The 83646-nt window shown below is 69.2% G+C and carries 72 protein-coding genes, 4 pseudogenes and 1 riboswitch; of the genes and pseudogenes, 55 read left to right on the top strand and 21 right to left on the bottom strand.

What is annotated here, in order from left to right:
- Together ACFU8W_RS31360 and ACFU8W_RS31355 are read left to right on the top strand one after the other, a co-directional pair.
- On the top strand, positions 1–1961 hold a 1961-nt coding region (locus ACFU8W_RS31360; RefSeq protein ID WP_384044212.1), incomplete at its 5' end, for a fibronectin type III domain-containing protein.
- 460 nt (positions 1962–2421) lie between these two features.
- Positions 2422–2808, top strand: a pseudogene (locus ACFU8W_RS31355) (transposase family protein); the annotation flags it as partial.
- A 141-nt stretch (positions 2809–2949) separates the two neighbouring features.
- On the opposite strand, the gene ACFU8W_RS31350 reads toward ACFU8W_RS31355, so the two are convergent.
- Positions 2950–3660: a hypothetical protein gene (locus ACFU8W_RS31350; RefSeq protein ID WP_384044210.1), complete on the bottom strand. Its 711-nt coding sequence runs from the start codon at positions 3658–3660 to the stop codon at positions 2950–2952.
- Between the two features lie 561 nt (positions 3661–4221).
- Between ACFU8W_RS31350 and ACFU8W_RS31345 the strand changes: the two genes are divergently transcribed.
- Positions 4222–4674: a hypothetical protein gene (locus ACFU8W_RS31345; protein WP_384044207.1), complete on the top strand. Its 453-nt coding sequence runs from the start codon at positions 4222–4224 to the stop codon at positions 4672–4674.
- A 193-nt stretch (positions 4675–4867) separates the two neighbouring features.
- Here the strand turns inward: ACFU8W_RS31345 and ACFU8W_RS31340 are convergent, their stop codons facing one another.
- Complete coding sequence (locus ACFU8W_RS31340) at positions 4868–5074, bottom strand: type II toxin-antitoxin system prevent-host-death family antitoxin (protein ID WP_384044292.1); 207 nt, start codon at positions 5072–5074, stop codon at positions 4868–4870.
- Between the two features lie 278 nt (positions 5075–5352).
- On the opposite strand from ACFU8W_RS31340, the gene ACFU8W_RS31335 reads away from it, so the two are divergent.
- The 4 genes and pseudogenes from ACFU8W_RS31335 to ACFU8W_RS31320 all read left to right on the top strand — a co-directional run bounded on the left by ACFU8W_RS31335 (position 5353) and on the right by ACFU8W_RS31320 (position 7489).
- On the top strand, positions 5353–5592 hold the full coding sequence (locus tag ACFU8W_RS31335; protein WP_384044204.1) for a helix-turn-helix domain-containing protein: 240 nt from the start codon (positions 5353–5355) through the stop codon (positions 5590–5592).
- Positions 5593–5721: 129 nt separating this feature from the next.
- Complete coding sequence (locus ACFU8W_RS31330; RefSeq protein WP_384044201.1) at positions 5722–6135, top strand: hypothetical protein; 414 nt, start codon at positions 5722–5724, stop codon at positions 6133–6135.
- Between the two features lie 35 nt (positions 6136–6170).
- Positions 6171–6841: pseudogene (locus ACFU8W_RS31325) on the top strand (transposase); the annotation flags it as partial.
- Between the two features lie 192 nt (positions 6842–7033).
- The gene (locus ACFU8W_RS31320) at positions 7034–7489 is read left to right on the top strand and encodes a hypothetical protein (protein WP_384044198.1); all 456 of its coding nucleotides are present in this window, start codon (positions 7034–7036) and stop codon (positions 7487–7489) included.
- A gap of 334 nt (positions 7490–7823) precedes the next feature.
- Here the strand turns inward: ACFU8W_RS31320 and ACFU8W_RS31315 are convergent, their stop codons facing one another.
- Both ACFU8W_RS31315 and ACFU8W_RS31310 read right to left on the bottom strand, forming a co-directional pair.
- Positions 7824–7997, bottom strand: a complete 174-nt coding sequence (locus tag ACFU8W_RS31315; protein WP_384044195.1) for a hypothetical protein — start codon at positions 7995–7997, stop codon at positions 7824–7826.
- A 277-nt stretch (positions 7998–8274) separates the two neighbouring features.
- Positions 8275–8664 (bottom strand): hypothetical protein, encoded by a 390-nt coding sequence (locus tag ACFU8W_RS31310; protein ID WP_384044192.1) that lies wholly within the window; start codon positions 8662–8664, stop codon positions 8275–8277.
- Between the two features lie 532 nt (positions 8665–9196).
- On the opposite strand from ACFU8W_RS31310, the gene ACFU8W_RS31305 reads away from it, so the two are divergent.
- From ACFU8W_RS31305 to ACFU8W_RS31295, 3 genes and pseudogenes are all read left to right on the top strand, one after another.
- Entirely contained in the window at positions 9197–9781 is a 585-nt protein-coding gene (locus ACFU8W_RS31305) for a hypothetical protein (RefSeq protein WP_384044189.1), read from the top strand.
- A gap of 84 nt (positions 9782–9865) precedes the next feature.
- A pseudogene (locus ACFU8W_RS31300) lies at positions 9866–10663 on the top strand (IS5 family transposase); the annotation flags it as partial.
- 85 nt (positions 10664–10748) lie between these two features.
- Positions 10749–11177, top strand: a complete 429-nt coding sequence (locus ACFU8W_RS31295; protein WP_384044187.1) for an SMI1/KNR4 family protein — start codon at positions 10749–10751, stop codon at positions 11175–11177.
- 823 nt (positions 11178–12000) lie between these two features.
- Here the strand turns inward: ACFU8W_RS31295 and ACFU8W_RS31290 are convergent.
- Both ACFU8W_RS31290 and ACFU8W_RS31285 read right to left on the bottom strand, forming a co-directional pair.
- Positions 12001–12537: a TerD family protein gene (locus tag ACFU8W_RS31290; protein WP_384044184.1), complete on the bottom strand. Its 537-nt coding sequence runs from the start codon at positions 12535–12537 to the stop codon at positions 12001–12003.
- A 128-nt stretch (positions 12538–12665) separates the two neighbouring features.
- A complete protein-coding gene (locus ACFU8W_RS31285; protein WP_345514514.1) occupies positions 12666–13622 on the bottom strand; it encodes a DUF1152 domain-containing protein in 957 nt (318 codons plus the stop codon).
- A gap of 89 nt (positions 13623–13711) precedes the next feature.
- On the opposite strand from ACFU8W_RS31285, the gene ACFU8W_RS31280 reads away from it, so the two are divergent.
- The 4 genes from ACFU8W_RS31280 to ACFU8W_RS31265 all read left to right on the top strand — a co-directional run bounded on the left by ACFU8W_RS31280 (position 13712) and on the right by ACFU8W_RS31265 (position 18228).
- Positions 13712–14317 (top strand): YdbC family protein, encoded by a 606-nt coding sequence (locus ACFU8W_RS31280; RefSeq protein WP_384044182.1) that lies wholly within the window; start codon positions 13712–13714, stop codon positions 14315–14317.
- Between the two features lie 391 nt (positions 14318–14708).
- Positions 14709–15368 (top strand): histidine phosphatase family protein, encoded by a 660-nt coding sequence (locus ACFU8W_RS31275; RefSeq protein ID WP_037701328.1) that lies wholly within the window; start codon positions 14709–14711, stop codon positions 15366–15368.
- A gap of 12 nt (positions 15369–15380) precedes the next feature.
- Entirely contained in the window at positions 15381–16292 is a 912-nt protein-coding gene (locus ACFU8W_RS31270; protein ID WP_345514342.1) for an ADP-ribosylglycohydrolase family protein, read from the top strand.
- 184 nt (positions 16293–16476) lie between these two features.
- Positions 16477–18228 (top strand): DUF4153 domain-containing protein, encoded by a 1752-nt coding sequence (locus ACFU8W_RS31265; protein WP_384044179.1) that lies wholly within the window; start codon positions 16477–16479, stop codon positions 18226–18228.
- A gap of 202 nt (positions 18229–18430) precedes the next feature.
- Here the strand turns inward: ACFU8W_RS31265 and ACFU8W_RS31260 are convergent, their stop codons facing one another.
- Entirely contained in the window at positions 18431–19984 is a 1554-nt protein-coding gene (locus tag ACFU8W_RS31260; RefSeq protein ID WP_384044176.1) for an MFS transporter, read from the bottom strand.
- Between the two features lie 186 nt (positions 19985–20170).
- Between ACFU8W_RS31260 and ACFU8W_RS31255 the strand changes: the two genes are divergently transcribed.
- The 3 genes from ACFU8W_RS31255 to ACFU8W_RS31245 all read left to right on the top strand — a co-directional run bounded on the left by ACFU8W_RS31255 (position 20171) and on the right by ACFU8W_RS31245 (position 22308).
- On the top strand, positions 20171–20797 hold the full coding sequence (locus ACFU8W_RS31255) for a TetR/AcrR family transcriptional regulator (protein WP_345514338.1): 627 nt from the start codon (positions 20171–20173) through the stop codon (positions 20795–20797).
- A gap of 119 nt (positions 20798–20916) precedes the next feature.
- A complete protein-coding gene (locus ACFU8W_RS31250) occupies positions 20917–21627 on the top strand; it encodes a ribonuclease HII (protein WP_327243995.1) in 711 nt (236 codons plus the stop codon).
- Positions 21628–21687: 60 nt separating this feature from the next.
- Complete coding sequence (locus tag ACFU8W_RS31245) at positions 21688–22308, top strand: hypothetical protein (RefSeq protein WP_384044172.1); 621 nt, start codon at positions 21688–21690, stop codon at positions 22306–22308.
- Between the two features lie 66 nt (positions 22309–22374).
- Here the strand turns inward: ACFU8W_RS31245 and ACFU8W_RS31240 are convergent, their stop codons facing one another.
- Both ACFU8W_RS31240 and ACFU8W_RS31235 read right to left on the bottom strand, forming a co-directional pair.
- The gene (locus ACFU8W_RS31240; protein ID WP_384044169.1) at positions 22375–23013 is read right to left on the bottom strand and encodes a hypothetical protein; all 639 of its coding nucleotides are present in this window, start codon (positions 23011–23013) and stop codon (positions 22375–22377) included.
- Between the two features lie 215 nt (positions 23014–23228).
- Complete coding sequence (locus ACFU8W_RS31235; RefSeq protein WP_384044166.1) at positions 23229–25400, bottom strand: RecQ family ATP-dependent DNA helicase; 2172 nt, start codon at positions 25398–25400, stop codon at positions 23229–23231.
- Positions 25401–25510: 110 nt separating this feature from the next.
- On the opposite strand from ACFU8W_RS31235, the gene ACFU8W_RS31230 reads away from it, so the two are divergent.
- The 6 genes and pseudogenes from ACFU8W_RS31230 (at position 25511) to ACFU8W_RS31205 (ending at position 33679) form a co-directional block, all read left to right on the top strand.
- A complete protein-coding gene (locus ACFU8W_RS31230; protein WP_384044164.1) occupies positions 25511–26809 on the top strand; it encodes a DUF4192 domain-containing protein in 1299 nt (432 codons plus the stop codon).
- Between the two features lie 284 nt (positions 26810–27093).
- Entirely contained in the window at positions 27094–27858 is a 765-nt protein-coding gene (locus ACFU8W_RS31225; RefSeq protein WP_345514333.1) for an NUDIX domain-containing protein, read from the top strand.
- A gap of 112 nt (positions 27859–27970) precedes the next feature.
- A pseudogene (locus ACFU8W_RS31220) lies at positions 27971–29796 on the top strand (ATP-binding cassette domain-containing protein).
- A 181-nt stretch (positions 29797–29977) separates the two neighbouring features.
- Positions 29978–30844 (top strand): FadR/GntR family transcriptional regulator, encoded by an 867-nt coding sequence (locus ACFU8W_RS31215; RefSeq protein WP_384044289.1) that lies wholly within the window; start codon positions 29978–29980, stop codon positions 30842–30844.
- A gap of 325 nt (positions 30845–31169) precedes the next feature.
- Positions 31170–32720: an RNA polymerase sigma factor gene (locus ACFU8W_RS31210; protein WP_384044161.1), complete on the top strand. Its 1551-nt coding sequence runs from the start codon at positions 31170–31172 to the stop codon at positions 32718–32720.
- A gap of 128 nt (positions 32721–32848) precedes the next feature.
- Complete coding sequence (locus ACFU8W_RS31205; RefSeq protein ID WP_384044158.1) at positions 32849–33679, top strand: S1 family peptidase; 831 nt, start codon at positions 32849–32851, stop codon at positions 33677–33679.
- Positions 33680–33785: 106 nt separating this feature from the next.
- Here ACFU8W_RS31205 and ACFU8W_RS31200 read toward each other — a convergent pair whose 3' ends face one another.
- A complete protein-coding gene (locus ACFU8W_RS31200) occupies positions 33786–34019 on the bottom strand; it encodes a hypothetical protein (protein WP_037701300.1) in 234 nt (77 codons plus the stop codon).
- 439 nt (positions 34020–34458) lie between these two features.
- On the opposite strand from ACFU8W_RS31200, the gene ACFU8W_RS31195 reads away from it, so the two are divergent.
- The 6 genes from ACFU8W_RS31195 (at position 34459) to ACFU8W_RS31170 (ending at position 41231) form a co-directional block, all read left to right on the top strand.
- On the top strand, positions 34459–36579 hold the full coding sequence (locus ACFU8W_RS31195; protein WP_384044155.1) for a type IIA DNA topoisomerase subunit B: 2121 nt from the start codon (positions 34459–34461) through the stop codon (positions 36577–36579).
- A gap of 132 nt (positions 36580–36711) precedes the next feature.
- Positions 36712–37230 (top strand): DUF1453 domain-containing protein, encoded by a 519-nt coding sequence (locus tag ACFU8W_RS31190; protein WP_345514329.1) that lies wholly within the window; start codon positions 36712–36714, stop codon positions 37228–37230.
- Positions 37227–38390, top strand: a complete 1164-nt coding sequence (locus tag ACFU8W_RS31185) for a sensor histidine kinase (RefSeq protein WP_384044152.1) — start codon at positions 37227–37229, stop codon at positions 38388–38390. The genes ACFU8W_RS31190 and ACFU8W_RS31185 overlap by 4 nt, the downstream gene beginning before the upstream one ends.
- On the top strand, positions 38387–39067 hold the full coding sequence (locus ACFU8W_RS31180; RefSeq protein ID WP_384044150.1) for a response regulator: 681 nt from the start codon (positions 38387–38389) through the stop codon (positions 39065–39067). The genes ACFU8W_RS31185 and ACFU8W_RS31180 overlap by 4 nt, the downstream gene beginning before the upstream one ends.
- Positions 39068–39198: 131 nt before the next feature.
- Complete coding sequence (locus ACFU8W_RS31175) at positions 39199–39642, top strand: DUF485 domain-containing protein (RefSeq protein ID WP_384044147.1); 444 nt, start codon at positions 39199–39201, stop codon at positions 39640–39642.
- Entirely contained in the window at positions 39639–41231 is a 1593-nt protein-coding gene (locus tag ACFU8W_RS31170; protein WP_384044144.1) for a cation acetate symporter, read from the top strand. Before ACFU8W_RS31175 ends, ACFU8W_RS31170 begins: the two co-directional genes overlap by 4 nt.
- A gap of 96 nt (positions 41232–41327) precedes the next feature.
- Here the strand turns inward: ACFU8W_RS31170 and ACFU8W_RS31165 are convergent, their stop codons facing one another.
- Positions 41328–42005: a response regulator gene (locus ACFU8W_RS31165; protein ID WP_384044141.1), complete on the bottom strand. Its 678-nt coding sequence runs from the start codon at positions 42003–42005 to the stop codon at positions 41328–41330.
- Complete coding sequence (locus ACFU8W_RS31160; protein ID WP_384044138.1) at positions 42002–43672, bottom strand: ATP-binding protein; 1671 nt, start codon at positions 43670–43672, stop codon at positions 42002–42004. The genes ACFU8W_RS31165 and ACFU8W_RS31160 overlap by 4 nt, the downstream gene beginning before the upstream one ends.
- Positions 43673–43768: 96 nt before the next feature.
- Here ACFU8W_RS31160 and ACFU8W_RS31155 point away from each other — a divergent pair, with 96 nt between their 5' ends.
- The gene (locus tag ACFU8W_RS31155; protein ID WP_327243979.1) at positions 43769–44788 is read left to right on the top strand and encodes a LacI family DNA-binding transcriptional regulator; all 1020 of its coding nucleotides are present in this window, start codon (positions 43769–43771) and stop codon (positions 44786–44788) included.
- A 46-nt stretch (positions 44789–44834) separates the two neighbouring features.
- On the opposite strand, the gene ACFU8W_RS31150 is transcribed toward ACFU8W_RS31155, so the two are convergent.
- Positions 44835–46139 carry a citrate/2-methylcitrate synthase gene (locus tag ACFU8W_RS31150; protein WP_384044134.1) on the bottom strand — a complete coding sequence of 435 codons (1305 nt, stop codon included), beginning with the start codon at positions 46137–46139 and terminating at the stop codon, positions 44835–44837.
- A gap of 112 nt (positions 46140–46251) precedes the next feature.
- Between ACFU8W_RS31150 and ACFU8W_RS31145 the strand changes: the two genes are divergently transcribed.
- Together ACFU8W_RS31145 and ACFU8W_RS31140 are read left to right on the top strand one after the other, a co-directional pair.
- Positions 46252–47412 (top strand): citrate synthase, encoded by a 1161-nt coding sequence (locus ACFU8W_RS31145; RefSeq protein WP_384044286.1) that lies wholly within the window; start codon positions 46252–46254, stop codon positions 47410–47412.
- A 23-nt stretch (positions 47413–47435) separates the two neighbouring features.
- On the top strand, positions 47436–48539 hold the full coding sequence (locus ACFU8W_RS31140) for a CobW family GTP-binding protein (RefSeq protein WP_384044131.1): 1104 nt from the start codon (positions 47436–47438) through the stop codon (positions 48537–48539).
- A 24-nt stretch (positions 48540–48563) separates the two neighbouring features.
- Here ACFU8W_RS31140 and ACFU8W_RS31135 read toward each other — a convergent pair whose 3' ends face one another.
- On the bottom strand, positions 48564–51014 hold the full coding sequence (locus ACFU8W_RS31135) for a DNA topoisomerase (ATP-hydrolyzing) subunit A (RefSeq protein ID WP_384044128.1): 2451 nt from the start codon (positions 51012–51014) through the stop codon (positions 48564–48566).
- A 379-nt stretch (positions 51015–51393) separates the two neighbouring features.
- Between ACFU8W_RS31135 and ACFU8W_RS31130 the strand changes: the two genes are divergently transcribed.
- From ACFU8W_RS31130 to ACFU8W_RS31115, 4 genes are all read left to right on the top strand, one after another.
- Entirely contained in the window at positions 51394–52770 is a 1377-nt protein-coding gene (locus ACFU8W_RS31130) for a pitrilysin family protein (RefSeq protein ID WP_345514317.1), read from the top strand.
- Between the two features lie 26 nt (positions 52771–52796).
- A complete protein-coding gene (locus ACFU8W_RS31125) occupies positions 52797–54179 on the top strand; it encodes a M16 family metallopeptidase (protein WP_384044282.1) in 1383 nt (460 codons plus the stop codon).
- Positions 54180–54387: 208 nt separating this feature from the next.
- A riboswitch (cyclic di-AMP (ydaO/yuaA leader) is annotated at positions 54388–54554 on the top strand.
- 13 nt (positions 54555–54567) lie between these two features.
- Entirely contained in the window at positions 54568–55380 is an 813-nt protein-coding gene (locus ACFU8W_RS31120) for a M23 family metallopeptidase (RefSeq protein WP_384044125.1), read from the top strand.
- A 215-nt stretch (positions 55381–55595) separates the two neighbouring features.
- Positions 55596–56315, top strand: coding sequence for a GntR family transcriptional regulator (locus ACFU8W_RS31115; RefSeq protein ID WP_384044122.1), 720 nt, complete (start codon positions 55596–55598; stop codon positions 56313–56315).
- Between the two features lie 191 nt (positions 56316–56506).
- On the opposite strand, the gene ACFU8W_RS31110 is transcribed toward ACFU8W_RS31115, so the two are convergent.
- Positions 56507–56788, bottom strand: coding sequence for an HPr family phosphocarrier protein (locus ACFU8W_RS31110; protein ID WP_266980691.1), 282 nt, complete (start codon positions 56786–56788; stop codon positions 56507–56509).
- 172 nt (positions 56789–56960) lie between these two features.
- Here ACFU8W_RS31110 and ACFU8W_RS31105 point away from each other — a divergent pair, with 172 nt between their 5' ends.
- From ACFU8W_RS31105 to ACFU8W_RS31090, 4 genes are all read left to right on the top strand, one after another.
- On the top strand, positions 56961–59915 hold the full coding sequence (locus tag ACFU8W_RS31105; protein WP_384044118.1) for a GNAT family N-acetyltransferase: 2955 nt from the start codon (positions 56961–56963) through the stop codon (positions 59913–59915).
- A 74-nt stretch (positions 59916–59989) separates the two neighbouring features.
- Positions 59990–60586 carry a DUF5998 family protein gene (locus ACFU8W_RS31100; protein ID WP_327243968.1) on the top strand — a complete coding sequence of 199 codons (597 nt, stop codon included), beginning with the start codon at positions 59990–59992 and terminating at the stop codon, positions 60584–60586.
- Positions 60586–61773 (top strand): alkaline phosphatase family protein, encoded by a 1188-nt coding sequence (locus ACFU8W_RS31095; RefSeq protein ID WP_384044115.1) that lies wholly within the window; start codon positions 60586–60588, stop codon positions 61771–61773. Before ACFU8W_RS31100 ends, ACFU8W_RS31095 begins: the two co-directional genes overlap by 1 nt.
- Positions 61774–61822: 49 nt before the next feature.
- Positions 61823–62473, top strand: coding sequence for a thymidine kinase (locus tag ACFU8W_RS31090; protein ID WP_384044112.1), 651 nt, complete (start codon positions 61823–61825; stop codon positions 62471–62473).
- 193 nt (positions 62474–62666) lie between these two features.
- Here the strand turns inward: ACFU8W_RS31090 and ACFU8W_RS31085 are convergent, their stop codons facing one another.
- Positions 62667–63443, bottom strand: a complete 777-nt coding sequence (locus tag ACFU8W_RS31085) for a VOC family protein (protein WP_384044109.1) — start codon at positions 63441–63443, stop codon at positions 62667–62669.
- A 233-nt stretch (positions 63444–63676) separates the two neighbouring features.
- On the opposite strand from ACFU8W_RS31085, the gene ACFU8W_RS31080 reads away from it, so the two are divergent.
- Entirely contained in the window at positions 63677–64504 is an 828-nt protein-coding gene (locus ACFU8W_RS31080) for a sulfurtransferase (protein ID WP_384044106.1), read from the top strand.
- A gap of 100 nt (positions 64505–64604) precedes the next feature.
- Here ACFU8W_RS31080 and sepH read toward each other — a convergent pair whose 3' ends face one another.
- Entirely contained in the window at positions 64605–65660 is a 1056-nt protein-coding gene (gene sepH, locus ACFU8W_RS31075) for a septation protein SepH (protein WP_384044103.1), read from the bottom strand.
- Between the two features lie 494 nt (positions 65661–66154).
- On the opposite strand from sepH, the gene ACFU8W_RS31070 reads away from it, so the two are divergent.
- Positions 66155–67267 carry a hypothetical protein gene (locus ACFU8W_RS31070; RefSeq protein ID WP_384044099.1) on the top strand — a complete coding sequence of 371 codons (1113 nt, stop codon included), beginning with the start codon at positions 66155–66157 and terminating at the stop codon, positions 67265–67267.
- Positions 67268–67283: 16 nt separating this feature from the next.
- On the opposite strand, the gene ACFU8W_RS31065 is transcribed toward ACFU8W_RS31070, so the two are convergent.
- On the bottom strand, positions 67284–68606 hold the full coding sequence (locus tag ACFU8W_RS31065; RefSeq protein WP_384044096.1) for a D-arabinono-1,4-lactone oxidase: 1323 nt from the start codon (positions 68604–68606) through the stop codon (positions 67284–67286).
- The gene (locus ACFU8W_RS31060) at positions 68563–69810 is read right to left on the bottom strand and encodes an MFS transporter (protein ID WP_345514306.1); all 1248 of its coding nucleotides are present in this window, start codon (positions 69808–69810) and stop codon (positions 68563–68565) included. The genes ACFU8W_RS31065 and ACFU8W_RS31060 overlap by 44 nt, the downstream gene beginning before the upstream one ends.
- A 179-nt stretch (positions 69811–69989) precedes the next feature.
- Between ACFU8W_RS31060 and ACFU8W_RS31055 the strand changes: the two genes are divergently transcribed.
- Both ACFU8W_RS31055 and ACFU8W_RS31050 read left to right on the top strand, forming a co-directional pair.
- A complete protein-coding gene (locus ACFU8W_RS31055) occupies positions 69990–71117 on the top strand; it encodes a ferrochelatase (RefSeq protein WP_384044093.1) in 1128 nt (375 codons plus the stop codon).
- 42 nt (positions 71118–71159) lie between these two features.
- Positions 71160–71978, top strand: coding sequence for an inositol monophosphatase family protein (locus ACFU8W_RS31050; protein ID WP_384044090.1), 819 nt, complete (start codon positions 71160–71162; stop codon positions 71976–71978).
- 102 nt (positions 71979–72080) lie between these two features.
- Here ACFU8W_RS31050 and ACFU8W_RS31045 read toward each other — a convergent pair whose 3' ends face one another.
- Positions 72081–72254, bottom strand: a complete 174-nt coding sequence (locus ACFU8W_RS31045; protein WP_384044087.1) for a hypothetical protein — start codon at positions 72252–72254, stop codon at positions 72081–72083.
- Between the two features lie 357 nt (positions 72255–72611).
- On the opposite strand from ACFU8W_RS31045, the gene ACFU8W_RS31040 reads away from it, so the two are divergent.
- From ACFU8W_RS31040 to ACFU8W_RS31025, 4 genes are all read left to right on the top strand, one after another.
- Positions 72612–73265, top strand: coding sequence for a response regulator transcription factor (locus ACFU8W_RS31040; protein WP_266980666.1), 654 nt, complete (start codon positions 72612–72614; stop codon positions 73263–73265).
- A gap of 6 nt (positions 73266–73271) precedes the next feature.
- Entirely contained in the window at positions 73272–74507 is a 1236-nt protein-coding gene (locus ACFU8W_RS31035; RefSeq protein WP_266980664.1) for a HAMP domain-containing sensor histidine kinase, read from the top strand.
- Between the two features lie 406 nt (positions 74508–74913).
- On the top strand, positions 74914–75210 hold the full coding sequence (locus ACFU8W_RS31030; RefSeq protein ID WP_003965732.1) for a DUF4193 domain-containing protein: 297 nt from the start codon (positions 74914–74916) through the stop codon (positions 75208–75210).
- A 12-nt stretch (positions 75211–75222) separates the two neighbouring features.
- A complete protein-coding gene (locus ACFU8W_RS31025) occupies positions 75223–76200 on the top strand; it encodes a hypothetical protein (protein ID WP_384044082.1) in 978 nt (325 codons plus the stop codon).
- Positions 76201–76236: 36 nt separating this feature from the next.
- Here the strand turns inward: ACFU8W_RS31025 and ACFU8W_RS31020 are convergent, their stop codons facing one another.
- Positions 76237–76695, bottom strand: coding sequence for a DUF3093 domain-containing protein (locus ACFU8W_RS31020; RefSeq protein ID WP_327243955.1), 459 nt, complete (start codon positions 76693–76695; stop codon positions 76237–76239).
- Positions 76696–76753: 58 nt separating this feature from the next.
- Here ACFU8W_RS31020 and ACFU8W_RS31015 point away from each other — a divergent pair, with 58 nt between their 5' ends.
- From ACFU8W_RS31015 to ACFU8W_RS30985, 7 genes are all read left to right on the top strand, one after another.
- Entirely contained in the window at positions 76754–77338 is a 585-nt protein-coding gene (locus ACFU8W_RS31015; RefSeq protein ID WP_345514298.1) for a PaaI family thioesterase, read from the top strand.
- Positions 77338–77871: a dUTP diphosphatase gene (gene dut / locus ACFU8W_RS31010; RefSeq protein WP_266980656.1), complete on the top strand. Its 534-nt coding sequence runs from the start codon at positions 77338–77340 to the stop codon at positions 77869–77871. Before ACFU8W_RS31015 ends, dut begins: the two co-directional genes overlap by 1 nt.
- 1 nt (position 77872) lies before the next feature.
- Complete coding sequence (locus tag ACFU8W_RS31005) at positions 77873–78646, top strand: DUF3710 domain-containing protein (RefSeq protein ID WP_384044076.1); 774 nt, start codon at positions 77873–77875, stop codon at positions 78644–78646.
- Positions 78647–79004: 358 nt separating this feature from the next.
- Positions 79005–79094, top strand: a complete 90-nt coding sequence (kdpF, locus tag ACFU8W_RS31000) for a K(+)-transporting ATPase subunit F (protein WP_037701211.1) — start codon at positions 79005–79007, stop codon at positions 79092–79094.
- A 7-nt stretch (positions 79095–79101) separates the two neighbouring features.
- Positions 79102–80766: a potassium-transporting ATPase subunit KdpA gene (gene kdpA / locus ACFU8W_RS30995; RefSeq protein WP_384044073.1), complete on the top strand. Its 1665-nt coding sequence runs from the start codon at positions 79102–79104 to the stop codon at positions 80764–80766.
- A gap of 44 nt (positions 80767–80810) precedes the next feature.
- On the top strand, positions 80811–82907 hold the full coding sequence (kdpB, locus tag ACFU8W_RS30990) for a potassium-transporting ATPase subunit KdpB (protein WP_384044279.1): 2097 nt from the start codon (positions 80811–80813) through the stop codon (positions 82905–82907).
- 16 nt (positions 82908–82923) lie between these two features.
- A complete protein-coding gene (locus tag ACFU8W_RS30985) occupies positions 82924–83592 on the top strand; it encodes a potassium-transporting ATPase subunit C (RefSeq protein WP_384044276.1) in 669 nt (222 codons plus the stop codon).
- Positions 83593–83646: the final 54 nt, after the last annotated feature.

Below are 83646 nucleotides of genomic sequence, written 5' to 3'. Positions count from 1 at the left end.
TATACAACCGGCGCGGCGGCCTGTCCAAGAACCCCCCGGGTGCCACCGGCCCGACCAGCAACCCGTTCGACTTCAGCACCGGCAACTTCACCGTGGGTGGCTCGTCCGCAGATACGACAACGCCGACGCTGAAGTCGTTCTCGGTGTCTGGTGCGCAGGCGACGCCGGGCAGCACGGTCACCATCAACTACTTGGCAGACGACGACTCCGGCGCGCTACGAAACGTGATCTTCCAGTTCACTGACCCGCTGGGAGGCACTCCGCAGATCCGGATGGACGGGACCGTGTCGTTGTCCGGGGCGATCAGCCAGGTGATCCCATCCAACTGGCCGGACGGCGCCTACACGCTGGACTACATATATCTCTACGACCCCTCAGGTAATGGGGTCATATACAACCGGCGCGGCGGCCTGTCCAAGAACCCCCCGGGTGCCACCGGCCCGACCAGCAACCCGTTCGACTTCAGCACCGGCAACTTCACCGTGGCCAGAGTGCCCGAGGCTCCATCGGGAGTGTCGGCGACCGGTGGTAACCAACGCGCGACGGTGTCGTGGGCGGCTCCCTCGAGCAACGGCAGTCCCATCACCAGTTACACGGTCACTGCGAGCCCTGGCGGGGCAACAGCGACTACGACGGGCGCGACCTTTGCCACGATGACAGGCTTGAACAACGGCACCAGTTACACATTCACCGTCACTGCCACCAATGCCATCGGAACCGGCCGTGCGAGCGCCCCAAGTGCGCCGTTGACCCCCGCACCTCAGCCCCCAAGCGCCCCTACCGACGTCCAGGCCACCGCAGCCAACGCAAACGCGGTCATCTCATGGAACCCCCCTTCGGATGACGGCGGCTCCGCCGTCACCGGCTATACAGTGAAGGCGTCTCCGGGTGGCGCAACGTTCACCACGACGGGCGCGACATCGGCAACGATGACTGGATTGGCCAACGGCACTACGTACACCTTCACCGTGACAGCCACCAATGAAGTGGGCACGGGACGGGCGAGCCAAGCGTCAAACGCTGTGACGCCTCGCGACCCTGTCAAGCCCGTGGTGACCATCACTGCCGGTCCACCTTCAGTGATGGCCAGCGCAACCGCTCAGTTCTCGTTCACCGGCAGCGACGACACGGACCTCACCTCGAGCTTGGTCTACCGGTGCAGCCTAGACGGCAAGGCCACCATCCCCTGCACATCGCCCGTGTCATACACCAGTCTGAGTTCAGCCCTGCATACCTTTGCCGTGACGGCGATCGACCCGTCTGGCAACGAGAGCACGCCGACTTCTCGCCAATGGAGGGTGGACACCGTGGCGCCCACTATCTCCATGACTGGGCCATCATCGGCGTTTACGCTGTCCACCAACCTCGCCCCAGCATGGTCGGTCAAGGATGCTGGCGCCGGCACGGCCAACGTGGATGTGCGCTGGCAGCGTGCTCCCTACACCAGCGGCTACGGCGCCTGGGTCTACCCCAGCGCATGGCAGAAGACCACTGCAACCAAATTGACCCTTTCGGGGGCAGCCCGCGGCTTCACCTACTGCTTCTCCGCGCGCGCCCGCGACAAAGCCGGCAACCTCTCCGTCTGGAGTTCCGCCCGCTGCACCGCGGTGGCTCTCGACGACCGCGCCCTGACCGCATCGAAGGGCTGGTCGCGAACGTCCGGCACCGCCTACTACGCCAATACAGCAACCGTCACATCGAAGTCCGGGGTGACACTGCAGCTGAAAGGAGTCCAGGCCAAGCACCTCGCGCTGGTCGCGACGCGCTGTGCCAGTTGCGGGTCCATTGGGGTGTACTGGAACGGAGCCTTGATCAAAAAAATCGACCTCTATGCTGCAAAAGCTCAACACAAGGCGATCCTCGACATCGCCACCTTCAACGGCATCCGATCGGGCACACTCACCCTGCGCACTCTAAGTAGCCGTACTGTCCAAATCGACGGAACCGCACTCAGCCGGTGACAACGGCCCAGGCGACAGTGGTGTCGCCCCACGGACCAGCGAGCCGTACTGCAGCCAGCGGCTTGTCGCGCACGGGCACTTAGGCTGGACCCGGAGCACCCAAGAAGAGTGAAACCCAGCGACAACCGCAGCCCCTTCCGTGACAGCGGGAGGGGCTCCGAGTCGCCGACCGAAGCTCGCCGCTACCTGCGGATACTCAAGTTCTTTCCCACCGGAAGCACGCCCGCGGGAGCGGCCGCGGGTAGTGCTATGCCGCCGCGGTGGCTCGCCCAACGTACGACCGGCGTCAGCCTCGCCTGAGTGTGGACGCGAGTTGTTCTCGTATGCACAGTCAGCCTCGCCCTACTGGCGCCGTCCTGGCTGCCGATCGGCCTGACCCGGCAGTCACCGTGGGTCTGGCGGTCGGCGCCGTCCTGCTGGACTTCGCCGCAGGCCGTCCACGTCACCAAACCAGACCCTGATCCACGTTTGCCGGCCGACGCGGGCAGCAGGATCATCGGCGGCTACAGTCTGGATAGCCCCGTTCACCGCGCTGAGCCCGCGGCAGTTCGGCAAACTGATCAACGCGCTGCGGCGCGAGGGCGCCGATCCGGTCCGCAGAGGCCGGCCGTGGAGCCTGCCCCTGAAGGACCGGGTGTTGCTGGTGGCGGCGTACTGGCGGATGAACCTCACCCGGCGCCATCTCGCTCCGTTGTTCGGAGTGTCGAAATCTGCTGCGGATCGCATCATCGACCACCTCGGGCCAGCGCTCGCGCTGCGGACCCGCAAGCGGTTCCGCAAGGGCGCCATGCTGATCGTGGATGGCACGCTTGTCCCCACTCGTGACCACGCGGTCGCCGAGCAGTCTAACTGATCGTTTCGGAATGAAATCGGTTTGGTGGGTTGGAAGTTGGGTGCTGTGTGGGCAGGACCTGTCGGGTGCCTGCTGATCTCGTGCCTAATGACCTGGCGTTTTAGAGCCCCGGGCGCTTCATCCGCTTCAGGGCAGCTAGGATTTCCTGGGGCGTGCCCGTTTCCGCAACTCCCGCGCCAAAGCCGCGGTGTCGATTGTCACGTCGGCTGCAACACCTTCGCCGAATGCTCTCGAGGCTCCATCGATCCATGAATGCGCATCCTGCATCGCCGTCAGCGCGGCAGATTCCGCGATTTCCTTGTCGGACTGCCTGACTTTCGCTGCGTAAAGCTCCAGACGTTCTACGCGCGCAATTAGATCCTGGCGGGCCTCGATCAGCGGATTCGAATGCTCAGTCGCGGTGGCATTCCCGGCAGCCGACGTGATGCTCTTCCGCAGTTCCTCGTACTGAGCGGACGGCACCCTGAGGCTTTCAAGGGCGATGGCAACCGCCCATAGCTGCTGAGACAGCGCCAAGCGCACCGCTTCGACATCCAATTCCTGCTCAGCCGCAGAGCGCGAGTCAACCACGTCCAGGTACGCATGGAGGGCCCGGCGGAATAGGCTTCTATCCGGCACGCCGAAGCGGTCGATGATCACGTACTTGTTGTAGTTGCGGGCGGCGGCCACGCGTGGGCCATTCGTCAGCGGTTCCGTTTTCCGGCGAGCTTCCATAAATCTGCGAATGCGAGACCCGCGATTGACTTGAGGTTCCTGTGCCGCAAACACCTGAGTGGCCTCTTCTTCACAGGAGGGAAGATCCGAGAATCTGGCCGTTCTGATCAACTCTTGATCTTCGCGCGTCACGTCGGAACTGAACACCACCTCGCTCGGTCTGGCATCCGGAGCATCCTCTACCCAGCACCATCCGCATTGGGAATAGAAAATGTCAAGAGCAGTCTCGCCCCACTCGCGCTGTGTGCAGAACTCGTGGAAACGTGCCAGGGACTGGTCGTCCGTGAGCCTCCCGCTTTCCCTCCACCAGGTGAAATGCGCGCCAGGATCGGCTATTTCCGAAACCCGCCCTATTCGTGACAATTTCGCCCCTTTTGGCTGCGCAAGACCGAATGTAGATCATCTTACGTCGACGAGCACGATTGAGCTTGAGGCGTGCTGGCCTGGGGTTCGGTTCGGTGGCGTTCAGCAGGCAGTCGGCCGGGCGATGACGAGATCGGTGCTGGGCCGGCTGATCGCGGATGTCAGCGCAGTGCGACCTCGCCTGCGTGGACGGTACCCATCACGCGCTCGACAGTCTCGTGGACTTCGCCGACCGGAGCCGCGTAGCCGATAGCGGCGCGCGCGGACTTCCATGCGCCGAACCGGTTCACCGCCCATAACCCTTACCGTCCCGAGTCTGGTCAGGGACCGATGCCGATCGGTCATGCCCGCGACCTCGGTGCTGTGCTCCAGCGCGACGTCGTCGAAGCACTGCTGGAGATCCAGCGGGCTGCAGGCCGCACGATCCGGATCCCGCCGCTGCTGGGTCGGCCCGTCGAGGAATTTGAGGCGTGGCTGGAGGCTGCGCATCTGCTGTGGGGAGAGGAGCTGCGCATGCGGTGGAGTGAACTGGCATTCACGACCGGCCTGGAACGGCCGCAGGATCTCTTGACTAACCTGCCAGGCGCCTTCGTCGTCCATCAGCCGTTGACGGTGTCCGTCGGAGGTGAAGTGCTCGACCTCGGGTTGCGGCAGTTCTACTCACCCGCAGTGCAACTGAAGGTGGACTTGGAGCGGCCGGTGATCCCAGGAAGTCAGGTGGTGCTGGTGCCTGCGGAGGATCCGATAGCCATCCTCCGCTGGGTTCGGTCTGAAGCGTCCTGACGGGTTCAGTCGTCCGCCGTCACCGAAGCGGCCCGGTCTGGGCTCACTCGCCTGGTAGGGGCCGTAGCGGCAGCACCCGCGGGTCGGCGAGGTTCTAGGGGCGGCGACGGGACGCAGCCGCTGATGCAGGGCGCTGGCACAGGACTGCACGCGGTGGTCCTGTCGGGTTAAGTGCACGCATCCGCCTCGTGGATTACACATCACGGGCCCGAGGGCGGGATGTCGGGCAACTGGCGGGTTGATTGCGCTCGGCGGCGGCTTGGTCCAGCTCCGCCAGCTCTGGGACGCCGATCAAGACTGCAGTGGGATGGCCTCGATCCGTAATCGTCACACGTTCACGCTGGCGAGCCACCCAACGGACGATGGAGCCGAGCTCCACACGGACAGCGCAAATGGTCATTTCATCCTGCAACATGCGTTCAGACCGCAATGTGTTCGGGCCTTTCGTGTCAGTGCCGAGGTACGACCTGTGAGGGCTTGGCGCCTTGCAGTAAGGCGATGGTGGCGGATCCGAGCAAACGATCGAAAAACCTCCGTGCCCTGGTGTGCGTGTCTGACGGAACGGGTGCCGTGATAGCTGCGAGTAACCAGTGATGACGCTCCGTGCTCGATCGTGAAGGTGAGGTTATGCACAGCTGTTCATGGTGGTCAAGTTAGGCAGCTGTTGGTGTCTGGGGCATGCACAACCTTCCTTCGGACGATGCCCTCCAGCGCTTCGGTACGCATGTGCGGCGGCTGCGAGAAGAGCGGGAGCTGTCGCTGGAGGTCCTGGCAGAGCGGTCGGGGCTGAGCTTCCGAGGGTTGATCTACATCGAGCACGGCCGACGAAACCCCAGCCTGCTGACCGTGCTGAAGCTGGCCTCGGGTCTGTCCATCAAGGCCAGTCGTTTACTGGAAGAGTTCGACGATCTCCAGTAGCCCCCTTACCGTCTCTGTCGCCTCGCTAAGACTTGTCCCGTAAGTGATGGTCGAGGCAGGTAGGGCATGAGCGTCAGCGATGGTGCAGTGGCAAGATGACGGCTTCGACCATCCTGAGAGGCCATCCTCGTGCCCACGCCTGCCGACTACCTCGCACTGGCGCATGCCGAGAAAGACAGCGCTGTGCTGCAGCGTCTCGCGCAATCTCCGTACCCCTTCGTTTGGCAAGCCCTGGCCGCCAATCACCACACTCCGCCCGTAGCCCTCCAGGAACTGAGCACGGCCCGGGACAGCGTCTGGAACGACAACAAGCTCCTTCGCCTGCTAGCAGAACATCCCGGCGCGAACCCCGTCGTTCTTCAAGCTGTCCTCGATGCCGTCGCAGCGAAGCTCGAAGAGGGCGAACGGCCCTACGCCGCTGTACTTGCTCTCGCAGACCGGCTGGAGCTTGAGACGGACGAGGTGAGGAAGCTCGGAACCCTCCGTGGGGCCTCTGCCCGCCTACGCCACCTGCTTAACCTGCGGCTGAGCGTCCGCATCTGAGTTATCTCTCTGGTCACGGGTGAGATGATCTTGGTATGGCTGGTGTGATCACGACGTCAGAGCCGTCCTGGATAACTCCGTTCACCGGGCTCAGCCCTCGCCTGTTCGGGAAGATTGGTGACGGTCCTGCGGCGCGAGGGTGCGGACGCGGTCCGCAAGGGCCGGCCGTGGAGTCTGCCGCTGGAGGACCGGGCTCTGCTGGTCGCGGCCTACTGGCGCACGAACCTGACCATGCGCCAACTGGCCCCGCTGTTCGGGGTTTCCAAGTCGGCGGCGGACCGGATCATCGATCACCTCGGGCCGATGCTCGCCCTCCAGCCCCGCAAGCGGTTCGCGAAGGACACCGTGCTGATCGTGGACGGCACTCTCGTGCCCACCCGCGATCACACCGTCGCCGAGCCGTCGAAGAACTACCGGTACTCCACCAACCACCAGGTCGTCATCGATGCCGACACCCGCCTCGTCGTGGTGGTCGGCCGGCCCCTGCCCGGCAACCGCAACGACTGCAGGGCGTGGGAGGAGTCCGGCGCGAAGGCCGCCGTCGGCGCACCCCTCGACCATCGCCGACGGCGGCTATCCGGGCACCGGGCTTGTGATGCCCCACCGGCGCCGCAAGGGCGAGGAACTGCCCGACTGGAAGCAGGCCCACAACAAGTCCCACAAGCAAGTCCGCGCTCGCGTTGAGCACACCTTCGCCCGCATGAAGTGACAGCCCTTAAGGCGGCTTGGTGGCGCAGTATCCCCTGCCATGCATTTCCATCGGCTGGCGGGCAGCCTGCTGGAGGCTTGGGGATGCACTGTGATCGAGCCCGCGCTGTATGCCGGGGGATGTCGGCGAGAACTGAGAGCACTTGGAAGGTCGTGTCGGCGTGTCGGGGGCTGACGGCATAATTCGGCCGTGGACCTGAGAGTGGAGCTGATGCCCCCGCCGGTGATCCAGCAGCGGCTGGACGAGCTTTGTCGTGAGATCGAGCGGATCTCTGACCTGGTGCTCTCTGGGTCCGAGAGTGCGGACGAGGAGATCAGGGCTTTCAATACGAAGACTGGCCACGACTACGCGGCCCTGGACTTCGCCGAGTACGACGAAAGCCGAGACCTGGTCGAGTTCGCGCTGGAGGCTGCTCGGCCGGCTCGCCCCCGGATCGGGGACATCACCACGGACGAGCTCGTGGAGATCGTCCGCAGGTTGCTCGCCGGCGGCCCGGAGAGCGACTACTACCTGCGGCTTCTCGAAGCCAACGTGTCGCATCCCCGGGTCAGCGACCTGATCTTCCATCCCCCGGCCGAGCTGCAGGACGTCTCAGCAGAGCAGATTGTCGGTGTGGCCCTGAGATATCGGCCGATCGCGCTGTGAACAGCGGGGCCGGTCAGCTGGCGACCGCCTGCTGCTCGGCTCGGGCTCGGATGCTGGCGAGAGGGAGTCGCCAGGGGGCAGGAAAAGCCGCGGCCGGCTCCCGCATGATGCCGGGATCGCACCGTCGTTGAGCGGTGCGATCCTCGAGCCGGGCCCGGGGGTGTCATGGCTGATCCCCCGGGGACCGTGGTGCGTCCGAAGATGTGCCCAGCGACCGGTCAGGACCCGTCGGCGGCCCGCTCCGCGGCTTCGCCATCGGTCAGGGTGAGGACCTGCGTGGCGTGAGCGGTGCCGTCCCGGACGACGTGGACGCGGCCGGGGTACGCGCGGCGCTTCATGCTGGAATCTCGCCCTCAAGGATGGCCGTCACCTGATCGCTGAAGAACTCGACCCACTCATCCTGTTCACCGCCGAGCACGGGGTGCCGTACCAGGGGGACGCCGTTGCGACAGAGGTCTCTCAGGTCGGCTGCCGTGACGTCGTCCCCGTATTGGATCAACTCATTCACGATTGCCTATCCGTGCTCGTCGAAGACGGACTCGCAGATGCTCTCGTCGTGCCAGCGGTCGCTTGGGGTCAGTGCCCAGGCGAGGGGCCGGAAGTGAACTTGCCAGCAGGCAGAGACCTCGATCACGAGTCCTCTCGCGTACAGCCAGGACCTTCCGGTGTGCCGCATACGTCGCAGGCCCGGCTCCACAAGTACGTGTCCCGCTCGACGAGCCGAGCGGTGTATACGATCCAGCGCTGCCGAAGTGCAGACATCGTCGATAGAAGCCCGGCAGAGATCACTTCAACACCGCCTCATTGCCGGGAGGTGTGGGCACCAGGGCTTCCTCCTTCGCAGCCGTCCATTCAGCTAGAAGACGCGCATCCAGATCGGACCGCTCGAACGTAAGAGCGATATTTGGATTGATGCAGACACAGCCATCGAGACATTCAGCCATAAACCCGCGGGCGAGCAGTCGCCCGACAGTAATGTCGCGCTCTGCGTCGGTCTGCATCGCGAATGCGGAGGCAGCCGCGAGCAGGAGCGGGTGTGTGACGGAGACTTCAGTGTCCACGCTGGCGATGGCGAAGCAGATGATGCAGCCCAATTCATCGATGTCCCAGCAGCAGGCCATGCAAACGGGCTGACGCATAGCCAGTACTGGAGAGGAGTTGTCGACGATATCCAAAGGCTGATAGATCCACTGAGCATCGCGCGGAACGATCGCGCGGGGCGGCGCGGGCTGGAAGTCTCGCTCAGCAAGCCAAAGCCGAGAACGATGGACGTTGGAGCGACCGCCGGGTCCGGGCGCACACGGCTGTCCAGGTGTGGCTCCACAGTCGAAACATGTCCTTTGACATGCGGCTGCCCGTCGCGCAGCCCGCTCCGCACGCTGGTCGGCGGTCAGAGTTGCCATCCCTGGATGGTGGCTCACCGCCGCTTGCTTGTCTGCATTCCACGCCGGTGATCAAGAACGGATCACACTGCCACTCGGGGGATCTCCCCCGGACCGGTGCCCTCAGTAGTTCTTACTGATGGTTTCAGAATGACTTGTGGTGTCTTGGGGCGCAGACAGGCTGTAGTTCCGTATGAAGGTTGGCCGGACATCCGTAACGGAGGTGGGGTTGCGCGATCCATGACGGTCGCGCCACCGCCGGGCCCGGACGCGCTGTTCGCCCTGGGTCCCGCGTGCCAGCGGCACTCGCTATCGTCCCCATGCCATGACCTCAAGTGATCATCTTCTGGGCCTGATCCAGAACACCCCGGAGATCGACCTGTTACTGCGGTCATCGTTCGGCTTCGACATCGGGCAGAAGCACTATGGCGACGGCTTGAGGCTTGCCTCGGGTGCGCCGCTGGAGCCAATCGCCGGGGAGTCTGCCAGTGGGGCGTACTTCCTGTGTGCCGAGCAGGACGGTCGCCGGCCGGTAGTGTTCGCGAGTTCCGAAGGGGAGGGCGGGCTGATCGCCGATGACCTGGCGGATGCGCTGGAGATCATCATCGGGCTGGCATGGCAGGACTGTCTTGGCTTCTCTGGCGGCGGTGACGTGGAGGTCATGCAGGTCTCCGCCCAGCAACTCGAACAGTCCCGTGACAAGTACGATCCGGAGATCTTCAAGGAAGGTGTCCGTGTGGCCGCAGCCCTGTCGCTACGTGTCCTTCCCGTCCCCGAACTCGTCATCCGACTGCAGGAAGCCGCCTCAAAGACTGAACCACCAGACTACGTCGTGACCACTGAGGATGGGGACGCCTACGACCCGCCGTTCGGCGAATACTCGGAACCGCGCCACGGTGGCTGGCGCTGAGTCGGACGGATCCCGATCGTCTGACGCATCGATCTTGACGACTCCGCTGGCGTCTAACAAGAGGTCTCGGCAGACTCTGCAACCATGTCCGCTGACCTGGTTCCTGATGACCTTTGGGAGCGTATAGCCCCGCTTCTCCCCACTCGGCCAGCCCGACGCCATCGGCACCCCAGGCGGCTGCCGGTATCGGACCGCGTGGCACTGGTCGGCATCGTCTACGTGTTGCGCAAGGGAGTCGCCTGGCGAGACGTGCCCGCCCGGGTCGTGGGCTGTTCGGGGGTGACAGCCTGGCGACGTCTGCGGGACTGGACCGAGGCCGGCGTCTGGCCCCGCCTACACGAGGTACCGCTTACCGAGTTGAGGGCCAACGGCGGTCTGGACATGGATGATTATGTGGTCGACGGCTCCCACATCAGGGCGCTAAAAGGGGGACCATGTCGCCCCTCGCCCGTGGACCGCACACGTCCAGCCTCCAAGCACCACGTGATCGTGGACCGGCACGGAACCCCACTGGCCGTGTCGCTCACCGGCGGCAACCGTCACGACGTCACGCAGCTGATCCCGCTCCTGGACGCGATTCCCCGTATCCGGGGCCTGCGTGGACGGCCTCGCAGCAGACCCAAGCGGCTGTTCGCGGACCGCGGCTACGACTTTGACAAGTACCGCCGCCTGCTGTGGAAGCGAGGGATCAAACCACAGATCGCGCGTCGCGGTACAGCGCATGGTTCCGGGCTCGGCAGGACACGCTGGGTGGTCGAGCGCACCTTCGCCTGGCTCCACCAGTTCAAACGACTCCGCAGCCGCTACGAGCGCCGAGCCGACCTCCATCAGGGACTACTGACACTGGCGGCCAGTATCATCTGCCTCCGCCGACTCCGAAGAGAGACGATCAGTTATGAGCGACTGTGCGCTTTCGCCTGTCTGGCTGGCCTCGTGGGTGAGCAGGGTCTCAGAGGCCCTGGAGGCAATGACAGATGAGTTCGAGCGCCGGCACGGCTTTCCCCCAGGCACCAATGAGGTCCGACTGGCTGACCACGGTGATCAGGCCGCGGCTTGCACGCTTGCCGAAGTGAGCCTTGTGCCTGCTGACCTGGTCACCTTCTACGACAGCATCGGCGACGTCACCTGGGCGGACGTCGGCAACGGCTACTTCGTCGACCCGGCAGGTGATGTCCTTCTGCGGCTCAAGGAGTACGGCGCTGTCGATGTCGGCGCGGACCAGAAGGCCAGTGGCCTGGTCATTGGCTCGAACGGCGACGGCCGATCCTATGTCGCTGGCCCTGGTGGGGTGGTCTACCGGACGCGGACGGCGTCGCTGGACGAGCCCGAGCTCGACAGGGTGGCTGATGACCTGCGGCAGTTTCTGGAGCTGCTGGAGCGATGCCTGACGCGGTAGCTGGGACACCTGTAGGTACGGTCCTCGGTGCCTCATCGTGTTAGCCGCTGTAAGGCGGGTCGGTAACCAGCAGCTGAGACCTCTCTCGGGGTTACCTGCTGACGCCCAAGTCGCAGAGGCGCGGGCCGGCGGCTGTGGGTGCAGCCCTGCTCTGGTACCCGGTCGGCAAGGGTCTGCCACAGACCCGATCGTCACGTCGTCCATCCTCAGCGCGGCCGCTGACCCGCCCTGCGCGCGGATGTGCACGCTGCCGCCGATGGCATGCCCGTCGTTGGATGCCGACACCCCACTGCCTGCAGCAGCCGCAGCGGCCTGCAGCCCCTGTGCTACACCCCGGACGGCACCGACCACTCCGGCCGGGGAGCAGGGACAGCATGATCCGCTGCTCCGTTATCCCGCGGAGCAAAGAGCCCCCACGCGAGACCGCGAACAAGGCGAGTGCCGTCCTTGCGGCAGCGGACTACCGCGAGACACTCGGTCGCTCATACGGGACGCCGGTCGTGTCACGCCGAGGTGACGCGAGCGTGACTGTCGGACAGCACCACCTCTTGCTCGGAGAAGGTGAGAGGAGCTTGCCGCACGGACAATGATCTGGCATCTATCCGGGCGGGAGACAGTTGCGAGCGAGCCGCAGACAAAGATGGCAATCTGTTCGTGGAGACAGCGCGTGGTGGCTGGAGACAGCCACCATAGGGAGACACCCGTCGATTTCCCATGAACAGCTGATCCAGAGCCCGGTAGGGCACGAAGCACCGGTCAGGGCGGTGGAGTCGGTCTCTCGACTCCGCCGCCCTCGGCGTCTGCCGTGCCGGGGCTCGAGCTGTCAGATGCCCGGCTTGTGGCTTCCCATGATCGCGGCGTACGAACCGGGGTCGCCGTCGAAGCCCCGGACCGTTCCGTGGAACGTCCAGACGCCCGATCCGTCCCGGACGAACTCGGCCACGGTCGCCGCGGTGGCGGTGGCGACCTCGGAGAAGTCGTCCTCCGCCAGGTTCGTGTAGCCCTCGCGAATCTGCACGCCGGTATTGGCTATGTCGCCGAACGTCTTCCGGCCGTCGCGCTGCTGAATGACCACTCCGACCACGACCCGGGTGTACGTGGTCGACAGCCGTTCCAGTTCCAGAGTCATCACCTCGTCGAAACCGAGGCCCTGGCCGGTCCTGCTGTCGCGGTTCAGCGTGATGGTGCCGTCCGGCGAGCGGCTGTCGAAGTGCACGAGATACGAGGCGCTGCCGGACGGTTCGTCCGCCGGGTAGGTCGCCGCAATGATGTCGAGGTCGTGAGCGGGCGCACCCGGCGGACTCGGGTCCCACTTGAGCCTGACCTCGACCTTTTCGATGTCCTTGTTGGGAGTGCTCATCGGGCTTCCCTCCTTGCCGCTGGGCCGTCGGATCGGTCGTACCACCTGATCATGTCCGTAACTGTCCCCGGAGCCAACCGGCTTGGGCGCGAGTGGCGGAATCGGGCCTTTGTTGTTCCCGGCGCCGTTCAGTGCGGGATGCGGCGCGGTGGACGCGGGCTGATCTCTTCGCGGAAGAGCTCGATCGCGCTGCTGACCTGCCGCATCAGATGGGTGTTCTCGATGCGGTCGAGATAGAGACAGTGGCGCGCCAGCCCTTCCAGCTCGAAGGCGAAGCAGAGGGTCATCAGCGGGTTGATGAACAGCTCGCTGCCACGGGTGCGTGACGTGAACTGGACGTCCCCGAAAGCGCCCTGGACCGCCGCGGCGATCGATCCGTTGACGATGCTCGGGTGCTGGGGCGTGTGCTCCTGGGCGTGTGCCACCGCATCGACGAAGAGGGCACCCTCGCGTGTCGTACGGGAGACGGAGAATGCGCCGAGGCAGGCGCCGTCGCGTTCGAGAGCGGCGATGTTCTCCAGGACGAGTCCGTGGCTCACCCCGTGGTACGCGTCGATTCCGAAGCCGACGGAGACGACCAGGCGCTCCGGTACGTCGATTCCGGCGAGGGCGGCGACGCTGGTCAGGTCCTCCTCCGGGGTGCCGAGCCCAGTTTCGTCGCCGCGCATCAGGATGTCCGTACCGCCGTCGACGAGGACGACCGCATCGATGTCGTACCGCTCGATCAGCGCCCGGTAGGCGGCGCGCAGCGGCTGCACTCCCACCCGGGTGAAGGCGTGCACGGTGCTCGGGTAGTGGTGAAGATCGAGCCACTGGGCGAGGGTGCGTTCCGGGAAGTACGCCTGATGGAGAGCCGTTTCGGGGGTGATGACTGCGACGTCCGGTGCCAGCCACGCATCGAGGGGAAGCCCTTCGAGCGCGCTGAACGACAGATTGGCGAGCCGGACGTCCTTGCCCTGATGGAGCAGGGAGAGCGCCACCGGCAGGCCCGCGTAGATATCGAAGCCGCCACCCGCCCCGGCTACGAGGACGCGCTCGGCCGATTCGAGGCGCGCGAACAGAGGGTTGGTGTGGAAGGCCGTCATGGAGATCATTCTCCGGTCCGTGTTGACCGGTTCGGGCGCACTCCGGCAGAGCGTGACCCGCGCCACGTTCGGCGCCGTACGATGGCGCGGTGCTGGTCAAGTGGATTCGCTGCACCGTGATGGATCGTCGTGGCTTCGAGCGCGGGCAGCGAAAGTGGGCGGAGCTGCTCGGTGAGCCGGGCTTCAGAGGGCAGGGGGGCGGATGGAGCCGGGGGCGACCGGAGGTTGCCCATGTGTTCGCGTTCTGGGAGAACCGGGTCTTCTACGACTCCTTCATGGCGCGTGCGCATGACCAGTTGGCTGCGGCGCAGTCCGGAACGTACAGCGACATCCAGGTCAAACTGTTCGAGTGCCGCTTCGACGTGAAGACCGGCTTCGAGCCACGTTTCACTGATGCGGACGTGGTCAGAGCGGCACACAGCACCGTGCACGAGGACCGTGTGGAGCATTTCGCGCTGATGCAGCAGCAGGTGTGGAATCCGGCGATGGCCGGATCGCCCGGAATGCTGCGCGGCGTGTTCGGCGAAGCGCCGGGGCACGAGTTCCTCGTGCTGTCGATGTGGCAGTCGAGCGCTGAGCGAGGCAAGTACCGGCCGGGGAGCCTCGAACGGCTTTCGCAACGGGCGCAGACCGAGGACGATGTGGCGGCTGTGGCGGGGGACGTCGTGCAGCTCGAGCCCTCCTGGACGGTTTGAGCCGAAGGCACCCGGGACCCTTCCGCTCGTGATCAGCAGGGTCCTGCCGCGGTGCGGCGCGTGCTGAACGGCGTGCCGGGACGGCAGCCTGGGCTGCGTCGGCGAGCCGGTCGGCGATGTCTCAGGCAACGGGCTGTTCCGCCTCCGGGACCTGCGGGTACCCGGCGGATCGCCCTCCGTGGGCAGCGCAGGCGGCTCGGGCTCGGCCGTCCGCCGGCCCGTGGAGCTGCTGCTTGACGCGCCCGTGAACCACGTGGCGCTCGGGTCGGCGCGGGAGCTGAAGAAGGGCCCTGTCCCTCTCCGACCGGCTCTGCGGCGCCGTGTCACCGACGACATGCATCGGACGGGGTCCGGACGGCCAAATGAGCTGGAATCGATCTAGGGTCTGTACATGGCACGACCGCAGCGCATTGTCCTCGTCCGGCACGGCGAGTCCGAGGGCAATGCCGATGACACGGTGTACGAGCGCGAGCCCGACCATGCATTGCGGCTCACCGCGACGGGTTTGCGGCAGGCCAGGGAGACGGGGGCACAGCTGCGCGAACTCTTCGGCCGGGAGCGGGTCAGCGTGTACGTCTCGCCCTACCGCCGCACGCACGAGACCTTCAGGTCCTTCGGCCTCGACCTGGAGCGGGTGCGGGTGCGGGAGGAGCCACGGTTGCGTGAACAGGACTGGGGAAACTGGCAGGACCGCGAGGACGTAAGACTGCAGAAGGCGTACCGGGATGCCTACGGGCACTTCTTCTACCGCTTCGCGCAGGGGGAGTCCGGCGCCGACGTGTACGACCGGGTCGGAGCATTTCTGGAGAGCCTGCACCGGAGCTTCGAAGCCCCCGACCATCCGCCCAACGTTCTGCTCGTCACCCATGGACTGACGATGCGGTTGTTCTGCATGCGTTGGTTCCACTGGTCGGTGGCCGAATTCGAGTCACTTTCCAATCCCGGCAACGGGGAGAAGCGGACGCTGATACTCGGCGAGGACGGCCGCTACACACTTGACCGGCCGTTCGAGCGGTGGCGCACCCCTGAGCCCTATGGCATCACCGGATAGAGTGGAAGGGCGATGACCGCTGACTCCGCTACCGCCACACGCTTCGAGCGCGCCCTGGCCAGCCTGCGCGGGCTGGCCGTGGGAGACGCCCTGGGATCCCAGTTCTTTGTGCCCGTCAACTATCCGCTCCTGAAACAGCGCGCATTGCCGCCCGGACCCTGGCAATGGACCGATGACACGGAGATGGCCTGTTCGGTCCTGGCCGTGCTCGTCGGGCACGACCGTATCGACCAGGACGCGCTCGCCCACTCCTTCGCCGACCATCACGACTTCGACCGGGGGTACGGCCCCGCCGTGAACCGGATGCTCCGACTGATCCGGGAGGGCGGCGACTGGCGCGAGCTGGCGTCGGCGCTTTTCAACGGTCAGGGCTCCTGGGGCAACGGTTCAGCGATGCGCATCGCGCCCCTCGGCGCCTGGTACGCGGACGACCCCGAGCAGGCTACGCACCAGGCCGAGATCTCCTCGTACACCACGCATCAGCACCGGGAGGCCGTCGTGGGTGCGATGGCTGTGGCGGCGGCCGCCTCACTCGCAGCCGCGCCCGGAGGACCACCGACGCCTGAGGATCTCCTCGACGGCGTGGTCGCGCTCGTACCGCGCAGCGCGGTGGGCGCCGGGCTGCGCCGGGCTCGCGACATGCTCGACTACAGCGATGCCGGGACTGTGGCCGCGGTTCTGGGCAACGGGCGCCGTACCAGTGCACATGACACGGTGCCGTTCGCTCTCTGGTCTGCGGCGCGGAGCCTCGGCGACTTCGAGAAGGCGTTCTGGGTGACCGCTCAGGCGGGTGGGGACGTGGACACGACCTGCGCGATCGTCGGTGGGGTCGTCGCGGCGGGCGAGACGGGCGCACCGCCGGCCGACTGGTCGGCGCAGGCGGAAGAGCTGCCGGACTGGCTTCCCCGCCCGGGCCGCAGCTGAGACGGGCCGACTGTCACGGTACTGACACATCCCTGCCACGGGCGCCTGCGAGCGGTAGCAGGGGGCTAATCTTTCGGCCACGCCGCCCGCGATGATCATCATGACGGGCGTGTGCCGAATGAGATGCCGGGTTGCTCGCACTGTCCAGCTGTCGTGTGAGTGGACCTCGGTGGGGAGGGGTCCCATGCCCGATCACGCGTCAGAATCAGCCGCCCAGCCGGAGGTGCCCGAGCCGCCGCGTACGTCGGAACCGTCTCGCGCGACGGGGTCGGATCCGGCGGGGGAGCCGACGGAGCGACCGGAGCCGTCCGAGGCGCCGGCGTCCCGGGACGCCGTTCCGCCGGCGCCGAAGGTCCCGGCGTACGCGCAACAGGGGTGGCAGCCGCAGCAGCCCAACCCATGGCCGAGCAGTCGGCAGACAGCCGGTACGCTCGCGCGGCTGCGCCCGGCCCGCCCGGCCGCCATTCGTAACGCCACGCTCTGGGCGGCCGTCGCCACCGCGCTCCTCAGCGCGTTGTTGCTCGGTGACGGACTCGGCCCGAACCTGCTGATCGCGGCAGTCCCCGCCGCACTCGCGGCCTACTTCGCCGCGCAGGCAGCGGGCCGTCGGCTCCGGTCCTGGTCCGCGGTCTGGGCGGTCGGCGCACTTGCTCTGCTCGCGGTCCCGGCGCTCAGGGACGCGGGCTGGCCCGCCTTCCTCGCCGTTGTGTCGGCCGTCGCGCTGGGCTCGCTGACGCTGCACGGCAGCCGCAGCTGGCTCGGCGTGTTCCTCGGTTCGGTGGGCCTCTTCTCCTCCGTGGCGGGGGGACTGAGGTGGGGAGTGAGTGGTGTTCGCGACCGTATGGCCGGTTCCCGACGTCGGTGGGGTGTCGTGTTCCGTTCCACTGCGGTGGCGATCGCCCTGCTCATCGTCTTCGGAACGCTCTTCGCCAGCGCGGACGCCGCGTTCGCCGATGTGCTCGGCAACCTGATTCCCGAGGTGTCGCTGGGCGAAGCCCCGTGGCGGTTCTTCCTGTTCGTGGTTGGTCTGGTCGGTGCGCTCACCGCCGCATACACCACCGCCGCCCCGGTGCGCTGGGACGACATCACCGTGCGGGACGGGAAGCCCCGCGGGCGCCTGGAGTGGGCGCTGCCGCTCATCGTGCTGAATCTGCTTTTCGCCGTCTTCATCGCCATCCAGCTCACCGTGCTGCTCGGCGGGTACGACAAGGTGATGGCCGAGACCGATCTCAGCTACTCCGCATACGCCCGCCAGGGCTTCTGGCAGCTGCTGTGGGCGACCATGCTCACCCTCCTGGTCATCGCGCTCGCGCTGCGCTGGGCACCGCGCGGGCACTCGCGCGACCGCACGCTCGTACGGACCGTCCTCGGCGCGCTCTGCCTCCTCACTCTCGTGGTGGTCGCCTCTGCGCTGCGGCGCATGGACCTGTACGTCGATGCCTACGGCCTGACCCGGCTGCGCATATCCGTGGCTGCGGTGGAACTCTGGCTGGGTGTGGTGCTCGTCCTGATCATGGCAGCGGGTGTGTTCGGCGCCCGTATGCTGCCGCGCGCCGTGGCGGCGAGCGCCGCCGTCGCCGTGCTCACGTTCGGTCTGGTCTCGCCCGACGGGCTGATCGCGGAACAGAACGTGCAGCGTTACCGCAGCCATCACACCATCGACATCGACTACCTCAGGGGCCTCTCGGCCGATGCCGTACCGGCTCTTGACAGGCTTCCCGAACCGCTGCGGTCCTGCGCCCTCAACGAGATCCAGCACACGCTCCGTGCGTCCGATGAACCGTGGTACGCCACCAGTTGGGGCGAGGCACGGGCACGCGACATTCTGGAGAAGCGGAGCGCGAATGCCCTTATGACGGACTGCCGGGGGCCGGGGAGCGAAGGAGACAGCGAGCGCGGCGGTTACGAGGGCGACGACTCCTACGACCCGTACTGACCCCTGACCGCCCCGCACCGACCCGTGCACATCCCGCATTGCGTCGCACGCACTGTGCAAGGGGGGGCGGTCCGAGTCCTACCGGGCGATCCGGACAGGTGCAGGACATACCCTTCGCGGTACGTCCTGCACCTGCGCCGACGGGTTCTTCGCCGATACGCCCTGCTGATCGCGCGCCTGTGGCGACACGCGTCGTGCTGCGTTATGCGCCAGGTCCTCCTGCGGAGGCCTTGCCGCTCAGCGCATCCAAGTCGCTCTTGCGCACCCGGATCACCAGCACCGCGGTCAGCAGGGCGACGGCCGCCATCGCCACCGCTGCCGTGAAGGCAGTCGAAATGCCCTGGGTGAGCACTTCATGCCCCCACGGTGCAGGCAGTTCCCGCGACTTGGCGAACGTCGCCTTCTGCTCCGGTGTCGCCTGCGCCATGAACGACGGAATCTGCTTCTCCGCCTCGTTGCGGCTCGCTGTGCCGAAGACGGTGACCAGAATCGAGAGGCCCAGCGAACCGCCCACCTGCTGGCTGGCATTGAGCAGTCCGGACGCCGCGCCCGCCTCGTGCTGGGCGACCCCGGATACCGCGGTCAGGGTCAGGGTGACGAAGTTCAGCCCCATGCCGAAGCCGAACAGGATCATCGGCCCCAATACGCCGCTCACGTACGAGCTGTCGGGGGAGATCAGCGTCTGCCAGAACAGACCGATCCCGGTGAGCGTCGATCCGGTGATCATGAACGGCTTGGGGCCGAGGGCGGGCAACAGCCGCTGCGACAGCCCTGCTCCTATGGCGATCGCGACCGTCACGGGGAGAAAGGCCAGCCCTGATTCGACGGGGCTGTAGCCCAGCACGTTCTGCACGAACAACACGATGAAGAAGAACATGCCGAGCATGGCGGCGGCCAGGCTGAGCATGACGAGGTACGTCCCCGACCGGTTGCGGTCGGCGAACATTCTCAGCGGCGTGATCGGTTCCTTCGCCCGCATTTCGATGAGGACGAACGCGGCCAGCAGTACGACCGCGGCGGCGAAGGATGCCATGGTGAAGGAGTCCCGCCACCCCTCCTCGGAGGCTCGGATGAATCCGTACACCAGCGAGGCCATGCCAAGGGTCGACGTCAGAGCCCCGGAGATGTCGAAGCGGCCCGGGTGCCTCTCGGACTCGCTGATGTACAGCGGTGCCAGCATCGCGATCAGCACACCGATCGGTGCGTTGACGAAGAAGACCCAACGCCAGTCGAGCCATTCGGTGAGCATCCCGCCCGCCAGCAGGCCGATCGCGCCACCGCCCGCCGAGACTGCGGCAAAGACCCCGAAGGCACGGTTCCGCTCGGGTCCTTCGGGGAACGTGGTGGTGATCAGGGCCAGCGACGTCGGCGAGGCGATGGCGCCGCCGACACCCTGGAGGGCCCGGGCCACGAGCAACTGCCAGGGTTCCTGTGCCAGTCCGCCCAGCAGGGAGGCCAGGGTGAAGACCAGAATGCCGATGATGAAGACCCGACGACGGCCGAGGATGTCACCCGCCCTGCCGCCGAGGAGGAGCAGTCCGCCGAAGGTGAGCGTGTATGCGCTGAGAACCCACGACAGATCGGTGGTGGAGAAGCTGAGCGCGTCCTGAATGTGCGGAAGCGCGATGTTGACGATCGTGGCATCGAGCACAACCATCAGCTGACATGCGGCGATGACGGTGAGGGCGATCCCCCGTCGCCCCTGCTGCCGGGCGGCGCCCGGCGAACTCTGTGCTTCTAACTGAGAGGTTGTCACTATGGATCCCCCACAAGTGAGTTAGTGAACGAGTGCGTTCACTGTCTCGTCAACGGTAGTGAGTCCCCTTCAGTGAACGCAAGCGTTCACTGAATGTGCCGGTGACGGGATGCGCCCGTACATCGCGGGACGGGATCTGCTCAGTCCCGCCTCGACGTCCCCACCCGTCTCGATGGAGAGAAGCTGATGGATACTTCGCGCTCGGCGGCCGCCGCTCGACCGTCGGTGGTGTCGCTGCGCCGCCGTGGTCCCGTACTGGAACGCGCGATTCTCGACGCCGCGCTGGAACAGCTGAGCACGGTGGGCTGGAACGGGCTGACGATGGAGGGTGTCGCCGCCGGCGCCCAGACGGGGAAAGCAGCGGTCTACCGGCGATGGCCGTCGAAGGAAGATCTGGTGGCGGAGGCGCTGCGGGCGGCGCTGCCCCCGGTCGGTGAGGCGCCCGACTGCGGCAGCATTCGCGAAGATCTCTACCAGTTGGGCCGACGGCTGCGCGACGCCATGCTCTCCACGCCCGGAACCGCCCTGCTTTCCGTGCTTCACGAGTGCGATTCGAGCGCTTCCGGCCGCTTCCAGGCCGTGATCTTCCAAGGTGTGATCCAGCCCTCCACCGAGCTCTTTCGGAAGGTCGTGCGCCGGGGTATCGAGCGGGGTGACGTCCGTTCCGATGCGACGAGCGACCTGGCCCTGGACGTGATCCCCGCGATGATGATGTACCGCAGCAAGGTGTGCGGCAGCGAATGGCCGGATGCGTACATCGCCGAATTGATCGATCAGATCATGGTGCCGCTGCTCCGGCCTTCCGGCAGCTGAGTGCAACCAGTGGCAGCCGGACCGTGAGCGTTCCGTCGGAGCGACGCCGCGGGCCGGACGACGGTCCGGCGCCCCGGGGGTGTTCGTGACGCCTGCGTCGGCGTACGCTGACTGGCGCCATGCCGTACGAACCACCCACGCACACCGTCGAGCGCTCGCTGCGCGCTACCACTGGTGCCAAGACCGTCGCCGGTGTCGATGAGGTCGGACGCGGAGCGTGGGCGGGACCGGTCACCGTGTGCGCGGCTGTCACCGGCCTCCGCAAGCCCCCCGCGGGACTCACCGACTCCAAGCTGATCAGCCCGAAGCGCCGCGCCGAGCTGGCGCCGCTGCTCCAGGCCTGGGTCACGGCCTACGGCCTCGGTGACGCCTCGCCGCAGGAGATCGACGAGCTCGGGATGACCGCGGCTCTGCGCCTCGCCGCCGTGCGCGCCCTCGAAGCGCTGCCCGTGCGCCCGGACGCGGTGATCCTCGACGGCAAACACGACTACCTGGGAAAGCCCTGGACGGTCCGAACCGTCATCAAGGGCGACCAGTCCTGCATCGCGGTCGCGGCCGCCTCGGTGATCGCGAAGGTCCACAGGGACACGATGATGGCCGAACTGGGCGCGGAATCGGGGGAGTACGCCGCCTTCGCGTTCGATGCGAACGCCGGCTACCCGTCCCCCGTGCACAGGGCCGCTCTGGAGGCGCTGGGGCCCACGCCTCTGCACCGCCTCTCGTGGTCCTACCTCGACGCGCTGCCCAGGTGGCAGCACCTGAAGAAGATCCGCATCTCCGCCGAGGCGGCTGCACTGGAAAGCGGGGGCCAACTCGGCTTCGACTTCTGATCGCGCATTTGTGCCCACCCGCCGACGCCCTCTGCGCCGGCGTTTGATAGACAACCACCCATGCCTCTCATCCCCGAGGAGCCTCAGATTCACGAGAGCGCCCAGGGTCCCCGCGTCACTCCGGCCGCAGGCCGCACCGCGCCGACCCCCCGTCCCGTACCCGGCCCGCGTTCCGCGGCCACGCCGCGCCCCGGTCGTCCGGGCCCCGGCCCCGCGAGGCCCGCGCCCCCGGCGCAACGCCCGCACTCCACCTCCGGTCAGCCTCAGGCTGCCCGGTCGAAGACTCGTACCGCGCCGCAGTTCCAGCTGATCCCGGCCGCGGCCGGCAGTGCGCTCGATGCCGCCGACGACGCTGTCGATCTGCTGCTCGACTCCGGACGCGCACCGGGCGACATCCTGGTGCTCACCACCGGTGAGCAGCACCCGTGGGCGGTGCACGAACTCTCCTTCGGAGAAGCCGCCTACTGGGCCCAGCACGATGCGGGCGACGACGTCTTCTTCGCCGATGCCGTGGCTGCGGACCGGGTCAAGGCCCGCCCCGTGGTGATCGTCGCGGTCAACGGTGGCGTCGACGACGCCACCGCCCGTGCGCTGCCTCTCGCGAGGGAGTGTGCCGGAGCACTGCTGGTCGTCTGCGGTGAACCGCAGCGGATCAACGCCGTACTCGGCGCCGGCGTCTGAGCCGAACGACGCGCACGGCTGTGGCGACCCGGCTGCCCTACAGGGCGGCCGGGCCCACGACCGGGGTCAGCGGGCCGCAGTGCGTCGCAGTGCCTCTGCCGCGCCGCCGCCGGTGCGCAGCGGGAACGGATCATGCTCGGCAACCGTGTCGGCGAGAGCCGCAGGCGCCGATATGGAGTTGGGCCGACGGCCGCCCCGGCCCTCGCCCAGCACCTGCCACCCGCCACGCGTCAGCGTGATGTACGCGCCGCACCGCAGGCCGTGCAGCGTACAGGCATCCCGCAGACCCCACATCCACGCCCCGTCCTCCTCCGTCCACCGCTCGTCGCCCTCGCGGCAGTAGAGCAGCACCGCAGTGCGGACGGGTGTGCGGCGGCGCAGATCGTGCGGGATGACCCGGCGCAAATGCGCCAGCAGTGCGTTCCGGAACTCCCAGCCGTCCGCGGAGACGGAGCGACGGGCGAACGAGGCGCTGGCCGTGAGGCGTTCCTCATGGTCGAGCACGGCGACGACAGCGGTCTCCGGGGTCGGCCGGTGCCGGGTATGCAGGCCGCTGACCACCTCGCGCGGGCTGCGCAGCAACGGTATGCCCGCAGCGGCCCACTCGGCCGGTTCGAGCATTCTGGCAAGGCGGTTGGCGGAGTCGGCGGACACCGAGGACGCCGACATCGAAGTGGCTGCGGACGGAGCGAATCCGAAGGTCACGATCCTCCCTTCGCATACGCGCCCACGGTGCGGGCAGGGTTGGGTGGGGCGCACCGCGGCACAGCCCTTCCGGGCCGCGAAAGGACCGTGCGGGGAGCGAGTTCAATTCTTCCTGGCGTATCGGCAGGCGGCAACGAGCAATTGGTGCGGCTGACGGAAATCGGCTGGAATGACACGGATATCCCTGCCCAAACCGCAGACGGCTGACGCTCCTGTCACGCCTGAACGGCGAGGACCAGCGGAAACACCCCCTCCGCACCGGCCCTGCGCAGCAGGCGCGCTGCCACGGCGAGCGTCCAGCCGGTGTCCGAGAGATCGTCCACGAGCAGCACCGGCCCCCCTGCCGACACCAACGCCTCTGCCAGTTCCGGTTCCACGACGAGCGCCTCATGCAGAGCACGCACCCGCTGCGCGCTGTTGGTCTGCGACATCCGTACCCCGTCCGCCCCGGGGGCATAGGCGACGCTGCCGAGCAGCGGCATCCGGCCGACGTCGGCGATCCGGCTGGCGAGCGACTGGATCAGCTGTGGCCTGCTGTGCGAGGCGACCGCGACGACCCCCACCGGCCGCGGTACGGCATCGGCTGCGCCGGACGCCCAGCCCCCGGGTCCCTTGGCCCAGTCGGCCAGCACCGTCACCACCGCGTTCGCCACATCGTCCGGAACCGGTGCGTCAGGTGTGGGTGAAGCCAGTATCGGGCGCAGCCGGTTGCCCCAGCCGATGTCGGAGAGACGGCCGAGCGCCCGCCCGGAGAAGGAGAGCTCCTCCGCCGGGATACGGCCCTTGAGATCGACGCCCACCGCCGCGAGACCGGTCGGCCACATCTTGCGGGGTTCCACTTCGACACCGGGCCTGCCGAGCTCGCCCCGTGCGGTGTCCAGGGCGGCCGTCGACACCTGGTCGTCGAAGCGCGCCCCCGCGCAGTTGTCACAGCGTCCGCATGCCGTCGCTTCCTCGTCGTCCAGCTGGCGACGCAGGAATTCCATCCGGCAGCCGGTCGTCGTTGCATAGTCGCGCATCGCCTGCTGCTCGGCCGAGCGCTGGCGTGCCACCCAGGCATACCGCTCGGAGTCGTAGACCCAGGGCTCTCCCGTGGCGGTCCAGCCACCCTTCACCCTCTTGACCGCGCCATCGACGTCGAGCACCTTCAGCATGGTCTCCAGCCGTGTGCGCCGAAGGTCGACCAGCGGTTCCAGAGCGGGCAGCGAGAGCGGCCGGCCGGCCTGGGCGAGCACATCGATCGTGCGTCGGACCTGTTCCTCCGGGGGGAAGGCGACCGAGGTGAAGTACTGCCAGATCGCCTCGTCCTCCTTGCCCGGGAGGAGCAGTACCTCGGCGTGCTCGACGCCTCGGCCCGCGCGGCCCACCTGCTGGTAGTAGGCGATGGGGGAGGAGGGGGAGCCGAGGTGCACGACAAAGCCGAGGTCGGGCTTGTCGAATCCCATGCCGAGCGCGGACGTTGCGACGAGAGCCTTGACCCGGTTGGCCAGGAGGTCGTCCTCCGCCTGCTGCCGGTCGGCGTTCTCGGTGCGGCCCGTGTAGGACGCAACGGTGTGTCCGCACTGGCGCAGATACGCTGTGATCTCCTCGGCGGCCGCCACTGTGAGCGTGTAGATGATCCCCGAGCCGGGCAGCTCCTTGAGGTGATCGCCCAGCCAGGCCAGCCGGTGCGCGGCGTTCGGTAGTTGCAGTACGCCGAGGCTGAGACTCTCGCGGTCCAGCGGCCCACGCAGCACCAGCGCGTCCGTGCCCGCTCCGGTGCCGAGCTGCTCCGCGACATCCGCCGTCACCCGCGCGTTCGCGGTGGCGGTCGTTGCGAGCACGGGTACCCCTGCGGGCAGATCGGTGAGCATGGTCCGCAGCCGTCGGTAGTCGGGCCGGAAGTCGTGGCCCCAGTCGGAGATGCAGTGTGCCTCGTCGACCACGAGCAGCCCGGTGGCGGCGGCGAGGCGGGGCAGGACCTGGTCCCGGAAGTCGGGATTGTTGAGCCTCTCGGGGCTGACCAGCAGCACATCCACCTCGCCCGCCGCCACCTCGGCCTGGACGGTGTCCCACTCCTCGGTATTGGACGAGTTGATCGTGCGGGCGGTGATGCCGGCCCGGGCAGCGGCCGCGACCTGGTTGCGCATCAGCGCGAGCAGTGGAGAGACGATCACTGTCGGGCCGCTGCCCCGCGCCCGCAGGAGCGAAGTCGCGACGAAATACACGGCGGACTTGCCCCAGCCGGTCCGCTGGACGACCAGCGCTCTGCGCCTGTCCGCGACGAGCGCCTCGATGGCCCGCCACTGGTCCTCGCGCAGCCGGGCAGTGCCGGTGGTGTCCCCGACGAGTCGGGCCAGTACGGAATCGGCCGAAGCCCTGAGCTCTGCGCGGTCTGCGTTGGTCATGCCCCCATGCAACCCGATGGCTACGACAAACGGCGAACGACCCCGCGACCCTGTGGACAACTTATCCACAGGGGGTCGCGGAATTCTGCTGCCCACGGGACGGTCATGCCATGAACAAGCACCACGAATCCACCGGACCGGCCGACGAGCAGCAGATCACTCTGCGCGGGCCCGCCGAACTCGCCGATGCCCTTCCGTATCTCATGGGCTTCTATCCGAACGACAGCGTGGTCATGGTCGCTCTGCACGGCGGCCGGGGCCGCTTCGGCGGGCGGCTCAGGCTCGGAATTCCGCAGTCGCCGCAGGAATGGCCGCACGTCGCAGAGCAGCTCGCCGAGTGCCTGGTCAAGGGGAGTGAGCGACGCGGCGAGCACCCCGATGCGATCGTCGTCTTCCTCTGCCAGGATCCTGCCGACGGAGAGACGCCCGGCCAGACGATGGAGCGGCTGCGGCCGCTGGCCCAGCGTCTGCGCACGGCCTGCGGGGCCCTCGACGTACCCGTCCTCGAAGCGCTCTGCATCTCCGGCGGACGCTACTGGTCCTACTGCTGTCCGGACCCACGCTGTTGCCCGAGCGAAGGCAACGGTTTGTCCCTGCCGGGCACTTCGGTGATGGCGGCCGCCGCCACCTACGCGGGCGTCCAGGTCCGGGGATCTCTGAGGGACATGGAAGCCAGACTGGCGCCTCTGAAGACCCCGGCCGTGGCAGAGCAACCGCAGGCCCTTGACTTGGCCGGCGCTGCACTCGTGCCGAGGATCCTCGACGAGGAGGGACGCAAGGAAGTGGCTCGCGAGACCCTCGGGCTCGCGCGCGTCCTGATGAAACGCCTCCGGGATGCGCCGACGGCCGCGCCCTCCGCGGCCGACAGCCAGGACGACTCGCTGATCAGCAATGACGAGGCCGCTGCGGTGATCCTCGGTCTCCAGGACCGGGAGACCCGGGACAAGGCCGCGGAATGGATGGAAGGGCCCGAAGCGGAATCTGCCCTGCGGCTGTGGCGGGCGCTCGCACGCCGGTGCGTCGGACCGTACGAGGAACACGCTGCTGCGCCGCTCACCCTGACCGGCTGGGTCTCCTGGTCGACGGGCGACGAGCCGGGCGCCCGGGTCGCACTGGGGCTCGCCCTCCGGGCGGACCCCGACTACACCTTCGCTCAACTGCTTCATCAGGCGTGCAACGAAGGACTCGATCCGGAGGCTCTGCGCCGCTGCCTGCGCGGGGAGAACGGCGAGCAGAAGGAGCGCGGTCACCATCGTGCCGAGCGAGTCGTCCGGCCCCGGACAGCGCGCCCGTCGGCGGTGAGGCGGAACAAGACGCAGCCCGGCCCGGCCCGGCCAAGGGCAGTCGCGCGACGCCGTGCCCGTGAGTCGCGGGCCCACGGTCGCGGTGGGACCGGGGGCGGCCGATGACCATGGATACCGATCGCCCGGTGTCCGTCAGGGGAACGGGGACGCGGCGCTGGGCATCGAGTTGAGCGGGCACAGAAAGCGAGAGCGAAAAGAGCGACGAGGGGAGCCGCCGGTGGCGCAGCTTCTGCGCACCGGCACGCAACGGCCTGCGGGGTGCTGCCGTTGCGTGCCGGAGGACGACTCCCATCGCGCGGGCGGCGAGCCGACCAGTTTCCGGGGCCGGGATGGATGAAGATCATGACGAAGGGAGTGTTTATCGTCAGGCAGACGACTATGATCACGGCATGCCGCCCTACGACCCGTCGACCTTCCCGCCCTTCGCTGTCACCGTCGACCTGGTTGTGCTCACCGTGCGCCGTCATGCGCTCTGTGCGCTGGTGGTTCGCCGCGGCGAGTCCCCGTTCCAGGGCAGGTGGGCACTTCCCGGTGGCTTCGTGAGAACCGATGAGGACCTCGGAGCCGCTGCGGCGCGTGAGCTCGTCGAGGAAACCGGACTGTGCGCGCAGGACCCGGCGACCCCGGCAGTCGGCAACGGTGCCCATCTCGAACAGCTCGCCACCTACGGCGACCCCAAGCGCGACCCCCGGATGAGGGTCGTCAGTGTCGCTCACCTCGCGCTCGCCCCCGACCTGCCCGCTCCCCGCGCCGGCGGCGACGCGCACAGTGCACGGTGGGCGCCCGTCGAGGATCTGCTCGGGCCGGAGGGCGGTTTCGGCCGCGAGGGTGAGCAGCACGCCCCGCTCGCCTTCGATCATGCGCAGATCCTCGCCGACGGCGTCGAGCGGGCGCGTTCCAAGATCGAGTACTCCTCGCTGGCCACCGCTTTCTGCCCGCCTGCGTTCACGGTCGGAGAGCTGCGCCGGGTGTACGAAGCGGTCTGGGGGGTGGTTCTGGATCCGCGGAACTTCCATCGCAAGGTGACAGGTACCCCCGGTTTCCTGGTGCCTGCCGGCGGAACGACCACCCGCCAGGGCGGGCGCCCCGCCCAGCTCTTCCGCGCCGGCGCGGCCACCGTCCTCAATCCGCCGATGCTGAGGCCCGAAGTCTGACCTCGCGGAACGCCCGCAGGACCGATGATGCGCTAAAAGTCCGATATGCCGGGTTATCGTGCTGCGGTATTCGCCCTGCCGCCGAGCGGTTACACCTGCCGCGAGAGAAGCGATGCTTCAGGCCATCGGACTCACCAGCGCACCCCACCGCGGCCGTCCGCCCGCCGTGGACGACCTCACCTTCGAAGCCGGCCCCGGCCACGTCACGGCACTCCTCGGCGCTTCCGGTTCCGGTAAGACCACAGTCCTCCGTCTGATGTTCGAAATGGAGTCGGGGCGCGGTGTCATCTACTTTCGCGGCAGACCACTGCACCGCATCCCGCATCCCGCCCGTGAGGTGGGAGTGCTCCTCGGGGACGTACCCGGCCATCCCGCCCGCACCGTCCGTGGTCAGCTCCGTATGCTCAGCGCCGCAGCGGGCGTACCCGCCTCCCGGGCCGACGAACTGCTCGACGCCGTCGGTCTCGCCGGGCTCGGCGACCAGCGCCTCGGAGCGCTCTCGCTCGGCATGGACCGCAGGCTGGGCCTCGCGGCGGCGCTGCTCGGAGACCCCCATGCGCTGATCCTCGACGATCCCGGAGAGGGGCTCTCGCCACGCGAGAACACTTGGTTGCATGGGTTCCTGCGTGCCCACGTCGCGGAGGGAGGAACGGTCCTCTACACCACCTGCGACCCCAAGGAGGCGGCGCGCGCGGCCGACCATGTGGTCACTGTCGACGCCGGACGGCTGGTCTCCGACCAGGACGCTGTCGACTTCTCGCGTACCCGGCTGCGCCCCCGCGTCGTGGTCCGGACTCCGCACGCCGCACGACTCGCCGCAGTCGTGAGCCGTGAGGCGCGCGCGGCTCGGCGTTCCGTCGAGGTGGTCACCGAAGCGGGCAGCCGCCTCTCGGTGTACGGCAGCACGTGCACGGAGATCGGCGACACCGCATTCCGTCACGGTGTACCCGTTCATCAGCTCGCCGACGAGATCGCCGACACCGGCCCGGCAACGGCCACCGCTCCGGAAGCCGAGGCTGTATCGCCGGGGCGGGCGTCACCCGCGTCAGGCCGGGACGCGGCACCGGCGCAACCGGAGCCGACTGCCTCCGAGCCGGAGGCTGCGCCGCGAACGGCATCGCCCGTCCCGGGGCCGGAACACGCACCGTCGATCCGCCGGCGACCGGCCCGTGGCCCGCATCGGCCGGTCCGCTACGAACTGCGCCGTCTCTTCGGCGTCAGGACAACGACGTTGATCACGCGGCCGTTCTGATCGTCTCGGTCGGGCTCTCCGTCCTGCTCGCCCGCACCGGCCATGCCCCGCTGCCGAACGTGCTTGCAGCCTGGCCCGAGGTGCTGCCCCTGCCGCCTGCTGCCGTCGGCGCCGGGCTGCTCGGCGCGCTCTCCTTCGGCGACGAGTTCCGCTACCCCGCGCTTGCGGCGGGCCGGGGCACCGTCCCCCGCCGGCTCGGTCTGCTCATGGCCAAGCTGGCGGTCTCCGCGGGCGTCGCGCTGCTCCTCGCTCTGATCGTTGCGGCGGCCTCTGCCGAGGCGCTCCGTCTTGTGTACGGAGGTGACTTGGTCAGATTTCCGTCGAATGCGGCTTTTTCCGCAGCGAGTTGGGTGGGCCTGAACGTGGGTTGCGCCTGGGCGGGTCTGCTGGCCACCGGAATCTTCCGGGTGGCAGCCGCCGGAGTCGCCGCGGTGCTTGCTGTGCCCGTGCTCGTCGTTCCGCTCGTGCGGGGGGTGCTGTCGGGGCCGGCCAGTCATTCGGCACTGGGGCTCCCCGGCAGGCTCCGCGAACTGGCTTGGGTGCAGTGACCGGACGGGGTGGATTCCTGGGTGATGGCGGGGGTGCGCGTGGTCGTGCACCCCGTGGGGGCGGCGCTGTCGTTGTCGCTCTCGGTCCTCGTCTGCGCGTATGTGTTCACCAGCCTTCGCGGCAGGGTCCGTTGGTGATCAGGAAGCGTGACCACCTGGTCGCGAGGCTCTCAACTCTCTTCAGCGTGCCCGTTTTATGCAGATAAGGCGTCAATTGGGGGGTGGGCGCCGATCACCCTTTCGTGTGCTTTTCACCAAAGACCTCAAGAGGCGGGCGAGCCGCGCCGACAAAGGATGCGTGAGTACCCTTGCGCACACCATGATGACCGCCGCCCGCTCCGTCGATTCCGGCCTCGCCGGCTCGGGTGAACTCGACCGCTACCCCTATACGGAGGCGCCGGCCGGCGAGCGCGCCGCCATCCGTTCGTGGGACGGCACCGATGCAGAGCTGGGGCGAGCGAGTCGGCGGGGTTCGGCCAGCCGCGGCCGTGGCCTCCACGGACAGCTCGTTCAGCAGCTCGGTCAGATGATCGTCTCCGGTGATCTGGGCGCCGATCGCCCGCTCGTGCCGGAGGAGATCGGCCAGCGCTTCGAGGTGTCCCGCACGGTCGTACGTGAGTCTCTGCGCGTTCTCGAGGCCAAGGGGCTGGTCAGCGCCCGGCCCAATGTGGGTACCCGGGTCCGTCCGGTCAGTGACTGGAATCTGCTGGATCCCGACATCATCGAATGGCGAGCCTTCGGTCCGCAGCGCGACGACCAGCGTCGCGAGCTGGGTGAGCTCCGCTGGACGATCGAACCGCTCGCCGCTCGCCTTGCCGCCGGTCATGGCCGTGAGGACATTCAGCAGCGGCTCGGTGACATGGTCGAGATCATGGGGCACGCGCTCGCGCAAGGCGACGTGATCACTTACTCGCGAGCCGATGCCGAGTTCCATTCCCTGCTGATCCAGGCCGCCGGCAACCGCATGCTCGAACATCTCTCCGGCATCGTCTCCGCCGCCCTCCAGGTTTCGGGCGGTCCGGTCACCGGCTGTGACCGCCCCGCCGAGGCGTCCCTCGGTCACCACGTCCGGATCGTCGACGCCCTCGCGAGCGGCGACGCGGCGGGTGCCGAGGCGGCCATGCGTCAACTGCTCGTCGTCCACCCCGAGGTGGACCGGGTGGTGCCGGCGCCGCGCGAGCACTGACGACGGTACGGCCAGGGTGTACGAACCATGTGTCGCCGGGCCCTCGCGGTCCGGCGGCTCAATTGTTGAGGGATGTCACCCTTGGTCGCATTCGCCACACATGGGGTGTGACTCGGGCCACGTGGATTGGGCGTAACACTCCTTGAGGCAGTGCGATGACTTAAGAGGTGACCGCCGCGGAAGGAATACAGCAGCCATTGACGGCGCTGTGCAGTTCTGAGGCCAAACCCGCGCCGTCGGTACATTCCCAGCCCGACGGTCGTCGGTTCCAGCCCTCTCCAGGGCCGGGCCGGAAGCCGTTTTCCATCGTTCCGAGAGGTTGTTCGTGTCGGCCAGCACATCCCGTACGCTCCCGCCGGAGATCGCCGAGTCCGAGTCTGTGATGGCGCTCATCGAGCGGGGAAAGGCTGATGGGCAGATCGCCGGCGATGACGTGCGTCGGGCCTTCGAGGCTGACCAGATTCCGCCAACCCAGTGGAAGAATGTTCTGCGCAGCCTCAACCAGATCCTCGAGGAAGAGGGTGTGACGCTGATGGTCAGTGCCGCGGAGTCGCCGAAGCGCGCCCGCAAGAGCGTCGCAGCGAAGAGCCCGGTCAAGCGCACCGCCACCAAGACTGTCGCGGCCAAGACGACCGTGACGAGGACCGTCGCGGCCACCGCCGCCCCGTCGGCCGAGACCGTGGACGTGGTGGCCGACGACGCTGCCGCGGCCAGCCCTGCGAAGAAGGCGGCAGCCAAGAAGACGGCTGCCAAGAAGACCGCCGTGAAGAAGACGGTGGCCAAGAAGACTGCAACGAAGAAGGCCGGTAAGAAGGACGCCGACGAGCTCCTCGACGGCGACGAGGCTGTCGAGGAAGTGCAGGTCGGCAAGGGCGACGACGAGGAGGGCGAGGGCGAGAACAAGGGCTTCGTCCTCTCCGACGACGACGAGGACGACGCGCCCGCGCAGCAGGTCGCCGTCGCAGGTGCCACGGCCGACCCGGTCAAGGACTACCTGAAGCAGATCGGCAAGGTCCCGCTCCTCAACGCCGAGCAGGAGGTCGAGCTCGCCAAGCGCATCGAAGCGGGCCTGTTCGCCGAGGACAAGCTGGCGAACTCCGACAAGCTCGCGCCGAAGCTCAAGCGCGAGCTGGAGATCATCGCCGAGGACGGGCGCCGGGCCAAGAACCACCTGCTGGAGGCCAACCTCCGCCTCGTGGTCTCGCTGGCCAAGCGCTACACCGGCCGCGGCATGCTGTTCCTGGACCTGATCCAGGAGGGCAACCTCGGTCTGATCCGCGCGGTCGAGAAGTTCGACTACACCAAGGGCTACAAGTTCTCCACGTACGCCACCTGGTGGATCCGTCAGGCGATCACCCGCGCCATGGCCGACCAGGCCCGCACCATCCGTATCCCGGTGCACATGGTCGAGGTCATCAACAAGCTCGCGCGTGTGCAGCGTCAGATGCTCCAGGACCTGGGCCGTGAGCCCACCCCGGAGGAGCTGGCCAAGGAGCTCGACATGACCCCCGAGAAGGTCATCGAGGTCCAGAAGTACGGTCGTGAGCCGATCTCCCTCCACACGCCGCTGGGTGAGGACGGGGACAGCGAGTTCGGTGACCTGATCGAGGACTCCGAGGCGGTCGTCCCGGCCGACGCGGTCAGCTTCACGCTCCTCCAGGAGCAGCTGCACTCGGTGCTCGACACCCTCTCCGAGCGTGAGGCCGGCGTGGTCTCGATGCGCTTCGGTCTCACGGACGGGCAGCCGAAGACCCTCGACGAGATCGGCAAGGTCTACGGCGTGACGCGTGAGCGCATCCGTCAGATCGAGTCGAAGACCATGTCGAAGCTGCGCCACCCGTCGCGTTCGCAGGTGCTGCGCGACTACCTCGACTAAGTCGCGGGAGTAAGCAGGTCGAGGGCCCGGTTCCGAGGAACCGGGCCCTCGACGCATGTGCGGGTGCGGTTGCCGACACGCTGGATGACTCTGAGTAGGCATGGTCCACCGCAGAGTCAGGAGTGCGCATGTTCCGTACCGTCGTCCGCGCCATGACCGGGCTGTTCGCCCTGGTTGCTGCGGCAGCCCTGATACCGCTCGGGTCGCCGGTTCCGGCGGCTGCCGACAGCATCGTCATCGGTGGGCAGCCGGCACATGTCAAGGACAGTCCGTGGGTCGTGGCACTGTCCAGCCGTAACCGTTTCGGAGGTACCCGTGCGGGGCAGTTCTGCGGTGCTGTGCTGGTAGGGCCGACGAAGGTGCTGACCGCCGCGCACTGTCTGAGCCGGGAGGCGCTCGGCATCGATGTGAGTCAGGTGCACGACCTGCGGATCATTGCCGGGCGGGATGAGCTGACCGGCTCCGGCGGCCGTGAGGTCGCGGTCAAGGAGACATGGATCAACCCGGGGTACAACCCCACCACCAACTCCGGCGATCTGGCGGTGCTCACCCTGGCCGACGCGCTCCCCGGAGAGAGTGTGATCCCGATGGCCGCAGCCGGTGACCGGGCCGATGAGCCGGGTAGCGCAGCCCTCGTCTACGGCTGGGGGGACACCTCCGGGACCGGCGACTACGTGACGTCGCTCCGCTCCGCCCAGGTGAGGGTTCTGCCGGACAGCACGTGTGAGCGGGCCTACCCGGGTGGCAGGGGCGCCGCGTACGAGGTCTCGACGATGCTCTGCGCGGGCGAACCGCACGGCGGGCACGACGCATGCCAGGGGGACAGCGGAGGGCCGCTGGTGGCCGGTGGGCGGCTCATCGGCCTGGTGTCCTGGGGGAATGGCTGTGGGATGGCAGGAAGCCCCGGCGTCTACACGAGGATCTCCGCGGCGGCGGGCTGGATGGCGGGCAGTAGCTGACCGGCGTCGCTCCGTAGCTACGAGAACGGGCGGCTCCCCCCTCGGTGGGGGAGCCGCCCGTCGGCCGGTACGGAGCCGGACCCTGGCTCGTCGTGGATGCGAGGTGTCAGTGTTGTTCCTCTTCGACGGCATTGGCCTGCACGGCTGTCAGCCGGTCCGTCTCATCCTGTATTTCCGCGGCGATCTTCTTGAGTTCCGGCTCGAACTTGCGACCATGGTGGGCGCAGAAGAGCAGTTCACCGCCGCTGATCAGGACGACGCGCAGATATGCCTGGGCGCCGCAACGGTCACAGCGGTCTGCTGCGGTCAGCGGGCTCGCGGGGGTCAGAACAGTAGTCACGTCGCCTCTTCTCTAGCTCGACGAGCTGTCGTACCAGGGTCAACATCCAACCAGGCCGAAAACGTTCCCGCTCGTGGCTTTTCTTCGAAACTTCTTCTCAAGATGGCTGTCTGTTGCCGGTTGGCGGCGAATGTGCCGTATTGCGTAGCGCTACGGTTTCGCGTTGCTTGTATGGGTCGGTCGGTCCGTCCGGCCGGCTTGCCGGTTTGTTCATGAGGACGTGCCCGGAGCCTAAATGGTTCATGCCTCGAAGGGAACGTGATGTGCGCGTCACTCCAACGAGGGATCGAACGTGTATGCGAGGCTGGTCTAGTGTGAGCATTCCCTGAGGGAGGCGGTACAACCGCTCTACCAGGCCTCGGTAGGCTCTCAGCGGCAACCGAAGCCGAGCCCGTTACCCACCTGGACCCCAAATGAAATTCAGCGAGGAGCGAACCGCGTGACCGCCGATACGTCCGTGCCGTCCACTGCGCTGCTGACCGGAGCCGACCGAGACGGCTCCAACTACACCGCGCGGCACCTTCTCGTGCTCGAGGGGCTTGAGGCAGTCCGCAAGCGCCCCGGGATGTACATCGGGTCGACCGACAGCCGCGGCCTCATGCACTGCCTCTGGGAGATCATCGACAATTCCGTCGACGAGGCCCTAGGCGGTTACTGCGACCACATCGAGGTCATCCTCCACGAGGACAACTCCGTCGAGGTCCGGGACAACGGCCGGGGCATCCCCGTCGATGTCGAGCCCAAGACCGGACTGTCCGGCGTCGAGGTCGTCATGACCAAGCTTCACGCCGGCGGAAAGTTCGGCGGCGGCTCGTACGCCGCGTCCGGTGGCCTGCACGGTGTGGGAGCCTCCGTGGTCAACGCGCTCTCGGCCCGGCTCGACGTCGAGGTCGACCGCAACAGCGCGACCCACTCGATCAGCTTCCGGCGCGGGGTGCCGGGCATCTTCACGGAGCAGGGCCCGGACAGTCCGTTCGACCCGGCCAACGGCCTCCGCAAGGGGAAGCGGGTCCCGAAGGCGCGCACCGGCACCAGGGTGCGCTACTGGGCCGACCGGCAGATCTTCCTCAAGGACGCCAAGCTCGGCCTGGAGACGCTCCACCAGCGGGCCCGGCAGACGGCATTCCTCGTCCCCGGACTCACCATCGTCGTACGCGACGAACGCGGTCTCGACGGTGAGGGCAAGACCGAGGAGACGTTCCGCTTCGACGGCGGAATCAGTGAATTCTGCGAGTACCTGGCCCAGGACAAGGCCGTCTGCGACGTGCTGCGGCTGACCGGGCACGGCACCTTCAAGGAGACCGTGCCGGTCCTGGACGAGCGCGGGCACATGACGGCGACCGAGGTCACGCGTGAGCTGGCCGTCGACATCGCCATGCGCTGGGGCACGGGATACGACACCAATCTCAAGTCCTTCGTCAACATCATTGCCACCCCCAAGGGCGGCACACATGTGACCGGGTTCGAACGCTCCGTGACCAAGACGGTCAACGAGGTCCTCCGCTCCGCGAAGCTCCTGCGGGTCGCCGAGGACGACATCGTCAAGGACGACGCCCTGGAGGGCCTCACCGCAGTCGTCACCGTACGGCTGGCGGAGCCGCAGTTCGAGGGCCAGACCAAGGAGGTCCTCGGCACATCGGCGGCCAACCGGATCGTCGCCAATGTCGTCGCCAAGGAACTCAAGGCATTCCTGACCTCCACCAAGCGGGATGCCAAGGCGCAGGCCAGGGCAGTCCTGGACAAGGCGGTCGCCGCCGCGCGCACGCGCATCGCGGCCCGACAGCACAAGGACGCGCAGCGTCGTAAGACGGCGCTGGAGTCCTCCTCGCTGCCGGCCAAGCTCGCGGACTGCCGCAGCGACGACGTGGACCGCAGCGAGCTCTTCATCGTGGAGGGGGACTCCGCGCTCGGCACGGCCAAGCTCGCCCGGAACAGTGAGTTCCAGGCGTTGCTGCCGATCCGGGGCAAGATCCTCAATGTCCAGAAGGCGTCCGTCTCGGACATGCTGAAGAACGCCGAGTGCGGCGCGATCATCCAGGTCATAGGGGCCGGGTCCGGGCGGACCTTCGACATCGACGCCGCCCGCTACGGCAAGATCGTCCTCCTGGTGGACGCCGATGTCGACGGCGCGCACATCCGCATCCTGCTGCTGACGCTCTTCCAGCGATACATGCGGCCCATGGTCGAGGCGGGGCGCGTCTTCGCCGCTGTGCCCCCGCTCCACCGGATCGAGCTGGTCCAGCCGAAGAAGGGCCAGGACAAGTACATCTACACCTACTCCGACGGCGAACTGCGCCAGACGCTGCTGGAGCTGCAGCGCAAGAACGTCCGGTACAAGGACTCGATCCAGCGTTACAAGGGGCTGGGCGAGATGGACGCCGACCAGCTGGCCGAGACCACGATGGATCCGCGCCACCGGACACTGCGGCGGATCAACATCGGCGACCTCGAATCCTCCGAGCAGGTCTTCGATCTGCTGATGGGCAACGAGGTCGCGCCCCGCAAGGAATTCATCACCAGCTCGGCCGCCACGCTTGACCGCTCGCGCATCGACGCGTGACCGGCAGCCGCCGTCTCCACCCCTGGGTGGAGACGGCGGCTCCACCCACGATCAACCCCTGAGCTGATCCTCTGACCTGGCATTTTCCGTAGCGTCGAAGGTGTTGAACCTTTCCGCACTTCGGAGGCCGCCATGTCAGGACTCATCGACGTCCTGGTGATCATTGCCGTCATCGCGCTCGTCGTGGTCCGCCAGTGCTCGGCACGACGGATCGCGGACGACCGGCGCTGGTGGGTCCTGCCCGGCATTCTGATCTTCCTGTCCCTGCGCGAACCCGGCCTGACCGATCCGCGCCACGAGGCACTGTCCGCGGTGGTCCTCGGCGCCGAACTGCTGGTAGGGCTGGCCATCGGCGTGGGCTGGGGCTGGACGACCCGGCTGTGGCGCGAGTCGGACGGATCTCTGTGGAGCAGAGGCACCAAGGCCACCCTCCTGGTCTGGACGGGAGGTCTGGCGATGAGAGCCGCGCTGTACGGGACAGCCGCGCTGATGGGCATACGTCAGGGCAGTGCCGCCCTCATGGCCGCTCTTGCGCTGACGCTGCTCGCGCGCAGCGCTGTGCTGACCTGGCGGGCCCGGGGGATGAGCCCGGCGTACGGTGATGCTGTCGGCGGCCTGTCGTCGCAGCCGGCGTGGAAGGATCGTGTGTGACGCGCGCTGCCTGGACAAGTTGGCCGTCCCGGGAGGCACTCTCCCGACAGGGGCGCACGCGCCCGCGGGCGATCATTGCCTGGTCCGTACGCGCGCTCCTGCTGGCCCTCGTGCTCTGGGGCACCTTCACCGCCGGAAAGTTCGGTCCCTGGGACGTCGCGGTCGGACTGCTGGGCGTACTGGGTTGCGCCTGGACCGCGTGGGCATTCTTCCGGACCAGTCTGGAACACCGGCTGTGGCCCTCCCTCGGGTTGATGGGGCTGCTGATGGCGGCGGCCTTCGGGGCGCAGCAAGCCGGTGCCGGTGTGCCGGCCGTAGTCCTGTGGTGCGGTTGCGCGGTGACCGCACTGGAGCGGTTGCCGCTCTCGGCGGCTGTTCCCGCCACGGCCGTCGCGCTCGCCGCGTACGCCGCCGTCAACACCGACGGGTGGATGACGACGGCGCTGACCACGGGGGGCCTCTGCCTCGCGGGATACGTGCTCCGGCTGGATGCCGAGGCACGTGGCAGCGCCCTGCGGCTCCTGGTGCAGGAGCGGGCGGCGCGGGCGGCGGAAGCGGAATCGGCGGCGCTGAACGAGCGCTCCAGGATCGCTCGGGAGATACACGATGTGCTCGCGCACAGTCTCTCCGCGCAGCTGGTGCACCTGGAGGCGGCGCGGCTCCTCATTGAGCGAGAGCCTTCCGGGGAGTTCCGGGACCAGGTCCTGGAACGAGTGGTGGCGGCGCGGTCGATGGCGCGCGAGGGGCTCGCCGAGACCCGCCAGGCGCTCTCCGCGCTCCGGGGCGAGGTCGCGCCGGTGGAGGACTTCCTGAGACAGCTTGTGACTGCGGAGCCGGGCGAGGTGACCGTGGCCGGGGAACAGCGGCTACTGACGGCAGAGGCCTCGCAGACGGTCCGACGGGTGGCGCAGGAGGCGCTGACCAATGTGCGCAAGCACGCGCCGGGGGCCACCGTTCTCGTACGGCTGGAGTACCTGCCGGGCGAAGTCGCTCTGGAGGTCAGGGACCGGGGCGGTCACCGGCCCGTGGACGAGCTCGCTGTCAGCGGATCCGGATACGGTCTGCTGGGGATGAGGGAGCGCGCCGAGCTGCTCGGCGGGACGTTGGAGGCAGGTCCGGGCGAGGAGGGGTTCGTGGTGAGTCTGCGGGTGCCCGCGTGAACGCGCGGGTCGTGGTCGCCGACGATCAATCGGTGGTGCGCGAGGGAATCGTGATGCTGCTGGGGCTGTTGCCCGGAATCGAGGTGGTGGGATCGGCGAGGGACGGGGAAGAGGCCGTCGCGCTCGTCGCCGAGCGGGCACCCGATGTGGTTCTGATGGATCTTCGGATGCCCCGCTGCGACGGAGTGGAGGCAACACGGCGCATCCGCACGGAGCATCCGGGCACGCAGGTGGTGGTCCTCACGACGTTCGCGGACGACGACTCGCTCTTCCCCGCGCTGCAGGCGGGCGCCCGCGGCTACCTCACGAAGGACGCCGGGGGCGACGAGATCGTGCGGGCCATCCAGGCAGTGCTGTCGGGCGAGGCCGGGCTCTCGCCCGTGGTGCAGCGTCGGCTGCTGGAGCGGGTCGCCACAGCACCGGCCCCCGCCGGGCCGCTGCCTGCCCAGTCGCAACTGCCCGACGGTCTCACGCCCCGCGAGGCGGAAGTACTCGTCCTGATCGCCGAGGGGATGTCCAACCAGGAGATCGCCCGCAGGCTGCACATCTCGCAGGCCACGGTGAAGAGTCACATCAACAATCTCTTCGCCAAGGCCGGGGTGCGCGACAGAGCACAGGCCGTGCGCTATGCGTACGTTCGGGGTCTCGCACACCCGCCCGGGGCATCCTTCACCTGAAGAGGTGAAGAGCGGCGATTGAAGTGCCCGGGAACCTCCTGATCTGCCCATTCTTGGGTACGCGGCCGAAGTGGTCCGTGGACAAGGGGAGTTGTTCGGTGGAGAAGGAAGCAGGGCGCGACGCTGCAGCGATGCGAGTCGACGACCCGTGGTGCGACGCTCTGGCCTCCGGATGGGGCGAGCTGGACGGTGCGGGGGGCTTCGTGCCCGTCGGGCCACCCGGGCCCGTGGCCCCGCAGCGCAGCCACAGCGCGGCAGACATCTATCTGGAGGTGCAGCGCAGCGCGGCCTTCCAGGAAGTGCGGCGTCGATACCGGCGGTTCGTCGTCCCCGCCACCCTGGCCTTCGTCGTCTGGTACCTCGCCTACGTTGTCACGGCGGTCACCGCACCCGGACTGATGGCCCGTCCGGTAGCCGGGGCCGTCAACGTGGCGATGGCCGCGGGGCTCGGGCAGTTCCTCACCACGTTCCTGCTCACCGGGGCGTACACACGTCATGCGCGGCTGCGCAGGGACCGGGCCGCGCTCGAGCTGCGGTGGGAGACCCAGGAGATGACGCGGGGGATCGGGCGTTGAGCGGGAATCACCAGACCCTGGCGTTGCTTCTGTTCAGCGCATTCATCGCCGTGACGCTCGCCATCACCACCTGGGTGAGCCGCAACCGGCACGGCTCGGCGGAGGAGTTCTATGCCGGCGGTCGGTTGTTCTCCCTCATGGAGAACGGTTTCGCCATCGCCGGTGACTACATGTCGGCCGCATCCTTTCTCGGCATCTCCGGTCTGATCGCGCTGTTCGGCTACGACGGCATGCTGTACTCGGTCGGCTTCCTCGTCGCCTGGCTCGTGGTCCTGCTGCTGGTCGCCGAACTCGTCCGTAACTGCGGTCGATTCACCCTCGCGGATGTGGTGGCCGCACGCATGGCGGAACGTCCGGTGCGGATCGCGGCGGGCATCTCCTCCGTCACCGTCTCCGTGCTCTACCTGGTGGCGCAGATGGTGGGTGCGGGCAGCCTGGTCGCCCTGCTCCTCGGCGGTACGAGCAACGCCGCCCGCTCCTGGACCGTCATCGGGGTGGGGGCGCTCATGGTGATCTATGTGTCCTTCGGGGGGATGCGTGCCACGACCTGGATCCAGATCGTCAAGGCCGTCCTGCTGATGATGGGCGCGACCGTGCTCACCGTGCTGGTTCTGGTCCATTTCCATGGCAACGTCAACGCGCTCCTCACCTCCGCCGCCGAACGGAGCGGGCACGGACTGAAGTTCCTTTCGCCCGGACTCAAGTACGGCGGCAGCCGGACCGCGCGATTCGACTTCATCAGCCTCGGGCTGGCCCTGGTGCTCGGTACAGCAGGACTGCCCCACATCCTGTCGCGCTTCTACACCGTGCCCACCGCCCGCGCCGCCCGCCGCTCGGTCGTCTGGTCGATCGGCCTCATCGGCAGCTTCTACCTGATGGCGATCGCGCTCGGGTTCGGGGCGGCGGCGCTGGTCGGTTCGGCGGACGTACGGGCGTCGAATCCCGCCGGGAACACCGCCGTCCCGCTGCTGGCCCTGGTGCTCGGCGGCGGTGAAGGTTCCACCGGGGGAACGATCCTGTTCGCGGTGGTCGCCGCCGTGGCCTTCGCGACCATCCTCGCCGTCGTCGCCGGGATCACGCTCGCCTCGTCCACCTCTGTGGCCCACGACCTCTACGCCTCGCTCAGGCGTCCGGGCCGGACGCAGCACAGCGAGGTCACCGTGGCCCGGGTCGCCGCGGCCGGGATCGGGGTGGCCGCCATCGCGCTCGGGCTGGTCGCGCAGGATCTGAATGTGGCGTTCCTGGTGGCGCTGGCCTTCGCCGTCGCCGCTTCGGCCAATCTGCCGGTGCTGCTGTACTCGCTGTTCTGGCGCCACTTCACCACGCGAGGGGCGGTCTGGTCGGTCTACGGAGGACTGATCCCCGCGGTGCTGCTCGTCCTGCTCTCACCGGTCGTCTCCGGCAGCCCCACCTCGCTCTTCCCCGGCGTCGACTTCCAGTTCTTCCCGCTGGAGAACCCCGGGCTGGTCTCCGTCCCGCTCGGCTTCCTGGCCGGCTGGATCGGCACAGTCACGTCACCCGAGCCGCCCGACGCCGCCAAGCATGCGGAGACCGAGGTCCGCGCGCTGACCGGGGCGGGGGCGGTGTAGCCGGTCAGGGTGCGGCGGACGGCGGACGAGCCGGGCCCGGAATGCGGGACTGGACTGTGGTGGATGCGGGTCGGCGGTCCGTCCCGCAGGGATTTCCTAGGAGCCCGAGGCCCAGGTGTAGCGGTGTTCCGGGCGGCCTGTCTCGCCGTACCGCAGTGTCAGCCGCACCCGACCCGTCCGCTCCAACAGCTTCAGGTAGCGCTGCGCGGTCTGCCGGCTCATTCCGGCGCTCTCCGCGATCTCCTGTGCGGAGAGCGGCCCCTCGGCCCCCTTGAGCACCTGGCGGACCAGTTCCGCAGTGGTGGGGGAGTGCCCCTTGGGCAGGTCGGGTTCGCCCGCCGCCCACAAAGCGCCGAAGAGCCGGTCCACGTCTCCCTGCTCAGTCTCGCCGCCGCCCTCCAGAGTGTGGTGCAGCGCCGCGTACGCCTCCAGCTTGGTACGCAGCCCCGCGTAGGTGAACGGCTTCACCAGGTACTGGAGCGCGCCGTGCCGCATGGCCTCCTGGACGGTGGCGACGTCACGCGCCGCAGTCACCATGATCACGTCAGTGCGGTGACCGAGCCTGCGCAGCTCGCGCACCACGGTCAGGCCATTGCGGTCGGGCATGTAGTGGTCGAGCAGGACGAGATCCACGTGCTGCGACTCGACCGCGGCCAGGGCCTCGGCGGCGCTGTGCGCCTGCGCCGCCACCCGGAAGCCGGGCACCTTCGAGACATACGCCGCGTTGATCCGCGCGACCCGGATGTCGTCGTCCACGACCAGGACCTGGATCACTGAACTCCTCCCGTGAGATCCGGCTCCGGAAACTGTGTGTCCGTGAGACCCGGTTCGGTGAGCGCCTCGGGCAGTACGACAGTGAACTCGGCGCCGCCTTCCGGCGGCCCGTCCACGGTGGCGCTGCCGCCCTGTCGTTCAGCCAGCCGCCGTACCATCGCGAGACCCAGACCACGCTTGCCGTGCGCCGGGAGTTCCTTGGTCGACCAGCCCTCCGTGAAGACCGATTCGCGATGCTCGAGAGGGACGCCGGGGCCGCTGTCGCGGACCCGCAGCACCACCGTACGGCCATCCGTCCGTAGCCCCACCTCGATCAGAGCGTCGTCCGATCCGGCGGCTGCGTCCAGGGCGTTGTCGACGAGGTTGCCGACGACGGTCACCAGCCCGCGCGGGTCCACCAGCCGGTCAGGGAGCAGCGTGCCGGGGGCCATGCGCAGCGATACGCCGCGCTCCGCGGCGACCGTCGCCTTGCCGACCAGCAGGGCGGCCAGCAGCGGATCGCGGACCTTCTCGGTGACCTGCTCGGCGGTGGCCCGGTGGACGCCGACGACCTCGGTGACGAACTCCATCGCGTCCTCGTGCATGTCCAGCTCCAGCAGCCCCAGGAGGGTGTGCAGTCGGTTGGCGTGCTCGTGGTCCTGTGCGCGCAGGGCATCGATCAGACCGCGGGTGGAGTCGAGCTCGCGGCCGAGGTGTTCGAGTTCGGTGCGGTCGCGGAGGGTGGCGACGGCGCCTCCGTCGGCGGTCGGCATCCGGTTGGCGAGCAGCACCCTGTTGCCGCGCACGGTCAGCAGATCGTCGCCCACCACTCGGCCGGCAAGCACGTCCGCGGTCCGCCCCCGGCCGAGCACGTCGTCGAGCGGGCGGCCCGCGGCGTCGGAGTCGAGTCCCAGCAGCCGCTGCGCCTCGTCGTTCAGCAGCCGGATGCGTCCCGTACGGTCCAGCGCGACGACGCCTTCGCGGATGCTGTGCAGCATCGCCTCGCGCTCGGTCAACAGCGCGGAGATGTCGGAGAACGCCAGGTCGTGGGTCTGTCGCTGGATGCGGCGGGAGATCAGGTAGGCAGCCAGAGCCCCGACGGCGAGCGCCCCGCCCGCGTAGGCGAGCAGCCCCGGGATCGCCGCCAGGAGCCGGGCGCGGACACTGTCGTACGCGATGCCGACCGAGACCGCTCCGACGATGTGGTCCGCGTTGTCGCGGAGCGGCACCTTGCCACGTGCCGAGCGGCCGAGCGTACCGCTGTCGATCTCCATGATCTCTCCGCCCGCGAGCGCCTCACTGGGGTCGGTCGAGACGACCTTGCCGATCCGGCGGGTGTCGGTGTGCGACCAGCGCACCCCGTGCCGGTCCATGACGACGACGTACTCGGCGCCGGTGGACCGCCTGATCCGCTCCGTGGCGGATTGCACGGGCCCCCCGGGCACAGGTGCCGTGGTGAGCAGGGACTCGGCGATCTGTGGCTGGGCCGCCGTGCTCTGCGCGATGGCGAGCGCACGGTGCATCGCCTCGTCGTCGAGCTGCGTGCTGAGGGGTGCCAGGAAGAGGCCGGTGGCGAGTACGGTGACGCCGGTGGCGATGGCGAGCTGCATCAGCAGCACCTGGGAGAAGACCCGCTGCGGCCAGCCGAGCCGTCGCGGTCTCCGGGGGGTGGGCTGTGGGGCGCTCATCGTATGAAGGTAAAACGCCGCCCTCTGCTTCCTGAAATCTCCCTTCTTTCCAACTCTACGCAATCCGCTTGCGTTTTTTTCGCTAATCTTGCGCGTATGACGCGACGACTTGCTCAGGTGGCACAGAAGGTGGGAGTCAGCGAGGCCACGGTCAGCCGGGTGCTCAACGGCAAGCCCGGAGTCTCCGACGCCACCCGGAAGGCCGTCCTCTCCGCGCTCGACGTCCTCGGTTACGAGCGTCCGACCCAGCTGCGCGGCGAGCGGGCCCGGCTGGTCGGACTGGTCCTGCCGGAGCTGCAGAACCCGATCTTCCCGGCCTTCGCCGAGGTCGTCGGCGGTGCGCTCGCCCAGCAGGGGCTGACCCCCGTCCTGTGCACCCAGACCAAGGGGGGCGTCTCCGAGGCCGACTACGTGGAGCTGCTTCTGCAGCAGCAGGTGTCGGGTGTGGTCTTCGCGGGCGGGCTCTACCACCAGGCGGACGCCCCGCACGATCACTACAAGGTGCTGGCCGACCGCAGGATCCCGGTCGTCCTGATCAACGCGGCCATCGAGCACCTCGGCTTCCCCGGGGTGTCCTGCGACGACTCGGTCGCCGTCGAGCAGGCGTGGCGCCACCTGGTGTCGCTCGGCCACGAGCGCATCGGCCTGGTGCTCGGTCCCTCCGACCACGTGCCCTCGCAGCGCAAGCTCGCGGCCGCCCGCGCGCTCGCCCGGGCGGCCGGCACCACCGTGCCGGACGAGTGGGTGGCGAGGGCCATGTTCTCGCTGGAGGGCGGGCAGGCCGCGGCCATGCGCCTGCTGGACCAGGGGGTCACCGGCATCATCTGTGCCAGCGACCCGCTCGCGCTCGGCGCCGTGCGCGCGGCCCGCCGCCGCGGCCTCTCCGTGCCCGCCGATGTCTCGGTGGTCGGGTACGACGACTCGGCCTTCATGAACTGCACCGAGCCGCCGCTGACCACGGTCCGGCAGCCGATCGAAGCGATGGGGCGCGCCGCTGTCGAGCTGCTCTCCGTGCAGATCGGGGGCCGGGCCGTGCCCTCCGACGAGCTGCTCTTCGAGCCGGAACTGGTGGTGCGGGGGTCCACCGCACAGCCCCCACGAACCACTTCCGGTTGATCGTCGTTATTTTGCGGCTCATGAGCTATCTATTGCGGTCGATCCCCTATGTCGTGGCCGATCCCGGACCGGGCAGCGGCTGAGGGGGGCGAGGGCCGCTGTACTGGCCGCTGGGGCGCATCCGCAGCGGGCGTTCCCCGTACTCCTCCAGCGCATGCGCGATCCAGCCCGCTGTTCGGGACACCGCGAACACCGTCTCACCCGCCTCGGCGGACATTCCGGACGAGACCGAGAGCACGGCGAGCGCCAGGTCGACGTTGGCGTGCAGCGGGGTGTGGCGCGCGGTCGTGGTGACCACGTCGCGCGCCGCGGCCAGTGCGGGCGCCGCCTGCGGGACCTGCGCGAGCAGGGCGAACAGCGCCCGCGCCCGCGGATCCTCGGCGGTGTAGAGCCGGTGCCCGAGTCCCGGCACCCTGCGGCCGGCGCGGAGATGGTCGGCGACAACCGGGGCCGCGCTGCCCCGCTCCAGGACCTCGACGAGCATCCTGTGTGCCAGCCCGCTCGCGGCGCCGTGCAGGGGGCCCTCCAGGACGCCGAGGCCCGCGGAGACCACCGCGTACGGATGGGCATGCGCGGATGCGGCGACGCGGGCGGCCAGCGTCGAGGCAGCCAGATCATGGTCGATCAGCAGGCCGAGAGCCGCGTCCAGCACGGTGAGCGACGCCGCGTCGGCCGGGTGGGCGGTGAGTTTCGGCCATAGCCGGCGTGCCAGCCCGGGTGTCTGCGAAGCGGCCTCATGGCCGGTCGTCGTCGGTGCGCCGGTCGATGTCGGCAGCGCGCCGACCAGGGTGGGAATCAGGCTTCGCGCGCTGCCGAGTACCGCCTCGGGGGAGAGGTCGAAGCGCAGCGGATCCGCGGTGGCCGCGGCCACGACCGCGACCCGCAGCCGGTCCGTGGACCCGCTGTGTGCGGGCAGCGCATCCACCGTGCGGCGCGCCGCGGCCAGGGCCTCGGCAGGCGCGGTGAAGCGCGTGCCTGGCCGGAGATCACCGGTCCACAACCATTCGGCGATCTCCTCGTAGGCGTAGTGCGTGGCCAGTTCGGTCGCGTCGACACCGCGGAAGTAGTACCGGTCGCCCTCGATCAGCGTGATGCCGGTGCGGAACACCAGGTCTCCGGTGACGGGGGAGGGTTCCCTGCGTCCGGTGCGCCGGAGCAGCGCATCGACCTCCGCGGCGTCGAACGTACTGCCGCGGCCGCCGGGCGCGCGCCTGCTGCTCAACTGGCCCCGGCTGACGTACGCGTACACCGTCTCGGGCTTCACCCCCAGGCGCTCGGCCGTCTCGCGCGTGGTGAGCCGATCCGTGGTCGCCCCGGCCGGACCGTCGCCGGGGGCTGCTTGATCCTTCATGCTGCTCACCGTATCCATATTGATTCAATCAATATTGACAGCACTTAAGTCAACCATGGACAGTCGAATCAATATCGATCTGGCTTCAGCAGAGAAGTTCGCGGAGGAAGAGATGCCGACCATGACCAACGGAACCCCGCTCGATGTACCTCGCGGCCTCGCGGGTGTCGTCGTCACGGACACCGCTCTCGGTGACGTCCGGGGGCGCGAGGGCTTCTACCACTACCGGCAGTACTCGGCGATCGAACTCGCACGGACCCGCAGCTTCGAGGACGTCTGGTACCTGATGTTCCACGGCGAGCTGCCCGGTCCGGCCGCCCGTGCCGACTTCGCCGCGCGCACCGCCGCCCTGCGGCGGCTGCCGGCGGACGTACGGGACGCCCTGCCGGCCATAGCCCGTGCGGGGGCCGTCTCAGGACCGCTTGCCGGGCTGCGCACCGCCCTGTCGCTGCTCGGCGCCTCGGCCGGATTCCGCCCGGTGTACGACATCGACGGGGAGGGGCGCCGCAATGACGCCCTGGCCGCCTGCGCCGCCGTACCCACGGTGCTGACCGCACTGCACCGGCTCGGGCAGGGCCTCGAACCGGTCGAACCGCGCGACGATCTGCCGTACGCCGCCAACTACCTCTACATGCTCACCGGGTCCGTGCCGGACCGCGCCCGCGTCAGGGCCGTCGAGCAGTACCTGATCTCCACCGTCGACCACGGCTTCAACGCCTCGACCTTCACCGGCCGGGTCGTCGCCTCCACCGGTGCGGACGTCGCCGCCTGCCTGGTGGCGGCCGTCGGCGCACTCTCGGGACCGCTGCACGGTGGAGCGCCCAGCCGGGCGCTCGACACCCTGGACGCGATCGGTACTCCCGACCGCATCGACGGCTGGATCCGCGAGCGTGTGCTGGCGGGCGAGCGGATCATGGGCTTCGGCCATCCCGTCTACCGCACCGAGGACCCGCGCTCACGCATGCTGCGCGGGATCGCCCAGGGTTTCGGCGGACCGTTGGTCGACTTCGCCGTCGAGGTGGAACGGCAGGTCGAGGAGATCCTCGCCGAGCTCAAGCCGGGCCGAGAGCTCCACACCAACGTGGAGTTCTACGCCGGGGTCGTCATGGAGCTGTGCGGGCTGCCGCGTGAGATGTTCACGCCGACCTTCTGTGCGGCGCGTGTGGTCGGCTGGAGCGCCAATATCCTGGAGCAGGCGGAGGACTCGAAGATCATCCGCCCGGCGGCCCGCTACATCGGTCCGCCCCCGCCGCAGCCGGTACCGGCGCCCTGAGGTCCCTCCGAGGAAGGCCACCGTTGAGCCCGTCGTCTTTGCACCGCAAGCAGCAGATCCCTGTCATCGTCCTGGCGGGATTCCTGGGTTCCGGCAAGACGACCCTGCTCAACCACCTGCTCCGGCACCGTGCGGGGAACCGGATCGGCGTGATCGTCAACGACTTCGGTTCGATCGAGATCGACGCCATGACCGTCTCGGGGCAGGTCGGCTCGACTGTTTCACTGGGCAACGGATGTCTGTGCTGCGCCGTCGACGCGAGCGAACTCGACACCTACCTGGAGACGCTGACCCGCCCCGCCGTCGGCCTCGACGTGATCGTTATCGAGGCGAGCGGACTCGCGGAACCCCAGGAGCTCGTGCGCATGCTGCTGGCCAGCGACAACCCGCAGATCGTGTACGGGGGACTGGTCGAGCTCGTCGACGCCGCCGAGTTCGACGCCGTCCGGGAGCGCCATCCGGAGATCGACCGGCACCTCGGCGTCGCCGACCTCGTCGTGCTGAACAAGACGGACCGGGTCACGGACGAGGAGCAGGACCGCATCCGGGACGCCGTTGCGGCGACCGGCAGCAGGGCGGCCGTTGTCCCCGCCGCGTACGGACGCATCGACCCGGAGCTGCTCTTCGACCCGGCGCTGCGGCCGGACGGCGAGGAGCGGATGCGTCAGCTCTCCTTCGAGGACCTCCTGCTGGACGAGGAGGGCGTCGAGACGCACGCGGGGCATCTGCACGCCACGTACGAGAGTGTCTCGTTCAGCGCCGATGTACCCATGAACCCCCGCCGGACGATGGAGTTTCTCGACTCCCGGCCGGAGGGCCTCTACCGGATCAAGGGGTACGTCGACTTCGGCGCGGGAGACCGCGGCAACAAGTACGAGGTGCATGCGGTCGGCCGGTTCCTGAGGTTCACCCCGCAGCCCTGGAAGCGCGACGAACCGCGCCTCACCCAGCTGGTGCTGATCGGCTCCGGCATCGCCCCGGACGCCCTGCACAAGGAACTGGCCGACTGCCGCGAGAGCGCCGAACCGCCGGTGGAAGCCGGGCCGGCGCCGGACATGACGCAGGACGCCGCACATGAGCAGAGCATGTGGGGCGTCCTGCGCTACGTACAACAGCCGGCCGACTGAAACCGACCGACGGAATCCCGCCGGCTACACCGGTCCGGCGATCACCGCGACCGGCTTGGCCAGCGGCGTCCCCGAACCGTCGCGCCGCGGATCCGGTTCCGGCAGTTCGGACGGGGTGCCGTTCTTCTGCGCCGCCCGTGCCGGGACCGCACCCGCCCAGGCGAACACCAGGACGTCCTCCCCCTTGAGGAAGCGCTGACAGCGCACGCCACCGGTGGCCCGGCCCTTGCGCGGGTACTGGTCGAACGGCGTGAGCTTCGCCGTCAGTACCGAGTCGTCCAGCGTACCGTGCGAGCCCGCCACCGTGAACACCATCGCGTCCGCCGCCAGGTCCACCGCGCCGAACGAGAGCACCTCGGTGCCCTGCGCCAGCTTCACGCCTGCCATGCCGCCCGCCGGCCGGCCCTGCGGCCGTACCTGGGCCGCCGGGTAGCGCAGCAGCTGTGCGTCGGACGTGATGAAGACGAGGTCCTCCTCGCCCGTACGCAGTTCGGCGGCGCCGACGATCCGGTCACCGTCCTTGAGGGTGATGACCTCCAGTTCGTCCTTGTTGGCCGGATAGTCCGGCACCACCCGCTTGACGACGCCCTGCAGGGTGCCGATCGCCAGGCCGGGGGAGGACTCGTCGAGCGTGGTGAGGCAGATGACCTCCTCACCGGTCTCCAGCGTGAGGAACTCCGAGACCTGTGCCCCGCCCGAAAGATTCGGCGCGGCATGGGTGTCCGGCAGCTGGGGCAGGTCGATCACCGCGAGCCGCAGCAGCCGCCCTGTCGACGTCACCACGCCGACATCGCCACGCGCCGTTGCCGGCACGGCCGACACGATCACGTCGTGCTTGGCGCGCTTGGCGTCCTCGGCGACGACGATCGGGTCGCCGGTGGCCGTACGGGCCAGCAGACCAGTCGAGGACAGCAGCACCCGGCACGGGTCGTCCGCGACCTCCAGCGGCACCGAGGCGACCTGCGAACCGGCCGACTCCAGCAGCACCGTACGCCGGTCGGTACCGAACTTCTTCGCGACCGCGGCCAGTTCGGTGGAGACCAGCTTGCGGAGCTCGGCGTCCGATTCGAGGATCGTCGTCAGCTGGTCGATCTCGGCGTTGAGCCGGTCCCGCTCGCTCTCCAGCTCGATCCGGTCGAACCGGGTCAGCCGGCGCAGCGGGGTGTCCAGGATGTACTGCGTCTGGATCTCGCTCAGCGAGAAGTGCTCGATGAGCCGCTCCTTGGCCTGCGCGGAATTGTCGCTGGACCGGATGAGCCGGATGACCTCGTCGATGTCGATCAGCGCGACGAGCAGGCCCTCGACCAGGTGCAGCCGGTCCCGGCGCTTGGTCCGGCGGAACTCGCTGCGGCGCCGCACCACGTCGAAGCGGTGGTCGAGGTAGACCTCGAGGAGCTCCTTGAGACCCAGCGTGAGCGGCTGCCCGTCGACCAGCGCCACATTGTTGATGCCGAAGGACTCCTCCATCGGCGTCAGCTTGTAGAGCTGTTCCAGCACGGCCTCGGGCACGAAGCCGTTCTTGACCTCGATGACCAGGCGCAGACCGTGCTCGCGGTCGGTGAGGTCCTTGACATCGGCGATGCCCTGGAGCTTCTTCACCGAGACCAGGTCCTTGATCTTGGAGATCACCTTCTCGGGGCCGACGGAGAAGGGCAGTTCGGTGACGACCAGGCCCTTGCGGCGGGCCGTCACGTTCTCCACGGCGACCGTGGCACGGATCTTGAAGGTGCCACGCCCGGCCGCGTACGCGTCCTTGATCCCGCCGAGGCCCACGATCCGGCCACCGGTCGGCAGGTCGGGTCCGGGGACGAACCGCATCAGGGTCTCCAGGTCCGCGCCCGGATGCCTGATCAGATGGCGGGCGGCGGCGATGACCTCGCCCAGGTTGTGCGGCGGCATATTGGTCGCCATGCCGACCGCGATCCCGGACGAGCCGTTGACCAGGAGGTTCGGATACGCGGCCGGGAGGGCGACCGGCTCCTGCTCCTGGCCGTCGTAATTCGACTGGAAATCGACGGTGTCCTCGTCGATCGACTCCGTCATCAGCGACGTGGCGTCGGCCATCCGGCACTCGGTGTACCGCATGGCGGCCGGCGGGTCGTCGTTGCCGAGCGAGCCGAAGTTGCCGTGCCCGTCGACGAGGGGGAGCCGCATCGAGAACGGCTGCGCCATCCGGACCAGCGCGTCGTAGATCGACGCGTCGCCGTGCGGATGCAGCTTGCCCATGACCTCGCCGACGACGCGGGCACACTTCACATAGCCGCGGTCGGGGCGCAGCCCCATCTCGTTCATCTGGTACACGATGCGGCGGTGCACCGGCTTCATGCCGTCGCGGGCGTCCGGCAGGGCCCGTGAGTAGATCACCGAGTACGCGTACTCGAGGAAGGAGCCCTGCATTTCGTCGACGACGTCGATGTCGAGGATCTTCTCCTCGAAGTCGTCCGGCGGCGGGGTCTTCGTACTGCGGCGGGCCATCGCTGCTGCGACTCCTTCACAGATCTGTTCGGGCAACCTCTGGTTCTGACGCGGACCATTGTGGACCGCCGCACTGACAACGCCGACCTCGCCCCGTCCCTAGGCCCTGTCCAACCGGTCTTCGTGGGCCCGCAACGTCCGGCACGGCACCTCGCCGCGTTCTCTTCAGTCGTCCACGTATGTCCAGTACGAGCACGATCCTCCGCCTCGCGATGCACCGCACCATACGCCGCAGACCGATCCACGAAGATCGGCCGGACAGGACCTGGCGCTCTTTCACGCGAACTTCCACGGCACGGGAACTTCGCCAGGTGTCGGTGCGCTTGCTTACAGTGGCAGGTCTCGCAGGAAATCCAGTATCGCGATCGAAGGGACGTACATGCCCATGGGTCACACGGCCACAGCCCAGGCCGGCTCCGGCGGCTTGACAGCGACCGAGCACCGCCTGGCCAACGGCCTGCGCGTGGTGCTCTCCGAGGACCATCTGACCCCGGTCGCCGCGGTGTGCCTCTGGTACGACGTCGGGTCGCGCCACGAGGTCAAGGGGCGCACGGGTCTGGCTCACCTCTTCGAGCACCTGATGTTCCAGGGCTCCGGACAGGTCAAGGGGAACGGACACTTCGAGCTGGTGCAGGGCGCCGGCGGCTCCCTCAACGGGACGACCAGCTTCGAACGCACCAACTACTTCGAGACGATGCCCACGCATCAGCTGGAACTGGCCCTGTGGCTCGAAGCCGACCGGATGGGCTCGCTGCTCGCCGCGCTCGACGACGAGTCCATGGAGAACCAGCGGGACGTCGTCAAGAACGAGCGCCGCCAGCGGTACGACAACGTTCCGTACGGTACGGCGTTCGAGAGGCTGACCGCCCTCGCCTATCCCGAGGGCCACCCGTACCACCACACCCCGATCGGCTCGATGGCCGACCTGGACGCGGCGACGCTCGACGACGCGCGGACCTTCTTCCGTACGTACTACGCACCCAACAACGCGGTGCTGTCGGTCGTCGGCGACATCGACCCGGAGCAGACGCTCGCCTGGATCGAGAAGTACTTCGGCTCCATCCCGTCCCACGACGGCAAGCAGCCGCCGCGCGACGGCACGCTCCCCGAGATCATCGGCGAGCAGCTGCGCGAAGAGGTCCACGAGGAGGTCCCGGCCCGGGCCCTGATGGCCGCCTACCGGCTGCCGCACGACGGCACCAGGGAGTGCGACGCCGCGGATCTCGCGCTGACCGTGCTCGGCGGCGGCGAGTCCTCCCGGCTGCACAACCGCCTGGTCCGCCGCGACCGCACGGCCGTTGCGGCAGGTTTCGGGCTGCTGCGGCTGGCCGGCGCGCCCTCGCTCGGCTGGCTGGACGTGAAGGCGTCCGGCGGTGTCGAGGTGGCGCAGATCGAGGCCGCGGTCGACGAGGAGCTGGCCCGGTTCGCCGCCGAGGGCCCCACGCCCGAGGAAATGGAGCGTGCTCAGGCACAGTTGGAGCGCGAGTGGCTGGACCGGCTCGGTACGGTCGCGGGCCGCGCCGATGAACTCTGCCGGTTCGCCGTGCTGTTCGGGGACCCGCAGCTCGCCCTGACCGCCGTCCAGCGGGTCCTCGACGTCACCGCGGAGGAGGTCCAGGCGGCGGCCAGGGCCCAGCTGCGTCCCGACAACCGGGCGGTGCTCGTCTACGAGCCGGTCGAGCCGGCCGAATCCGCCGACGCGGAAGCCGACGAGACGGACACCGACACCGACGCGCACGAAGGGGCGGACAAGTGACCGACGCTGCCGCGACTGGAGTTTCGATGGAGTACCACCCGCAGCCGGCCCCCGGCACGGCCAGGCCCTGGGCCTTTCCCGCCCCCGAGCGCGGCGCCCTGCCCAACGGGCTGACGGTGCTGCGCTGCCACCGTCCCGGCCAGCAGGTCGTCGCGGTCGAGATCTTCCTCGACGCCCCGCTGGACGCCGAGCCCGAGGGCCTCGACGGCGTGGCCACGATCATGGCGCGGGCCCTTTCCGAGGGCACGGACAAGCACTCCGCCGAGGAGTTCGCCGCCGAGCTGGAGCGTTGCGGCGCCACCCTCGACGCGCATGCCGACCATCCCGGCATGCGGGTCTCCCTGGAGGTCCCGGCTTCTCGGCTGGCCAAGGCGCTCGGGCTGATCGCCGAGGCGCTGCGGGCGCCCGCGTTCGCCGACAGCGAGGTCGAGCGACTGGTGAACAACCGGCTCGACGAGATTCCGCACGAGCAGGCCAACCCGGCCCGGCGTGCCGCCAAGCAGCTCTCCAAGGAGCTCTTCCCGGCCACGTCGCGGATGTCGCGCCCGCGCCAGGGCAGCGAGGAGACGGTGGAGCGGATCGACTCCGCGGCCGTGCGCGCCTTCTACGAGGCCCATGTCCGGCCGTCCACCGCGACCGCCGTCGTCGTCGGTGACCTCACCGGTATCGACCTGGACGCCCTGCTCGCCGACACCATCGGCGACTGGACCGGGAACACTGTGGAGCCCCGTCCGGTCCCGCCGATCACCGCCGACGACACCGGCCGCGTGGTGATCGTCGACCGTCCGGGCGCCGTGCAGACGCAGCTGCTGATCGGCCGCATCGGCGCCGACCGGCACGACAGCGTGTGGCCGGCCCAGGTCCTCGGCACCTACTGCCTGGGCGGCACGCTCACTTCCCGGCTGGACCGGGTGCTGCGCGAGGAGAAGGGGTACACCTACGGCGTCCGGGCCTTCGGGCAGGTCCTGCGCTCGACGGCCCCGGACTCCGCCTCCGGTGCGACCGGCGCGGCGATGCTGGCGATCAGCGGCTCGGTGGACACGGAGTCCACCGGACCGGCGCTCGACGACCTGTGGAAGGTCCTGCGGACGCTGGCGGCCGAGGGGCTGACCGACGCCGAGCGCGAGACCGCTGTGCAGAACCTCGTGGGTGTCGCCCCGCTGAAGTTCGAGACGGCTGCCTCCGTCGCAGGCACGCTCGCCGACCAGGTCGAGCAGCACCTCCCGGACGACTACCAGGCACAGTTGTACGCCCGCCTGGCCGAGACCGGCACGGTCGAGGCGACCGCAGCCGTGGTCAACGCCTTCCCCGTGGACCGGCTGGTCACGATTCTCGTCGGCGACGCCGCGCAGATCGAGGAGCCGGTCAGGGCGTTGGGCATCGGAGAGGTGTCGGTCGTCACCGGCTGATGCGCCAAAGTCCCGCAAAGAGGGACAAAGAGAGACCCTGGCGAGTCACTTCTCGCCAGGGTCTTCTCTTTTGTCTGATTTGAGATGAAAGCTCATCGCTTGCCCTGTGGGATGCGCTACAAAACGCCCTGTCCGTTTGGTGAATGAAAGTGCCCCCGCCTAGCGTCGGCTCCGCTGTCCGTCACTCGTATGCCGCATCCGTGGCGCCGGGCAGTGATCGCCGAGTCCCCGTCAGGCGCGAGCCCGGGGAGCCGGGGACCCACGCAGTCCCTGGGGTGAATCGGATGCCGCGACCTCCTGTGAGGCCGGGGATCCGTAGGAGACCTTCCTGCTCCGAACCCGTCAGCTAACCCGGTAGGCGAGAAGGAAGGAAAGGACCAGCTACTTCATGGCGTTCACCCGCCCCACCGGGAAGCACCGTGCCCCGAGCCGCCTGACGCGCAGGAGCGCGCGCATCGCCGGAGTCGCGACGCTGGCGACCACCGGCGTCATCGGCGGACTGGCCTCTCCGGCCCTCGCCACGGATGCCGAGGCCCCCTCCGTCAGTGAGACCGGCCTGACCCAGATCATCGCCATCGAGGGTGCCCTCGCCGACCAGGTGGCCACCCAGGCCGACGTGCAGAAGCGCCAGGCCGACGTCGCCGCGAAGGCGAAGGCCGCCGCGGCAGCCAAGGCCAAGGCCAAGGCGAAGGCCGAGGCGGCGGCGAAGGCCAAGGCCGAGGCCGAGGCCCGCGCCAAGGCGGCCCGCGACGCGAAGGCCCGCGCCGCCCGTTCCGCCGAGCGCACCCGCCTGGGCTCCTTCCAGCTCCCGGTCGCCGGTTCGTACGTCACCACCGGCTACAAGTCGAGCGGTGCCCTCTGGTCCTCCGGCAGGCACTCGGGCATCGACTTCCACGCGGCCTCCGGAAGCTCCGTCGTCGCCGTCGGCGCCGGCACGGTCGTCGAGGCGGGCTGGGGCGGCGCATACGGCAACAACATCGTGCTGCGGATGACGGACGGCACGTACACCCAGTACGGTCACCTCTCCTCGATCGGCGTCTCCGTCGGCCAGAGCGTCGGCGCGGGCCAGCAGATCGGCCTCTCCGGCTCGACCGGCAACTCCACCGGACCGCACCTCCACTTCGAGGCCCGCACCACGCCCTCGTACGGCTCCGACATGGACCCCGTGGCGTACCTGCGCGCCCATGGTGTGAACGTCTGACCCGACGTTCCCTCCGCAACACCGCGAAGGCCCCGGTTTCCCGCCGGGGCCTTCGTCGTGTCCGCCCCTGCCGAACCGCCCCGCAGAACCGGCCCCGGGCCAAAAGATATTCATGGTTTTCGGCCCGGCGTCGGAAATGCAGCCGCATTGCAATAGAGTCACAGAACAGGCGTCGATCGGCCGCGTTTCGCGGGGATTAAGGCGGAGGTTCGGACATGCGCATTCCGGCGCAATCGGTATGCACGGCAATCCGTGACGACATCGTCTCCGGTGTCTTCGAGCACGGCAGCAGACTCACCGAGGAGCTGCTCGCGCGTCGTTACGGGGTCTCCCGTGTCCCGGTGCGGGAAGCGCTGCGCACCCTGGAGTCCGAGGGCTTCGTGGTCACTCGCCGGCATGCGGGTGCCTGCGTCGCCGAGCCCACCGAACAGGAGGCCGCCGACCTTCTGGAGGTACGGATGCTGCTGGAGCCGCTGGGTGCGGCCCGTGCCGCGCAACGCCGCACCGAGGCGCACCTCAAGGTGCTCCGCGGCCTGGTCAGGCTGGGTCAGGAGAGAGCACGGCGGGGCGAGGGGGAGGACCTGCGCTCGCTGGGCGGCTGGTTCCACGAGACCCTCGCCCAGGCGTCCGGCAGCCCCGGGCTCATCGCGCTGCTCACCCAGCTACGGCACAAGATCGCCTGGATGTACGCGGTCGAGCAGCCGGCCCGCCCCGCCGATTCCTGGGCCGAGCACGGAGCCATCGTGGACGCCGTGGCGCGCGGGGACGCGGAACGGGCCAGGGCGCTGGCCGCCCAGCACGCCGAGCGGACCACCGCCGCGCACCGACTGCGCCGCGCGGGCGGCGCCCCGGGCCGCGACGTCCGCGCCCCCCGCTCCGGCGGCCGGGTGAGGACTTCGCAACATGCCGTAAACACCGCGGGCGGTCGGCATTAACACATGCGCCGTATACAAAGAGAAGTGAATGCGCGGGGCTTTCTTTGGGCTGTCTGAATTCGCTCCGAATGTATTATCGGTATCCGAAAACGAAGGAGCCGCGGCCCCGGTTGGGGGTGCCGCGGCTCCGCCACAGAAATAGACCCGACAGGAATCTGCCGGAAAGGCTTCCCCTGATCGGAACCCTGGAATCAGACGGTCTCCGGGAGCTCCTCGAGCCCCTCGGTGACCAGCTTGGCCAGACGGTCGAGCGCGGCTTCCGCGTTGTCCGCCTCGGAGGCGAGCACGATCTCCTCGCCGCCGTGCGCGCCGAGACCGAGCACCGCGAGCATGGAGGCGGCGTTCACCGGGGTGCCGTCGGACTTGGCGATCGTCACGGGGACGCCGGAGGCCGTGGCGGCACGGACGAAGATGGAAGCGGGGCGGGCGTGCAGGCCCTCGGCCCAACCGACATTGACGCGGCGCTCAGCCATGGTTCTGCCCTTCACGAATCAATGGTTGTCTAGACCAGTCTCTCACGCAGTGCGCTGTGCTCCCGCCGACCCGCGACCCGGCCCCAGCCCGTGCCGCACGGCCGATCGGAGCTCTCAGACTGCCCCGGCTCCAGGCCCTACGCGACCGCTGACCGCCCCGTAGGCTTTGCCCATGCAGCCCACGCCGGAGCAGAGTCCGCACCACGCGTACCCCGACCACTGGGAAGCGGATGTGGTGCTCCGCGACGGCGGTACGGCACGCATCAGGCCCATCACCACGGACGATGCCGAGCGCCTGGTCAGCTTCTACGAGCAGGTCTCGGACGAATCGAAGTACTACCGGTTCTTCGCTCCCTACCCCCGCCTGTCCGCCAAGGACGTCCACCGCTTCACCCATCACGACTACGTCGACCGGGTGGGGCTCGCCGTCACGGTCGGCGGCGAGTTCATCGCCACCGTCCGCTACGACCGGATCGACGCGGCCGGCCGGCCGGCCTCCGCCCCTGCCGACGAGGCCGAGGTCGCCTTTCTCGTCCAGGACGCGCACCAGGGCCGCGGCGTGGCATCGGCGCTCCTCGAACACATCGCCGCAGTGGCGCGTGAGCGCGGCATCCGGCGCTTCGCGGCCGAGGTGCTGCCCGCCAACAACAAGATGATCAAGGTGTTCCGCGACGCCGGGTACACCCAGCAGCGCAGCTTCGAGGAAGGCGCCGTTCATCTCACCCTCGACCTCGAACCGACCGCCGAATCCCTCGCCGTCCAGCGCGCCCGCGAGCAGCGGGCGGAGGCGCGGTCGGTCCAGCGGCTGATCACACCCGGGTCCGTCGTCGTCATCGGCACCGGCCGTACCCCCGGCGGGGTCGGCCGCACGGTTCTGCGCAACCTCCTCGGTGCGGGCTTCACCGGCCGTACGTACGCCGTGAACAGCTCGTTCGACGCCGACCAGGGAACGATCGACGGCGTCCCCGCACACCGCTCCATCGGCGACATCGGCGAACCGGTGGACCTCGCGGTCGTCGCCGTGCCCGCGGACCGGGTCCCGGAGGCCGTCGCCGACTGCGGCGAACACGGCGTCCAGGGCCTCGTCGTCCTCTCTGCCGGATATGCCGAATGGGGTGCCGAAGGCAGGGAAAGGCAGCGCGAACTGGTCCGCCAGGCCCGCTCGTACGGCATGCGCATCATCGGCCCCAACGCTTTCGGGATCATCAACAACGCGGACGGCGTACGGCTGAACGCCTCCCTCGCCCCCGAGCCGCCCGCCCCGGGGCGCATCGGTCTGTTCACGCAGTCGGGCGCGATCGGCATCGCCCTGCTCTCCGGGCTCTACCGGCGCGGCGCGGGCCTGTCCACGTTCATCTCCGCGGGCAACCGCGCCGACATCTCGGGCAACGACTTCCTTCAGTACTGGTACGAGGACCCGAACACCGACGTCGCCCTGCTCTACCTCGAATCCCTCGGCAACCCGCGGAAGTTCACCCGCCTCGCGCGGCGCACCGCAGCGGTGAAGCCGGTCGTCGTGGTGAAGGGGGCCCGGCACAGCGGCAGCACCCCGCCCGGTCATGCGGTGCCGATCAGCCGTATCCCGGACGCGACGGTCTCCGCGCTCATGCGGCAGGCGGGCGTGATCCGCGTCGACACGGTGACGGAGATGGTCGACGCGGGTCTGCTCCTCGCCGACCAGCCGCTCCCGGCGGGTCCCCGGGTCGCGATCCTCGGCAACTCCGAGTCTCTGGGCCTCCTCACGTACGACGCCTGCCTGGCCGAGGGGCTGCGCCCGCGCCCGCCCCGCGACCTCACCACCGCGGCCACCCCGCAGGACTTCCGGGATGCGCTGGCGGAGGCACTCGCCGACCGGGGCTGCGACGCGGTGATCGTGACGGCGATCCCGTGGGTCGGGGAGAACGGCCAGGCGGAAAAGGGCGACGGCGAGGTACTGGCCGCCGCGCTGCGCACGGCGGCGGCCACGGGGCCGGCCAAGCCGGTGGCCGTGGTCCACGTGGAGATCGGCGGCCTGGCGGAGGCGCTCGCGGTCGCCAGCAGCACGGTCGCGGCGCCGCGGGTGGCCGCGACGGCTGCCCCGGGTGCTTCCGCCGCGGCGGACGGCAACGGCACCCCGAGCGTCACGAGCACCACAGGCGCTTCGGCCACGCCGGGCATCACCGGCACCCCGGCCACCTCAGCTCCGCCGAATCCCCCGGCTCGGCCCCACGCCCCCGGCTCCGGTGTCCCCACGCCGTCCGCTCCCTCCACCGGCCGCATCCCCGCCTACCCCGCCGCCGAGCGTGCCGTCCGTGCCCTCGCCGAGGCGGTGAAGTATGCGCAGTGGCGGCGGCAGGCCGCTGTGCCCGGCAAGGTGCCCGAGTTCCTCGACGACACCATCGACGAGGCCGGCGCCGCCGACCGTATCGACGCACTCCTCGGGCCCGACCCCGATCCCCGGGGCCGTCAGCTCAGCCACGAGGAGGCGCGCGAACTCCTGGGCCGCTACGGCATCTCCGTACGGCCGACGCTCCCCGCCCCCGACCCGGACGCCGCCGTCGCCGCGGCTGCTCGGCTCGGCTATCCGGTGGCGCTCAAGACCACCGCACCTCATCTGCGCCACCGCGCCGACCTCGGTGGCGTCCGGCTCGATCTCGCCAACGAGACCGCGCTGCGCCGGGCCTACGGCGAGCTGACCGACCTGCTCGGCAAGCCCGCCGAGCTGCAGCCGGTCGTCCAGTCCATGGCACCGCGCGGCGTGGACACCGTCGTACGGGCCACGATCGACCCGGCGGCGGGCGCCGTCCTCTCCTTCGGTCTCGCGGGAGCGCCCTCCGAACTTCTCGGGGACACCGCCCACCGCCTCGTGCCGGCCACCGACCGCGACGCCGCCGAACTGATCCGGTCCATCCGGGCGGCCCCGGTCCTCTTCGGCTGGCGGGGTGCGGCGCCCGTCGACACCGCGGCGCTCGAGGAACTGCTGCTGAGGGTGTCCCGGCTGGTCGACGACCATCCCGAGGTGGTCTCCGTCGCACTGGAACCGGTCGTGGTCGCCACGCAGGGGCTGACCGTCCTCGGCGCTGCCGTCCGGCTGTCGCCGCCACCGGCCCGTACCGACCTGGGCCCCCGTCGCCTGCCCAACTACTGAATCCACGGACGATCTGCCGCAGGCCCCGTCCACAGCGTCCCCGGCAGTCATCCGCCCCCCGTAGGATGGTCCGTATGGCGAAGACCGGTACGACGACCCAGGGGCTGCGCGCGGCGATCGAGCGCAGCGGCTACTACCCGGCCCTTGTGGCCGAGGCGGTGGAGGCCGCCGTCGGCGGTGAGCCGGTCGCCTCGTACCTGGTGCACCAGGAGACGACCTTCGACTCCAACGAGGTGCGCAGGCACGTCACGGTCCTGGTCCTGACGGACAACCGCTTCATCGTCAGCCACACCGACGAGCAGAACGCGGACACCAGTTCCCCGTCGCCGTACGCCACCACCTCCACCGAGTCCGTCAAGCTGGACCGGATCTCGTCGGTGGTGGTCAGCCGCGTTGTGGCCGACCCGGAGAAGTACGTCCCGGGCACACTGCCCCGCGAGGTCGTCCTGACCATCGGCTGGGGCGCGGTCTCCCGCATCGACCTGGAGCCCGCCGCCTGCGGCGACCCCAACTGCGAGGCGGACCACGGCTACACCGGCAGCTCCACCGCCGACGATCTGAGCCTGCGTGTCAGCGAGGCCGGTGACGGCCCGGACACGGTGCGGCAGACCCTTGCCTTCGCCCAGTCGCTCTCCGAGGCGACGGCCGCGACCGCGGCCAACGGTCGCTGATGGCCCAGCCGGCCTGGCAGGACCCCGTTCTGCTCCCTCTCGACACCGCCCCCGTCCCCGCGTACGGCAGCGGTTCGCTTGCCGATCTGCTGCCGACGCTCGTCGCCGGACAGGGTGTGCCCGGTTTCACGGCGGCGATCCCGGAGCTCAGCCCCGCGGACCGGAACTGCGTCTTCCTGATCGACGGACTCGGCTGGGAGCAGATCAAGGCCCATCCGGACGAGGCGCCGTATCTGTACTCCCTGCTCCCCACCTCTCGCGGGGGCACGGGCCGTCCCCTCACGGCGGGCTTCCCGGCCACCACCGCGACCTCGCTCGCCTCGGTCGGTACGGGGCTGCCGCCCGGCGCACACGGTCTTCCCGGCTACACCGCCCGTAATCCGGAGACCGGCGAGCTGATGAACCAGCTCCGCTGGAAGCCCTGGACCTCGCCGGCGGTCTGGCAGCCGTACCCCACCGTCTTCCGGCTCGCCGACGAGGCCGGTGTGGCGACCGCGCAGGTCTCCGCCCCGACCTTCCAGCACACCCCGCTCACCGAGGTCGCGCTGAGCGGCGGCACGTTCCACGGCAGGCTCTCCGGCGAGGAGCGGATGGACCTGGCCGCGGACCGGCTCGCCGCCGGTGACCGGTCGCTCGTCTACACCTACTACAGCGAGGTCGACGGCAAGGGGCATCGGTTCGGCGTCGACTCCGATGCCTGGCGCGGCCAGCTGATGTACGTCGACGGTCTCGTGCAGCGCCTTGCCGAGCAGCTCCCGCCCCGCTCGGCGCTGTACATCACCGCCGACCACGGCATGATCGACATCCCGTTCGACGAACAGTCCCGGATCGACTTCGACGAGGACTGGGAGCTGCGCGCGGGCGTCGCCCTGCTCGGCGGCGAGGGCCGGGCCCGCCATGTGTACGCGGTCCCCGGCGCCGAGGCCGATGTGCTGACTGTCTGGCAGGAAGTGCTCGGCGAGCAGTTCTGGGTGGCGAGCCGGGACGAGGCGATCGCGGCCGGCTGGTTCGGTCCGCAGGTCGACGAGCGGGTGTACGGCAGGATCGGCGATGTGGTGGCGGCCGCCCGCGACGACGTGGTGGTCACCGCGTCCGTCCAGGAGCCGCACGAATCGGCGATGGTGGGCATGCACGGCTCGATGACCCCCGTCGAGCAGCTCGTCCCGCTCCTCGAAGTACGCTCGTAACCCGTTTTTCTCCTCTTGCCCCCCTGAACCGAAAGGTGTTCACCCCGTCATGCCCGAGCTTGTGTTCTTCTCCGGAACGATGGACTGCGGAAAGAGCACGCTGGCGCTGCAGATCGGCCACAACCGGTCGGCGCGCGGGCTGCAGGGCGTCATCTTCACCCGGGACGACCGGGCGGGCGAGGGCAAGCTCTCCTCGCGGCTGGGGCTCGTCACGGAGGCCGTCGAGGCCGATGAGGGCATGGATGTGTACGCCCATCTCGTCGACCACGTCACCCGTGGCGGCCGGGCGGACTACGTGATCGTGGACGAGGCCCAGTTCCTCGCCCCCGTACAGATCGACCAGCTCGCCCGGATCGTCGACGACCTGGGCCTGGACGTCTTCGCGTTCGGTATCACCACCGATTTCCGGACGAAGCTGTTCCCCGGGTCCCAGCGCCTCATCGAACTGGCCGACCGGGTCGAGACCCTTCAGGTCGAGGCGCTGTGCTGGTGCGGCGCACGGGCGACGCACAACGCCCGCACGGTGGGCGGCGAGATGGTCGTCGAAGGGGCCCAGGTCGTGGTGGGGGACGTCAACCAGCAGGCGGACGAGGTCGGTTACGAGGTGCTGTGCAGGCGGCACCACCAGCGCAGGATGACCAGTGCGACGGCCCGTGCGGGCGCGCTGTCGCCGGACGTCCTTCCGGTGACGTCCGGCTGAGCCGCCGCCGGACGCGCGGAGCTCCCCTTCCAGGCCGTGTCTTCGCGCGCTTGAGGGACGGCATGGGCGACGGGTGGCCGAACGTCCTGCTGCGCATCGAACCGGCGCTCGCCGGTGGGGACCGGTGGCGGGACCGCGCGTACGGAAGGGGCTCAGGCGACCCGGCGGACCCGGTAGCCCGCGGCGCAGGGGGTCACCGATCCTCCGACCGTACGATCGTGAAGGCGGCGCCCTCCGGGTCCGCGACCGTCGCCACGCGCCCGCTCGACCCGTCACGCGGGGGCTGCAGTACGTGCCCCCCGAGGTCCACCACCCGCGCGGCTGCCTCGTCGGTGTCGACGACCTCGAAGTACGTCATCCAGTGCGGACCCCGGTCGCGCGGCAGGGCGCGGCCGACGCCGTGCAGCGAGGCCACCGGGCGGCCGCTCAGGTGCAGGGTCTGGTAGTCGAAGTCGGCCGAGACCACCGCCTCGACGTCGTAGCCGAAGACCGCCTGGTAGAACTTGGCGACCGTCGAGGTTTCGCGGGTCACCAGCTCGTTCCAGACCGGGGTGCCGGGGACCCGCGCCAGCGCCGTACCGAGGTGCGCGGCGGCCTGCCAGATCCCGAAGACCGCACCGCTGGGGTCGGAGGCGATGGCGAGCCGTCCGGCCTCGCCGGCGTCCAGCGGTCCCACGGCGACGGTGCCGCCGCAGGACCGGATCGTCTCCGCCGTGACGTCGGCGTCGTCGGTGGCCAGATAGGTCGTCCAGGCGACCGGCAGGTGCCGTTCCGGCGGCAGCTGCCCGATGCCCGCGACCTCTTTCCCGTCGATCAGTGCCCGCACGTACGGGCCCAGCTGCTGCGGGCCGGGCCCGAACTCCCAGCCGAACAGCTCGGCGTAGAACTTCTGGGTCGTGGACAGGCCGTGCACCATCAGGCTCACCCAGCAAGGTGTTCCGGGTGTGCGCCGAACGGCAGCCTCGGTCATCGTCACTCTCTCCTCGGACCATCGTGGTGGCCGTACGGGGGGAACGGGGCCGACGCGCCGACCGGCGGTGCGGGATGTGTACGCCCCGTGCAGATGCTTGCACCACCCGGCGCGCGATGCGCCCCGGCCGCGCCGCATGTTCCCGGATCTCGACAGAGGAAGTCCGTTTTGATGCGGTACGTCCGTTTCAATGTTGGTACAGGTGAGCAGGCTGTTGCGCGAGGATGGCACCCATGAAGCCCATCATCTCCGCATTCGAATATGCGAGCGAGTCGGCGGGGCCACGTCCGCCGGTGCTCCTGGACGTGCGTTGGCAGCTCGGTGGACCGCACGGCCGTCCCGACTACGAGGCCGGGCACATCCCCGGTGCGGTCTTTGTCGATCTGGACGCGGAACTCGCCGGTCCGCCAGGCAGCGGCGGCCGCCATCCACTGCCCGACCCCGAGGAATTCGGCGCCGTGATGCGCCGCGCCGGAGTCTCCCGTCACACTCCGGTCGTGGTGTACGACGGCGGTCAGGGCTGGGCCGCGGCACGCGCCTGGTGGCTGCTGCGCTGGACGGGCCACCCGGACGTCCGCGTGTTGGACGGCGGTCTCGCCGCCTGGGACGGCGAGCTCTCCACCGAGTCGCCCACCCCGGCCGAGGGCGACTTCAGGCCTGAACCGGGTGCGCTGCCCCTGCTGGACGCGGAAGGCGCGGCGGCCCTGGCCCGCTCCGGACTGCTGCTCGACGCGCGGGCCGCGGAGCGCTACCGCGGCGACGTGGAGCCGATCGACCGGGTCGGCGGTCACATCCCCGGAGCGGTCTCGGCCCCGACGTCCGAGAATACGGGTGGTGACGGGCGGTTCCTGCCCGCGGAGGCGCTGGCCGCCCGCTTCAAGGAGCTCGGCACGGACGGGGCGCCGGAAGTCGGCGTCTACTGCGGCTCCGGGGTCTCCGGCGCGCACGAGGTGCTGGCCCTGGCCGTCGCGGGAATCCCCGCCGCGCTGTACGCGGGCTCCTGGTCCGAGTGGTCCGCCGACGAGTCCCGGCCGGTGGCCACGGGCCCCGACCCGCAGTAGCGGCGCCATCCGGAACTGCCGCCTTCGGTTCCGGAAGCAGACCGCACGAGGGCCCGTACGCAGCGGCGTACGGGCCCTCGTCATGCCACGGTCACCCGGGTCAGTCCTGCTTCTTGCGGCGGGTGCCGAAGACGATCTCGTCCCAGCTCGGCACCGCGGCCCGGCGGCCCGGACGGACACCGTCCGCCTCCGCCTGGCGGTCCGTCGTCCCGGTCAACCGGTCGCGGTGACCGGCCACCGCGCGCGGCATCAGCACATCCGCATAAGCGGAACCGGCGCCCGCTGAAGCTGCCGCGGCCGGCGGCTCGTCGGCCTCCGGCTCCTGTGCGGCGGGCTCGGTCGGCGGCGGCTCGGGCCGCTCCGGCACCACCATGTCGCCACGGAAGCTCGGTACGGCCTCCAGCAGGCTGGTCAGTGAGTCACGCTCACCGGACGAGACTCCGACGATGTGCTCCTCCGGCTCGGGCGGAGGCGGCGGAGCGGGCCGTTCCATCTGACGGTCGAGCGCACGGTCCAGCGGCCGGTCGCGCGGCAGCCGGGCGATCCGGGGCACGAACGGGAAGCTCGGCTCGGGCGCGGCGACATCGTCGGTCTCGCCGATCAGGGAACGCGCCTCGTCGTCCACGGCCTGGACCAGCCGTCGCGGCGCGTCGTACGTCCAGCTCGCCGAGTGCGGCTCGCCCGCGACCCGGTACACCAGCAGGACTTCCCAGGTGCCGTCGTCACGACGCCAGGAGTCCCACTGGACGGTTTCCTTGTCGGCGCCGCGCAGCAGGAGGCGCTCCTGCACCGCCTCGCCGAGCTGGGGGCCGGTGTTCTCGCCGGGACGGCGCACGGGAGTCTTCCGGGCCCGCTCGGCCATGAAGGCGCGCTCCGCGAGGACGGGGCCCTCGAAGCGACGGACACGGTCGACCGGAATCCCGGCGAACTGAGCGACCTCCTCCGCGGAGGCACCGGCTCGTATCCGGGCCTGGATGTCGCGGGGGCGGAGATGGCTCTCCACCTCGATCTCGATCTGGCCGAGCCGCGCGCGGTCGTTGCGCACAGCGGCGCGCAGCCGCTCGTCGATCGGAAGCGTGTACTCCGTGCTGTCCGCAGCCTTGAGCACCAGTCGTGTGCCGTCGTTGGAGACGGCCACGACACGCAGTTCGGGCATGGGGACCTCCCGGGTGGTGCCTGCCGACGTCACGTGCGTCGCTGCTTCCGCTAGTCGAGTGTGGCCTGCCCGGGTGCAGCCTGCCACAACATTGCCGTGTTGCCCGGCGTGTCGGGCGTGAGCCCTTGATCGCCGGTATGACACGGTGACCTTTGTGCAACACTGAGTGACCAAATGTCACCCGGCGTAGCTGGCCCCCGTGCGATGCCGCGGCGCCGCCGGATCGAGTGCCTCCTTCGGCCCCGTCCCGAAGGTCCCGGACCCCACGTGGGAGTTCGGCCCAGGGCTCGTCACAGTACTCCATTCGGGCCACGTGGGTGGACCGGCGCGCCGCCGAAGTTCTCGGCGGATGCGGGTGTCCACCTACCCAACTGGCCGCGAAATGCCCATGATGCGTGTCCTGCTTCACAGAATCACCTGAAGTGGAACTATTCACTTCGCCCGATTGTCCCTTCCTGTTGCATGGTGGGAGAGATGTCAATCAAGGGCTGGAAATGGTGCAGAAGCCGGAAAGTGACACAGAACCCAGAGAGAGGCGTATCGATCTGAGCCTGCCGCAGGTTGCCGGCAGTGCAGTGGCAGCGGTCGCGGCGGCAGTGGCGGCCTCGCAACTGGGCGTGTACGGAACGATTCTCGGCGCCGGAGTGATGAGCATCGTCGCCACCTGCGGCGGCTCGGTCTTCCAGCACTTCTTCCGTCGCACGGGCGAGCAGATCCGTGAGGTCACGGTCCAGGCGAAGTTCACGGGCCGGGAGACCCGCGGAACGCGTGAGATGCGGGACGCGTACGGCGCGCCGGATCCGCAGGAGGTACGCGCGGCACGCGACGTGGCGGAGCGCGAGACATGGGCGGCCCACCGGTCGCCCGACGGATCCGCGGACGCAACGGCGGTGCTGCGCACGGTGGCGTCCGACCCGGACCGTACGCAGCTGCTGAAGCCGCTCGCCGATCACGAGACCCAGCTGCTGAAGCCCCTCGACACGGACAGGACCCAGCTGCTCACGTCTCTCGACACGGACAGGACCCGGCTGTTCGAGCCACGCGCCGGGGAAGGGGCCCGGGGTCCGGCGCCGCACGGCGCGGCCCCGGACGAGGAGTTCTCCGCGTCGACCACCCACGGCACCCGCATCCGCGGCTGGAAGCGATCGGCCGTCGGGGCGGCGGCGGTCTTCGCGGTTTCGATGGCCGGGATCACCACGTACGAGCTCGTCTCCGGCGGCGATCTGAGCGGTGGTCAGGGAACGACCGTGGGATCCGTCGTACGCGGCGGGGAGCGGGGATCGGAGCCCGCCGACCCGGCACCGTCCGTCAGTACCGGCCCGGAACAGGGGCGGACGCCCGGCCAGGAGAGCGGCGGGACGCCGGGCGCGGACTCGCAGGGCGGGCAGAGCCCGAGTCCCGCCACCGGCCAGGGCGACCGGTCCACAGCCGAGCCCACGCCCACGCCCACACCGTCGAACTCGGGCGGCGGTCCGACGGCCCCGGCTCCCACGCCCACTCCGGCGGCGTCCGGCGACTCCAGCAGCGTCGCCCCGGACCCCACCGGTGCGGGCATCGCCCCGGGGCAGGAGGCACCGGCCACGACCGGCACGGGCACCGGCCGGTGACCGGCCGCCGCGGCGGTCAGTCGCCCAGGACCCGGCGCAGGTAGTCGTTGGCGAAGAGCCGGCCCGGGTCCAGCCGGTCGCGCACGGCGGTGAACTCGCCGAACCGTGGGTACACCCCGGCCAGGTACTCCGCATCGCGGGTGTTGACCTTGCCCCAGTGCGGGCGGCCGCCGTGCGCGGTCATGATCCGCTCGACCGCGGTGAAGTACGCCTGGTAGGGCGTGCCCCTGTACAGATGGACGGCGATGTACGCGCTCTCCCGGCCCGAGGCCGTGGAGAGCGCGATGTCGTCCGCGGGGGCCGTGCGGACCTCCACCGGGAAGCTGATCCGCAAGGGCGAGCGGTCGACCATCGCCCTGACCTCGCGCAGCGCCTCCGTCGCGGCCTCGCGCGGCAGGGCGTACTCCATCTCGACGAAGCGGACCCGGCGCGGGCTGGTGAAGATCTTGTAGGGGATGTCGGTGTACGTACGGGCCGACAGGGCACGGCTGGAGATCTTGGCGATCGACGGGATGGTGGCGGGGACCGCCCGGCCGAGCGAACAGGCCACCTGGAAGATCCCGTTGGAGAGAAGCTCGTCCTCGATCCAGCCGCTGACCTTTCCGGGCGGAGCGGCGGGGCCCGCGCTGCGGTTGTTGCGCTTGGTGTTGCAGTTGCCGGTGTGCGGGAACCAGTAGAACTCGAAGTGCTCGTTCTCGGCGACCAGTTCGTCGAAGTCGGCCGTGACCTTGTCGAAGGTCATCGGCTCCTCGCGGGCCGTCAGCAGGAAGACCGGCTCCACGGCGAACGTGATCGCCGTGATGACACCGAGTGCGCCGAGCCCGATCCGGGCGACGGCGAAGATGTCGGCGTTCTCCTTCTCGGAGCAGGTCAGCACCGTGCCGTCCGCCGTGACCAGTTCGAGGGCGCGGATCTGGGCGGATATGGATGCCGAGTCGCGGCCGGTGCCGTGGGTGCCGGTCGAGGTGGCCCCGGCGACGGTCTGCTCCATGATGTCGCCCATGTTGGTGAGCGACAGGCCCTCCCGGGCGAGCGCGACGTTGAGCCGCTTCAGTGGGGTGCCGGCCTCGACGGTCACCGTCATCGCCGTGCGGTCGATCTCGCGGATGCCGGTGAGCAGATCGGGGCGGATCAACAGGCCGTCGGTGGCGGCGGTCGCGGTGAAGGAGTGGCCGGTGCCGACCGGCTTCACCTTCAGGCCGTCCTCGGACGCCCGGCGCAGCGCCTCGGCGAGCTCGTCCACGGAGGCGGGGGAGACGGCCCGTGCCGGACGCGCGGTTACATTCCCCGCCCAGTTACGCCACGCGCTCGTCGTCGTCCGTGCGTAGGTGTCGGTCATCTTCCCCGCGCCTTCCCGTAGGAACCGGCTTGGCCAGCCGGCGATACCCCAGGAACGCCACCGCGGCCGCGAGCGCTCCCGCCACGGTGGGCACCGCGTACCCCGCCTTCGCCCCGGACGCGTCGACGACCCAGCCGGCGGCCGAGGAGCCGAGCGCCACGCCGACCGCGAGCCCGGTACTGGTCCAGGTCATGCCCTCGGTCAGCTTGGTGCGCGGTACGTGCTGCTCGACGAGGGCCATGGTGGTGACCATCGTCGGTGCGATGGCGAGACCCGCGACAAAGAGCGCCACGGCCAGGAACGGCAGGCTCCCGGCCAGTTGGAGGGGGATCATACTCACGGCCATGGCGCACACCCCCACCAGCCACCTGGTGGACGCCCTCCCCTTGGGACGGAGCAGTCCGAAGACGGCTCCGGCGAGGCAGGACCCCAGCGCGTACACGGCCAGCACCAGGCTCGCCGCGGCCTTGTGCCCCTGGTCCTCGGCGAAGGCCACCGTCACCACATCGACCGCACCGAAGATCGCGCCGGTCGCCACGAAGGTGCCCACGAGCACCTGGAGACCGGGGGAGCGCAGCGCCGAGCCGTCCGTGTGCTGCTCGCGCGGATGCGGGACCGGCTCGGTGGCGCGCTGGGCGGTCAGCCAGACGACGCCGACCAGCAGGAACCCGGCGGCGAGCAGTGGACCCGCCTCCGGGAACCAGGCAGTGGACAGACCGATCGAGATGATCGGCCCGAAGATGAAGCACACCTCGTCGACGATCGACTCCCACGAGTACGCCGTGTGCAACTGCTGCGGCGAGCCCCGGTAGATCTCCGCCCAGCGGGCCCGGATCATCGACCCCACACTGGGCACGCAGCCGGCACCGGCGGCGAACACGAAGAGGGTCCAGTCCGGCAGCCGCTGCTGCGCGGAGATCAGCAGCCCGGCCACCGCCGCCAGCGCGACGAGGGTGACGGGGCGCAGGATCCGGCGCTGCCCGTGCCGGTCGACCAGCCGGGAGACCTGCGGTCCCAGCACCGCCGCCGACATCGCCAGCGTCGCGGAGAGCGCGCCCGCGAGACCGTAACGGCCGGTGATCTGGGACACCATGGTCACCACACCGATGCCCATCATGGACAGCGGCATCCGGCCGAGGAATCCGGCCGCCGAGAACCCCTTGGTGCCGGGGGCGGCGAAGATCGCGCGGTAGGGACTGGGCAAGGAGGGCTCCGGTACAGCGAGGTCGCACGGGGTGTCAGAGATGTGTGTCATGCGTGAAGGTGGCCGACACAGCTTACGGGCGGCGCACGGCGACCGGAACCGGGGCCGACGCCCGGTCACGGGCACGCCGGTGGATGTCGGTTGGAGCGCTGTCGGAGGCGGGTGGCAGGATCGGTCCCATGTCCGATCTGCGCGCTCCCGCTCCTTACGACGCCCTGTTGCTGCTCTCCTTCGGCGGACCCGAGGGCCCGGACGATGTGGTCCCGTTCCTGGCGAACGTGACCCGCGGCCGCGGCATCCCCGAGGAGCGGCTGAAGGAGGTCGGGAAGCACTACTTCCTGTTCGGCGGCGTCAGCCCGATCAACGCCCAGAACAGGGCCCTGCTGGATGCCCTGCGCAAGGACTTCGCGGACCACGGACTCGATCTGCCGGTGTACTGGGGCAACCGCAACTGGGCGCCCTACCTCACCGACACCCTGCGCGAGATGGTGGCCGACGGGCACCGCCGCATCGCCGTCCTCGCCACCAGCGCCTACGCCTCGTACTCCGGCTGCCGCCAGTACCGCGAGAACCTCGCCGAGTCGCTGGCCGTGCTGGAGGCCGAGGGGCTGCCGGTGCCGCGCGTGGACAAGCTCCGGCACTACTTCAACCATCCGGGCTTCGTCCGGCCCATGGTGGACGGTGTCCTCGCGTCCCTGGCCGAGCTTCCCGAAGGGGCCAGGGTCGGGGCGCACCTCGCCTTCACCACACACTCCATCCCCGTCTCCGCCGCCGACACCTCCGGCCCCGAGGAGGCGCACGGCGACGGTGGCGCGTATGTCGCCGAGCATCTCGACGTCGCCCGGATGATCGTCGACGCGGTGCGCGAGGAGACCGGTGTCACGTATCCCTGGCAGCTCGTCTACCAGTCGCGCAGCGGCGCCCCGCACATCCCCTGGCTGGAGCCCGACATCTGCGACCACCTGGAGGCGCTCCACGGGGCGGGCGTGCCCGCTGTGGTGATGGCCCCCATCGGCTTCGTCTCGGACCACATGGAGGTCCTGTACGACCTCGACACCGAGGCCACCGCGAAGGCCGCCGAGCTCGGTCTGCCGGTGCGGCGGTCCGCGACGGTCGGTGCGGATCCGCGGTTCGCCGGGGCCGTGCGCGAGCTGGTCCTGGAGCGCGCCGCCACCGAACTGGGACGCACGGTGGAGCGGTGCGCGCTCGGGGCGCTCGGCCCGAGCCACGATCTCTGCCCCGTCGGCTGCTGCCCGGCCCGTGCCCTCAAGCCCGCCGCGGCGGGCGCCGACAGTCCCTTCGCCTAGGAGCGTTGTACCTCTGTGATCCCTGTGCCCCCTGTGCCCTCTGTGGCCGACCCCGTCCTGTCCGAACTGCTCGGTCTCGCCCTGGAGGCCGCCCGGCGCGCCGGTGCGCTGCTCCGCGACGGCCGCCCCGCCGATCTCGGGGTGGCCGCGACCAAGTCCAGCCCCATCGACGTCGTCACCGAGATGGACATCGCCGCCGAGAAGCTGATCACCGGCTTCCTCGCCGAGCGCCGCCCCCAGGACGGCTTCCTCGGCGAGGAGGGTGCCAGCTCCGCGGGCAGCAGCGGCATCCGCTGGGTCATCGATCCGCTCGACGGCACGGTGAACTACCTCTACGGGCTGCCGACCTGGGCCGTCTCCATCGCAGCGGAACGGGACGGCGAGCGTGTCGTGGGGGTGGTGGAGGCCCCGATGCGCTGTGAGACGTACCACGCGGTCCTCGGCGGCGGTGCGTACGCAAAGGGCGGTGCGTACGGCGACGGCGCCGCGCTGCGCACCCGGCCCGCACCGCCGCTCGACCAGGCGCTGGTCTCGACCGGCTTCAACTACGTCACCGCCGTCCGTACGCACCAGGCGGACGTCGCCCAGCAGCTGATCCCGAAGCTCCGCGACATCCGGCGCAGCGGCTCCGCCGCCGTCGATCTCTGCGATGTCGCCGCGGGCCGGCTGGACGGCTACTACGAGCGCGGGCTCCACCCCTGGGACCTTGCCGCGGGTGACCTGATCGCCCGGGAGGCCGGCGCCCGCACCGGCGGGCGGCCCGGACTGCCCGCCGACGGCGACCTGACGGTCGCCGCGTCACCGGGTGTCTTCGAGCCCCTGCAGGCCCTCCTGGAGGACCTGGGCGCCTGGCACGACTGACGCACCCGCCCGCAAAGCGCCTGGTGTGCGCCGTGGCGGGCGTTCACGGACAGCACAGGGCCCCCGGCGTCATGGAGACGCCGGGGGGCCTCTGCCGACTGCTCAGACGGGCGTGACGCCGACTTCGACACCGTGCTCGGCGGCGAGGCGGCGCAGGTCGTCCAGCTCTCCCTGCTCGACGTCCGCGAGGAAGTCGTCGCCCGTCTCGAGGGCCCTGGTGAGGTCGGACTCGGTGGTCTTGATTCTCTGCAGCAGACCTGCGGTGAAAGCGTCCATGGTGCGCCCCCTCATCGTGGGTCGGTGGCACGGGGGTGTGCCCGGGTTTCCCTCCGCCAGGGGCGGTAGGGCGGGTGATCACGCACTCTCCGGGGACGGAGCGGCCGTGGCGCGCCACATGCATGGCGTGATCGCGGGTGTGAATTCGTCCTCCCCAGGCCCTGGCTCAGAGAAACCTCAACTGGCCCGGAAATCCGGTGAATTCCCGGAAGCCGCAGGTCGCACCGCGCCGCCTTACCGCCGGTTTATACGCGTTGCGGGCAGGATGGTGCCGCACAGACAGTGCTTCTGAGCCGGTCCGATCACGGTCCGTGGGCTCATTCGGACGTTCTGAAGTTTCTAAGGAAGGACAGCGCCGTGCGTGTACTCGTCGTGGAGGACGAGCAGCTGCTCGCCGATGCGGTGGCCACCGGACTGCGCCGGGAGGCCATGGCGGTCGACGTCGTGTACGACGGCGCGGCGGCCCTGGAGCGCATCGAGGTCAACGACTACGACGTCGTGGTGCTGGACCGGGACCTCCCCCTGGTGCACGGCGACGACGTCTGCCGCCGGATCGTCGAGCTGGGCATGCCGACCCGGGTGCTCATGCTCACCGCCTCCGGGGACGTCAGCGACAGGGTGGAGGGCCTGGAGCTCGGCGCCGACGACTACCTGCCCAAGCCGTTCGCCTTCAGCGAGCTGACCGCGCGGGTACGGGCCCTGGGGCGCCGCACGACGGTGGCGCTGCCGCCCGTCCTGGAGCGCGCCGGCATCAAGCTGGACCCCAACCGCCGCGAGGTCTTCCGCGACGCGCAGGAGATCCAGCTCGCGCCGAAGGAGTTCGCGGTGCTGGAGGTCCTGATGCGCAGCGAGGGTGCGGTCGTCTCCGCGGAGCAGCTGCTGGAGAAGGCCTGGGACGAGAACACCGACCCGTTCACCAATGTGGTCCGGGTGACGGTCATGACCCTGCGCCGCAAACTCGGGGAGCCACCGGTCATCGTCACCGTCCCCGGCTCCGGTTATCGGATCTGAGGCCCGGTGTCCGCCGTTCCGGCGCCCCCGACAGCGCCCCCGAAACCCACTTGGGACCCCAAACAGCTGGAGCCCCCGTACCCCTGGCTGCGCCCGACCATCCGGATACGGCTCACGCTTCTGTACGGCGGGATGTTCCTGATCGCCGGCATCCTGCTGCTCTCGATCATCTACATGCTGGCCGCACAGGCCCTGCACGTGGGCAGTGAGCTGCCGTTCAAGGTCGTCAGCGGCCAGGTCTCCAGCGATCTGTGCAACCTCTCGGGAGAGGGGTCGTCACCGGCTGCCGTCAACGCGGCCATGAACACGTGTGTCAACCATCAGCGCCAGCAGGCGCTCGACACGCTCCTGAACCGTTCGCTGCTGGCCCTTGTCGGTCTGAGCGTCATCGCCTTCGCCTTCGGCTACGCCATGGCGGGCCGGGTGCTCTCGCCGCTGGGCCGCATCACCCGCACCGCCCGCCGGGTGGCCGGGACGGACCTGTCCCGGCGGATCGAGCTGGACGGTCCCGACGACGAGCTCAAGGAGCTCGCCGACACCTTCGACGACATGCTCGACCGGCTGGAGCGGGCCTTCACCGCGCAGCAGCGGTTCGTCGGGAACGCCTCGCACGAGCTGCGTACCCCGCTCGCGATCAATCGCACACTGCTGGAGGTCCATCTCTCCGACCCGGAGGCTCCGCCGGAGCTCCAGCAGCTCGGCAAGACCCTGCTGGCCACCAACGAGCGCAGCGAGCAGCTGGTCGAGGGGCTGTTGCTGCTCGCCCGCAGCGACAACCAGATCATCGAGCGCAAGCCGGTCGACCTCGCGGAGGTCGCCACGCGCGCGCTCGACCAGACCCGGGCCGAGGCCGAGCAGAAGGGCGTGGAGATCCGTGAGGAGATCGTGCCCGCCGTCGTCCAGGGCAACGGTGTCCTGCTGGAGCGGATCGCGCTGAACCTCGTACAGAACGCCGTGCGCTACAACGTCCGGGAGGAGGGCTGGGTGGAGGTCACCACCGAGCTGCAGCCCGGCCAGGCGCTGCTGGTTGTCTCGAACACCGGTCCCGTGGTGCCGGCGTACGAGATCGACAACCTCTTCGAGCCCTTCAGACGGCTCCGTACGGAGCGAACGGGCAGCGACAAGGGGGTCGGGCTCGGCCTGTCGATCGCGCGGTCCGTGGCGCGTGCTCACGGCGGCCGTATCATCGCGGAACCCCGTGAGGGTGGTGGTCTCGTGATGCGCGTCACCCTGCCGGTCTGAGAGGCTGGGTCGAGCGACACGCACAGGGATTACTTCGTTCGCTTTGAGCGGAATTTTCGGGACCCGTGCCCGCAGGATCCGTGTGTGATCGATCACAGGAGCGAATTTCGTGCGCTCCACGCTCCGTGACCAGGCCTCCTACCCAAAATCCGGCAAAAGTCGGGGTTTTCGGGGGCCGATATCACGGGAAGTACACGGGGTGGCGCCCGTGAAGCGCGACATTCGGACCGTGTACGGTCCCCTTCGCCACCCAAGCCGACCACTCAGGAGAGGTCCGCTCGGGTGTCGATTGAGTAACAGACCTTGATGTGAGGCAAAATCTCCGCCTCGGGTCGGGCACAAGTCCGGCCTCTCACGCGTTACGTGCGCTGAGACACCGCAGACACCCAGAGGGGGAGAGCGACACATGGCAACGGATTACGACACCCCACGCAAGACCGATGACGACGTCGACCAGGACAGCCTTGAGGAACTCAAGGCCCGTCGGAGCGACAAGACGGCGTCCGCCGTCGACGTCGACGAGTTCGACGCGGCAGAAGGACTGGAGCTCCCCGGAGCGGACCTGTCCAATGAGGAACTCGCCGTCAGGGTCCTGCCGAAGCAGGCCGACGAGTTCACCTGCATGAGCTGCTTCCTCGTGCACCACCGCAGCCAGCTGGCCCGCGAGAAGAACGGTCAGCCGATCTGCCGCGACTGCGACTAGGTCCGGTCGGGCGTGGCAGGCGACACACCGTTCCGGAAGCGGCGCTTGCAACACAAGCCGTCGGAGGCGAATCAGGGCGGTACAGGCCCGGCAGAAGGCGTAGCAGCCTTTGCCGAGCGGTCCGCCCTGCCACCCTCCGCGGGCGTATCTGACGACGAGCGAGGCCGTTCGGCCTCGCTCGAAGCAGTGGAAGCCGCAATCGCTGCGGAGACAGGACGGTCAGTACCAGCAGCCGGTGCGGCCGACGGGGCCGAGCAGACCGGCAGGACCGAGCCCGTGACCGGGGCAGGCCGTCTGCAATCAGTCAAACGGGGTGTACGCAAGGGCGGGGAGAGCGCCAGGACGGCGATCGGTCATATCGCCGACCGGATCGTCGAGACCGCTCCCCGCGTCCCTGTACGGGACCTCGCCACCCTGCGCAGGCAGTTCCCGGGCCTCGGCCCCGAGGAACTCGCCGACAAGCTCGTCGCGGGCGCGTGCAAGGGCACCGCCACCGTCGGCGCCGGTATCGGTGCGGCGGCCATGATGCCCGTACCGCCCGCCATGTTCACCGAGCTGGCCGCGGAGATCACCGGCGTGGCCGCGATCGAGATGAAGCTCGTGGCCGAACTGCACGAGGTCTACGGTCTGCGCCCGCCGGGCGGCCTCACCCAGCGCAGCACCGCGTACCTCACGTCGTGGACGGAGGAGCGCGGCATCGACGTCACCCATCCGACGACGATCGATACGGCGCTCGGCGGCCGGATGAAGCGGGAGCTGCGCCAGCAGATCGTCAAGCGGATGATGCGCAATCTGCCGAACCTGATCCCGTTCATGGTCGGCGCCGCCGTCGGCGCGATGATGAACCGGCGCGACACGAAGAAGCTTGCCGAACGCGTCAGGAAGGACCTGCGCAAGACTCAGGTCCCCTGGGACCGGCTCCCGGAACTGCCGCCCCTGGAGCGGCCGCGGAAGCTGCCCAAGGACCTCCCGAAGGAGATCGAGGACTGAGGGCTGTCCCGGCGGCCCCGCAGAGGTACGGAACGGCTATGCGGCCCGCACCGCCGTGAGAGCCGCCACCAGGGCCTGCGGCTCGCGAGTCGACAGGTAGACGTACGGAGTCGGGTCCTCCGGGTCCGTGACCTCCACCCGCACCGCCGTCTGGATGTAGCTGCGCTGCAGCATGAAGGCGCGGGTGTCCGCCTTGTACGTGCGCCACGCGCGCGCCTCCTCGCCCTCCAGCGCCTCCGCCTCGCCGAGTGCCGTCACCGGGATCCGGGCGTCACCGGCGACCAGGGCGCCCGCCACCACCCGGATCCGGGCGGAGCCGTACGAGCTGACCGTCAGCGAGGCCAGCGCGGTGCCGCCGACCAGGCCGGCCAGCAGCGGCAGGGTGCCCAGCGGCAGCAACATCAGGGCGCAGGCGACCCCCAACAGGAAGGCGAGGAACCACCATGAACGGGGTGCGGTCAGGCGTTCGTCGAAAGGCGGGGTGGAAGGCTGCATGAATCCAAGCTTGGCACGGCGCGACCCGTGGCAGTCCGCGCGGGTAAGGTCTGCGCCTGTGAGTGGAACATCTGCGGCTCTTCAGCCACCGGCCGACGCGGTGAAACCGGTTCGGCATCCCGACGCCCCGGCCCCCGGCGAGCTCCTCGGCGCGCACTACGAACACTGTTTCGGCTGCGGTGAAGGACAGCCGCACGGGCTGCACCTCCAGGCGCGGGCCGGCGAGGGTGTCAGCGTCACCGCCGAGTTCACGGTGAAGGCCGCCCACCAGGGGGCCCCGGGCCTTGCGCACGGCGGCGTCCTGGCGACGGCGCTGGACGAGACGCTGGGCTCGCTGAACTGGCTGCTGCGGGTGATCGCGGTGACCGGGCGGCTGGAGACCGACTTCGTGCGGCCCGTGCCGGTCGACACCGTGCTGCACCTGGACGCCGAGGTCACCGCCGTGCACGGCCGGAAGATCTTCTCCCGGGCGACCGGCCGGATCGGCGGCCCGGACGGGCCCGTCGCGGTCCGCGCGGAGGCCCTCTTCATCGAGGTCAAGGTCGACCACTTCATCGAGAACGGCCGCCCCGCCGAGATCCAGGCGGCGATGGCCGACCCGGACCAGGTCAGGCGCGCCCGTGCCTTCGAGGTGAACCCCTGATGCGCCGTCCCGTTGACGTACTGCTTCGCCGGGTCGATCCGGAGGTGCCGATTCCGGCATACGGGCACCCGGGCGACGCCGGGGTCGATCTGGTGACCACCGAGGCCGCCGAGCTCGCCCCGGGCGAACGCGCGATGCTGCCCACCGGCGTGTCGATCGCCCTGCCCGACGGGTACGCCGCGTTCGTGCATCCGCGGTCCGGACTCGCGGCCCGCTGTGGAGTCGCCCTTGTCAATGCCCCGGGGACGGTTGATGCCGGGTACCGTGGAGAGATCAAGGTCATCGTCATCAATCTCGACCCGCGCGAGAGCGTGCGGTTCGAGAGGTTCGACCGGATTGCCCAACTGGTCGTCCAGCAGGTCGAGAAGGTGCGCTTCCACGAGGTGTCGGAACTGCCCGGCTCGGCGCGGGGCGAGGGCGGCTTCGGTTCCACCGGAGGGCATGCCACGGGTGATGTTGACGGCGTCAGGGGCGGGATCACCCAGGGCGGGAACAGCTACGCTTCGGTCGTACCCGACCGGGAAGGACAGTGACGTGTTCGGACGTCGCAAGAAGAGTGGTTCCGCCGAGGACGTGGCGGACGAAGCGCGCGAGGCCGAGCAGGTCGTCGACGAGCTCGACGACACCGACGCCGCCGAGAGCGGAGCGGGCCGGGTGAACCTCCCGCCGGCACCGCGGCCGGACGGGCCGTGGGACATCGACGAGGTCTCCCAGCCCGCCGAGGGCCGGGTCGACCTGGGCGGCATCTTCGTGCCCGGGGTCGACGGCATGGAGCTGCGCGTCGAGGTCGCCGGCGACGCGATCGTCGCCGCCACCGTCGTGCTGCGTGACAGCGCGATCCAGCTGCAGGCCTTCGCCGCCCCCAAGAAGGAGGGCATCTGGGGCGAGGTCCGCGAGGAGATCGCTGCCGGCATCACCCAGCAGGGCGGGATCATCGACGAGGTCGAGGGCCCGCTGGGCTGGGAGCTGCGGGCACAGGTCCCCGTACAGCTTCCGGACGGGACGAACGGCGTGCAGCTGGTGCGCTTCGTCGGCGTCGACGGGCCGCGCTGGTTCCTGCGCGGAGTGATCTCCGGCCAGGGCGCCGTGCAGCCGCAGGCCGCCGGGCTGCTGGAGACGATCTTCCGGGACACCGTGGTCGTCCGTGGCGAGGGCCCGATGGCCCCGCGCGACCCGATCGTCCTCAAGCTCCCCAACGACGCCCAGATGGTGCCCGAGGGCGTGCAGCAGGAGGACCAGGAGAGCTCGAAGTTCTCCGGCGGTATGGGCCAGCTCCAGCGCGGGCCCGAGATCACCGAGGTGCGCTGAACCGCCTCGCGGGGCGCGTGACAGCTTCGGCCGGTGGGCCGTACTTCCCTTCGAGGGAGGTGCGGCCCACCGGCTTTTGCATGCCCGAGGAGCGCGCCTGCGGAGCGCGCGACGGAGCACGCTCACCGGCGCGTGTATGGGGCGCGTATGCGGCACGTATGGGCGCCGTCAAGGGCGCGGCCTACCCCGTAAGGAAGCCATCAACGCAGGCCACGGGGGCTTCGGACGGGGGTTTGCTCAAGAGGTCCGAGAATCCGAACCTCATCTAGGAGCACACGGTGGCCGATCTGGCCTTCGTCGTCACCACGATCGCGGTCTTCGCGCTGGTGGCTCTCGTCGCCAAGGGGGTGGCGAAGCTGTGACTGCCGAGAACATCGTCGGTCTGATCGTGGCCGTCGCCCTGCTGGGCTATCTCGTCCTCGCCCTTCTGTACCCGGAGAGGTTCTGAGCCCGATATGAGCCCCGTCCTCGCCGGCGTACTCCAGCTGCTCGCGCTCGTCGTGGCGCTGGGTCTGGCGTACCGTCCGCTCGGCGATTACATGGCCGGCGTCTACTCCTCGAAGAAGCACCTCCGGGTCGAGAAGTGGATATACAGGTCCATCGGCGCCAACCCCGACACGGAGATGCGCTGGCCGGCCTATCTCCGTGGTGTCCTCGCGTTCTCCGCGGTGAGCGTCCTCTTCCTGTACCTGTTGCAGCGGCTCCAGGGCAGCCTGCCCGGCTCGCTCGGCTTCTCCTCGATCGACCCCGATCAGGCGTTCAACACGGCGGCCTCCTTCGTGGCGAACACCAACTGGCAGTCGTACTACGGCGAGCAGGCCATGGGCCATGTCGTCCAGACCGGCGGCCTCGCGGTGCAGAACTTCGTCTCGGCCTCCGTCGGCATCGCCGTCGCGGTGGCGCTCGTACGGGGCTTCGCCCGTTCCCGCACCGGTGAGCTCGGCAACTTCTGGTCCGACCTGGTGCGCGGCACGATACGGATCCTGCTGCCGATCGCCGTGATCGCCGCGCTCGTGCTCGTGGCGTGCGGCGCCATCCAGAACTTCGCCGGCATCCACGGGGTCGGGCAGTTCATGGGCGGCTCGCAGCAGTGGAACGGCGGTGCGGTCGCCTCGCAGGAGGCCATCAAGGAGCTGGGCACCAACGGTGGCGGTTACTTCAACGCCAATTCGGCGCACCCCTTCGAGAACCCCAACGGGCTCTCGAACCTCCTTGAGATCTTCCTGATCCTGGTCATCCCGTTCTCGCTGACCCGCACCTTCGGGCGGATGGTCGGCTCGCTGAAGCAGGGCTACGCGATTCTCGCGGCGATGGGCGTCATCTGGCTCGGCTTCACCGCGCTGATGATGTGGACCGAGTTTGCCCACCACGGACCCGCGTTCGACATCGCGGGCGGGGCGATGGAGGGCAAGGAGACCCGCTTCGGGGTCGGCGGATCGTCGATCTTCGCCGTGGCCACCACGCTCACCTCGACCGGAGCGGTGAACTCCTTCCATTCCTCGTTCACCGGCCTCGGCGGAGGCATCGCGATGCTGGGCATGCAGCTCGGCGAGATCGCCCCCGGTGGTACCGGCTCCGGCCTCTACGGCATGCTGATCATGGCGATCATCGCGGTGTTCATCGCGGGTCTGATGGTCGGCCGCACCCCCGAGTACCTCGGCAAGAAGATCGGCACCCGCGAGATCAAGCTCGCGGCCTGCTACATCCTCATCACCCCGGCACTGGTGCTCTGCTTCACCGCGGCGGCGATGGCCCTGCCCACCCCGGTCCATTCGATGACCAACTCCGGTGCGCACGGCTTCTCCGAGATCCTGTACGCCTACACCTCCGGCGCCAACAACAACGGTTCGGCATTCGCCGGGCTCAACGCGGACACCCAGTGGTTCAACACCACGATCGGGCTCGCGATGCTGCTGGGCCGGTTCCTGCCCATGGTCTTCGTCCTGGCTCTGGCCGGCTCGCTCGCCGAGCAGCGGCCCGTACCGGCGACCCTCGGCACACTCGGCACCCACAAGCCGCTCTTCAGCGGACTGCTCGTCGGCACGATCATGATCGTCGCCGGGCTGACCTACTTCCCGGCCCTGGCGTTGGGGCCGCTGGCCGAAGGGCTGGCGTCATGACCACCACACGTACGCAACACGACGAATCGATGCATGAGGACGCGATGTCCACTGTCACCAAGGACCTGGCACCGCACCAGGACGCGGCCGCCGGTCACCGGACCGAAGGACGCGTCGGCGGAGGGCTGTTCGACCCCAAGCAGCTGCTCAAGTCCTTCCCCGACGCGGTCCGCAAGCTCGATCCGCGGGTGATGGTCAAGTCGCCGGTGATGTTCGTGGTCCTGGCCGGTTCGGTGCTCACCACCGTCCTCGCCGCCCTGGACCCGACCGACTGGTTCGGCTGGGCGATCGCCGCGTGGCTCTGGCTCACCACGATCTTCGCCAACCTGGCGGAGGCGGTCGCCGAGGGCCGCGGCAAGGCGCAGGCCGACACGCTGCGCAAGGCCAAGACCGACACGGTCGCGCGCCGGCTCGTCGGGAAGGACGAGGAGCGCGTCCCCGGCACCGATCTGCGCATCGGTGACCTGGTGGTCTGCGAGGCCGGTGACATCGTCCCCGGCGACGGTGACGTCGTCGAGGGCGTCGCCAGCGTCGACGAGTCCGCCATCACGGGGGAGTCGGCACCGGTCATCCGGGAGTCGGGCGGCGACCGCTCGGCCGTCACCGGTGGTACGAAGGTGCTCTCCGACCGCATCGTCATCAAGATCACCACCAAGCCCGGTGAGACCTTCATCGACCGGATGATCAACCTGGTCGAGGGCGCCGCCCGGCAGAAGACGCCCAACGAGATCGCGCTCAACATCCTGCTCGCGTCCCTCACCATCGTCTTCCTGCTGGCCGTCGTCACCCTGCAGCCGTTCGCGATCTATGCGGGACAGCGACAGTCGATGATCGTGCTGACCGCCCTGCTGGTCTGCCTCATCCCGACCACCATCGGCGCGCTGCTCTCCGCGATCGGCATCGCCGGCATGGACCGCCTCGTCCAGCGCAATGTCCTCGCCATGTCCGGACGCGCCGTCGAGGCCGCCGGCGACGTGTCGACCCTGCTGCTCGACAAGACCGGGACCATCACGCTCGGCAACCGGCAGGCCGCGGAGTTCGTCCCGGTCGCGGGGGTGACGGAGGCCGAACTGGCGGACGCCGCCCAGCTCTCCTCCCTGGCCGACGAGACGCCCGAGGGCCGCTCCGTCGTCGTCCTGGCGAAGGAGACGTACGGGCTGCGCGAGCGCCACCAGGGTCAGCTCGGCGGGGCCGAGTGGGTCGGTTTCACCGCACAGACCCGGATGTCCGGTGTGGATGTCGAGGGGCGCAGGATCCGCAAGGGTGCGACCGGCTCGGTCGTCGCCTGGGTCGAGGAGCGGGGCGGCACGGTCTCGCCGGACGCCCGCACGCTCACCGACCGGATCTCCCAGGCGGGCGGTACACCGCTGTTGGTCGCCGTCGACGACGAGCGGGGTGCCCGGATCCTCGGCGTCATCCACCTCAAGGACGTCGTCAAGGAAGGCATGCGGGAACGGTTCGACGAGCTGCGCCGGATGGGTATCCGTACGGTGATGATCACCGGCGACAACCCGTTGACCGCGAAGGCGATCGCCGAGGAGGCGGGGGTCGACGACTTCCTCGCCGAGGCCACGCCGGAGGACAAGATGGCCCTCATCAAGCGTGAGCAGGCCGGCGGCAAGCTCGTCGCGATGACCGGTGACGGCACGAACGACGCCCCGGCGCTCGCCCAGGCCGATGTCGGCGTGGCCATGAACACCGGTACCTCGGCCGCCAAGGAGGCCGGGAACATGGTGGACCTCGACTCCAACCCGACCAAGCTCATCGAGATCGTCGAGATCGGCAAGCAGTTGCTGATCACCCGCGGTGCCCTGACCACCTTCTCGATCGCCAACGACGTCGCGAAGTACTTCGCGATCATCCCGGCGATGTTCGCGGTGGTCTACCCGGGCCTGGACAAGCTGAACATCATGCAGTTGTCCTCGCCGGAGTCCGCGATCCTGTCCGCCGTCGTCTTCAACGCGCTGATCATCATCGCTCTGGTGCCGCTCGCCCTGAAGGGCGTGCGCTACCGGCCGAGCAGCGCCGACTCGATGCTCCGGCGGAACCTCGGGATCTACGGGCTCGGCGGCCTGATCGCCCCGTTCATCGGCATCAAGATCATCGACCTGATCCTCTCCCTCATTCCCGGAATCGGCTGATCGCGCCATGACCTCCATGAACAACTCCGCGGGAAACACCGTTCGGCTGCTCTGGGCCGGGCTGCGCGCCCTGCTCGTCCTCACGATCGTCTGCGGCGTGATCTACCCGCTCGCCGTCACCGGCGTCGCCCAGGGCCTCTTCCCGGGCAGGGCGAACGGCTCCGAGATCACGGCGAACGGCAAGGTCGTCGGCTCCGAACTGATCGGGCAGCGCTACGACCTGCCGCTGAAGAAGGGACAGGAGACCCCGGCCCCGGACCTCAGGTGGTTCCAGCCGCGCCCGTCCAACGGGCTCGGCACCAACAGCGTCAACACCCAGTACAAGTTGCTCCTGTCCGGGGCGACGAACCGGTCCGGCGACAACAAGGACCTGATCGACTGGGTCACGGACGCCAAGGCCGCGGTCGTCAAGGACAACTCCGTGCCCGGGCACCCGGTCAGCCCCTCGGACGTGCCGGCCGACGCCGTGACCTCCTCCGGGTCCGGCCTCGACCCGGACATCTCCCCGGCGTACGCACAGCTCCAGGTGCGCCGCGTCGCCGAGCGGAACCACCTCGGCGTCGACCGGGTCGAGAAGCTCGTGAAGCAGCACACCGACGGCCGGATCCTCGGCTTCGTGGGTGAGCCGCGGGTCAACGTCCTTCAGCTCAACATCGCGCTCAAGGAGCTGGTGAACGGAGGCTGATCCTTCGTCGGCGGATGTGCCTGGGCGCCGTGGTCCCTATAACAGGGACCACGG

The organism is Streptomyces sp. NPDC057565, assembly GCF_042801455.1.
Classification (GTDB): Bacteria; Actinomycetota; Actinomycetes; order Streptomycetales; family Streptomycetaceae; genus Streptomyces; species Streptomyces yanii.
This window is presented reverse-complemented; position numbering and strand designations above follow the sequence as displayed.

Coding starts and splice junctions, on each gene's coding strand:
- ACFU8W_RS31125 (WP_384044282.1), top strand. CDS start 52,797: ATGGAGTACCACCCGCAGCCGGCCCCCGGCACGGCCAGGCCCTGGGCC.
- ACFU8W_RS30985 (WP_384044276.1), top strand. CDS start 82,924: ATGAACAACTCCGCGGGAAACACCGTTCGGCTGCTCTGGGCCGGGCTG.
- ACFU8W_RS31085 (WP_384044109.1), bottom strand. CDS start 63,443: ATGACCGAGGCTGCCGTTCGGCGCACACCCGGAACACCTTGCTGGGTG.
- ACFU8W_RS31070 (WP_384044099.1), top strand. CDS start 66,155: ATGGTGCAGAAGCCGGAAAGTGACACAGAACCCAGAGAGAGGCGTATC.
- ACFU8W_RS31115 (WP_384044122.1), top strand. CDS start 55,596: ATGCGCATTCCGGCGCAATCGGTATGCACGGCAATCCGTGACGACATC.
- ACFU8W_RS31215 (WP_384044289.1), top strand. CDS start 29,978: ATGATGACCGCCGCCCGCTCCGTCGATTCCGGCCTCGCCGGCTCGGGT.
- ACFU8W_RS31335 (WP_384044204.1), top strand. CDS start 5,353: ATGCACAACCTTCCTTCGGACGATGCCCTCCAGCGCTTCGGTACGCAT.
- ACFU8W_RS31160 (WP_384044138.1), bottom strand. CDS start 43,672: ATGAGCGCCCCACAGCCCACCCCCCGGAGACCGCGACGGCTCGGCTGG.
- ACFU8W_RS31045 (WP_384044087.1), bottom strand. CDS start 72,254: ATGGACGCTTTCACCGCAGGTCTGCTGCAGAGAATCAAGACCACCGAG.
- ACFU8W_RS31100 (WP_327243968.1), top strand. CDS start 59,990: ATGGCGAAGACCGGTACGACGACCCAGGGGCTGCGCGCGGCGATCGAG.
- kdpA (WP_384044073.1), top strand. CDS start 79,102: ATGAGCCCCGTCCTCGCCGGCGTACTCCAGCTGCTCGCGCTCGTCGTG.
- ACFU8W_RS31150 (WP_384044134.1), bottom strand. CDS start 46,139: ATGAAGGATCAAGCAGCCCCCGGCGACGGTCCGGCCGGGGCGACCACG.
- ACFU8W_RS31225 (WP_345514333.1), top strand. CDS start 27,094: ATGCCGCCCTACGACCCGTCGACCTTCCCGCCCTTCGCTGTCACCGTC.
- ACFU8W_RS31095 (WP_384044115.1), top strand. CDS start 60,586: ATGGCCCAGCCGGCCTGGCAGGACCCCGTTCTGCTCCCTCTCGACACC.
- ACFU8W_RS31090 (WP_384044112.1), top strand. CDS start 61,823: ATGCCCGAGCTTGTGTTCTTCTCCGGAACGATGGACTGCGGAAAGAGC.
- kdpB (WP_384044279.1), top strand. CDS start 80,811: ATGTCCACTGTCACCAAGGACCTGGCACCGCACCAGGACGCGGCCGCC.
- ACFU8W_RS31255 (WP_345514338.1), top strand. CDS start 20,171: ATGGATACTTCGCGCTCGGCGGCCGCCGCTCGACCGTCGGTGGTGTCG.
- ACFU8W_RS31265 (WP_384044179.1), top strand. CDS start 16,477: ATGCCCGATCACGCGTCAGAATCAGCCGCCCAGCCGGAGGTGCCCGAG.
- ACFU8W_RS31055 (WP_384044093.1), top strand. CDS start 69,990: ATGTCCGATCTGCGCGCTCCCGCTCCTTACGACGCCCTGTTGCTGCTC.
- ACFU8W_RS31270 (WP_345514342.1), top strand. CDS start 15,381: ATGACCGCTGACTCCGCTACCGCCACACGCTTCGAGCGCGCCCTGGCC.
- ACFU8W_RS31175 (WP_384044147.1), top strand. CDS start 39,199: ATGCGAGTCGACGACCCGTGGTGCGACGCTCTGGCCTCCGGATGGGGC.
- ACFU8W_RS31245 (WP_384044172.1), top strand. CDS start 21,688: ATGCCTCTCATCCCCGAGGAGCCTCAGATTCACGAGAGCGCCCAGGGT.
- ACFU8W_RS31065 (WP_384044096.1), bottom strand. CDS start 68,606: ATGACCGACACCTACGCACGGACGACGACGAGCGCGTGGCGTAACTGG.
- ACFU8W_RS31155 (WP_327243979.1), top strand. CDS start 43,769: ATGACGCGACGACTTGCTCAGGTGGCACAGAAGGTGGGAGTCAGCGAG.
- ACFU8W_RS31120 (WP_384044125.1), top strand. CDS start 54,568: ATGGCGTTCACCCGCCCCACCGGGAAGCACCGTGCCCCGAGCCGCCTG.
- sepH (WP_384044103.1), bottom strand. CDS start 65,660: ATGCCCGAACTGCGTGTCGTGGCCGTCTCCAACGACGGCACACGACTG.
- ACFU8W_RS31345 (WP_384044207.1), top strand. CDS start 4,222: ATGCCGATCGGTCATGCCCGCGACCTCGGTGCTGTGCTCCAGCGCGAC.
- ACFU8W_RS31020 (WP_327243955.1), bottom strand. CDS start 76,695: ATGCAGCCTTCCACCCCGCCTTTCGACGAACGCCTGACCGCACCCCGT.
- ACFU8W_RS31205 (WP_384044158.1), top strand. CDS start 32,849: ATGTTCCGTACCGTCGTCCGCGCCATGACCGGGCTGTTCGCCCTGGTT.
- ACFU8W_RS31340 (WP_384044292.1), bottom strand. CDS start 5,074: ATGACCATTTGCGCTGTCCGTGTGGAGCTCGGCTCCATCGTCCGTTGG.
- dut (WP_266980656.1), top strand. CDS start 77,338: ATGCGCCGTCCCGTTGACGTACTGCTTCGCCGGGTCGATCCGGAGGTG.
- ACFU8W_RS31145 (WP_384044286.1), top strand. CDS start 46,252: ATGCCGACCATGACCAACGGAACCCCGCTCGATGTACCTCGCGGCCTC.
- ACFU8W_RS31290 (WP_384044184.1), bottom strand. CDS start 12,537: ATGAGCACTCCCAACAAGGACATCGAAAAGGTCGAGGTCAGGCTCAAG.
- ACFU8W_RS31135 (WP_384044128.1), bottom strand. CDS start 51,014: ATGGCCCGCCGCAGTACGAAGACCCCGCCGCCGGACGACTTCGAGGAG.
- ACFU8W_RS31030 (WP_003965732.1), top strand. CDS start 74,914: ATGGCAACGGATTACGACACCCCACGCAAGACCGATGACGACGTCGAC.
- ACFU8W_RS31130 (WP_345514317.1), top strand. CDS start 51,394: ATGCCCATGGGTCACACGGCCACAGCCCAGGCCGGCTCCGGCGGCTTG.
- ACFU8W_RS31295 (WP_384044187.1), top strand. CDS start 10,749: ATGACAGATGAGTTCGAGCGCCGGCACGGCTTTCCCCCAGGCACCAAT.
- ACFU8W_RS31305 (WP_384044189.1), top strand. CDS start 9,197: ATGACCTCAAGTGATCATCTTCTGGGCCTGATCCAGAACACCCCGGAG.
- ACFU8W_RS31080 (WP_384044106.1), top strand. CDS start 63,677: ATGAAGCCCATCATCTCCGCATTCGAATATGCGAGCGAGTCGGCGGGG.
- ACFU8W_RS31285 (WP_345514514.1), bottom strand. CDS start 13,622: ATGACGGCCTTCCACACCAACCCTCTGTTCGCGCGCCTCGAATCGGCC.
- ACFU8W_RS31275 (WP_037701328.1), top strand. CDS start 14,709: ATGGCACGACCGCAGCGCATTGTCCTCGTCCGGCACGGCGAGTCCGAG.
- ACFU8W_RS31110 (WP_266980691.1), bottom strand. CDS start 56,788: ATGGCTGAGCGCCGCGTCAATGTCGGTTGGGCCGAGGGCCTGCACGCC.
- ACFU8W_RS31235 (WP_384044166.1), bottom strand. CDS start 25,400: ATGACCAACGCAGACCGCGCAGAGCTCAGGGCTTCGGCCGATTCCGTA.
- ACFU8W_RS31105 (WP_384044118.1), top strand. CDS start 56,961: ATGCAGCCCACGCCGGAGCAGAGTCCGCACCACGCGTACCCCGACCAC.
- ACFU8W_RS31250 (WP_327243995.1), top strand. CDS start 20,917: ATGCCGTACGAACCACCCACGCACACCGTCGAGCGCTCGCTGCGCGCT.
- ACFU8W_RS31190 (WP_345514329.1), top strand. CDS start 36,712: ATGTCAGGACTCATCGACGTCCTGGTGATCATTGCCGTCATCGCGCTC.
- ACFU8W_RS31230 (WP_384044164.1), top strand. CDS start 25,511: ATGAACAAGCACCACGAATCCACCGGACCGGCCGACGAGCAGCAGATC.